The organism is Ruegeria sp. HKCCD8929, assembly GCF_013031405.1.
GTDB lineage: Bacteria > Pseudomonadota > Alphaproteobacteria > Rhodobacterales > Rhodobacteraceae > Ruegeria.
Genome location: NZ_WPZY01000012.1, coordinates 1 through 110,309, shown reverse-complemented (window position 1 = coordinate 110,309; position 110,309 = coordinate 1). Strand labels below are relative to the sequence as shown.

The window sequence follows — 110,309 nt, the reverse complement described above, 5'->3', positions numbered from 1 at the left end:
CACCGATCTGCGCAGCGACGGCGACCCGAACTATGACGGTGTCGCCCGGCTGCTGCGCGGCGAAGACCCCGAGAGCAAGGTCATCACCCTCAGCCCCGGCACGCTCAACGTGTTCAAGGGCAAGAACACCGCCCACCGCGTGACCCCGGTCAAAGGCGCGCGGGAGCGGGTGATTGCGGTCTTCTCCTACTATGAACGCCCCGGCGTGACGTTTTCGGACGCTGAGCGGCTAGGCTTTTACGGGCGCGCGTCATGAACGAGGCAACCCCGTTCAAGGATGACCGCAAACTCGCCTATCTGAACGCCGAGGGCGCCGACCGCCCGCTGAAAAGCCCCTTGCCGGCCGAGGTTCTGGACCGCGCCCGCGCCTACCGCCTGTCCCGTTTCCGCGCTCTGATGGACGCCCATAATGTGGCCGGGCTGCTGCTCTACGATCCGGTCAACATCCGTTACGCCTTCGACAGCTCGAACATGGGGGTCTGGACCAGCCACAACCCGATCCGCTACGCGCTGATCCTGAATGGCGGCCCGGGGATCATGTTCGAATTCAAGGGCTGCGAGCACCTCAATGACGGGCTGCCGGGGATCGACGAGCTGCGCAACTCCATCGGATGGATGTTCATGTGCGCCGGAGACCGGTCCGGCGAGCGGCTGGCGCTATGGGCCGACGAGATCGTCACCGAGTTACGCGCCCATGGCGGCGGCAACATGCGGCTGGCGGTAGACCGGCTGGAACCCGAAGGCGTCGCGGCGCTGTCCGCGCGCGGGGTCGAGATTATCGAGGGCGGCCAGGTCACCGAGATCGCCCGCTCGGTCAAATCCGCCGACGAGGTCGCGCTGATGCGCTGGACCATCCGCGTCTGCGAGGCCGGGATGGCACGGATCTACCAGCACTCGGTGCCCGGCGTGACCGAGCGCGAGCTGTGGGCGCATCTGCATTTCGAAAACGCCCGCTCGGGCGGCGAGTGGCTCGAGACCAAGCTGCTGACCTGCGGGCCGAACACCAACCCGTGGTACCGCGAATGCTCGAACCGGGAATGCCGGCTGGGCGAAATGATCTCGTTCGACACCGACATGATCGGCCCCTACGGCTATTGCGCCGATCTCAGCCGCTCCTGGATCTGCGGCGACGTACCGATGACGGACCGGCAGAAGCGGCTATATGCAGCGGCGCGGGCGCAGATCGACCACAATCTGGCGCTGCTGGAGCCGGGTCTGAGCTTTGCCGAATTCAACGCCAAAAGCTGGCGGATTCCAGCCGCTTACCAGCCCCACCGCTATTCGCTGGCAGCGCATGGGGTCGGCATGGCAGACGAATGGCCGGTGGTGCTGCTGCATCCGGATTTCGAAGCCAGTCACAGTGGGCATTTCGAGACCGGTCAGGTGGTCTGCGTCGAAAGCCTGATCGCCGAAGAGGGTTCCGAGAGCGTCAAGCTGGAAACGCAAGTGCTCATCACCGAAACCGGCGCAGAACGGCTGGACAGTTTCCCGTGGGAGATGTGAGCGGCAAGGCGTTTCGAAACGCCTTGTTCAAGCCGCTTGCAAGCGGCTTCCACCGCGAAGCCGGATGTGGGAACGAGACCCCGCCGAAACGCAAAACGGCAGGGCCGGACCCAAGGCGTTTCGAAACGCCTTGGGCGCGCGGGTTTCACCCTTGCGAGGCGTCCAGCGCCTGTTTGATATCGGCCAGCAGGTCCTCCACATCCTCCAGACCGATGGACAGGCGGATCAGACCCGGGGTGATCCCCAGTTCATCACGCTGCTCTTCGCTCAGGCGCTGATGCGTCGTCGTCGCCGGGTGGGTCGCGATGGATTTCGCGTCCCCGAGGTTGTTCGAGATCACCGGGATGGTCATGGCATTGAGAAAGGCAAAGGCCGCCGCCTTCCCGCCCTTGATATCCAGCGACAGCACGGTGCCGCCCTTGCCGCCCAACTGGCTCTGTACCAGCGCGTTCTGCGCGTGGGTCCTGAGGCCGGGGAACAGGATGCGCTCCAGCGCTGGATGCCCCTCCAGCGCCTCGGCCACCTTCCGCGCGGTGTCGGCCTGCGCGTTTACCCGCAGCGCGATGGTCTCAAGCCCCTTGAGCATGATCCACGCATTGAACGGGCTCAGCGCTCCGCCGGTATGCTTGAGATAGGGCTCGACCGTGCCCCGGATGAACTCGCGGGTGCCGATGATCACGCCGCCCAGCGCGCGGCCCTGCCCGTCGATATGCTTGGTGGCGGAATAGACCACCACATCCGCCCCCTGCTCGATGGCTTTCGAGAATACCGGGGTCGAGAACACATTGTCCACCACCACCACAGCCCCCACCGCATGGGCCAGTTCCGAGACGGCGGCGATGTCGATCACCTCCAAGGTCGGGTTCGACATGGATTCGAAGAATACCGCCTTGGTGTCGGGACGGATCGCCGCCTTCCAGGCCTCCAGATCGGTGCCGTCCACAAACGTCACCTCGACCCCGTAGCGGCTGAGGATGTTTTCCAGAATATAAAGACAGGACCCAAAGAGCGCCTTCGCCGACACCACATGATCGCCCGCCTGCAGCATCGAGGTCAGCGCACCATTGACCGCCGCCATGCCGGACGCGGTGGCAAAGGCGTCCTCGCCCCCCTCCAGCGCCGCAATCCGCTGTTCGAACATCGACACGGTGGGGTTGCCGTAACGGGCATAGATGAACTCATCCGGGCCGCTTTCGATGAACCGCGCCTCGGCCTGTTCGGCGTTTTCGTAAACGAAGCCCTGGGTGAGGAAAATAGCCTCGCTCACCTCGTTGTACTGACTGCGGCGGATACCGCCATGCACGGCTTGGGTGCGTTTGTTCCAGCTCTCGCTCATCTCATCCCTTTCGACCCCGAAACCAGAGGGCAAAGAAAAAACCCCAGACGCGGCCAAGCGAAAGGGGTCTTTCATCCTGACCTTTTAGCGGTGTTGTTTAGCGTGGCCCGCAATCCGGTAACAAATCGCCACGTGGTCTCTGCCCTGCCCATACGCCCAGCGCCCCGGCGCGTCAAGCCCGCAACGCGCGTCGTCACCGTTCAGTAACGGTCCCTGTACCCGACCGTCATAGCGTTGTGAGACAGCACCACCGCAACACCTTGTGCGAGGCAGAGCCATGCCGGTGATCAGGATCAACGTGACAGGCGACAGGGCCGCGTTGCACCGCAGCCCCCGGCCCGTGCACGGCGCCCTGCGCCAGACCCGCACGCTGGAAGGCCCGGTGATCGTCATGACCCACGGGTACAAATACCGGCCCGATGACGCGCAGGCCTGTCCGCACCGCAACATCCTGTCGCTGCACCCCGCGCCGGGCCCGTGCTCCGGCCCAAGCTGGCCCAAACAGCTCGGCTTCGGCTCCGGCTGCGCCGATGAGGGGCTGGCGATCGCCTTTGGCTGGGATGCCGGCGGGCCGCTCTGGGCGGCGCGGCGGCGGGCGATGATGGCGGGCCGGGTGCTGGCCGGGATCATCGCCGAGCTTCACCGCCTCAACCCGGCGCGGCCGATCCATTTCATCGGCCATTCGATGGGCACCGAACTGGCGCTAGAAGCCCTGCATCATGTTCCAGCGGGCGCGCTCAGGCGGATCATTTCCATGACCGGCGCCGCCTATCGCAACCGGGCGCTTGCGGCCCTGGCAACCTCTGCTGGCCGTCAGGCCGAGTTCATAAATGTCACGAGCCGTGAAAACGATCTGTTCGACGCCCTTTACGAATGGCTGATCGCGCCGCCGAAACGCGGCGACCGCAGCATCGGCCTGGGCCTTGACGCACCAAACGCCGTCACGCTGCAACTGGATTGCCCCGACACTCTGGCTCACCTGGCCCGCCTGGCCATCCCCATAGCGGCGCCCCGGCGGCGCATTTGCCATTGGTCCAGCTACACCCGCCCCGGCGTTCTGAGGGTCTATAACGCGCTGCTGAGAAACCACGACCGGCTGAGCCTGCCCACCCTGAGCTGCGGCCTGCCCGAACGGCCGGCCCGGCGCTGGTCACGACTTTTTGCCCTGCCACGGCCGCAACTGCTCTTGCCGTTTGCCCAGAAAGCCTCATGATCCCCTCAGGTTAAGGAGGATGCATGGCGGACCCGATCGAGCTGTATTACTGGCCCACACCCAACGGCTGGAAGATCTCCATCGCGCTGGAAGAGATGGAGCTGCCCTATCACACAAACCTGATCGACATCGGCAAGGGCGACCAGTTCGACCCCGCGTTCCTCAAGATCGCGCCCAACAACCGCATGCCTGCGATCATCGACCCCGACGGGCCGGGCGGTGAGCCGATTTCACTGTTCGAAAGCGGCGCGATCCTAATGTATCTGGCGCGCAAGACCGGGCGGTTCTATGGCCAAACCGAACGCGACCGGAGCGCCGTCGAGCAATGGCTGATGTGGCAAATGGGCGGCGTCGGCCCGATGGCGGGTCAGGCGCATCACTTCCTGAAATACGCTCCGCAACTCGATCCGCCGCAGGACCTGCCCTACGCCAAGGACCGCTATCGCGCCGAGGTCGCCCGCCTCTACGGTGTGCTGGACCGGCGGCTGGCCGAAACCGAATACGTAGCCGGAGACTTCTACTCCATCGCCGACATGTCGATCTGGGGCTGGGCCAGCCTGTGGGAGGGTCAGCAACAGACGCTCGCGGACAAACCCCACTTCGCCCGCTGGCTCGAGGTCATGGGCGCCCGTCCTGGGGTGCAGGCAGGCCGCGCCCTTTACGCCGAACTGCGCGGGGATCACCGGGACAAGCAGGCGCAGAACGTCTTGTTCCGGCGGTAGGGCTGCGCTCAGGGCGAGGCATACTGACGGAGCGGATAGTTCAGATATCGTGATTGAACCCGATGTGCCCGCTGCGCCCAATGTATCAATGAGCGCGACGCCGCACATAGCTTTGCAACACCCAAGACGCGTCCGGGATGCGCACCTGTGAGTCGAATCTGGGGATTTGCGTAACGCAGGTTTTGCGGCTCATGTGCGCCGTCGAGAGACGAACACGAAACCCAAAGCCGGAACGTAGGAAGGAGCTGCGGATGGACCGTCAAGGCCGTCTGCAGGAAGGCTGGACGACAGCACTCAGCGGAAAAAATGAGGCGCTTCTTTCCGGAGGACCTTCAGGCCCGAGGACAGCATTGCCAAGACGCGCCACCACGCAAATACGCGGGGCTGAAAGAGCCTGTAATGCGTCTAAAAAGACCCGCCGCATCTCATCATTCCCGTTCGGAAGGTCGCCCCCCCTTACAGACTAAGAACAGCACCGGCCTCATGACCAATTGCAATCAGGCGGTGCCCATGCACCCACCTTGCCATTCTACGGCTGTGCCGATGGGACTGCTGTTGTACCACAGTAATAGCCTGACGGCACGCGCAGCTGGCCCGGGTCACACTTTCAGCACCAGTCCTCGAGCCACTTTCACCGACTCAAAACCCGGTATCCCGCCATCACAACACCCGTACCCTCGGCCTTCTATGCTGCGCCGCAGGCCCCACCATCAGCTCGTGCAGGGCCCAGACCAGCGCGTCCACCCGGTCCGGCGAGCCCGGCCCCTCGAACCCCCGCGCCGTCATCTGGCACATCTGCTCCTCCAGCGCGTCCAGCCCGGCCACATGAGACACCCGCCCCTGCTCATAAAGCGCCGCCACAGGCTCCGCCCGCGCCACCTTGCCCCGCGAGGCCCGCACCGCCCGGAACGGCACCACCGGCGCCACCTGCCGCACCACCTCCTCGACCAGTTGCCCGCCTTGATTGACCTCGGCCACCAGCCGCTCGGCGCCAAATTCGTCCATCGCATCGACCGCTGCCTGCGCCCAGCCCGAGGGGCCCTTCCCCTGCACCGTCCGATCCGCCAGCACATAAGCCCGCCAGTCTTCCGGCGGCCCCTGCAACCTCGCGCCCACCACGACGATCCCGCAGGCATCCGACTGCGCCCCGGCACTCACCGCCGGGTCCAGCGCCACCACGACCCGGTCCAGCTCCGGCACGTGCCCAACCCGCGCCGCCTCCAGCATCGACCCGGTCCACAGCGCGCCCTCGGCATCGGACAGCAAAACCCCATCCAGTTCCTGCCGCCCCAGCCGCGTGCCCGCATAGCGCGCCCGCACCTCTTCCAGAAACGACACCGCCAGATTGGCCCGGTTCGCCTCGGTCGGCGCATGGGTCACCACCGTGGACGGCGACGCCAGCAACGCCTTCAAAACCTTCACATTCCGCGGCGTCGTGGTCACACAGACCCGCGGCCGCTCGCCCAACCGCAGCGCAAACTGCAACATGTCCCAGGTCTCGCCCGCCTTCTTCCACTTGGCCAGCTCATCCGCCCAAGCCGCATCGAACTGCGGCCCCCTCAGCCCCTCCGGATCATGCGCTGAAAACACCTGCGCCTCGGCCCCGTTCGGCCAGACCAATTTCCGCTCCGACGCCTTCCACACCGGACGGCGATCCGGCGGCGAACACTGCAAGATCCCGCTATCGCCAAAGATCATCACGTCCCGCACCTGATCAAAGGTCTCCCCCACCAGCGCCACACGCTTCGCCTCGCCGCCATCCAAAGGCTTCGACCCCTCGACCACCGACCGAACCCACTCGGCCCCGGCCCGCGTCTTGCCAGCCCCGCGACCGCCCATGATCACCCAGGACCGCCAGTCGCCCTCGGGCGGCAACTGATGCGGCAACGCCCAGAACTCGAACAGGAAAGGGAGGGCACACAGCCCTCCCTCCCCGATCTCACTCAGGAACCTTTCCCGCACCGCAGCATCGGCGGAGGCGAGCCAGCCTGCACCCGATCTCAAATCGGGCCTGCTCAAGGTCGAGCGCATAGCCCCCCTGGGCAATTCCGGCCTGTCTGTGATGATGTTCGACAAAGCTTGTCTCCACTTTCTGGCAACTTCGGATCAGTCCCTCGACCTGACCGAGTTGCTTGGCTGAACCAGCAAGATCTGCATCCTCCCCGGTCTCGATCTGCTTGCGCAGGTCTTCCGCCGCTTGCCGCAGACCGCGAATGGACGTCTCGAGCGACTGCAACAAGTCAGCCGTCCGCGAAATCCGCTCTTCCGGGGTAATCAAAGTCATGTGTGTGCGTGACCTCATGCGTGAGTGATTTCCGCACGAGAGAAATGAAAAACGGCCACCGGGTCGCCCCGGGGCCGCCGCCCACTTCTTCTAGCATGACACAACTTATACGCGAAACCGTCCGCAATGTCAAGCCTCCGCGCAACAGGCGCAACACCCAACGCGCTGAAATACCTAACAAATCCCTAATCCACGCCAAACGGCCAGCCACCGCTGCCCGGACCAAAACACCCGCAGACTGCGCGCGCGCTAAAGTGTTATACCGACACCAACAGGGGGCCGATTGGCCGCAGCCAAATAGCGGGAGAGACATGCCAAGCGTCAACCTTCTGATGCGCCGGGCCCAGGCGCGGCTGCGTATCGGTCACTTCCGCGAGGCCGCCGATCTTTATCGCGAAGTCCTATCCCAGGACCTTCCCGCCCAGGACACCGCCCGGGTCCGCACCGCGCTGGGGAACGTCTCCAAGATACTGGGTGAGCTGCAAGTCGCGGCAAAGTGCTACGAACAGGCGCTCACGCTGTGTCCCGATGACGTCACCGCGCGCTACAACCTCGCCGTGACGCTGCAGGCGATGAACCACTCCGACGCCGCCGAAGCGCAATATCACTCGGTGCTCAAGCGGAACCCGGATCACGTCAAGGCGTGGAACAATCTGGGCAATCTCCGGCAGGAGCAACACCAATGGTCCAAGGCGCTCGAGTGTTTCGACGCCGCGCTTAACCGGCAGCCGGGGTATTGCGACGCCCTCGTCAACAAGGGCAACGCGCTGCGCCGCATGGGCGACCATGAGGCTGCGATCGCGTGCCTGCGGCAGGCGCTCAATCAGGCGCCTCACTCTGCCGAAACCTGTTTTGGCCTGGCCCTCACCCTGCAGGATGCCGGGCAGCCCGAACTGGCCCGCGATTATTTCCTGCGCGCCCATGCCCTGGCGCCCGACAACGACCGGTTCCTTGTCCAAGCCCTGCATCACCTGGCGGGCCTGTGCGACTGGACCGAAATGGAGCGGCTGAATGCGCGGCTTGAAACGCTGGGAACCACAGGCCAAGCCGCGCCCCCGTTCAGCACATTGGCGCTCGAGGATCACCCCGCCCGGCAAAAACAGCGATCCATGGCTCATGTGCAGCAGAGCATCGGCCACCCCGCCCCGGCCCTGCCCGCCCGTGGCGGAAGCGAGGACAGGAAACTGCGCATCGGCTATGTGTCCGCGGATTTCCGCGATCACGCCGCCGCGCATCTGCTGACCGGCACGCTGGCCGCCCATGACAAATCCCGCTTCACGCTTTTTGCCTATGCGCTCACAGGCTGCACCGACGCGATGCGGGACAAGGTCAGCGCTCATTTCGACCGGTTCCACGACATCAGCGGCCTGTCCGATGCGCAGGCCGCCGCACTGGCGCGCGAGGACGGGCTTGATATTGCCATCGACCTGATGGGCTATACCCGACACAACCGGGCCGCGCTGTTTTCCCGCCGGCTGGCCCCAACACAGATCGCTTGGCTCGGCTATCCGGGCACCACCGGAGCCCGCTATATCGACTACGTGATCGCCGATGGCACGGTCTTGCCGCCCGACCGGCAGGACAGCTTTTCCGAGGCGGTCATATCCCTGCCCCACAGCTATTTTCCCAGCGACCGCAACCGTCCGATCTCGGATGACCCCCAAACCCGGGCCGAGCACAGCTTGCCGGAAAACGCCTTCGTCTTCTGCTGCTTCAACAACAGCTACAAGATCTGCCCCCGCGTCTTCGCAATCTGGATGCGGCTGCTCTCCCGAACACCCGGCAGCGTATTGTGGCTGCTCAGGACAAGCGAACGGGCCGAGCGCAACCTGCGTCACACCACCCGGGCGCACGGGGTGGACGACACGCGGCTGGTGTTCGCCGACAGGATGCCCAACCCGCAACATCTGGCCCGACACCGTCTGGCGGATCTGTTCCTCGACACCTTTGCCTATAATGCACACACAACTGCGGTCGATGCGCTTTGGGCCGGGTTGCCGGTTCTGACCCGGATCGGAGACCAGTTCTCCGCCCGCGTCGCCGCCAGCGTACTGACAGCGGCGGGCCTACCGGAGATGATCACCACCAGCGACGCGGATTACGAAAGCCTCGCCTTGGCGCTGGCCACTGATCCCGACAAGCTGCGGGCAATCCGTGACCGGCTCGCTTCCAACCGGCTGACCTGCCCGCTTTTCGACACGACGGCCCACACGCGGTACCTTGAGGGCGCTTACACTCAAGCCCACGCACGGCGCGCAGCAGACCTGCCCGCAGAGTCATTTCAAATCCCCGCCGCTTCGCCCGAAGGCAAAACGCCGGATTAGAGCAGTCTCACTTCGTCAGGAGCTGAACCTCTGGCACTGCAATGGCCGCGATCAACCCACGCTCCGCCATGGTGCCCCGTTGTACAAACCGGACAACCCGCCCTCAAAACCCAGTACAAACCGGAAGATCCCGGCAGGCGGGGTCAGTTCCCCTCGCTCTGACGCTGCGCCTCGATCTCGCGCCATTTGGCGACGTTGCGGTTGTGCTCTTCCAGCGTCTCGGCAAAGGCATGACCGCCTGTTCCGTCGGCGACGAAGAACACGAAATCCGTCTGTTCCGGCGCCACTGCCGCCTCAAGACTCGCCAGCCCGGGATTGGCAATCGGCGTCGGCGGTAACCCGTCAATCAGATAGGTATTCCAAGGCGTTGCCCGGCGAAGTTCACTCTGACGCAGCCCACGTCCCAGCACGCCCTGCCCCTTGGTAACACCGTAGATCACGGTCGGGTCCGTCTGCAGCTTCATGCCCCGGTCCAGCCGGTTGATGAACACGCTGGCCACCTGCCCGCGCTCCTCCGGCAACCCGGTCTCCTTCTCGATGATCGAGGCCAGGATCAGCATCTCCTCCGGGCTCGCCAGGGGTAGTCCCTCCTGGCGGCTCTCCCAAACCGCGTTCACCCGAAGCTGTTGTTTTTCCTGCATATCTTGCAGCAAATCCGCACGTGTCGTGCCCGGCGTGACCTCATAGCTGTCCGGCGCCAGCACGCCCTCGGCGGGCAGCTCAGCCACCTCGCCGTCCAGCACATCCATGCCCTTCAGCGCCTCAACCACCTGCCACGAGGTCACCCCCTCGGCCATCGCGATCCGGTACCGGGTATCCCGCTCGCCCCGCTTCTCGGTATAGGCAGCAGGCACCTCATCTTCGGCCGGGTTGAACGATGCGATCTCAACAAATTCCAGCGAGGCCGGATCAAGCTCGCGCACTAGCGTCGTACTGCGGGTCACGCCGATGCGATAAACGATCTCGGTGCCGCAGGTGCTGGCACCGCCACGGGTCACCTGATCGACGATCTCCTCCATCGTCGCGCTTTCGCGCACAAGAAAGCTGCCCGCTTTCAACTGACTGGATTTGTTGGCATAATTCGCGCCCAACCGGAAGATCGTCGCGCTGGTCACCGCGCCCTGTTCTTCCAGATCACGGCTGACCCGGCTCATGTTCGAGCCACTTTCCACCCGCAGGCAGATGGCGCTGTCCAGCGGTCCTTGGGCTGTGTACTGCGCCTGCCCCCACAGGATCACACCGGCCATCAGGAACAGGCCGACCGCCAGAACGGTCAGCATGTTCGAAGCAAGCGCGCGCCACATTTAACCGGCCTTTCCGAAAATCACGCTCGCATTGGTGCCGCCAAAACCGAACGAGTTCGACAGGGCCACATTGATCTCGCGCTCGCGCTTGGCATTGGGGGCCAGATCAATCGGTGTCTCAACCGCCGGATTGTCCAGGTTGATCGTCGGCGGCGCCACCTGATCGCGGATCGCGAGGATCGAGAAGATCGCCTCAATCGCGCCAGCCGCGCCCAGCAGGTGCCCCGTGGCCGATTTGGTCGAGGACATGGTCGCGTTGCCCGCGTGATCGCCCAGCAGCCGCTCGACCGCGCCCAGCTCGATGGTATCGGCCATGGTCGACGTGCCGTGGGCGTTGATGTAATCCACATCCTTCGGCTCCAGCCCCGCACTGCGCAGCGCCGCTTTCATCGAGCGTTCGGCCCCGTCGCCATCCTCGGACGGTGCAGTGATGTGATAGGCGTCGCCCGACATGCCATAGCCCAGCACCTCGGCATAGATCTTGGCGCCGCGCGCCTTGGCGTGTTCATATTCCTCCAGCACCACGATGCCCGCGCCCTCGCCCATGACAAACCCGTCGCGGTCGACGTCATAGGGGCGGCTGGCGCCCTTGGGATTGTCGGCATATTTGGTCGACAGCGCCTTGCAGGAGTTGAAACCGGCGATGCCGATCTCGCAGATGCAGCCCTCGCCGCCACCTGCAACCATGACATCCGCATCGCCCAGCCGGATCAAACGGCTGGCATCGCCAATCGCGTGCGCGCCGGTCGAGCACGCCGTCACCACCGAGTGGTTCGGACCTTTGAAGCCAAACCTGATCGACACCTGACCCGAGGCCAGGTTGATCAACGCGCCGGGGATGAAGAACGGCGACACACGGCGCGGGCCGCGATCCCTGATCAGGTTGGCGGTCTCGGCAATCGAGCCCAGTCCGCCGATGCCCGATCCGATCATCACGCCGGTGCGCAGGCGCGCATCCTCATCCTCCGGCATCCAGTCGGCGTCCTTGCAGGCCATTTCGGCGGCCGCAATCGAATACAGGATGAAATCCTCGATCTTGCGCTGCTCTTTCGGCGGCATCCAGTCGTCGGGATTGAAGGTGCCGTCCGACCCGTCCCCGCGGGGAACTTCGCAGGCATAGGTCGTGGCGACCCCGCTTGCCTCGGCATCGAACAGGGTGATCGGACCCGCGCCCGACTCCCCGGCCAGCAGCCGAGACCAGCTCTCTTCGACCCCGCTGGCCAAAGGTGTGACCAATCCCAGCCCGGTTACAACGACTCTGCGCATGAAAGTGCCTCTTGCCTGCTTGGTGTTCGAGAACCGCTCATACCCCGCCCGGGGGGCCGGGGGCAAGAGCTTGGGCGGTTTTGCCCTCAGCGCTTTTCAGCCACCGGACGGCCCGTCGGTTCAAAGGCTGTGGGCCGGAGCATCCCTGCCCCGGCCCACAGCAAAGTCGGAAATGTCGGCGCCGTCCTTGTCGCCGTGCGCGCCGCCCGCGCCTGCCCGCGCGACGGCGATGCGACCTGGCCTATTGGAACTGCGCCACCGGCTCGTGCGCGCCTTTGGCCACCTCCAACGCCTCGCCCAGATCCAGCGTCTTGCGGAACAGCGACCGGCCTGCCAGCGCTCCCGAGATGTTGTGGATATAGGCAAGCCGCGAGATGTCATCGACCGACCGCACAACACCGCTGGCAATGACCGGCGTGCGTGCCTTGGCGGCCAGACCCGAGATCAGGCCCAGCTGCGCCTCGACATCCTCCATGTCGCTGTCGATATCGGTGACGATGACGGCCGCAAAAGGCGCATCGCCATAGGCGTCCAGGAAGGCCTCCGGCGTGAACGCGCTGGAGTTGCGCCAGCCCTCGGTCATCACCCGGCCTTTCCAGACATCGACGGACAATACGATCTGATCCGGGTGCCGCTTGGCCAGTTCCTTGACCAGTTCAGGATCGAGCGCCGCCAGAGTGCCGATCACGACGCGGCCCACGCCCTTGTCGATCCAGTGTTCGATCGTTTCGCGGCTGCGCATACCGCCGCCCAGCTGTACCGGGATCTCGGCGGCGCGAATGATCTCTTCGACCAGTCCGGCATTTGTGTCGCGGCCCTCGATCGCATCGAAATCGGTCAGGTGCATCCATTCGGCACCCGCCGCAGCCCAGCTGCGCGCGGTTTCAACCGGATCCACATGCCACAACATCGCTGCGTCCAGCCGGCCCTTGTCCAGGGTCACGCATCGCCCCTGCTGCAGCTCCATCGTTGGGTAAATCATCATGGGCCTGTTCCTCCGCTCAAAGCCACGGGATTCGAGCATACCATAGCGCGGAGGGAATCGGGCTCATCACCCAGTTTCGGCATCGTTTGCGCCATTTGCGGCGCGCAAATCCCTGAGGCGTTTCACCGCCGATCGGGCGGACGGTCACGGCGAAACAAATGCACGGGGCTGCCGCCATATTCGGCCTCGCGCAGCAGATGGTATCCCAGCTTACCGGCCAGCCGCTGGGACGCGGTGTTTTCGCCGTCAACCAGCGCCACCAGGGGCCCCGGCATGATCCGGTCGAACCAGTCATGGGCCGCCTGCGCCGCCTCATAGCCAAGCCCCTGCCCTTGCACCTCGGGCGCCAGCACCCAACCGGCTTCGGGGAACTGGTCGAAATCCTCGCCCAAGGCCCTGTGGGTGTAAAAGAAACCCGCCTGCCCGATCATCTGGCGGTCGGATTGCTGCAGCACCGCCCATTGCCCGAACCCGGTCATCTGCCAATGGCCCGCATTGCGCAAGAACGCATCCCACGCCTCACTTCGCGAGCGTGGCTCCTTGCCGATATGCCGGACCACGCAAGGGTTGCTCCAGATCTCGGCATAGCGCGTGAAATCCTCGGGCCGCATCGCACAAAGCGTCAGCCGCGCGGTATTGATCATCGGGATGGTTCTGATCATGCCCTGCCCGTTTTTTGTCTTCTGCCTCAGAACCAGAGTGCAGAGACAGCCGTATCCGTGCAAGAATTATTCAGGCGGGCAAAGAAAAACGGCGCCTCCGAAGGCCGGAAGCGCCGCCAAAAGGTCACACTCGAAACTCAGGAAGCTTCGGTGATGAATTTCACGGCGTCGCCGAAGGTTTGGATGGTTTCGGCTGCGTCATCCGGGATTTCGATGCCGAACTCTTCCTCAAAAGCCATCACCAGTTCCACGGTGTCCAGGCTGTCAGCGCCCAGATCGTCGATGAAGGACGCGTTCTCGGTCACTTTGTCCTCTTCGACACCCAGGTGCTCAACCACGATCTTTTTCACGCGATCTGCGACGTCGCTCATATCAATTCCTCATTCCTTCAGGGCGCTCTGCCCGGTTCTGCCCTTGCCCGCTCGGGGTGGCTTTGGTTTGCCCGATCCGGGCGGTTTGGGTCCCGGCTGACCGGGAAGGTGAAAACCGATCCCCCGGATCGGTTTCCGCAAACATGCGCCGCCTATAACACAGTCGACGCGAGAGGCAAACGCTTTCCCATTTGCCCCCGATTGCGCCTACAACATGGCCATACCGCCATTCACATGCAAGGTAGAGCCGGTCACATAGGCCGCCTCGGGGCTTGCAAGATACACCACCGCAGCAGCGATCTCGTCCGGCTCGCCCATCCGGCCCGCCGGGACCTGGCTCAGCAGGCCAGCCTTCTGCTCTTCGGTCAGCTTTTCGGTCATCGCAGTGGTGATAAAGCCCGGCGCCACGGCGTTCACGGTGATTCCCCGCGTCGCCACCTCATGCGCCAACGCCTTGGAAAAGCCCACCATCCCGGCTTTGGAGGCCGCATAGTTCGCCTGCCCGGGGTTGCCGATGGCGCCCACGACGGACGAGATGTTGATGATCCGGCCCCAGCGGGCCTTCATCATCCCGCGAATGACGCCTTTGCACAGCTTCATGGTCGCGGTCATGTTGACGTCGATCACGCTCTGCCATTCGTCGTCCGACATCCGCATGAACAGGTTGTCCCGCGTGATCCCCGCATTGTTGACCAGGATATCGACCGAGCCCATGGCCTCGGCCGCCTGTTTTGGCAGCGCCTCGACCGCCTCCTTATCACCGAGATTGCAGGGTAATACATGAGCGCGCTCACCCAGCTCGTCCGCCAGCGCCTGCAACGGCTCGACCCGCGTGCCCGACAGGCCGACGGACGCACCGGCGTCATGCAGCGCCCGGGCGATATCGCCGCCGATCCCGCCAGAGGCGCCGGTAATAAGCGCGTTCTTTCCGGTCAAATCAAACATCTCTGTTCCCTTTTCTGCGCCCGGAGTTATTGCCCCGGACCTCGTGTTGTCATGAAGGCTTACGCGCCTTCCTGCGTGATTTTCTGTATGTCCTCCGGCGTGCCCACCGCCTCGGAGCCGATGTCTCGGTCAATCTTGCGGATCATGCCCGACAGCGCCTTGCCCGCGCCAATCTCCCAGGCCTCGGTCACGCCTTTGGCGGCCATGTACTGCACGCTTTCGCGCCAGCGGACCGAGCCGGTGACCTGTTCCACCAGTAATTGCCGGATCAGGTCCGGATCGGTCACCGCCTCGGCGCGGACATTGGCGACCAGCGGCACGGCGGGTGTGTTGATCTGCACCCCGGCCAGCGCCTCGGCCATGGCATCGGCAGCGGGCTGCATCAGGGCGCAATGAAACGGCGCGCTGACCGGCAGCATCACCGCGCGCTTGGCGCCCTTTTGCTTAGCAATCTCGGCCGCACGTTCAACCGCTGCCTTGGCGCCCGAGACCACCACCTGGGTGGGATCATTGTCATTGGCGGCCTGACAGACCTCACCCTGCGCGGCCTCTTCGGCCACGACCCGAACCGCATCCAGATCCAATCCCAGAATGGCCGCCATCGCGCCCTCACCCACCGGCACCGCACTCTGCATCGCCAGACCGCGGGTCCGCAACAGGCGCGCGGTGTCAGCCACCGACAGCGCCCCGGCGGCGGCCAGCGCCGAATACTCGCCCAGCGAGTGCCCGGCCACAAACGCCGCTTTCGAAACCGAAACACCCTCAGCCTCCAGCGCCCGCATCGCCGCCATCGAGGTCGCCATCAGCGCCGGTTGCGCGTTCTGCGTCAGCGTCAGTTCCTCGATCTCGCCATCCCAGATCAGCGCACTCAGCTTTTCCCCCAGCGCCTCATCCACCTCGTCGAACACGGACTGCGCCGCCGGATAAGCCTCGGCCAGCGCCTTGCCCATGCCGATGGTCTGGGCACCCTGCCCGGGAAAAACGAATGCGGTTGTCATGTCGGCCTCTTCGCGTGATCCAAAAGTTGACGCGGGGTGTAAACTGCCAGCGCCTGCGGCACAAGCTCTGCATCCCGACACGTATTCTGTGCGTCAGACGCCCTTGTTCCACGCCACAAGCCGGATAGGTTTGGAGCAACCGAATTACAGGAGCTTGCCCCGATGGCCCTTTCGAACACCGCCCGCAGCTATGGCGGCGTGACCAAGACCTTTCACTGGCTCACCGCCCTGCTCATCCTGACGGTGATTCCGCTGGGTTGGATCGCCAGCGATCTGGCCCACACGGTCAACGATCCCTCCCATACTCCGACGGAGGCCGAGGTCGCCCGCGCCGCCTTTTTGTTCTCGCTGCACAAGACCATTGGCGTGACCATCTTCTTCGTGGCGCTCGCCCGTATCCTGTGGACCCTGACCCAAACCAAGCCGGGCCTTTTGAACGCCGAGAACAAGCCCGAGGCGTTCGCCGCGGAAACCGTGCACTGGCTGCTGTATGGCTCGCTGGTGCTGGTGCCCCTGACTGGCTGGATACACCATGCAGCGACCGAAGGTTTCGCGCCGATCTGGTGGCCGTTGGGCCAGGACCTGCCGTTCGTGCCAAAAGGCCCCGCTATTGCTGCGGTGACCGCCGGGCTGCACTGGGTATTGCAGTGGGTGTTGGTGATCGCCGTAGGGCTGCATATCGCCGGTGCGGTCAAGCACCACGTGATCGATGGGGATTTCACCCTGCGCCGGATGTTGCCCGGCAGCACCGAAGCCCCCGAACCGCCAACGCAGGATCACGCCCGGCTGCCCATCGTTGCCGCTCTGGTGCTGTGGGGTGTGGCCCTGACCGCAGGCGCCTGGGTGGGTGCGTTCGACACCCATGGCGCCTCAGCGCCCGCTGGGGCCGAACTGGCAGAGGTGCAGTCGGACTGGCAGGTGCAAGAGGGATCGCTCGCCATCACGGTCATGCAATTGGGCAGCCCGGTCACCGGTGAATTCGCGGACTGGACTGCCGCGATCACGTTCGACGACCCCGCCGAGCCCGGCCCTGCTGGCACTGCCGAAGTCACCATATCGGTCGGCTCGCTCTCGCTGGGATCGGTTACCGCGCAGGCCCTGGGTGCCGATTTCTTCCATGCCGAGACCTTCCCGACCGCCAGTTTCAATGCGGAACTGGTTAAGACCGACACCGGGTACGAGGCCCGCGGTCCGCTCACCATCCGCGACAAGACGGTGGATATCGCACTTCCCTTCACCCTCGACATGGAGGGCGACACCGCAAACGTGACGGGCGAACTTGAACTCCAACGGCTCGACTTCGGCATCGGCTCAAAGATGCCCGATGAAGGCTCGCTCGCATTCGCCGTTAAGGTCGCAATGAACCTGACCGCCACCCGCAGCCAATAACGGATCGCGGCGCCCCGCTCCTTCTTCTGTTCAAAAATATCCCCGCCGGAGGCAGCGTGCCCCCGGCGCGCTTCTTTCCCAAGGGCACAAACGAAACCGCCGGTCCCGAATGGAACCGGCGGTCCAAACTGTCTGAAGGCTCCGGCTTATTCTTCGGCTTTCATCGCCTCGACCGAGATCTTCAACTCGACCTCATCACCGACGAACGGCGCGAACTTGCCCACGTTGAAATCCGACCGCAACAGCGTGGTGGTTGCATCGAACCCGGCCCATGGCTTGCCCGCCATCGGGTGCTCACCGGCCTGATTGAGTTTGGCATCCAGCACCACCGCCTTGGTCACGCCGTTCATCGACAGATCGCCGGTGATCTTGGCGGTGTTCTCGCCGGTCACTTCGATGCCGGTCGAGGTAAAGGTCACCAGATCGCCGTCGCTGGCGCCAAAGAAGTCCTCGGACATGAAATGCTCTTCGCGCTTTTCCCAGCCGGTCAACATGGACGTCACGGGCATCGAGACGCTGACGCTGGAAGCAGCGGGGTCTTCCTGATCGAACATGATCTCGCCCGCGAAGCCCGAGAACATGCCGGTTGTAGTGGAAAAGCCCAGATGGTTGTAGGTGAACACAACCTGACTGTGGCTTGAATCAAGGACATATTTTTCGGGGGCGGCCAGTGCGGCGGATGCGGCGGTGGCCAGGGCAGCAGCAAGCAGGGTGGTCTTCATCAGAGGGGCTCCACTAAGAATCTACAGATACGCGGCCGATTATCGGCCGCGTAGTGTCTGAAGATGTGTCGCCTTGGGGCGGCAGGCAACCCTCATTCCTTCACAGGGTCTGTTCTTGGATGAACACCGCCGATGTTCAGGCCGAAATGGCAACCGCCCCGGTCAACTGGGTTTTCAGCGCGTGGAGAACTTCTTTCGATTCAACCGGCAACCGCATCAGCAGGCTGCCATCGATGTTGAACAGCTCGACCTGCCGGTCCGAGAACCGCGCGCTGCCCAGCGTGTCGTAGCTGCGGCGCATGACCGTCTCGGGACGGCCGTTTTCGTTCTTTTGCAGAACCCGCAACTCGCGGCGGACCGGATCGAAATAGGCATCGGGGCGATTTGTGACCCGCTTCATGGTCAACAGCACCATGCCGACGAAGACAAACAGGGCCGACGCACCCAGTTTGAAGACACCGACTTCGGCGGCGTCCAGCGCGCTGGGCAGCAGCCACATGGCAAAGCCACTCAGCACCAATACGGCACCAAGGACCCTGAACATGAAAACCCGCGCCCGCCAGTTCGTGGCGAAAGTGATCATCACAGGTACGGAGTCATCATACGCCGGTGCCTGCTCCGGCTGCTGTGTGAGGTTGGTATCAATCGCGGTCATCGTTCTACGCCCTTGATGCGAGGTTTTTCTTTGGTCCAGGCTTCTGCCGGGATATGCACAACCTTGAGCCGAAAAGCGTCAGCAATTGGGCGGGGTCGGGGAAATTGGACGGCACCTTGATGGCAGGCGATCAGGGCTTGCCCGTGGCGACCAGACGTGTATACGGGGCCATCCTTTCGCAAAGTTTCATGAACCGCGCAGTCTCTCGTGGCAGGGTCGCGAAAGGAAAATGGCCCCGCCTTTGAAATGCGCCTCGACATAAACAGGAGAACACATGCCGTTCTATGAGCATGTCATGATCGCGCGTCAGGACCTGTCCAACGCGCAGGCGGAAAGCCTCGTCGAACATTTCGGCACCGTCCTCGCGGACAACGGCGGCCAAGTCGTCGACAGCGAGTACTGGGGCGTCAAGACGATGGCCTACAAGATCAACAAGAACCGCAAGGGCCACTATGCCTTCCTGAAAACCGACGCCCCCGCCGGCGCCGTTCAGGAAATGGAACGCCTGATGCGCCTGCACGACGACGTCATGCGCGTTCTGACCATCAAGGTCGATGGCCACGCCGAGGGCCCCTCGATCCAGATGCAGAAGCGTGACGAGCGTGACTCGCGCCGCGACCGCCGTTGATCAACGCCTGACGAAAGGACATTAAACCATGGCTGCAAAACCGTTTTTCCGCCGCCGCAAGGTCTGCCCGTTCTCGGGTGAGAACGCGCCCAAGATCGATTACAAGGACACCCGTTTGTTGCAACGCTACATCTCTGAGCGTGGCAAGATCGTCCCCTCGCGCATCACCGCCGTGTCGGCGAAGAAGCAGCGTGAACTGGCCCGCGCCATCAAACGCGCCCGCTTCCTCGCCCTGCTGCCCTACGCCGTGAAGTAAGGAGGAACTGATCATGCAAGTTATCCTTCTGGAACGCGTTGCGAAACTGGGTCAGATGGGCGACGTCGTCGACGTCAAGCCCGGCTACGCCCGCAACTTCCTGCTGCCCCAGGGCAAGGCGCTGACCGCATCGGATGCAAATGTGGCATCGTTCGAGGCCCAGAAAGCGCAGCTTGAGGCGCGCAACCTGGAAACCAAGACAGAAGCCGAAGCGCTGGCCGGGAAACTCGATGGCGAACAGTTCATCGTGATTCGCTCGGCATCGGATGCCGGATCGCTCTACGGCTCGGTCACCCCGCGTGACGCCGCCGCTGCCGCAACCGAGGCTGGGTTCACCGTCGACAAGAAACAGATCGCCCTGATCGCGCCGATCAAGGAGCTGGGTCTGCACTCGGTCGCCGTCAAGCTGCACCCCGAGGTCGAGGTCGAGATCAAACTGAACGTTGCACGCTCGGAAGAAGAAGCCGAACTGCAGGCGTCGGGCAAGTCGATCCAGGAACTGGCCGCCGAGGAAGAGGCTGCCGCCGAGTTCGAGATCGCCGAATTGTTCGACGACATCGGTACCGCTGCCGCGGAAGATGAAGAGCTGGCCGCAGGCGCTGAAGAGGCACCCGCCGAAGAGGCGCCTGCCGAGGACGACGAAACCAAGGCCTGATTTCGCGCCCCGCAAAGATCAAGAAGCCGCGCAGATATTCTGCGCGGCTTTTTTTGTTTGCGTGTGCCACGGCACGGACACTCCGTCGCGTTGTCGGCAAATTCCGGCAAATTGCTTCGCATGCCCGGTTTTCACTCCGGCAACCTGCGGTTAGGATGCCCGTTCAGTTGGAGGTGCCCCATGACTCACGTGACCCGTCGAACCGCAATCGGCCTGTTCTGCGCCACAATGCTGTCTGCCTGCAGCGCCAAAAGCGAGCGTCTGAGCAGCCGGGGTGAACCGTTCGACCCGCCCCTTTATCCCAATGAAACACCGGAGCTTCGGGCATCCATCAACAAATGGGCGGACCATTACGAGCTACCCCGCGAACTGGTCCACAAGCTGGCCATCCGCGAAAGCACGCACCGGCCCTGGGCGGTCAACCGTCCCTACTATGGCCTGTTGCAGATATTGCCCGCCACTGCCCGCTCGATGGGCTACAAGGGCAATGCCGAGGGCCTGCTGGATGCCGACACCAATCTTGAGTTTGCGGGCAAATACCTGCGGGGCGCCTGGCTGCTGGCTGACGGCGACCAAAGCCGCGCGATCTTTCTGTATGCCAAAGGTTACTACCCCGAAGCCAAGGCGCGCGGGATGCTTGTAGAGACCGGGCTGGTCAAACCGTAAGGCGTGCCATCCGGATTTTCATCCGTCAGAAATGATAGAAATCTCGCCACAAAAGAGGCCTCAATCGGGCCAATGGAATCGGCTATAATCGCAGCTGATCATGCGGTTTTCCCGAGCGGTCTGTCGCCACAATTCTCTGGCACGGGGCCGAAAAATGCACCTTCTGACAGCCCTCTGGCCGGGCTTTTGGGCGCGGCTTTATACTATTCTCGGGGCTTTTTTTCGCCTGCCACTTCGGCAATGAAACAATCGGTGACGCAAACGAAACCCTAACCGTCGCCATTTTTACCTGACATAGCATTAACTTGCCTCAGGTGAAAAAGTGTGCTGTTCTTCCTGACGTGAGGGAAATGTCACGCGCGACGTGGCTTTGGCAACATGTTGCCGCAATTATGTCATGCTGGTGGCCAAAGTTGTCGGTAAAAAGTCAAAATGGAAATCATTGATCTTAGCACCCTTCCCCAGCCAGAAACTCAGTATACTGAGTTTCTCAAGCAGGTGTGCGACAAGTTCGAAATGGACCATGCGGCTTATGCCGGGCTGAACCCGGCGGCCGGGTCCATTCATGGACATGTGACCTATGATGATGGGTGGAAGAACCATTATCAGGAACAAGGTTTCCAGATGATCGACCCGACGCTTCACATGAGTCAGCGTTCGATCGCTCCGGTTGATTGGAGCCGGCTTGAGCGCAGTCCCGATTTTCAGAAAGTGTTCCGCGACGCCAACGACTTTGGCATTGGCGATCAGGGCATCACCATCCCGGTCCGCGGACCGTACGGGGATGTCGGCCTGCTCAGCGCCACCCGCGATTGCTCGAGGGAAGAGTGGAAGAAGCTCGTCAGCCATGTGATCGGCGATCTTCAGTCCATGGCCGTTCACATCCACGACTCGGTCATTACCTCGGACTCGCTGAACCAGATCCTGTACCACCCGACCCTGTCCAGCCGCGAGGTTGAAATATTGCAATGGGTTGCAGCAGGTAAGTCGCAGCAGGATATCGGCGATATTCTGTCGATTTCGCACCGCACGGTCGAAGTGCACTTGCGTTCCAGCCGCGAGAAGCTAAACGCTCTGACAACGCCCCAGGCGGTCGGCAGAGCCATTGGAATCGGCCTTATCTTCCCGGGCTGACCCTACGTTCCCTTCAGAAAATCACAGAATTACGGGAAATCCCCAATAGTCTCGACCGTCGAGTTGGGTAACGATTGGCTCACTACAAACCACTCGAAGGGGGAAATATAAATGATCATCGTTATCGATGCTTTAAACAAGCATGTGTTCCGCGGTGTCTTAGATGAGATGTTTGAGCTTCGTGCCAGGGTGTTTGGGGATCGCCTCGGCTGGGAAGTTCAGATCGAAGATGGCAAGGAAATCGACGCGTTCGACCACCTGGATCCTGTATATGTCGTGAGCCTGGACGATGGGGGGAATGTCGTCGCAGCGGTTCGCGCCTTGCAGACCACCGGCCCTCACATGTTGTCAGACGTCTTCTCGGATATCCTGTGTGGAGAACCACCGATCCGCAGCGTCAGCGTCTGGGAATCCACCCGGTTCTGCGTCGACACTCAACGGCTGAACCGCGGCAAGGACCGCAACTCGGTATCCTACGCCACTTGCGAACTCATGATCGGCTCGCTCGAATTCGCACGCAGCGCCGGTATCAAAGACATCATTACGGTCATCGACCCAGTGATGAATCGGGTGCTGAAGCGCTCGAACAACGCGCCCTACGATTACGTGGGCAACGAGGTGCCCATGGGCAAGGTGAACGCCTTGGCCGCGCTGCTGGATTGCAGCGAGGAACGCATCAACCGGGTCCGTGAATTTGCAGGCATCACCCACGACGTATTCTTGGACGAGAACGAAGCATTGGAATTATTTGAGAGCAGAAACGCCCCCGCACAGGTGGACGTAACCCAAATGAGCCCGGCAAACCGGGACCACAAACCCCTCAGCACACTTGAAACGTACTTTGTCGAGCAGATGCGCGCGGCACAGACTGAGAATGAGGTTCAGGCAGTCCTGGACCTGATCGAGGCCCTGTCCGACACGTTCACGCCCGAACAGAGACAAACACTACTCCAGACCCCCCGTGCTTTTGCTCATGAGGCCTGACCCCCTCACCTCGTGAGGACAAAAGCAAAATAGCGGAGCCGTCGCATTACAGACGGCTCCGCTTTTTTATTGCCCGTTTCTACGGACGGAAAAGAATGAAGGGGGAAGAGGATTATTCCTCTTCCAGCGCGTCAACGGCCTTTTGCAGGTCTTCCTTGCCGACTTCCTTGTCGCTAACCTGAGCCAGTTCGAACACGTAATCCACGACCTTGTCTTCGAAGAGCGGCGCCCGCAGCTGCTGCTGCATCTGCGCGTTCTTCTGGATGAACTCGAAGAACTGACGCTCCTGACCCGGATACTGGCGGGCCTGTTGCATGATCGACTGGGTCATCTCGGCATCGGTGACCTCAACCTCGGCCTTCTGGCCCAGCTCGGCCAGCAACAAGCCCAGACGCACGCGGCGCTCGGCCAGCTTGGTGTGCTCGTCAGTGGGCTCGATCGGATCGTGGTCGTGGCCTTCCACATCCGGGTTTTCCTCGTGCCACAGCTGATGCGCGATCTGCTTGGCCTCGGCGTCCACCAGCGACGGTGGCAGGTCGAACGAGACCTTCTCGTCCAGCACGTCCAGCAGGCCGCGCTTCATCACCGCACGGGCAGCACCGGCATATTCGGCTTCCAGACGCTCCGAGATCTGGGTCTTGAGCGCGGCCAGATCCTCGGCCCCGAATTTCTGAGCCAACTCGTCATTGATCTCGGCGGCAACCGGTTCCTTCACCTCTTTGATGGTGCAGGTGAACACGGCCTCTTTGCCCGCCAGATTCTCGGCCTGATATTCCTCGGGGAAGGTCACGGTGACTTCTTTCTCTTCCTCGACCTTGACGCCGACCAGTTGCTCTTCGAAGCCGGGGATGAAGCTGTTCGAGCCCAGAACCAGCGGGTAATCCTCGGCCGAGCCACCGTCAAATGCCTCACCGTCGACCTTGCCGACGAAATCCATCACCACCTGATCGCCGTCTTTCGCTTTCGAGCCCTTGCGGCGCGCTTTGAAGTCCTGCGCGGTTTCGGCCAGATTGCCAAGCGCCTCGTCCACGGCAGCATCGTCTGCCTTGACCACCAGCTTTTCCAGCTCAATCGACTTCAGATCGACCTCGGGGATTTCGGGCAGCGCCTCATAGGCCATCTCGACATGCACGTCGTCGCCTTCTTTCCAGTCCTCGTTGGTCATCTTGACCTCGGGCTGCAGCGCCGGACGCTCACCGCTGTCCTCGAAATGCTTGTTCATGGCACCGTCGATGCTCTCCTGCATCGCTTCGCCAAGCAGGCGCTGGCCGAACTGCTTTTTCAGCAAGGCCATCGGTACTTTGCCTTTGCGGAACCCCTTCATTTCGATGTCCGGCTGCGCCTCGGTCAGCTTCTCGTTGACCTTATCGTCCAGCTCGGCAGCAGTGACGACGATGTTGTAGCCGCGTTTCAGACCTTCGTTCAGCGTCTCGGTGACCTGCATCTCGTGTTCCCCATAGGATTCGGGGCGCGCCGGGCGGCGCGCCAAAGCAAATTTGACGCCTTCTATTTGCCCTGACCCGCCGGTGCAAGGGGCATTGCGCGGCCTGCAACAGCATTTGAACTCCGGGCAAGGAAAAACGCGCCCCGGCATCGGCCGGAGCGCGCTAAAGATCGCGATATTCAGGCGCGGCAGCTGATCAGAACTGCCACTTGGCGCCCAGCACCCAGGTGCTCAGATCCTGATAGTTGGCGACGGAATCCTCGTACTCGTATTCCTGGTAGGTCAAGTAGACATCGGTATTGATGCTCTCGACCTTCTGCACCGCGCCGACGCCCCAGCCCGTGGTGGACGAACCATCCAGGTTGAAGTCCGAACCGTCATAGTAATGCACGCCCACACCCGTCTTGCCGAACGAGAACCAGTCGCCCTCATACCCCACCTTTGCATAGTAGTAGCTGGGGTCGCTGGCACCCGCCGCATCATCGTCGCGAGAGCCGCCCGCCACGGTGAAGCTGAGCCCGCTCTGCAGCAGGACCGAGGCCGACCCTACAACATCCGAGCGCTTGGTGCCGTCATCATCGCGTACCTGATAGCCGACAGCCGCCGAGAAGTCGGCACCGCCGAACTCATTGGCGTAACGCAGCGCGGCGTCGTAATAGTCGCGGTCATCGCCCGAAGTCAGCACGTTCTGCCCCCAGGCGACGCTGGCAGTGAACCCGCTGAATTCCGGCGTGTCATAGCGGACACGCGCGCGGCGCGAGCCGTCAAAGCTGTCGGTGATCCCCCCCACGGTCGGACCGCTCAGCACACCAGCCGGATCGCGGAAGATGAAGCTGTTGTTCGAGTCTGCCAGGAAGGAATAGAGCGCCGTTCCGACATAGGACAGGTCGGCCTCGGCTGCGCCATCGGACGCCATGCTGCCCTGACCCGCCGAAAACCGGCCCCAGTCGCCTTCCAGCCAGAAATCGACATGGCGCAGATCTTCCCTGCTCCAGCCGCTGTAGAAGGATCCGTTCTGGTCAACTTCGGTCGAGTTCGGCAACCCCAGCCCCGTCTCGAAACGGAACCCGAACTCATTGGCGCCGAAAGGCTGCATCAGGCGCAGGCCGACGCGGCTGCGGGACAGGTCGTTGTCCAGCAGATTGGTCTCGGTCTGTTCCCCGTCATCGACCGAGATGATGGCCGGGTTGAGCTGCCCGTAAATCAGGACATAGCCCCCCGAGTTATTCTCATATTTCAACTCTGCCGCCGCCGGGCTTGCGGTGCTGGCGGCGAGAAGCGCAACAGCAGTGGTAATTTTCAGATTGGAAGTCATTTGCTTCACCATGAACAGTTCAGGTTTCCGGTAATGCTCACTTGTGCGTGAGCCGGCGCGGTTCCAGAGGTCACCCCGCCATGTTGGGCAATCATTGCAATTCAGCCACAGGGATTTCTGAGTCTTAATGTCGAATATGCTTTTTTATTAGGCATTTGGATTGCTTTCGCAGAAGCCATCTGCAAGGCCCAAACGAATTCTGCCTGCCGAACTGTGCGCAGAGCAAATACTCGTTATGCAATTTTGCGCCCCCAATCGGCAATGTTTCGCCAATCCGCGCGAACACCAGCGACTCTCCGCTTAGGCGAAAACCGATACACCGAAAATCCCGGTGAAGTTGTGAGGCTGCGCATTGAACTGAATGCCGCTTGACCGGGGAAACTGCACCCCGGACGACCGGCCCGTCACGCAGGTCTGCGACCGCAAACTACGCAAGACAAACGGCACTCTGAGCATCAAGGATCGAATGGTGCGGGTGAAGTGCACGTTACCGGCGTTTCAGGCCGTTGCATCCCGTCCAATTAGCCCTTTAAATACAGCGATATAAAGCGATAAGTGTCTCAATCCGCCTCAAGCGGGCGCAACACAGCCCCCCACTTTCTGGGGGGCCATCTGGGGGGCTAGGAATGGCAGGCGGCATCAACAAACTAACGGCGGTGGCGATAAAGAATGCGCCAGACGGGAAGCTCGAAGACGGCGGCGGGCTCCGATTGACCAAAAAAGGTGCCGGCGGAAAGTGGATATACCGCTACTCATTCGCAAAGCGGCGGCGGGAAATGGGTCTGGGCAGCTACCCCGAGGTATCACTGGCAGAGGCCCGCAAACAGCGGGGTTATTGGCAGCACATTCTGCAAGGCGGCAAAGATCCGATCAGCGAGCGCGAGCGTGTGCGCGCCGATGAACTGACACAACTGGCCAAGGATGATCCCTTGTTCGAAGACATGGCCGTAGCGGTATTTGAAGCCATCCGGGGCGGTCTCCGAGGTGATGGCACAAGAGGACGATGGCTCTCACCGGTCAAAGTGCATGTGATACCGAAAATCGGGCGCAAACGTCTTTCCGAAATTCATCAGACAGACATCCGCGATGCCATAGCACCTATCTGGAAAACCAAACACGAGACAGCCGATAAGGCGCTGTATCGGACAAGAAAGATATTCCATCAAGCGAAGCTGATGGGATACGAGGTCGACCCTTTCACGGTTGATGCCGCCCGACACATGCTCGGGCACTATGATCAAGTTGTCACACCTATCGTTGCCACACCATGGCAGGATATCCCGGATCTATACGCCAGGTTGCACAAACCCACACCGGTTCATCGGTCGCTTCGTTGGGCGATCCTTACAGCCGCACGAGGTGACGGTGTGCGCGGCGCCCGCTTCGATGAATTTGACGGGGATGTGTGGACTATCCCGGCAGATCGAATGAAGGGACAGCGCGGCAAGGTTTCCGACTTCCGTGTTCCCCTATCAGACGAGGCCCTACGGTTGCTTGAAGAGTGTAAGGCCGATGCGGTTTCCGACCACCTCTTTCCGAGTCCAAGAAAGGGCTGCATCACGGTTCAGGCTCAGATAAAAATACTTGGAAAATTGGGAGAGAAAGGCCGCCCGCATGGGTTCCGCACTTCGTTTCGCTCATGGGTGCAGGACACCGACGCCGCCAGCTACGATGTCGCGGAAACTGCGCTTGCGCATGTGATCGGCAACAAAGTCGAGCGATCATATGCCCGCTCAGATCTGCTGGATAAGCGGCACATCCTCATGCAGAAATGGGCGGAATTCGTCACGGGCTCAGAGGCTAAAGTAATCCCGTTGCGGGGGCGAAGCTGAATTTTAGCCGCGGTTAACTCGCCTATATGCCCCTCGCCAGCAGCGTCTTAATGTCGTTCCGGATCTCCGAAAGGGTGCTGTTGGTCTGGGCCTCATGCCGGGAAATACGGGCGTGAAGGGCGTTGACGTCCTTCTCAGTTTCGGCGCTGTTGCGCTCGATCTCTTTCTCGACGGTCTTCCATCGGTGCTTGTTGAGCACCTGGCCCACCTCGAGGCGCACGCCAAAAACCACCAGTGTGACTCCAACTGGCCACAGCAGCTTGAACCACTCAACTAGCGTCATGCCCATCCTCTGAATTCAGTGGCCAACAAGACATGACCAACCCTGTTTTTCTCAACCACGGTGCACCAATTTACGGCCTGTTTCCTCTGGCGGTTTCCCGTCTTGCGAAAGAGTTGGAACTCAGTACCCTATCGCCATCTTGTGCCTCGCCGCCAGCAAAACGCCAGATAATGCCTCGTCATCGGTTACGTTCACTTGATGTTCTCCTGCCAATATGGCACTGAGATTCCCAGAGCATAACAAGGAGCAGGGGCATGAACTTCACCGAGATTCGCGAACAAACAGGCCTGAGTGTCCCTGAAGTCGCGGGGCTTCTTGGTCGTCCAAACCGAACCGTCTACAACTGGGAAGAAGGCAAGGGTGGTCCAAAGCCTGCCGAAATTGAGAAACTACTTGCTGCCCAACTTGCACCGAAAAAACCTGCTGGCGAACCTTCTTTCCGGTTCATTGACCTATTTGCCGGAATCGGCGGTTTGCGCCGCGCATTCGACATGGAAACCGGCGTTGGTGGTGAATGCGTCTTCACCTCAGAGTGGGACAAGTACGCCCGCATAACCTATTCGCAAAACTACGGTGAAACCGACGACGAAATTGCGGGCGACATTACCGAAGTCAGCGAAACTGACATTCCACAGCACGAAGTCTTGTTGGCGGGATTCCCTTGTCAGCCGTTTTCCATCGCTGGTGTGTCAAAAAAAAATGCCTTGAAGCGCCCTCACGGGTTTGCATGTGAAGATCAAGGTAATCTGTTCTTTGATGTGGCGCGTATCGTCGAACACCACCGCCCGAGAGCCATCCTGTTGGAAAATGTTCGTAATCTCGCGAACCACGACAAGGGACGCACCTTTCGTGTGATCCGACATACACTGGAAGAGGAACTAAAATACGACATCTTCCCAATGATCCTTGACGCCAAGTCGTGGGTGCCGCAGCACCGCCAGCGCATTTTCATTGTAGGATTCCCGCGCGAACGTGGCATCAAGGGCTTCAGCCTGCAATCCTTAAAGGATCGTGACCCATTGAGCGGGCCCAAACTGTCCACCATTCTGCATCCGGAAGACGGAACAGAAAAAGCCGAAGGGCATTTCACGACCGGCCCGAAGGCGAAAGTGTCGGACAAGTATGTTTTGACCCAACACTTGTGGAACTACCTACAACGGTATGCTGAAAAGCACCGGGCGGCTGGCAACGGTTTCGGATTTGGACTGAACAGCCCTGAAGACGTGGCCAGAACCCTCTCTGCACGGTACTACAAGGATGGCTCTGAAATCTTGATCCGCCGCCCCAGCGGCTCACCCCGTCGCCTCACGCCACGTGAGTGCGCACGATTGATGGGATTCGACAAGCCGGGTGAAAGCAAGTTTAAGATCAAAGTTTCGGATACGCAGGCCTACAAGCAGTTTGGCAACGCCGTTGTCGCTCCCGTAGCGACAGATGTGGCGCAGTTGATGCTGCCTCACATCGCAGAGGTTGCAAGCGTGACCGAGTCTGCGCGGGAGGCGCTTGGGGACGCTTGACAGACGTTCATGACCGGGAAACACGCAGCCGCAATATGGCGGCTATCAGAGGGAGGGACACGAAGCCTGAAAGGCTGTTGCGTTCAGTTCTGCATCGCGCGGGCTATCGGTTCCGACTAAATACGTCCCTTCCAGGGAAACCCGATCTGGCGATGAGAAAATACCGGGCAGCGGTATTCGTTCACGGCTGTTTTTGGCACAAGCACGATTGCCCGCGGTTCAAGCAACCCGGCGGTGACAATGCGGAATTCTGGCGAGCGAAGCTGGCTCGCAATGCTGAGCGCGATAAAGAAGTAACCGCTGCACTTCTGGCGTCGGACTGGCGGCAATTTGTCGTGTGGGAATGTGCGCTTGTGGGTAAAGGGCGTCTTGATCTACCCACGGCTTTAGACAGAATCGAAGAGTGGCTCGCGTCCGGCGCAGAAACGGGCGAGATTGCCGGCGAGTTTGATTGAGGGGCAGTAATATGGATTTGGCGGACTGGTTGGACGAACACTCAGAGGGCTGTTTTTGGTATGTGAAGCGTCTTTCCGGCAACGACACACTGGCTAATGGATCTCATCAGGCCGGACCATATGTTCCCAAGAGAGTGTTCTTTCGGCTTTTTCCTTCGCTCGAGAAACACACGCACGCCAATGCAAAGGCCGAAATTGAGCTTAGTGTCGATTCCCACCCGGATGTCAGACGAGTTACGGCAACGTGGTACAACAACAAATACTGGAAGGTTCCTAAACCCAAGCGCCCTCGCGACGAGACGCGACTTACGAATTTCGGCGGTGCCTCTTCAGCAATACTTGATCCAGAGAGTACCGGGGCACTCGCAGTATTTGCGTTCAGATTCGGCGAAAACGGCGACGCCGAAACCTGCAACGTTTGGATTTGCCGGAATGAAGTTGAAGAAGACGTGGTCGAGCGCGAGACCGGCCCCGTCGAGCCAGGTCGCTGGACAACATGGCCGCCCGATGGCGGTTTTCTGGCGCTTCTGCAATCCGCAGTCCGGGCAGATTGTCGATTGGCACGGCAAGAGCTACCACCGGAGTGGCTTACAAAGTTTCCTAGTGGCGCTGAGATAATTCAAAAAGTCATCGAATTGCGGCCCGACAATGAACTGGCGGTGGACAAGCGCTTGCTGCGCCGTCGGGATTGCGAGTTCGAGCTTTTTCAATCGCTGGAAGAAGCTGTGGAGCTTCCTCGTGCCCAAGCGGGGTTCACCACTATTTCCGACTTCCTTGCCGCTGCGCAGACTGTCCTGCAACGTCGCAAAGCCCGTTCTGGCAAGTCGCTTGAATTGCATATGCGGGAAATCCTGATCGAAGAGGCGTTTCAGGAAAACCGGGACTTCACCTACCAACCAAAGGCTGGGAACAATCCCGATTTTCTATTCCCAAACGAGACTGCCTATCTGGATAGTGCGTACCCGCGTCAGCGGGTACGCATGCTGGCAGTGAAAACGACGTTACGTGACCGGTGGCGGCAAGTCACCGAGGAATGCGCCGATCTGCCGACGCGTCATTTGCTGACATTGCAAGAAGGTGTGTCAGAGGCGCAGTTTAAGCTGATAACGGATGCCGGTATCCGCCTTGTTGTGCCAGAAGGTCAAATTAGCAAATACTCTAAGAATATCCGAAACCACGTACTGACGGTGGAAGCATTTATGGCGGACGTGCGTACAGTCTGAATTTCGAATGCCGGGCCCACATCGGAATAAAAAGCCATGCCATCCTGGCATGAGGCAGCGCTGAATTTTGGCTGCTTGCGACATGCCTCGGGAACTAGCTGGAATCACTTGGGCGACTACCGCCGTGATCTCGCAACGGAGTTCGCGAATGACCAGCACTAAACGCTGTGTTTTTTGCCTCGATTGAGCCTACTCCACCCGCTCGGCGCGCACCGACGTCACATACCCCTCCTCTGACACCGAATGCGTGACAGACACCACCAGCCACTCCCCGTTTGCTGCCGAGCTGAACCCGGTCAGCGCAACCTTGCCCTCAGCGACGATGCTCGGATTTCCCGGCAGCTCGATCTCGAGCGTTTCCTTTGCCCGGCTGGCGCGACGGGCCTCCGATTCGGCAATTGTCCGGGCTTCGGCCTCAGACCTGAAGCGCTGGCGCAAGCGACGCACCGGGTCCTTGTCGCCGATCTTGACCTCGATGTCCTGTTTCAGGTTCAGATCGCGATAGGTGGCGATGACGGTGCCTGCGACTTCACCCAGCCCGCGCCGCATGGTCCAGTGCGACACGTCGCCCTCGGACAGCGCGACGGTGGGTGTTGATCCCCCCGACGCCTTGCGCGCGTCCCCTCGCCTTCCGAGAAACAACAGACCACCGGCCGGCTTTGCCACCAGATCGTGCAGCAGGGCGACGCGGGTCAGAACCGACAGGTCGCTTTCGTCGATCTGGTCGATATGGCCAAGCACGATCGCGGCCGCCGCCTCGGTGACACCCGATTTCAGGTTGTTCTCGGCCACGATGGTATCGGCGAGCGCCTTCAGCGTCATTCCGGCGGGCCAGGTTCGGGTTTTCTGCTGCTGGATCGGGGCGAAGCCACTCGACGTCTCGCCTTGCGCCTTGGCGCGGCCGGTCACGGTGATCGCGCGCGGCGGGCTCGATTCCTCGACCTCATCGGCGATATAGAGGCCCATCGACTTGAAGGCACCCAGATTGCCAAGCGCAATTTCGATCTCGGCGCCCGGTTCCGGCATGGCAAAGCGGGACACGGGCGAGACATTGGCAAAGGTCACCTCGGCCGTGTCCGATACAAAGCCCGCGACATCGGTGACGCGCACGGACGAGACCTGGCTGAACACCAGCGCCGACAGCGGCGCGCCGTTCACCACCACGCGCAGAAGCGGCCGGAAGTCTGTCAGCCCCATAGCTGCTCGGTCTCCGTCTGGGTGTCGGATGCCAGATCCGGCAGGGCAATGCGCACCCCTGCCCCAAGCACCGCGCCCAATGCGGCCAGCCCGGGATTGGCGGCAAGCACCGCCTCGAGTTTTTGCCCGCCCGTGTCGCCGTACCAGGCGGTCACGATCTGATCGAGCACGTCGCCCTCTTTAGAGACGTAGAAATGATCTGAGACCACCGTCATAACGCGCCATCCTCATGCTGAAGTCTTGCCGGTGCGGGATGCCTTGAGCCGCAAACACCTCCTGCCCCTCTGTCACTGCCTCGATCACCCACAGGCCCAACACCTTGCCGATGCCAGAGATCAGCGGCAGGGGAATGCCAATGCTGCCTTGGGTGCGCAGCTTGTCGATCTGTTTCAGGCCGCCCCGGAAATGCGGATAGATCACCCCCTCGATCTCGATCGTCTCGGGCCCGTAGCCGGTAAACTGCATCGCGTCATTGCCACCGATGCGTGGCTGCCGGGCCCAGCGGTATTCGGTGGACCGGTTCAGGCGCTGATAGGTGGCGGTGTCGATCGAGAACTGGAAAACCCCGAGCTGCAGCATCACGTCGGCCATGGCCTACCTCCCATAAGGCCCGATCGCGGACGCGCGGTCATAGAGCCCGTTTCCAGCTGCCTTGCGGGCTTTCTCATCCACCAGCCGCATGATCTCCTGCGCCGACGCACCGGCCGCGTTGATCGTGTAGGTGATGTGCTGAACCACGCTGCCCGATCCGCCGCCACCCCGTGCCGGTGTCGCGGATTTGGAGAACAGCGCATTCACCTGTGCGGCCCTGTCGGACATGTGCTGCAAGGCGCGGGTGTTGGCGATGAAGCCAGCCCGGTTCTCAAACCGCAGCTCAGGGCCTCTCTCCCCAACCATGATCGGACCACGCGTGAAGGCCCCGCCCAGCGCAAAGCGGCGGTTCGGTCCCACCCCTGCCGGGGCCTGGCTGACATTGGCCGCCGAGCTGGACACTTGCGTATCGCCGATGCCCAGACTGCCCAGAACCGCCCCGCCGGTCTCCTTGACCCATTTCAACCCGTCGGTCACCGGTTGGATCTTGCCGAGCACCCACTCGAACTTTTCGCCGATCCAGTCGAGCACCGCGCCCAGGGATGATTGCAGCCCGCCCCACGCCTCACCGATCCCGGCAACGCCGTCCTTCAGACCGTCGATCACTGGCCTTGCGGCAGTGTCCCAGAGCCACAGGAGCTTGTCGCCCAGCCACTCGATGACCGGTTTCAGATGCGGCTCGATCTTCTCCCAATTGGTGTAGATCAGCGCCGCGCCCCCGGCGATTGCCGCGATGGTGGCGCCGATCGGGTTTGCGATCATCGCCGCACCGATCGCGCGGATCGCCCCGGCCACCAGAGGCCCGGCGCCCACCAGCGCCCACATGGCGCGGCCAAGGCTGAACACTGCTGAGCCGAACTTGACCACTGTTGCGATGGTCTTTCCGGCCAGCACGGTGCCGATGACGATGCCAAAATTCTCCCAGCCGCCGACCAGATCGGCCATGGTCGACACCACGCCGCCGATCACCCCGCCAACCTTGCCCATGCCGGTGACGATCTCGCCCACCACCGGCAAGGCCCGATCGACAAAATCGGCAAAACCATCCGCCCAGCGCTTCACGTCTTCCCGGTTCTCGACCAGCGTGTCGCCGATTTGCCGCATGGCCCGGGTCACGACCGGCATCAACTCGGCGCCCACCGTGTTCTTGAGGCCTTTCATGACAAGCTGGGTGTCGAGCAACGTGTCCTGGAACACCTCGGCGTCCCGGGCGGCCTGTTCGGACAGCACATAGCCGGTGCGGCGGGCATCCGCGCGAAGCTGTAACAGGCCCTTGGAACCGCCGCGCAGCATGTTGATCATGCCCACGCCCGAGCGGCCAAAGATATCATTGGCCAGCGCGGCCCGCTCGGCCGCCGTTTCGACCTGGCTCATGCGATCGGCAATGATGCCAAGCGCCTCATCGGGTGAGAGCGCGATCAGATCCTCGGCGGCAAGGCCGAGGTCTTTCAGCGCGTCCTTGGCGGTACCGGTGCCCCCGGCCGCCTCGCCGAGGTTCTTCTGCATCTTCTCGAGCGCGGTGTCGAAAGAGGCCGTGGCAACGCCCGAGCGCTCGGCCGCATAGCGCAGCTCCTGCAATTGGGTGGTGCCGATGCCCAGCTTGTCCGCGGTCTTTGCAACATTGTCGCCGAGCTTGGCCGTTGACGCCGCAAGCCCGAACACCGCCCCACCGGCCAATGTGGCGCCGAGGACCACGGCGCGGCTGGTGCGGCCGACCTCGGTGCGCATGTCGCGCCATGTGGACCCCACCCGACGGGATGCGGCAGCCGCCCGGTTCCAGCGCTCCTGCGCGCGGCGCAGGTCCCGCAACCGGCGCTCGAGTTGGGCATATTCCCGGTCGAGATGTTCGACCGATTGGCCTTGCCGCTCGAGAACCCGGCGCTGTTTGGACAGCTCTTTCTGGCGGCGCTCCACGTCCTTGATGGACTCGCCGACCTTGTTCAGCCCGGAGCGCAGAAAGCCGATGTTTTTCTTCACCGACTGCTCGAGAACCGAGCCGATGGTAATCGATGCGTTGAGGCGCTGGTTTTTACTCATCTTTCGGCAGCCCCTCTACCCACCAGACAAACCGGCTTGTCGGCATCGCCATGATCTCGGCGGCACCCCAGCCGGTGAAATGGGCGAGCCGCAGCACGCCCACCCGCACCTGCTCGCGGCTCAGGACAAAAAAGCCGCGTATGCCTCCTGAAGCCGCACATATTGGCGCATTGTCAGCTTGCGCACCTGATCCGGTGCCAGTTCGACCAGGTTGGCGAACATGGCGATCTCGGCCTCGGCGCTATCGTCGCCGTGTTGCCTGGCCGCGATCTGATCCTCGACGGTGGGCTCGCGCATGGTCAGTTTCCTGACGTCGGTTCCGTCCAGGTTCAGCGGGCGATCGGTGAAGTCGATCAGCATCGAGCCGTCGGGCTGCTCGGTGTGGTGGGTCTTGGTGTCCATGGGTCCCTCTGTCTTGACCGGGCGTTACAGGCCGATATTGGCGCGGTGTTCGGCGAGTTGATCCACGCCGTCGATGATCCGCACCATGTTGATGACGTCGATCTCGTTGATCGTGCGCTGACCCACGATCTCGCTGTAATAGGTCAGGCTCACGGTTACGGTGAGCGAGGGCTTGTTGCCCGAGCCCCATGTGCCGCGCGCCAGCGAGATGATCTTGCCCTGCATCTTGTGCTGCACGGCTTTGGTGGTGCCGTCCCGGCTTTCCAGCGAGCCCCGGGCGGTGAGTTGCACCGCTGCCCCGCTCTTGACGCCAAAGAGCGCCAGAACGTCCGCGTCATAAGACGGCAGGACAAACGAACAGGTCAGCTTTTCGAGCCCCATGTCGATGTCGATCGGCGCGTCCATGCCACCCGCGCGGAACTCTTCGGTCGATACCGTCAGATCCGGCGGGTTGTACTCTTCGATCTTTCCGGCATAGCCGCGACCGTCGACGAAGAGGTTCAGATATTTGAGGATGTCATTGGCGGCCATCAGTTAAAAACCTCCTGAATGTAGTCGTTCACCAGATGCGAACGGAAGGTGATGTGCTCGGCCGGATAGACCGGTGTGAAATCGAAGTTGAAGAATATCTTGCCGAGCTGGATGTTGGCCGCCGAATTCAGATCGGGATCGGCCCAGCACTTGCCGCCGAGGATCGCGCCCAGCGCCACCAGGTCGCGCAGATAGGCGTTCACGCCTTCGGTGACGTCCTCGACATAGGTCTTGGTAATACTGCGATCGACGGCCCAGAGATGCGCGCGCAAGAGCGAGTCGTTGATGATATCCGCCGTGCGGCGCACGCAAAGGAAATGCCACTTGGTGTCGGCGGTCAGCGAGCGGTTGCCCCAGAGCCGGTAGCCGTTCTGCCGGATCGTGGTCGCGACCTTGTTCTCATTGAGCAGGTTAGCGCGCGCATTGGCATCGCCCAGCTTGAAATCGACCGGGCGCGCGGTGCCGATGATGCCGTTCACCAGCTTGTTCGAAGGCGACGCCCAGAACCCGATCTCGTTGTCGGTCCTGGCTATGATCCCCGCAATGCGGGCTGAGGGGGGCTGGTCGACGATGTTCGCGCCCACCTGCACCTTGAACCAGGGATCGTGCAGGTAGATGCGGTCCGAACCAAAATCGCCGGCGGCCGTCTGGGCCGCGTCGTCGGTGGTGTTGGGCCCGTCGGCGATCACCACGGCGCGCAGCCGCTCGGCGATGCCCTGCAGCTCAGCCACAACCGGGTTTGCCAGATCGCCGGGGCGCTGATGGGTATACCCCGGTGCGATCAGGATGCGCGGCGAGAACCCGACCACGCTCTCGGCGCCGAGCAGCGCGTGCACACCCTCGAAATTGCCGGTGCCTGCGTTCACGCCGCCAACCACATTGGCCAGCGTGGCGGTTTCGTCTACGCCCTCATCGACCCGGACAACCACCACCACAGCGCCGATCTGGTCAAAGATGCCGTCCATCGCGCCCGGCAGCGAGCCGGCGCTGTTGCCGACGGTATCCAGCCCCGCCGCCTCGAGGCGCGAGCCTGCGACCAGAACCGGGGTGTTCAGCGGGAATCTGGCGGCATCCGCATCGGGCGCAGTGCCCACGATGCCGATGACCGAGGATTTGACCGTCTGAATCGGACGGGGGCCTGCGTCGATCTCGATGACCTCGACGCCATGAAGGAAGGATGCGGGCATTCTGACCTCGTGCTCGGATGTTGTTCCTGGTCAGAAAGTTGCACCTCGCGCCCCGCCTTTCCTCTGGCGGTTCCCCCGTGGGGGTCACCAGCTGCCGTTCGCTGAATACAAAAAAGCCTGCTGCAAATGCGAAGCTTGCAACACCAAACGACACCACCGTGCACTGGGCTGCCGCCCACCAGCGCCTGAAGTAATCGTACCGATGGACCAAAGGCCAATCATACACTAATTTTCAATCTGGACCACTCATGTAGGGCTGCTCAGCTCCACCGAGGGAGTTTACGGGCTACCAGAGCATTTGTGATCCAACGCAAGCCTACATCGGCGGATGCCGCCATTTCACTTGGTGGGCTCAGACTTGGTATCGTCGGGATCAGTTGCGTTGTCTAACGGCGCCGTTTCACCTGCCGACGAAGCAGCCTCTGTGATTTGAACCTTGTCAGCGAGGGACGCGACCTGCGCCTTTAGTTCAACTATTTCTTCCCTCAACTGCGAGGTCGCCTGCCTGCCGTCGAATACAGCGGGCGAGACCCAAGATACAGCGAGTTGCAGAAGCGCAAAAATAAGCGCAGCCAGACCCACCCAAGTGAGCGCAGAATTGCGCATCTTTTCCATCGCAACTTCTCCCGCCTTCTCAGCCACCTTGTCGGCATTCAAGAACTGACGCCCAAAGGTCGTCATGGCGGTCTTCTGAACTCCCTTTTCATAGTCTTCAATGGTAGGCCCCTCTTGGAGCTCCGACACTGGCGAATGCTTGAAGAGCGAAACCCGCAAAAACACGTCGCCCTTGCTGATCGCAAAGGGAACCTTGCTGAAGTTGAATAGGGTAGTGGAGACTGGGCAATTCCAACCCGGGTCCACGACACCAACGGTTAAGGCCCAAATACCCTTGTGCGTCATGCTGGTTTTGTAGGATACGTGCGCGGTAATGTCAGCGGGAAGGCCAAAGACCTCAGCGGAAGTCACCTGAACCATCTCATTAGGTTGCAGGTTGTATGGACCGGCGATCTCTTGTCCCTCATCGTTGAAGATGCTGCCAACCGTGAGGTCAAAGCTGGATGCGCGCTTTTTTGGGTTACCCTCTCGAAAGAACTTCATTTTATCGAGTTCTTTTCCCGCAAGTAGCGTCATTTGGTCCTCTCAAAGTAACTTCGACTTCCTTATTCCGAACGATATGCCATGGAACTGATGAAACTTGACAGCGACTTTTTGCGACGGTGCAACGAACTCCACGAGTTCAGCCACGATCCCCACCGTCAAGTCGGCGCGGTCATCGTCGATGCCAATGGACGGATATTGTCAGAGGGTGTAAACGCCCCCCCCAATCCTTTAGGGTTGTCACAATCCGATAGCCTGCGGGCTATCGAGGGCGATCCAGATTGGAAATACTTCATGCTGGAACACGCGGAGCGGAATGCCATTAGCTCGGCACTTGCGAAGGGCGCGGCGTTACACGGCACAACAATGTATGCTTCACTGTATCCTTGTGCGGACTGCGCCCGAGCAATTGTCGCAGCAGGTATCAAACGCCTAGTGGTGCCAAGCCTCGGGGGCGACACCGAGCGGGATAGAAAATGGAAGTCGCACTACCTCTACGCAAACGAAATCTTTCGCATGGCAGGCGTCAAAGTCGATTTCGAATAGCAACGCACTCGTTTCGGATTCCCGTGGAAGTGAGAATACCGCTCTGTTCGGCAGTGAAGTCTAGAGATAACGCGGGATTGGGCCGAACGATCATGCCTCGTTTGCGAACTCGTGAAATTGGAGCAACGGCAGCAATGGGCTCCTTTTCCCTATTGGCGTCAGATCCTCAAATCCAGGGCGGCACATGTCAGCTTGTGGTGATCGTGGCGAGTTGGTCCATGGCGGCCGCCTCGAGCGTCTGTAGCTCGGCGATCGCGGCCTGCAACCCGGCCGCATCCGCAGCGGCCGGGATGCGATCCTCGGCCAGCCGCTCCATGCCTTCGACAAGCTGGGTGGCCTGGAAGAACATGCGGTTCTTCTCGATCGCCCGATCCCGGATCGCGACGGCGGTCTCGCCGGTCACATCCGCCTCGATCCGGAACCCGGCCTCGGCCACGGCGGCGAAGGGCGCAAAGGGTCCATCGGGATCGCCCTCAGCCTCATGCGCGGCCCAGACCATGGCGTAGGGCATCTTGACGGCCCACGCCAAAGCCCGGTGCACCGTTGCTGCCCCTGCGATCTGCTGGCGCACATCAACGGCGATCTGTCGGGCCACGCCCAGCGCGTCCGCCTTGGCCTGTGCCAGTTCGTCCCTGGCGGCCTCGGCTTGCAGGTCTGCAAGGGCAGCGTAGGCTTCGGCCGCGACACCCTCGGTCAGAAACACCTCGTTGCCCACGATCCTGTCCAGCGCGAACCCTGCCTCGCGTAGCAGGCGGGCGGCGGTAGCCTGAAACTCGAGCGATACCTCGATCTTGATCGTCATGGGGACCTCTTATGCGACAGGGGTGTAGGGCAGCAGTCGATAGATCTGCGCGCTTGAGTTGTTGTTTGCCTTGGCACTGTCCGACTGATGCTTGTGGTAGAATTCCAGATAGTCACCGGGCACCAGCATCTTCACGAAATGCGTAAAGGGCACCACGTTCGCGCTGCCCGCGCTTGGCGAGAGCTGATAATCCTGGATTCTGGCTCCGTTCTTCCAGGTCTGCGCGCCTTCGCCGGTTTCGCCAAAGGTGTTCAGACGGTTAAAAACGCCATAAATGCCCAGCGTGTTCGCATCGACCGTGAAGCGTGCGCCATCCCACATCGCAGCGAGATTGCCATCAGTGAGCACCATGTTTTCGCACCGGGTCGGCACATCTTGAGGAATGCTCTGCGCGGTCTCGCCTGCGTTGGAAAGATCGAGGTGCAAGGGCAGACCGTCGCCGCCTTTCCCGAGCGCTTTGGCCAGCGTTGCCGGTGTCACAGCCTTATCAAGCACCGTTCCGGCCAGCGCCTCGGCCTCCGATGCCAGCAGAACCGGCCCGGCCTTAGCGGCGGCCGCTTTCCACGTGACCCACTGCCCGGCGGTCTGATCCCAGCGCCAGTCGGCCCCGGCCGCGTCGGTGACGGTCATGCCATTCACAGGCGCGGTAAACAGCCAGCTCGCACCGGCCCAGATCGCGATCTCGTTTGCGTGGCCCGCCCATGCGGTGGTGGGCGTATCCCCAACAACCCAGACGGTGCCCACAATCGGCACAGGCGGCGGATCATTGGCAACGGCCTGAATGGTCCGGTGTGCGCCCGACAGCAGCAGGTTCAGAAACAGTGTGCGATTGGCGAGCTGCTGCGACGGGACGTTCGGCACACCGGTCTTGCCCGGCAGGTCCGGCGGGCCGCCCAGAACGGGATCGGTGGTTTCGATCTGGTAGATGCCATCCGGCCAGAGGGCCGTTTCAGGGATGTTTGTCACGTGACAGCTCCATAGGTGAACGCGCCGTCATAAGTGATGGCGCCATTGTAGCGGTGGGCGGCTTCGGAGAAATAGAGCCCCTTCAGGTGGCAGCGCTCGGGGGCGACATTCTCAAGGATGCGCCGGAGCTGGTCCGCCTGATCGATGGTGATCGGGCGTTCGAGATAAACGCGATACTCGGCCCAATGATCCGGCTCACCATAGTCTTCCGAGCCGTCATGGGTCAGATCGCCGTTGTAGGTGAATGCGCCATAGCCCTCGACAATGGCCGCCGCGCCATAGCCAAAGGCGGCCAGTGCATTGCGCACGGCGCCGTTGGTGCCCTTGCGGCGATGGATGGCGATCGAGGCGGCAACCGCGCTGCGCTTGGTTTCTTCGGGCCAGTCGGGGTCCCAATCATCGACCGAGAATGCCCATGCCAGCCACGGCAGCATGTGCGCAGGGCAGTCTTCCGGGCTCCAAAGCACCCGGATCGGTGCGGCAAAATCCTGATGCCGTGCGGAGAACTGCTCAAGCTCATACTCGACCGGCTGTGCATTTGGCGGCAGGAGTGTGGGCAGTTCAGACATAGCGACCCCCGATCGTCACGGTGACCGAGCTGCAGTAGGCCGCCTCGGATGTCGCAACCACGATGTCAGCGGCCGGGCTGGTCAGAGCCACGTTCTGCACACCGGCCTGATGCAGGGCCGCGTGCAGCCCCGATACAGTGATGTCATGCCCGAGGCGGTGGTGATCCTCGACATAGGCCTGTGCGGCCGCTTCCGCCGCTTGCCGCACCACCTCCCCGTCCGGCCCTTCGTAGAGCGTCAGCGTGGTCTCTACCGCATAGGGGATGATAGTCGCCGCCTGCACCACAACCTGATCCGTCAGCGGGCGTACGTCTTCATCGTTGAGCTGCGCCGTGACGGCATCCAGCAGGGCAGCGTCGGGTGCACCGTCGCCGGTGGCGGAAAGAACCGTTGTCAAAACCTGGCCCGGCACCGGAGATTCGATGGCGATATCCTTGACCAGCGGCGAGGCCGACAACCCCCAGAACACGTAAGACCCGCGCGAGCCCGCCGTGGTGAACCCTTCCAGGGCCAGTTGCACCCGTTGGCGGAACCGTGTGTCATCTTCGACAACAGCCTGAACCGGCGGCACGGCACCCAGATCTGCGGCCTGAATGACGGCGCGCTCGACACCGTAGAAGGTGCCCAGATGGTCAAGCTGTGCGCCGCCTGCAAAGGCCAGCATATTGCCGCGCCCGGCATCGTCCACCTCGGCGCGTAGGAGTGTTTCGCGGTAGGCCCATGCCTCGAGAACCTTGGTGATCGGCTCGCTTTCCAGCTCCAGCACCGGGGCAAGACCGGGCTCGCGGGCGATCAACCAGGCTTTGAGTTCCGCAAGGATGGGCTCAAACGCCTTGCGCTCGATGATCTGCGGCGAGGGCAGCTTGTCGAGATTGATGGCGGTAAAGGCGCTCATGCGATTTCGATCCCCTCGATCGAGACCTCGCGCCCATCCGGCAGATACCGGCCCGTCAGGTCGATGATCACATGCCCGGGCTCAAAGGTGCGAAGGGTGACATTTTCGACCTCGATGCGGGGTTCCCATGTCATGATCGCCTCGGCCGTGGCGGCGATGATCGCGAGCTTGGTGGCCGAGGAATACGGCGCGTCGATCAGGTCGAAAAGGCGCGCGCCATAGTCGCGCCGCATGACCCGCGACCCGATCGGCGTTGTCAGAATATCCCGGATGGATTGGCGCAGATGGTCGATCCCGCCGAGCATCCGGCCAGAGGTGGCGTTGATCCCGTACATGGCGCCATCATGCTTGGCTGCCCGCGCCTATTCCTCTGGCGGTTTCCCCTGGACTAATCCGGCGCCCAGGCAATCGGCACAGCTACTATCCAGTCAAGTAATGCGCATTGAACTATGCCTTCGGTGTTTATTCGGGGGCATCCGCGATACCAGGATGCCCCCAAACACTCAGACAATCTTTAGGACACCGTTGTCGTTCCAGATTTTTCCAGCCCCAGAAGGAGCAGATGTTGGCAGATTTGGCATGGATATTGTCCCATCGCCGTGAACCGTTAGCTGAATGCCGTTCCCGGCCCTGATGTGCAATGAATCCTGAGAATGGCTGTACCAGATACCGCCAACGTTGTTGTCTTGCGGGTCCGCAAAATTCACTTCGCCATAGTGGCTGTTGTCGGTAATAATCGTCATCCCGGCATGTGCACCGTCTTCTTCAATGACAAAGTTTTTTGCCCCGGAGTTCGCACTTGAACCGCTGACTTCCGATGTTTGAATGTGAAAGTGCCCCTTTGGGTTTCGGGTATTGATACCAACATCGACTTGTCCAACCCCATTGCTGGGTGCCTGAAAATACAGCCATGGCGTTATTGATGGCATACCATTGGTTGAAGATGGCCCGCCGATGGCCAAGTCGTTGGTAACCGTGGAGCTGAAGTCCTTTCCAGATTGGATGTAATTCACGCCAGATTTTGCTCCAACGGTCACGCGACCCTCTTCGGGACCAGGCCCAGGCAGGCCTGGCCGAAGATGGACCCTGGCAGAAGCCCCGAGATACATATTTCCCTGGGCGTACATGTCCGCATCGTAATCCGTGTCGCTATCCAGCGTCGGCCAAAACTTGAGTTCACCGTCGAAAATGTTGATCACACCTTCACTCGAAACTATCGGTTTGTTGTTTGAATCCAGATCTCCGGTGATTTTGATTTGCTTTGCCTCGATGATGTCCGCAGTAATCACAGTTGGATTAGACATATTTCAACTTCCTTTTTTTAGGGGCAATCTCGCCCGCTCTGACCGCAATCGCAAACGTTTGCCGAGTGGCAAGCCACACTGGCCACCCGTTGACGTTAGGCAAACGTCATCAGGTGTTTGAGGCGAGGATGGAGCTTCACGTTATCCACCAAGGGTTGAATCGTAAACTGTGATCGTCATTTCAATTGGCCGCAATAAAGGCCCTATGAACGTGGCTTTTGGATTACTCGCGTTACAATTTGCTGTGTCGTGCCTCAGCCAACCAGACTACTTCGGCCCCGTCGTATCGCTCGGCCCCGGCGAGATCCCCCCATGCACGTGCGTCACGTGGCTGATGTCGCTTACGATCACATCGCCCTCGCCGGTGATCTCGCCCTCGAAATTCCCCGCTGGCGGAGCGCTCGAGAACGGCCCGGGCAGGATGATCCCGCGCGTGGTGTCGCCGCCCGGGGACAGAACAATGACCTGCGTGCCCGGTTCGGGTGGAATCCAGAACTTGAGCGCTTCCGACCCGAGCTGAGCGATGGGCAGCCAGTCGCTGTGCGCCCCGTTGCCCCAATCGACTTTTGCCCGGGCAGTGCCCCGATCGACCTCAACCACCGTCGAGACCATGATCAGCCGCTCGAGCATCTGCATCGCCTGAGACAAAGCAAAGTCGGACATTACAGATCCTCCGGCTTGTAACCGTCCACATGGTCAGGGCCGATCTCCGGCGCCCAGGACGTCAACACCTGCGTGGGCGTGGTGCCCTCATTGACAAAATAGCTCGGCCCGATATCCGCCTCATGCGCCCATTCCACCCGCCAGATATCGACCTGATCGGCCTGCGGCGCAAACTCATCCGGCTCTACCGCAACAATCATCGCCGCGCCCCATGTGACGCCGAGCCGGTTGTTGTGCAGGAATGCCGCCAGCGCCCCGGCCGCCTTGACCACCTCACGCCGCACCTTGGGGGTGCGGTGCCCGAGGAGCACCCGCGCCTCGAGCCGCACCAGGCACGGAAACTGCCCGGTATGGGCGTCATTGTCAGGCGCCGGTTCCAGTTCCGACAGCTGCACGATGATGGCCGGAACCTTCAGTTCGTTCCGGCTCTCATCCTCGGCCACCACCGTTTTGAACGTGTCGAACTCTGCCGCGATTGTCGCAACAACGGTATCCAGCGCCGCGCCAAGATCAATTGCGTCGCTCATCCCCTACCCCCAAAATTGTCCGGGCCCGGATCTCGGCCAGAAAGTGTTTGAAATAGATCGTGTCGATATCGACGAACACCTCGTCCTCGAGATAGATCATGATCCGATCTGCCACCGGCAATGTCGCCTCGATTACGGGATAGGCATTCGGCCCGGTTCTGCGGAACACGCCCCGGCGACCGCTGATGGTGGCCAGAAACGCCCCGTGAACCATGGTGTCGCCGAACTTGACGCCACCCGCCACCCGCTGCGGCCGCCCCTTGAAGGCCGAGATCGGCAGATCATTGGCGCCATACCAGAGTTTAAGGCTTTTGCGCCCTCGGCCCACGCGGTATTCGCGAATGCGGCGGCGGATGGCCTTGGCGTTTTTCAACCCCAGCTCGGTTTGCAAGCCCTTGGACGAGATCTTACGCAGAGTACCGGCGGTGCGCTTGGCCGCCCGGTTGCCCGCCATATCGACCTGCCTCGGGGTGGCTGCAAATTCGCGCGCGATCTCTTCGATCCGGGTGTCGTCAATGTCAAAGGCCAGCATTGTAGATCACGTTGGGTTCGGCGAGGATCAGGGATGCAAGCCCGGTTCCGTCGCGCTGCGGGCCCTTCATCACATCGAAGGTCTTGCCCTCAATCTCGGCCACATCACCCGCCTGGACGCCCGCCACCGCGACCTCGGGACAGGTGAAGCGGGGCGATTGGTGATCGTGCTCATAGTCGCCAAGGCTGGCGACCTGGCTCGGGTCATCAAAAACGCCAAGGACCTCTCCAACCACTGCCCCGTCCCGGGTGAGGATCGCCGTTGTTGCGAACTCATCCGGGTCGAAGAAGTCGGAGAGATCCTCCCAATCGGGATGCGGCATCGCTTACTCGGCCTCGGCCGCCTCGATGGCTTCGATCAGGGCGGGCTTTTTCATCTTGTCCGCGCCGACAATTTCGTACTCTTTGGCGATCTCGCGCAGCTCGGCCACGGTATGCGCATCAAGCGGCTTGTCTTCGTCATCACCGTCGCCATCCCCTTCGCCTGTGGCCAGCTTCGCCTTGCCGCGCTCGAGCAGGCTCCTTGCGAAGTCTTCAGCAACCGTCAGTTCCGCGCCGGGGCGTTGAATCTTGCCACCGATGGCGATGGCCGCCGTAAGCACAATGTCGATCTGTTTGTTAGCCATGTCTGGCCTCCTGTCTCTCAGGTAAAGGATTGCGGCGGCCCGGGGGCCGCCGTCACTGTGGCAATCGCTTAGATCGCAGGCTTGGCGCCGTAGGCGAAGCTCTCGACATGGCGATAGGCAAAGTCGAAGTCCTGGAAGGCGACGATGCGCACCCGGCCCTTTTTCGAGTGGGTGTAGGGGTCAACCGTCAGATCCAGCCCGCCCCACATGGCCGCAACCATGTCGGCAAAATTGCCGTGGAACACGTCGCCGGTCGCCACCTGGTTGGTGATCTCGGTCCGGTACCCGTTTACGGTATTGCCCTGCTCCCAGATCGTGGCACCCGTGGTGCCCGCGAACTTCTCGGTGGTCTTGCAGTGGCCCCGGAAACCGGCGTTGCCGATATAGGCCATGGTGTTGACGTCGGCATTGTCGGCCGCGATCTGCGATTCCAGATCCACCAGTTCGGCAAAGGTCGGCTGCACGGCAGCGAAGGGTGTCGCGTTGATCCCGGCGATATTCTTGATCCCCAGCGGCTCATTGCCGGTGCCGGTGCCGTAGAACCCGGTCTTGTCGGCCTTCATGGAAATGGCAATCGCCAGCTCGCGGCGCAGCCAGGCTTCGACGTCGATCGAGCTTTGCTGCAGCATCTTGCGGGTGACCTCGGTATAGGCGCCGAGCGTCTTGGGCGAGAGACCCAGCATACGCAGCTCGGCCCCGGTTTCGCCCGCGTCGTCATCTTCCCCCAACCAGAAGGCGGTGGCGCCGGATGCCTGGCCCGGGATGTCCACATTGCCGACCAGACCACCCATCGGGGTTGCCATGCCCAGCAGCACCGAGCGGTTGCGCAGCATCTCGATGAAGGACTGCGCCATCAGATCGGTGGCGATCGCATGGCCGCCAGTGTCCCCGGCCGCAACCCCCGTGGTTGCGGTGTTGAGCGCCCGGCGCAGCACATCGGCCGGAACCATGATGCCTTGCGCGGCGCGCTCGGACGATTGCTCGGCGGCGCGGGATGCCTCGAACTCAAACGCGGCAGCCTCGCGGGCGGCACTGTCATTGGGGTTGGCCAGCGCACGCAAGGCGCGCACAAAGCTGAACTGATCCGCTTCGTTCTCGCTCATGCCGATGACCCCGGCATCATCGCTGAGCGGCTGATTGCCCCGGCTGTTGGCGCTGTCGGAGTTGCTGACGTGCTCCAAAAGCGCGGTGGTGAAGTCGGAAACACTGGTGCCGTTGCGGATCGCCTCGGCGGCCAGCGCCTGCGCCGAATACTGTTCACCCAGCTCAAGCAGGTCCGCGGTGCGCTGCTGCTCGGCCTGGGTGCCGCGTTGCACCAGCGCCTGGGTGTCGGCGGCGCGTTCCAGTACCTCGAGCACTTCGACGATGTTTCCCTGTTCATCCACTTTTGCGCGGACCAGGTCGCCAGCCGCATTGCGGAGAATTCGTTCCATATGTCCCGATCCTTCTGTTTGGTTGGGGTTTGCCTGACGCTGAGTATTGCCGGGCAGCGGGGGGTCTTCCTCTGGCGGTTCCCCCGCCGAACGTCCCACACCCACATTCGGATCAGCGGGGATGCTCACCATGGAAATCTCGAAAGGTTCCCACTCGGTGACGGTCACCGTGTCGGTCTCGCCTTGCCGCGCGAGCCACGCTGGACAGCGGGACACCCCCGGCGAACCCAATCGTCGAGGGTAGTCATCGCGATCCCGAGATAATCGGCGGTCTCAGCCCTGTTCAGCGTCCGCCCGCGCCCGACATTGTTGGCCACTCTGCCACCTCAAGTAATAGTAGTAGGACACGTTTCCCGCGCCCTCGCACACATGTTTTTTTGCGCCTATTCCCACCCACAGACGATACCCCCGGGGGAAGGACCCACTTTTTCAACCGCTTAGGACCTCATCGCGTCAGCGTCTTCCAAACACCGACGCCCGAGCCGACGTAGAACACCCACTCGATCATGCGCGCGAATGCCTCCTGCAAGGCTGGCGTCGGCAAGTCATACACCTGCTGATCGCCGAACACGTCGCGCAGGTAAGGGATGCTGTCGAACACCACGGCGGTCTCCCACAGGATCAGCGGCCCACCGACCGCAAAGACCAACACCCAGAACCACGGGAAGGCCAGTTTTGCCCGGTTGAACTCCGCCATGATCTGGGCCTCATTCACCAGCTCGCGCGCCAGCTCGATCGTGGCCGTTGTCTTCAATCGTTCGGTGTCGTTTGCCAGTTCGGCCCGGCGCTCCATGTGTGTGAACGCCTTGTCGACCATGCCGCCAAAGCTGAGCTTGATCAGGAATGCGAGAATGCCCGTCATTTTAGCGAAAGGGCCTTACTGGTGACCGATCGAAGGATGGCGTTACCAACCAGAGTGACTACGGTCAGTCCAACCCTAGCCTTTGCTGCGATCTCAGGCGCTAGACCCAACGCCACCAATTGATCCAATAAAGGCAACACCTCGACGGCAAACGTCACAATCGCCATTAACGCGTTGAACCAGAGAGTTTTTGAAAGCCACCACGGCTTTGGATGCCACCACGGCCTAGACATTGGTCAACTCCCTCAGCTTTTCACGATAGGCAGCGGCCCTGCGCGCGTGCTGGGCTGCGTTCAGCGCCATGATCAGGGTGCAGACCGCCAGAACCCCGATAATCGACCACAGCGCCCATTCCGGCAGGTCCGCCAGCGCGGCCCCTGCCCCGCCAAGCGGCGTGGCGCGGGCGCCCTTGGCCTGGCGAGCACCGGCGCCCTGGGCATTGTCGGCCTCTTTCTGCAACCGGGACGCCGACTGCGTCGCCATCGCCACCGCCTCGGCCTCGGTATCGGCCACCCGCCGCGCCCAACCGCGCCCGAAGGTCGACCAGGTGCGCAGCTTGCGTAGGAACCCCATGCGAGCGGCGCTGGCCTTCCGGATCACCGCGACCAGATCGCCGGCATTGCGGGCCCTGGTGAGCGTGTTGATCCCCACCTTGCCGTCAGCGGTTACGCCCAGCCCCTTTTGCACCCACTTCGCGCCCTTTGAAGGTCCAGAGGTGACCCCGCCATCCAGGGCAACCAGATCGAGGCCCTGCGGTAGCTCATCACCCTTGACTTCGTTCCAGTAGTCCTTGCGGTAAATCCGACGCGCCTCGGCAACTTTAAGCGCCTGAACGTTGCGCTTGGTCACTGCCCGGCCGCGATACCTGGCCAGCGTGGCAAGCGTGATCCCGAGGTTTGTCGCCCCGCCCGGGTCCTTCGGGTGATCCACATAGCCGCCTTCCCATTTCAGGATGTGGTTCAGGCAGGCTTCAAAGTTCTTGCTGCTCATAGGTCCTTGATCCTTCGCCAGGGTTCGCCGCGATGATCACGCGCAGCGCATTCCCCGTCCTCTGGCGGTTTCCCCGACAAGGATCTCGCGAACACGATAGGTCGATAAATTGACGCCATGGGCGATTTCACCGACCGACAGTCCATCAGCCGCCATTTCCCGAATGCGGCGATCCCGCGCGGCCCGTGCGATGAAGCGGCAGTTCGACGGTTGCAGGATCATCCCGGAGAACGCCCTGACCAGCTTGTTCGCATCATTCCAGCCGAGGATGCGCACCAGCGGGTGGTCGACTTCGGGCAGGCGCTTTGGGATGTAGACGCAGACGCGCCAGGCGCGTGACCCGGACTGCGGCAACGATCCGATCAGATGCAGCGCCTGATCGCGTCCGATCACCTCGGCAATCTCTGCAACGCTTTCTGGGAGTGGCGGTGCGAGATCAGTCAACCTGATCCCCCAAACCGGCGGGTCGGATCGCTCATGTCACCAGCACCTCGATGCCCTGCGCCGCAAGGATCGCCTTTTTCAGATTGAACACGTCGGTTGCGTGCCCCTTGCGGTCTTCGATCACCTGCGCGCCCAGCGCGTGATCGACGTAGACGAAATCGGCACGGTAAACCCGCTGCCGCTTCCCGCTGTCGGTCATGATCGGACCATCCCGACCGACAAGACCGATCTCCACCTGACGGCGCAGCCCGGAAATCTCTCCGGCCATCTGCAACAGCTGCAACTGGTTCCAGCGGTCAGCTTCAGCCTTGCTATCGAAAGACTCGCCGTCGATCTCGACGCGCTGGGCGCCTCGAACGCGGCGTTTGTCTTCCTTAAGCTGTTCGCCCTGCATCTGGTGAAGTTGTGCGACAGTCATGCGTTCCATGTCAGGTCCCCTCCTGGTGGGCTTTGATCTGCTGACCTGCAAATTTCAGGGCGGCAGCGATATCTTTTGCCACCGGATCGGTTGCGGCCCGGCCGATCTGGACCTGATAGGCCCCGCGGATTTCGTCGAGGCTGTGAAAGCGGGTTGATCGCGGCACCATCGCAACCACGCCCTGACGCGGCGCGCGCACAACGCAGTCGCCCGCGTCCAGATCCACTGTCACGGTGACCTGGCCGAACACACGGCCATTGGCGAGGGGGTCGCAATGGGGCGATGTCATAGCTGCACCCCCGCTTCGCGGCATTGATCGAGGGTCACCAATCCGGCGGCGATGCACTCACGCGCCGCAGCCGCGCTGATTGTCCGGCAGAGGAATGGCTTGCCTTCCTGGATGGTGTTGGCGTGAAACTCCAGCACCTTTGCTGGGTCCGCCGCCTCTTTCGATGCAGGAGCGTGCTGCACCCAGCGCTTGGCCCGCAACCAGTTTTCCGAGAACGCGATGTACTGTCGCTTGTTGCCCTTCTGCTCGGCGGCATAGGCCCGGGCCCCGGCAAGGATCTTGGCGGGGGCGGTCCCCGCTTCGATCGCTGCCCTCAGCTCAGCCTCGGTCGCCTCGCCATCGCCAAGGCGCGGATACACGTCCTCGAACTCGCGCTGAAAATCCTCGAAGTTGAAATCTTGTGTGTGTGGCGCCTCGGGCGACACACAAGGTTCAAGGATGGTTCTAGTATGGTTTGGGTGCATCTCCTGCACCTCTTGACGTGCATCTGCTGCACCCGTGGGGTGCACCTCCTGCACGGGTGCATCTCCTGCACCCCCTACATTTTGTGCAACGGGTGCATTTCCTGCACCCCTCTGATTCCGCTCAGTAAGGCTAGGCCGAGTTTCTGGAAGCCCTGCGACCGCCGATAGATTGATCTGGTATTCGATCGTGTATCCGTGATGGTGCTTGCGTTGACCGACTTCCTTCACCAGGCCTTTCGCGAGCATGTCCGCGATAGCCGTCTGAACGGTCCGCTTGCTCTTGAATTCGAGATCCAGCGCCATGTTGGCTTTGCTGACCCAAATCCCTGATCCGTCGTCAGATGCCGCATCTGCCATGTAGAGCAGAACAGATTTCATCGTCTGCGAGCCGACAACGCGGCGCTTAACCAGCGTGTGAACTTCGTTGCTCATGTGACCCGCCTCGATTTACTGCTCGTAAGATTAGTTGTCAGCGGTAGGTAAGAGATCGTTGCCCCGCCCTGCCTCTGGCGCCTGCCCCGCGCCCCGGTAACCGCACTTGTCAGCCGCAATGAACCCTTGCCTGGCCGCCGGTACTGACGCGCAGTGCAATCTTGTTTGTCACCCTGTCGGGCCCACTGTCCCGTGATGTTCAGCGGGGGAAGTAACCGGCGATGTCGAATACGCGCGACTGGCTCGCCAACCCGTCGCGCTGAACCGTTCCGACGAAAGGAGAAACCGGAGCAATGTTCTGAGACGCCCAGCGCCAGGGAACCGCATTGCGAATCCACCCAGCCTGCCCCAACGTGTAACCGCGCGGGATGCGCGATGGGGCTGCAACCCCGCCGCGCGTATCCATCCCGCCAATTTGAGGACCAGGCAGGATGAAATCTGTTTTCTTCTACCGCCACGTGAACCGCTTCGGCACATGGACGATTGCCATGATTGGCGAGCTCTGGGAAATCGCCCATGAAGATCAAACTCTCGGTCGATACAATTGGCTCGCGGGTGCTCACGGAGATCTTGTTCGCGGTTATTGCTACCACCCGTCGAATGGAATTGACCCGGCTGACTGCGAACTGCCCGACGACTTGGCGGATTGGGAAAGGGTTCGCGTCCGTCATCGCTGAGCCTCATCACGCTGGCGCCACGACTCGGTCAGCGTCGGAATGGCCCATTCGGTCATTTCGCCAAGGGCGTTAAGATCCTTGATTGTCAGTGACAGACGCACGGTCTCGCCGTCTTCCCGGTCGAACGACACCGCCAACCGATCCCGGTCGTGGTTGTCGCCTGTCAGGCCGCGAAGCTTGGCGCGAGGAAACTTGGGCGGGGTGTTCAAGTCTCGCCCTCCCCGCCTGACATCATCAGTCCCCACAGAACAAAGAAGCCGATCATGTAACAGGCCAGATCCCAAAGGCTGTCCAGGATGACGATTGCTTGAAACCCGCTGTTGGGAATGTCGCCAGCAACTTCTTTCAGAAAAATTCCGACGATCCCAAGCCACAGCCAGGTATGAGAAAGCCCGCGAAACAGCACAAGCGAGCTGACGGCGACGCCGATGCCAAAATGCGCGAGGCTGACTGTCAGCCACCAGCCTAGGGCGCCGGAAACCGCCTCTGCCCCTGCACACGACAAGTCGCTGTGCAACAGCGCGCCGAATTCTTGCCCGATACCGCTCATCTCTGCCCGATCTGCCCCAGAATGTCGTTGCGCGTCTGATCTGCCGTCAGGATTTCCATGGTCTTCCAGACGCCCAGGATCGCGCAGACCGTGTAGACGTCCTCAATCACCGGGCTGCTCATCCCGGATAGCCAGTTCTGGATTTGCCGCTCTGACCGCCCGAGCACTGGCGCGGCCCGCCGGGCGACTTCATTGTCGGAGACACCAGGGAACGCTTCGCGCAGTGCCTCAGCAAACCGGCTGCGCGCCAACTCCCGCGCCTCGACCCGGTTCACCACGAAAGACTTTTCGCGGCCGTTCAGGAGAAACTTGACCCCAGAGGAAATCACGCGAGGAAGGGTTTTGAATGACATTCAGCAGCCCCATTGAAATTGACGAAAACCGATCATCATGCAGCCCTCTTGCTTGGCTTGTCGAACGAGAACAGACGCTGTTCGGGCGCAGCGAGGCCGTGTTCCCGACACAACTCGCAGACGATGGTGTATTTCTTGGCGGGGATGACGTTTGCCGATCTCATGTTCGAGATGGCGGGCGACTTGACGCCCAGCGCCTTTGCGAACTTTCGGATACCAACTGCATCGGTGATTTCGGCCACGGTCATCATGCAGCTAGCTATACACTCATTTTTTATGAGGTCTAGAATTCATTTTATTGAAAGTTCATTTTTTTTGACCTACAGTGCAATTTGCCCTCATAGGAACGAGGGTCAACAAATGGATTTTGCAGGGAAGATCGCCATGACACGTCTAGGAGACGCGTCCAAAGAAGCGTGCGCATACCGGATGATTGCGGCTAGAATCGCTACTGGCCTCTCCAAAACCGAGTTTTGCAAAGGCGCTAACGTAAGCCTGACATCCTACCTGAATTCGGAGGCGGGCCTTAGCTTTCCGTCACGGAAAGTCATGCTATACCTACATCGCGAACACAGGATTGACTTCAATTTCATCATCCACGGTGATTTCCAACAGTTGCCTGCGGATGTTCAGGATCGCCTTTTTGCCGCACTGCAAGACGCAGCGAGCCAATAGGGTCGAACACCCAGTTCAGGTTAAGCCCCATGCGATCGCGCGCCCAGGACGCAAGGTAGATTACTGCTGCCCGCACGGCTATTTCCTCTAACTATTCCAGTACAAATTGCGTCAGTTCTCCCGCTTCGGTGAATCGGGTGCTGGCACATGTTCGCCTTATGCGCGATCTTTCTGGAAAAATAAACTCATAATTTTTGAACTTTTGGGATTGTAAGTTCATTTTTTATGAGTTACGCGTTGTTGCCAGCGATAGGAGGTAGACAATGCAATCGAACTCGCAATTCGAACAACTGGCCCGGGTGATTGCAAATCCCAGCCACCACTATCACCCAGCGCTCGCTGTCGCCGTATGGTGCAAGGCAAAGGGCCTGTGCGGCCAGCCGGTGACAGACGATCGGCTCCATCGCATTGGCGTTGATCGCTCGACGATCGATCCGGCGCTGATGGAACAGATCGCCCGCGAAGAACGGGTACGTCTGCGCACCCGTGAACATGCGGCCCGCCGGGGAGGCGTCCGCCCTGCCCCGTTGATCCTGCCAGACGCCATCGCCTGACCTACCTCGGGAGCGCTCTCTCCCCTTTCGAGCGCGCACCGACAACTGGCCGGGGTGATGCCGTACCCATCGCTCCGGCCCCTTTCTTCAAAGGATCAGCCACCATGACTGAGCGCCTTGACCTGAACCGGATCCGCCTCGCCGTCGACACTCTGGCAAACACCTCGATCTCTGGATGCCTGGACAAGCTGAAGCTCTTAATCATCAAACACGGCGGACGCGGGGATCTGCCAAGCGAGCGGATCGGGGAATATAACCCCCTTATCAAGTCAGCCGAGTTGTTCGGTGTCTACGCCATGGCCGAGGATGCAGCGGAACTGCCAAAAAACTGGCTGATCGCCGCGCGCAACATTCTTTCCGCCGATGCCGAGGACATCCCGCGCCCAGCGCCCGGCGCAGCGCCCGAGCTGGGCGACATGGTGCATTTCCAGAGGTCCCCGACCCACCACCGCGAAACCGGAACCGTGCGCGGCCGCCAGTTCGGCACCGGCATTGTCGAGGTCGAGGATGCACAATCGGAAATCATCCGGCTTGGCCCGGGTCAATATGAGGCGGTTCCCCATGTCTAATTCAGATGCCACTCACGGCAGTCAGCCCCCGTCGGTGCCTGAATTTCTCAAGCCCGGCGGGGGCGCCCGTGCCCCTGAGAAAGCCTTTCACTGCCCCCTCTGGCCAGAATGCAACTGCCCTGACGGGACAGTTCAACCAGACTGCCCGGGGCTAAAGAACCAGGTCGAAGATGACGGCCTTGTCACCGTCCATCCACTCTTGCAGGAGGTTCGCGCATGAGCGTATCGAGCCATTTGGTTGAAACGCCTGAGGACCTGGCGGTTAAGGTAAAGGCATGGAAGGCGACTGAAGCGGAGATAATGCGCTTCGGCACTTCATATGCGCAGCACTTTGAAGTCGGTCAGACCAAACCGAGCAGGGAACAGAATGCCATTGCCCAAGACGCGATGGAAAAGGGCTACCCAAAGTATGTCATTCGAGGCGCGGGCGACTTCCTACGCAGGATCGAGGTCGCCAAAGCAGCGGAGAAATCCGCAGACGTTACGGTGCTGCGAACCGAGCTTCGTAGCCTGATGCACGAGTTTGCGAACAAGATCGGACTCGGGAAGGCTTTCCAGTGAAATCCGTGGGCATTCCCAAAGTACAGGGCAATCCGCTCCGCGTACTTGTCGGTTGCGAAACCTCTGGCATTGTCCGCCGTGCCTTCCTCGATCGAGGGCACGACGCCTGGTCTTGCGATTTGCGTCCGGCCGATGATCGTTCAAACCGGCACATGCAGTGCGACGTCCGCGAAACTTTGGACATGGGCTGGGATTTGCTGGCGGTCATGCATCCACCCTGCACACGACTTTGCAATAGCGGTGTTCGTTGGTTGAGCAAACCACCGGCTGGCCGAGCGCTCGAGGACATGTGGGCGGAATTGGATGAAGGCGCGGCCTTGTTTTCCGCGTGTTGGAATGCTCCGGTTCCGCGTGTCGCAATTGAAAACCCGGTTATGCACTCCCATGCGAAAGAGCGGATAGAGAACTATCAGCCATTCGCCCAATCGGTGCAGCCATGGCAGTTCGGGACAGACACCAACGGCCCAGACAACGAGCGGAAGCGCACGTGCTTGTGGCTGCGCGAACTACCCAAGTTGAGACCCACAGGCACTTTGGACGGCTCTACAGCGCGCGCCAGTGTTCACAGGGCCAGCCCGGGCCCGGATCGCTGGAAAACACGCTCAAAATTCTTCCCCGGTTTGGCTGCCGCAATGGCCGTCCAATGGGGTGATTATGTCTTAGAAAGGAATGCGGCATGAAGATCAGAGCAGAGGGCAACCGATGACAGCAGCAACCGTGACGCCGAAAATCTATGCGCGAATCAAAGAGTGCCGCGACCTGTTCGGCATGAGCCGCGCCACCGTCTACCGGCGGGCCAAAGAGCAATGCTTCAAGATTTACAAGCGCAACGGCATGTCCGTTGTGAAGATTGAAGAGGTCTCGACCTGGATAGAAGGGCAGTCCCTATACTGACTTTCCCTGGGGGGCCATCTGGGGGACCAACCACACCGCACGGAACAGTAATTGTTTATTTTCAATATTTTGAAGATATTAAATGGTGCGGGTGAAGGGACTTGAACCCCCACGCCTTGCGGCGCCAGAACCTAAATCTGGTGCGTCTACCAATTCCGCCACACCCGCACATCAGGGCCAGACCCTGTGGTGTCGCGCTCAATAACAAAGGTTCCTGCCGAGCGCGAGGGGGAATCGTCGCCAGCGACGTCAAAAATGCGCGCCCAATCCTGCCACATATCGCCTGAATGTGGCCCCGGGGTGCTCATGCTTTCGCCATCATTGCGGCGTCATATCAACGGGCAACTGATCGAGACTGCCATGATACCCGACGTGACATGGAATACCGCAAATACCATCCGGCAGCCTGCCGCCAAGGACAGCGCGCTGTCCGAAGCCGGGTTCCTGCCCGGCACCCTTCTGCTGACCCAGGATGGTGAATTGCCGGTCGAGTATCTGTCCGAGGGGGACAGGATCATCACCCGGAATGCTGGCCTGGTTCGGATCGCTGGTATCGGTCACGGGAAGCAGCGCGTGCGTGCGATCCATTTTGCCGCCGGCTCCTCCGGCGATACGCGTCCCGAGAGCGATCTGACGCTGCCCGCAGGCCAGCAGGTTCTGGTGCGGGACTGGCGGGCGCAGGCCATGTTCGGCCGCAAACAGGCGCTGGTCCGCGCCGACGCGCTGGTCGACGGGATGTTCGTTCGCGATCTCGGCACCCGCGATCTGTCTCTATTCCAGCTCTATTTCGACGCCAGCCACATCCTCTACGCAGGCGGTCTTGAGCTTGCCGGCCATGGCGCGCCCGCTGAATTGCGACCCGCCGCCTAAAGGCCCTGCTTGCGGAACACGGCAGGCAGTTGTTCCGGCAAATCCTCCGCAATCAGCCCCGGCCCGAATTCCCGCGCGCATTCAACATGCAGCCAGGCTGCGGTCTCGGCCGCCTGCATCGGAGCAATCCCGCGCGCCAGCAGCCCGGTGATGAACCCCGCCAACACGTCCCCCGACCCCGCCGTGGCAAGCCAGGGCGCCGCCCGCTCATAATGCGCCGAGTTGATCGAGCACCTTCCATCCGGCGCCGCGATCACCGTATCGGGTCCCTTGAACAGCACAACACATCCCGCACGCCGCGCTGCCTCAAGGGTGGCGTCGACCTTGGAATAAGCGGGCCCCTTGGTGGGCGTCTCATTGAGCTTATCGGCGATATCCGGGAACAGCCGTGCAAACTCACCGCCATGCGGGGTCAGAACACTTGTCTCATGCAGCATGCCGAACAACTGGTCCGGCGCATCGGCAAAAGCCGAGAGCGCATCCGCATCCAGCACTGCCGCCCGCCCGGCGCGCAGCACCACCGGCACCAGTTCCCGCGCCCGCTCCACCCCGAGCCCCGGCCCGAGACACAGCGCGTTGAGCCGCTCATCCTTCAGTACTTCCGCCAGCCCGTCGCCATTCTCGACCCGCCGCAGCATCAAAGCAGTGATCTGCTCGGCGACCTCCATCTGCGCCGAGGGCGGCACCCCCAGTGTCACCAGCCCCGCCCCGATCCTGAGCGCCCCCCGAGCGGCCAACCGCGCCGCACCGGTTTTGCCGGAACCGCCGGAGAGGATCAGGGCATGGCCGTGGGCGTATTTGTGGCCAGCATTCCCTTTGCGAATCTTTGCCCATGGTCCAGTTGCCGGAACTGCAACAAGCCGCACGACAGCTTTGTGTTCCGATGCCAGCCTATCGGTTTCAGCTTTCAACTCTTCCGCACTCGGTCGCTTTCTTTTTGGATTGTTTACCCATGCCAGCAGCTCGGCCTCGTCCTTGAACGCGGGCACTGGCAGACCAATATCCTTCACGGCGATTTTGCCCGATCGCGTTGGCCCTTCACTCAGATAGTGTCCGACCTTGGATCTGTGAAACGTCACGGTCAGATCTGCCTTGCCTGACACTCCAAGTGCCCGACCGCTATCCGCACACAAGCCGGAGGGAGTGTCGACGGCGACAGCAACAAAATGTGCATGGTGTTTGTGCAAGTATGACAAAGAGTATGAAATAGCCTTCGGAATCTCGCGCGTCAGACCAGTGCCGAACAGGGCATCTATGTGCAGGTCGCAATGCGGCGACCAGGTGCCTTCTGGGAGGGGGAGGATCTCTCCCATCTCCACCCACCGCTCATAGTTTACCCGCGCATCCGGCGGCAGTTTTTCGGGATCGCCGTAGAGAAACACTTCCACCGCCCACCCCCGCTCACGTAACAACCGCGCTACCACAAACCCGTCGCCGCCATTGTTACCCGGCCCGCATAGAACAACCGCCCGAAAACCCTCTTCATCTTTTTCCAAATACTCCCGGGAGCGCGAGGGGCTGGACCCTCGCTTGCCCAACTCCGGCCATTCCTCGAAAATCGCCTCGACAACGCCCCGGCCCGCCCACTCCATCAGCTCCAGGCCGGTCACTTTACCGCTGTCGATTGCCGCCTTCTCGATCGCCCGCATCTGTGCCGCGGTCAGCAATTCCGTCATCTCCAAACCTCCCGCGATTCAATTCTGCGCATTTTTTGTGCAACACGCCCAAAACTTCACCGGCCGCCTGTTTTCGCAGCACCGCAGCCCGGCCAGATCCGCAATCCCGTTGCCGCCCGATCTTAGACGTGATCTGAGCCTGCGTGACAAGCTTGCGAGGTAACCCCCGATGAAGAAGATCGAAGCGATCATCAAGCCGTTCAAACTGGACGAAGTGAAAGAGGCGCTTCAGGACGTGGGCGTCCAGGGCCTGAGCGTGATCGAGGTCAAGGGCTTTGGCCGCCAAAAAGGCCACACCGAACTCTATCGCGGTGCCGAATACGTGGTCGATTTCCTGCCCAAGGTGAAGATCGAAGTGGTGCTGGACGACGATCAGGTCGACGCCGCCATCGAGGCCATCGTGGATGCCGCCAAGACCGACAAGATCGGTGACGGCAAGATCTTTGTCTCGCCCGTCGAACAAGCCATCCGCATCCGTACCGGCGAGACCGGCTCGGACGCGCTGTAACCCTATTTGAATTCTCAAAAGAGGACCAAGAGAATGAGCAAGGACGCAGTTCTTCAACTGATCCGGGACGAAGATGCGGAATATGTCGACATCCGCTTCACCGACCCGCGCGGCAAGCTGCAGCACGTGACCATCATGGCCGATCAGGTCGATGAGGACTTCCTTGAGGAAGGCTTCATGTTTGATGGCTCGTCCATCGCCGGCTGGAAATCGATCGAAGCCTCAGACATGAAACTGATGCCCGACACCGACAGCGCCTATGTCGATCCCTTCTATGCCGAGAAGACCATCTGCCTGCATTGCTCGGTGGTCGAACCCGACACCGGCGAACCTTATGAACGTGACCCGCGCGGCACCGCGCAGAAGGCAGAAGCCTACCTGAAATCCTCGGGCATCGGTGACGCTGCCTTCTTCGGCCCCGAAGCGGAGTTCTTTCTGTTCGACGATGTCCGTTTCTCGAACAGTATCAACAAGGTATCATACGAAGTTGATGCGACCGACGCATCCTGGAACACCGATACCGAATACGAGATGGGCAACATGGGCCACCGTCCCGGCGTCAAGGGCGGTTACTTCCCCGTGAACCCGGTCGACGAGAGCCAGGACCTGCGTTCCGAGATGCTCAGCACCATGAAGCGTCTGGGCATGAAGGTCGACAAGCACCACCACGAGGTGGCGTCGTGCCAGCACGAACTGGGCCTGATCTTCGACAGCCTCACCAAGCAGGCCGACGAGTTGCAGAAGTACAAATACGTGATCCACAACGTGGCGCACGCCTACGGCAAATCGGCCACCTTCATGCCGAAACCCATCGCAGGCGACAACGGCACCGGCATGCACGTCAACATGTCGATCTGGAAAGACGGCAAGCCGCTGTTCGCGGGCGACAAGTATGCTGACCTGTCGGACGAGGCGCTGTGGTTCATCGGTGGTGTTCTGAAGCACGCCAAGACCCTGAACGCCTTCACCAACCCGTCGACCAACAGCTACAAGCGTCTGATCCCGGGTTTCGAAGCGCCTGTTCTGCGCGCCTACTCGGCCCGTAACCGTTCGGGCTGCGTGCGTATTCCGTGGACTGAATCGCCGAAAGCCAAGCGTGTCGAGGCCCGCTTCCCTGATCCGGCAGCCAACCCCTACCTGGCCTTCGCCGCCCTGCTGATGGCCGGCCTGGACGGCATCAAGAACAAGATCGACCCGGGCGAGGCGATGGACAAGAACCTCTACGATCTGCCCGCCGAGGAACTGGCCGGTATCGAAACCGTCTGCGGCTCGCTGCGTGAGGCGCTCGAGGCGCTGGCCGCCGATCACGACTTCCTGCTGCAGGGTGACGTGTTCACCAAGGACCAGATCGACGGCTATATCGCGCTGAAGATGGAAGAGGTCGAAACCTACGAACACACGCCGCACCCGGTCGAGTACGGCATGTATTACAGCTGCTGATCCGGTTCCGGATCGATGCAAGGGGCGCCCCGACGGGGCGCCCTTTTTCGTTGCGCGCTCCGCCGATTTATTTGCACTTTGAGACGCGCGGCTGTGCCGCTAGGGTGGTCGCCGAATTCACCTCTCAAGGAAGATTTCATGCGCATTCTTTCCCTGGCCCTGACTGCCGCCCTGCTGGCAACCGGCGTCTCTGCCCAGACCCTCGACCGCATCAAGGCCAACAACGAAATCCGCTTCGGGTTCCGCACAGATGCCGCGCCGCTGTCTTATGTCAACGATCAAAACCGGCCCGATGGATACTCGCCGCGGGTCTGCGACCGGATTGCCCAGGCCATCGCCAAACGGCTGAACTTGTCGGAGCTCAACGTGCAGTTCCTGCCCGTCGAGCCCAACAACCGGTTCGACAAGGTAGCCTCGGGCGAGATCGACCTGCTGTGCGGGGCGGCCACAATCACCTTGTCGCGGCGCGAAAAGGTGGATTTCTCGATCCCGACCTATGTGGATGGCACCGCGGTCCTGCTGCCGCGCGTGGCGGATACCGGGCTAGCGTCGCTTGCGGGCAAGAAGGTCGGCATGCGCAGCGCCACCACCACCGAAGAGGCGGTCACGAACTCGTTCGCCGCTGCGGGGATCGAGGCCGAAATGGTGCGCTTTGCCTCGCATCCCGCCGGGATCAAGGCGCTGGCGGCGGGTGAGATCGATGCCTATTTCGCCGATCAGTCGATCCTGCTGGCCAATTACATCGCTGCCGGGCTGACCGACGGGTTCAAGATGTCTCAGGAAATCCTGACAATCGAGAAACACGGGCTGGCGCTGGCCAAGGGCGACGATGAGTTCCAGCTGCTGGTCGACGGGGTACTGTCGCAGATGTATGCCGACGGCACGATGGAAGAGATCTTTCGCGCCGCGCTGCCGGGCGTCGAGCCGGGCGATGCACTCAGGGCGCTCTTCGTGCTCGCCCCGACTCTGCCCTGACCTGCCTGACCCGGAGACCTGTTCATGCGCCCGATCACCCTGTTCCTGCTCATCGCATTGTTCATCGCCCCTGCTCCGCTCTCCGCCGCCAATTGCGGTAATACGAGCGCGGGATTTGAGGCGTGGAAAAAGGATTTCGCCAAACAGGCCCGGCGCTCGGGTGTGCGAAAGACGGGGCTGAAAGCGCTGGCTCAGACGCAATACGCAACCCGCACGATTTCCGCCGACCGCAACCAGAAGAGCTTCAAGTATTCGCTGGAGAAATTCATGCAGGTGCGCGGAGCCAACGCAATCGTGTCGCAGGGCCGCAAGCGCAAGGCGGCCAATCCGCAATTCTACGCCGCGCTTGAGCGGCAATATGGCGTTCCGGCGGGTATCCTGATCGCCATTCACGGCATGGAAACCGGGTTCGGCCGTTTCATGGGCGACAGTCAGGTTGTTTCCGCAATAACGACACTGGCCTATGATTGCCGCCGCTCGGATTTCTTCATTCCGCACGCCATCGGCGCGCTCAAGCTGGTGGATCAGGGGGCGATCACCATGGCGACAAAGGGGGCAAAACATGGCGAGCTGGGGCATACCCAGTTCCTGCCCGGCAACGCGATGACCTATGGCGTCGATGCAAATGGCGACGGTCGGGTCGATTTCTACAACCTCACTGACGCGCTGGCCTCAACCGCGAATTTCCTGCGCCGGAAGGGCTGGAAACCCGGCCGCGGCTATCAGCCCGGGCAGCCGAATTTCGCCGTGATCCAACAATGGAATGCCGCCTCGGTCTATCAAAAGGCCATTGCCATCATGGCGGGTCGCATCGACGGGTAGATACGGCGTCGCGCCCAATTTTTGCCGCAATTAGGACATGATTTCGACACGGGCCAAACCGTTAAGTCATATTTTATTGGTTTCCAATTCGTGGCCAATCACTCAAAAAATGCCGAATTTCACCCAGTGATCTTCGGGTCAGTCAAACTTTCTCCCACATCTTCCGGTAGAGGTATAACATTGAACACACGTCAAGGAGGATCTTCACTGTGACGCAGACATGCAGGTATCACGGTGGTTTAATTTTTTTGGGTGAAAGTAACGAAGCGTTGAACCGCTTCGGCCGCATCGCGGCGGCGACATTGGAAGATTATGGTCACCTGATCGAAAGACAGACTCTCCTGAGCACGCATGAGGCGCGCATTGTCGCCAGCCAGTATCTTGTCCGTCTGAACCTAGAAACCGATCTGCCAACGGCCGAAGACCGGCGTCGGCGGCTGGATCGCGCCGCCGGTCTGAACGGGGTAAGGATCAAACGCCCCGCCCGCCTCAGAAATCGTCTGGTCATTTCCCTGACGCCGGTGTCCGAGTTGCTGGATGACCGCGAGATTTCCGAATTGATGCTGGTCGTCATGTTGTATCGGATGATCGATCTCTGTGCGGTGGAACAGGTTGAATGGCTTGCCCCTGACGCGGCTCTGTCCATCGATCAGTTCATGGGCACGTTCGCCAACCTCTCGCCACGCCGGATACGCAGCAGGCGGCAGGCCTTTCGGTCCGTTTGCGGCCCGTTTACCGAGGCGGATATCGGCGAAGATACGGACCAGCCGGAGCCCGAAGGCAAGCCGGAGGTCATCAAACTTGGGGAAGAAGAGATCCTCGCCCTCTCCTTTCGTGCCCAGCCGGAGCCGGAACCGGTCGAGGCCCCGGACACCACGAACGAGGTCAAACGCGAAGAACGCAATGACATTCAGCGCCTGACCAGTTGGTGCATGACCGGCCTTGTGATGTCACTGTCGGCCCCCGTGGCCCTTTCGCTGGCCGCAGTCAATCTGATCCGAGGCGAGGATTTTCGCCTGAACACGCAGGTGCTCTCCTACACGGCGGCCATTATCGCGCTGCACAGAAGTGGCGCCTTTGCCGAAGCGGCGGGTTATCTGGGGGGTTGAGATCCTCTAATCCACTACCCCGGGCAGGTCCTTGCGGTCCAGCAGATAGGTGTGGATCGAAAACACCACCGCTCGACTTTGTGGCAGCCGCAGCAGGCTTTGTCGCTCGCTGCGCAGATAGCGGGCATCGACCCGGTCGCTGGCAGGGCGCGGTGCCAGCACGCTGCGCGGCTGGTGCAGTTCGGGGTCGGGATACCACAGCGCGTTGTAGCGCCAAAGTGGACGCCCGGGTTGCACCCCGTCGAACAGGCGCTGGACCCGGCGGGCGACATCCACGTCGTAGCTGGCCACCGGCATATGGATCGCGATCAGCGGGCGCATGAATTTCTCGGACAAAGTCCAACTGGCCGGAAAGCACAGGATCGCGCCGGTCAGCACATGCTCGTCGCCCCGTTTCTGCAAGATGCAGAAATCCTCCTGTACCAGCAGGCAGAGCGTGTCGAGGGGCCGGTCCCGGTCGATCCCGACCTCGACCCCATCGGGCCGCCGCACCCGCTCTCTCGCGCCCGGGTAAACCTGCGCCAACACCAGTGCCAGCAGCTCCAGCGCCGCGGGCCGGGCGCCCTCGTCCATAGCCAGAACCTCGTCCCGCCGCCCCGCCAGCAACTCGGCCCGCCGTGCCATCTGCGCGGCAAACGCGTCGTCCCGATGCAGCCAATCCTCCATGGAAATGGGCTGAATTCCCGGCAACGTGCGCGCGATCAACGGATCGTAAGGGATTGATTTCTGCAGAATCGCATTCATGCGCCTGATCTAGCATTGCCCATTGGCCCTGTCGGTCAAAAAACGACCGCCCCCCGGTCGCAATCCGGAGCGACCCGGGCGATCATGCCCAGCAGACTTGCCCGGCAAGCAGAGAGGCCCGCCGTGAACACGCATTACCGAGACACCCGCAAGATCGACCCCAGCCGTGGTACGTCCCTGGGCGACGGAACCCCGAATGACAATGACCGGGTCGAGATCGGCCCGACCCGGCTTGCCTTTACCGAATGGGCGACGGTGGGGCTGGAGCTGCCCAATCTCGAACGCATGCGCGAATATCGCTGGAAGCGGCTGACCCAGGCCATCGTCGATCGCGGCTATGGCGGGCTGCTGATGTTCGACCCTCTCAACATCCGCTACGCCACCGACAGCACCAACATGCAGCTCTGGAACACCCACAACCCGTTCCGCGCCCTGCTGCTGTGCGCCGATGGCTACATGGTGATCTGGGACTACAAACAGTCGCCGTTTCTGAGCACCTTCAACCCGCTGGTCCGCGAGCAGCGCTCGGGTGCCGATCTGTTCTATTTCGACCGGGGTGACAAGGTGGATGTGGCCGCCGACAAGCTGTCGAACGAAATCCGCCTTCTGATCACCGAGCATGGCGGCGGCAACATGCGGCTTGCGGTGGACAAGATCATGCTGCACGGCCTGCGCGCTTTGGAGGCGCAGGGCTTCGAGATCATGGAAGGCGAGGAAGTCACCGAAAAGACCCGCGCCATCAAGGGCCCTGACGAGATCCTGGCCATGCGCTGCGCCAATCATGCCTGCGAGACGGCGGTGGCCGAGATGGAAGCATTCGCCCGCGCCAATGTGGGCGACGGCAAGACTTGCGAAGACGATATCTGGGCCGTGCTGCACGCCGAGAACATCAAGCGCGGCGGCGAGTGGATCGAGACCCGCCTGCTGGCCTCGGGGCCGCGCACCAACCCGTGGTTTCAGGAATGCGGCCCGCGCATCACCCAGAAGAACGAGATCATTTCCTTCGACACCGACCTCATCGGCTCATACGGCATCTGCATCGACATCTCGCGCAGCTGGTGGATCGGGGACGAAAAGCCGCGCCCCGACATGATCTATGCCATGCAGCACGCGCATGAGCACATCATGACCAATATGGAGATGCTGAAACCCGGCGTGACCATCCCGGAACTGACCGCCAATTCGCACCGGCTCGATGACAAGTTTCAGGCGCAGAAGTATGGCTGCCTCATGCACGGGGTGGGCCTGTGCGACGAGTGGCCCCTGGTCGCCTATCCAGATCACGCGGTCGAGGGCGCCTATGACTACGCGCTCGAGCCCGGCATGGTGCTGTGTGTCGAGGCCTGTGTGGGTGAGGTAGGCGGCGATTTCTCGATCAAGCTCGAAGATCAGGTGCTGATCACCGAGGACGCGTACGAGAACCTGACCACCTACCCCTTTGACAAACGCCTCATGGGGTTGGCCTGAGGCTTCACTGCGGCCAATGCGACCGCATGACGTTGCCGTGCCAATCCTCAAGTACAGGCTGCGCCGTCGGCGTGGTCGTGTCGGTGCCAACAGGCCAGCTTTGACCTAGTGCAAAGCCGATCGCTCCGGCCAGAACAATCGCAAGAAGAATTCCGGGCCGTACTCCTGCGCCGTGCGGCGCGGATGCCGTATGTGCCATTTTGGGCCTCCATTACAAATGTCTCAGTGCATCGGTAATGTGGGTACGTCATGGGCATAATAAAATTGAATGTTTGAGCGGCCATCAATCACAGATCTTGATGAACTATGTCACCAAAAAAAATCGACACCGCCCATCACCTCACGGATCGAACCGTCGGGGGCAGGTAGGGTCTCGTGAGAGCCCCTCTTACCAGCCGCAAGGCACAATGATTGACCAACCTCGCCACACAAGCATCTGCAGCCACGACACAAATACAGACTTCAGGACGATCTGCCCTATTCTCACCTTCCCGTGACGCCTCTGACATAAGGGTTGAGGACCACAGTCCCCGTGCACAGTATTGGAACCGCCCCACAACTCAAGGAGCCGCCATGCCCACGGAACGCATTACTTTTGCCGGTCACGATGGCAGCAAACTCGCCGCGCGTCTGGATTTGCCCGATGGGCCGGTTCTGGCCACCGCGCTGTTTGCCCATTGCTTTACCTGCTCCAAGGACATACCCGCCGCCCGCCGCATCTCGGCCCGACTGGCGGCGATGGGCTTTGCAGTGCTGCGGTTCGACTTCACCGGGCTGGGCCATTCCGAGGGGGAGTTTGCCAACACCACCTTCACCTCGAATGTCGAGGATCTGATCGCGGCGGCGCAGTTTCTGGCCGGGCGCAACATGCCGCCCGCCTTGCTGATCGGCCATTCTCTGGGTGGCGCAGCGGTGCTGCGCGCACGGGCCGGCATTCCGTCGATCAAGGCGGTCGTGACGCTGGGCGCGCCCGCCGATCCGGGCCATGTCTCGCATCATTTCGAAGACGCCCTGCCCCAGATTCAAGCCGATGGCGCCGCAGACGTGACGCTAGGCGGGCGTCCGTTCCGCATCGGCAAGGCCTTTGTCGAGGATATCTCCGAGGCGTCCCTCAACGCCGCCATCGGCGACCTGAAAGCGGCGCTGCTGGTGCTGCATGCTCCGCGTGACACCACGGTCAGCATCGACAATGCGGGCCAGATCTTTCTGGCCGCCAAGCACCCCAAGAGCTTTGTCACGCTCGACGATGCCGACCACCTGATCTCGCGCCCTGAGGATGCCGAATATGCCGCCGACGTGATTTCGGCCTGGGTGTCGCGCTATGTGGACCTGTCGCCGCCCGCCCCACCGCCCGGCGCGCCCGAGGGCATCGTGCGAGTGACCGAGGCCGATCCGGGCGGGTTCCTGCAGGACGTACAGTCCGGCCCCGATCACCACGTCTTTGCCGATGAGCCGGTCTCATATGGCGGCACCGACCGGGGCATGTCGCCCTATGGCTTTGTCTCGGCGGGGCTTGGCGCCTGCACCTCGATGACCATCCGGATGTATGCCCGCCGCAAGGGTTGGCCGTTGACCAATGTCAGCGTCGATGTCAGCCACAACAAGGTGCACGCGCAGGATGCCGGGATGCGCGCCGACAGCAAGATCGACCATTTCATCCGCCGGGTGCGCCTGGAGGGACCGCTGGACCGTGAACAGCGCGCCAAGCTGCTGGAGATTGCCAACAAGTGCCCGGTTCACCGGACGCTCGAAGGCTCGTCCCACGTGACCACCGAACTGGATGAGCCGGTACCCGCCTGAACAGGCACCGGCCCGACCGAGGCTACCGCAGGCGTGCTGGCATCGGTCGCGCCACCGGAGGTCGGTGGATCGGGGGCCGGGCCACAGGCGGGCGCGCGACGGGCGGTCTGGCAATCGGATGCTCGGGCCTGACCGGCGGATGCGGGCGGTCCGGCGGATTTGGCCGGTCGGGGCGCGGCGGTCGGGGATAGCCGTAGTAGTAATCGTTCCACAGCAATGAGTCGTAATAGATCGAGCCGCCGCCGGAGTAGGTCGGATCGCAGGCCGTCATGGCCAGAACAGCGGGTCCCAGAACCGCAGCGAGAACGAGTTTTCTGAAGGTGCGTGTCATGTCATCCTCCCTCAGCGCACTGCCCGGAACGAGCCGTAAATGGCGTTGATATCCTCGACCAGATCCGGGTTTGCCCCGCCCTCGATCACAGCCATCGAGATTGCCACGCGGTTGTCCGGAAGGTCGATCAGCACGGCGGTGAAATTCACCGCCCGCCCGCCGCGCCGCCCGGTGCCCGCGTATCTCGCGGCAGGCAAACCGCCGACGCGGGTGCGGCTTTCGCTTTGTACCTGCGGGTCATCAACAACCGATCTGCCGATATTGCGCAGATAGTCCCGCGCCTGCTCGAAATTGGCCACGCCGTGCGGCGACATGAACCCGACCCACACGCCGCCCTCAGCGACCGGTTCCAGCCCGATCACCCGGTTGATCAGCCGCGCCTCATCCGAATCCGGTGGAGTGATCACGCGCGGCCCGCCTGCGCGCACCTGCCAGAAATCGGGCGCGTTCAGCCGAAACAGCGCCTGGCCATCGCTTTTGTAGACGACCGGCATGTCGGCGCAGGCCAGCGCCGGGACGAGGATCACCGCCAATGCGGCAAAAGAGGATCGGATAAATCTGGGGACGTGTCGCATATCTCTCACTTTCGTTCTAGTTGCATCGAGCATCCTGCGGTGGAGATGCAAAGTAAACGAAAAAGGGCCCGGAGACGCGCTCCGAGCCCTGTGTCATGGGATATGTCGGGCTTTAGCCGCGGGCGTCGCCCACCAGCTTCCACAAGCCCGGGATCAGCACGGCGGCCAGCACCAGCTTTATCGCGTCACCCACCAGGAACGGGGTCAGGCCCCATTCTAGGATCGGCTTGTCCCAGCCATAGAGTTGACCCAGCCACAGCAGGCCCGGCACGTAGATCACGACATTGGCCAGCACCAGAGCAAGCGCCATCTTGCCAAAGGAGCGGTCCCAGCCGCGAGTGGCAAGCGCACCCAGCAGGACGGTGGCCAGCAGGTAGCCCACCAGATAACCGCCGGTGCCGCCCATCATGTAGGTCAGGCCGAATTTCTCGGCCGAAGAACCGGCAAAGACGTCAAAGCCCAGCGCGCCGATCAGCAGATAGCCGACCATCGTGGTCAGCCCGAGACGGGCGCCATAGGCGGTGCCGATGGTCAGCACCGCGAACGTGCCCATGGTGATCGGAACCGGCCACATCGGCACCTTGATCTTGGCAGCCACCGCCAGGGCAACAATGCCCAAGGCAACCAGAACCACCTGTTTGACCCGCAGGGCCGTCCCCTCGCGCGGGCCGATTGCGTCAGCCAGAACGCTTGTGTTCATCTCTCGTGTCTCCCAGTTCAGACGGATATTTGGTTACAGCAATGCCCTCTCAGGGCGTTTCCTGCAAGATGATTACGCTATCGCGGCGTAAATTCGGTCCGCATTTCATAGGATTTGCGCGGGCCCGACACGGTCCAGCGCACACTCCAGCGGGGCCAGGTGGAGAAGTCATAGGCCGCATCGTAGCTGTCCGGCGGGCAATCATGGTGATCGGCCGGATGGGCTTGCCCCAGCGCTAAGTTGTGGAAAAACCGCCCGTCTTCAAAGTGGATCGCAATATGATCCGCCGCCCCGCGCCACAGATACCGGCGGGTTCCGCGCATGGGTTGCTGCCCGGGAACCTGCAGGACAACCTCTTCATCATACACGTATTCACCCTCGCCGCGACGCAGCGTCGCTGTTCCCTTCGCGCGCAGCACCTGACCCGACAGCCGGTCGTCGATCACGCGGCTAAGGCTCCAGCCGCCTTCAAAATCTTCGATCCGCTCAGGTCCCGTCACTCGGCATAAACCCCGTCGGTGATGTCCCCACCCTTGCCAATAAAGCGGATCATATCGCCGTTGCGCTCGATGTCATAGCAAGCCCACAGATCCGAAGGCGGCCAGAGCGAGCAATACTGATCCTCCTGCACCGCCCAGATCCCGGCGCTGGGACCACCCGAGAAATACTGGGTGTGCATCGACGGCTCAAAGGTTTGCGAAGCGCCGCCCTCATAGTTCAGCTTGCGGCCCGACAGCGCCTCAAGGATTTCGTCACCGGTCAACCGCTGGAACCCCTCGGCCATCAGAACCCCCGGCCAAAAGGCCACAATCAGGGCAAACCGTCTCATCCGCGCTCTCCCGCCTTGTCCACCGACCCGCGCGAGTCTAAACCCCGCGCCAACGCCTCATGCCAATCACAAAAAGGTGCCGCTGCCAATGATCCCCCGCTATTCCCGCCCCGACATGGTCGCCATCTGGAGCCCCGAGACGAAGTTCCGCATCTGGTACGAGATCGAGGCCCATGCCTGCGACGCACAGGCCGAGCTGGGCGTGATCCCGAAGGAAAACGCCGAAGCCGTGTGGAAGGCCAAGGATGTAGAATTCGACGTGGCCCGGATCGACGAAATCGAGGCGGTGACCAAGCATGACGTGATCGCCTTCCTCACTCATCTGGCCGAGATCATCGGTAATGACGAGGCCCGCTTCGTGCATCAGGGCATGACCAGCTCGGACGTTCTGGACACCACCTTCAACGTGCAGCTGGTACGCGCCGCCGATATCCTGATCGAGGACATGCAGGGCCTGCTGGCCGCGCTCAAGCGCCGCGCCTATGAGCACAAGGACACCGTTCGCATCGGCCGCAGCCATGGCATCCACGCCGAGCCCACCACCATGGGCCTGACCTTTGCCCGTTTCTATGCCGAGATGGACCGGAACCTGAACCGCCTGAAAAAGGCGCGGATGGAGATCGCCACCGGCGCGATCAGCGGCGCGGTCGGCACCTTTGCCAATATCGACCCGGCGGTCGAAGAGCATGTCTGCCAGCAGATGGGACTGGAACCCGAGCCGATCAGCACGCAGGTGATCCCGCGCGACCGTCACGCGGCTTTCTTTGCCGCGCTGGGTGTGGTGGCCTCGTCCATCGAGAACGTCGCCACCGAGATCCGCCACATGCAGCGCACCGAGGTGCTGGAGGCCGAAGAGTTCTTCTCGAAAGGGCAAAAAGGCTCCAGCGCGATGCCGCATAAGCGCAACCCGGTGCTGACCGAGAACTTGACCGGTCTGGCCCGTCTGGTGCGCATGGCGGTTGTGCCTGCAATGGAGAACGTGGCGCTCTGGCACGAGCGCGACATCTCCCACAGCTCGGTCGAGCGCAACATCGGCCCCGATGCTACCGTAACGCTGGACTTCGCGCTGGCCCGTCTGACGCAGGTGATCGACAAGCTGGTGGTTTACCCTGAGAACATGCTGGCCAATATGAACAAGTTCCGCGGTCTGGTGATGAGCCAGCGGGTGCTGTTGGCGCTGACCCAGGCCGGTGTCAGCCGCGAGGACGCCTATCGCCTCGTCCAGCGCAACGCTATGAAGGTCTGGGAAGAAGGCAAGGACTTCAAGACCGAGCTTTTGGGCGATGCCGAAGTGACCGCCGCGCTGAGCGCCGAGGAGATCGAAGAGAAATTCGACCTCGGCTATCACACTAAGCATGTGGACACGATCTTTGCCCGCGTGTTCGGCGCGTGACCGTAAAAAAAGGGCCCGGCATTCACCGGGCCCCGTTCAATGACTTGTCGGGCTGCAACCCGGACTAGGCATTTTCGTTTCACACACCACCCAGCTGAAATTTCCGGGTCGAACTCGTTACTCAGACAGCCCGGCAATCGACCGCAAACCACGCAGTCGGCACCGGGTACCAACTTTAAAAACACGCGACCTGCCGAGATTATTCATTCACTTTATTCTTAGGTGACAGCGGCCCCGAACTGTGGAAACTGCGGGGTATTAGGTTAACGGTCCCACCAATGACCTGGTTAAGTTCATGGGACATAGGAGACGAGCAAAATGATTAGACACATGATCGCGGTGGCAGCCATTGCAATTACGCCGACGTTGGCGCTTGCCGCAGGTGGAGATTCCAACCCACCGAAGCCGACCAAGACCACCAAGAAATGCCTGTTCGGGCGGGTCTGGGACAAGGACCGCGGCCGCTGCGTCCGGCCCAACAAAACCAATTTCACCGAAGAAGAGCTTTACCAGGCCGCGCGCGAGCTGGCCTATGCCGGCCAGTACGAGAATGCGCAGAACGTGCTACGTGCCATGCCGGACCAGAACGATGACCGGGTGCTGACCTATTGGGGTTTCACCTATCGCAAGATGGGCGAGCTGGAGCTGGCAAATGTCTTTTACGAAAAGGCCATTTCGGAAAATCCCGACAACATCCTAGCCCGCAGCTACATGGCGCAGGGTTTCGTGACCGAGGGCAAGACCGATCTGGCCATCGCCCAGTGGCGCGAGATCAAGGCGCGCGGTGGCGAAGGCACATGGGCCGAAACCTCGCTGCGCGAGGCGATCCGGACCGGGATCACCTATAGCTACTGAGGTTCAGCCTTTCTTTACCCGGCCTGCGGTAACGTGCCTGCGGAACTAAAAAATGCTGGGTGACGCAGGCGGATGCAGGACAACAATGCGCTGATACAGCTTGATGCGGGCGTTCCGGGCGGGACGCCCGCACCTGTTGCGGGGGCCGAGGAAGAGCGGGTCGTCCCCCGTGAACTGAGCGGGCGGGAAAAGGCCGCCATCGTAGTGCGGCTGCTGCTGACCGAAGGGGCGGACATCCCTTTGGAGGAGTTGCCCGAGGACCTGCAAGAGACACTGACCCACCAGATGGGCCGCATGGGACTGGTGGACCGGGTGACGCTTGCCTCGGTCGCGCGCGAGTTTTCCGACGCACTGGCCGGGGTCGGGTTGTCTTTCCCCCACGGTCTGGCCGGGGCACTCGATGCGATGAACGGCAAGATCGCCCCCACCACCGCCGCGCGCCTGCGCAAAGAGGCCGGAGTGCGCCAGATCGGCGACCCCTGGCAGCGCCTGCGTGCGCTCGAGGCCGGGGAACTTGCCACCATGGCGCAGGCCGAAAGCACCGAGGTCGCCGCTGTGATGCTGTCGAAGCTCGACACCGCCAAGGCCGCCGAACTGCTGGGGCAGTTGCCCGGCCCGGTGGCGCGGCGGATCACCTATGCGGTCTCGCAGACTGGCAAGGTCACGCCCGAGGCTGTGGATCGCATCGGCTGGTCGCTGGCCGCTCAGCTCGATCAACGCCCCATCGCCGCCTTCAAAGACGCCCCCGGAGAGCGGGTGGGGGCGATTCTGAACCAGTCAGCGGCGGCCACTCGCGACGGGCTGCTGAACGCGCTGGACGAAGAGGATGCGGAGTTTGCCGATACCGTGCGCAAGGTGATCTTCACCTTCGCCCACATCCCAACCCGCATCGCGCCGCGCGACGTGCCTGCGGTGATCCGCGGTGTAGATCAGGCGGTACTGATTTCCGCGCTTGCCGGGGCGCAGACCGAAGGAGATCAGGCGGCGACAGAATTTATTCTGGCAAATATCTCCAGCCGTATGGCCGACAACCTGCGCGAAGAAATGGGTGAACGCGGCAAGGTCAAACAGGCCGATGCCGAACAGGCCATGACCGAGGTGGTTGGTGCCATCCGCGCTCTACTGGACGAAGGCGCCATCACATTGGTCGAACCCGAGGAAGAGGAAGCCTGACTGGACGCGCACTGCTTGCACCTGATGGACAGGCAGGATAGTGCAGCCTATCAAGGCGCATGACCCGGCTTTTCCCTGCCCACCAAATCCCTGGACCCGCTGTGTGTGAGAACCATCCGCGTTTTTCGAACACGTCATGAGCAGCGGTGCCAACCGTCCGATTCTGTTCATGATCCTGGCCATTCTGTCCTTTTCGCTGATGGATGCCTCAGTCAAAGCGCTGGCGCCGAGGGTCGGTGTGATGTCGGCGCTCTGGGTCCGCTATGCAGGACAGATAGCGCTGGTTCTTGTGCTGGTTCTGCCCCGACTGCATCAGGTGATCCGCACGCGCTATCCGGTGCTTCAACTGCTGCGCTCGCTCTTGCTGATGGGCGCCACCGGGTTCTTCTTCACCGGCCTCACCCGCATCCCGCTGACCGACGCCACCGCGCTGATGTCGCTGAACCCGGTCCTGATCACACTGGGCGCCGGTTTGCTGCTGGGCGAGGCGTTGGACCCGCGCCGCCTGACCGGAATCGCCATCGCCGTTCTCGGCGCCCTGCTGATCATCCGGCCCGGTTCGGGCGTGTTCCAACCAGCGGCCCTCTACCCGCTCGGTGCCGCGATCTGCTATTCGGGCTATGCGCTGCTCACCCGCCGGGTGGGCCCGGACGAGGACCCGTGGACCTCGCTCTTCTACACCGGACTGGTCGGAACCCTGCTGCTGAGCCTGATTGCACCCGCCCAATGGCAGACACCAGATACGGCGGGATGGGGTCTGATCGCGCTGGTCGCCGGGTTTGGCACTCTGGCCCAGATGCTGCTGATCCGCGCCTTCAGCTTGGGCGAGGCGGCGATGCTCGCGCCCTATGCCTATTGCGGCCTCGCCTTCGCCGCGCTGTGGAGCGCTCTGTTCTTCAACGAATATCCCGATATCTGGACCATCAGCGGCGCGCTTGTGATCGCTGGGGCGGGTCTGTATGTCTGGCATCGCGAAACGCAAATTCAGTGAGATCGCCGCATGCCCGTCGAAAAATCGGAACTCAGCCGCATTGAACGCGGGAAATACTATGTCGCGAACCTGTTTCTGCAGGGCGTGATCAAGGCAATGCACCTGCTGCCCTATGACCGCCGCATCGGTGCCATGGGCGCGGTCGTGCGCGTCGTGGCGCCGCTGGTGGGGTTCCGCAGGCGGATCCGCAAGAACCTCAAACTCACCTGCCCCGACCTGCCCGAAGCGGAGGTTGCGCAGATCTGCCGTGACGTGCCCGACACGGCGGGCCGTGCCATCATGGAACATTTCTCGCCAGAGGACTTCAGTGCAAGGCAACGCAACGCCGAAGTGACCGGCCCTGGCATCGCCGCCTTTGACGGCGCCATCGCAGCAGGCCGTCCGATCATGATGATCACCGCCCATTTCGGCCATTACCTCGCCGCTCGCGTGGCGCTGCAGACCCGCAGCGGCAAACCTATCGGCTGCCTCTACCGCCGCATGGCCAATCCCTATTTCAACGATGTCTACGTGGATGCCTTCCACCGCACGGGCGAGCCGATGTTCGAACAGGGCCGCCGCGGAATGATGGAGATGGTGCGGTCGCTGAAGAAAGGCGGCATCATCGCCATCGTCTCGGACCTGCACGCCCATGGCGGCGAAGAGCTGACATTCTTCGGCAAGCCCGCCGTCACCTCGGTACTGAACGCTGAACTGGCGTTGAAATACAATGCAGTGATGATCCCCTGCTACGCGGTGCGCAAACCCAACGGGCTGGATTTCGAAATCGTGCTGCACGATCCGGTGCCGCATTCCGATCCAAAAACGATGACCCAGTTTATTAATGACGATCTTGAGGCGATGGTGCGCCAGCATATGGGTCAGTGGTTCTGGATTCACCGCCGCTGGAAGGCATGGAACGGCCTGGGCGTTCAGCCCGAGGACATGCCCTGATCACTCGACCCGCGCTGCCGCGATGATCGGGCCATGGCCCGCCCTCTGTACCAGCACGACGGCAGGCAGATCGCCTGAGACCGGCACGGTCAGTTCCACCGTCCCCTGCCCGTCCCAGCGCCCGACCACATCCAGGCTTTCGACCACGTTGGCATAGTCCAGCTCATGCCCCGCCAACTCTCCGCGACGGATCGAGGCATGGCGCATTGGCGTGTAGCGCACCAATTCCACCACATAATCCCCCGCGACCGGCCCTGACAGCGGTTGCATCGCGATGGTGACAGCCTCGCCCGCACGCGCCGCCGAAACCTGCGCCACCGGCGCCTCGGCCTTGTGCTGCGCGATCAGGTCCATCAGTTCCATGCCGCGCGCACCGACCACGTCCTCCTGCCCGTTCACGATCATCTGCGGGGTATAGATCATCGTCCGCCCGCCGGACCGGGCATAGCCTTGCTGCCTTTTGGTATGGCTCGGCTTCGCGTATTCATCCTTCCAGCCGATATAGTCCCAGTAATCCACATGCAGCGCCAGACCGATCACATCCTCGCGCTCGGCCAGCTTGTGCATCAGCGCGTCCGCAGGCGGGCAGGACGAGCAGCCCTGCGAGGTATAAAGCTCGACCACCACAGGGTTGTCGCCGGCCGCAACGGCAGTGGCAAGGGTCATCCAGAACAGGGTGAGCGGGGTCTTCAGGGCAGTCATATTGGCGGCTTTCGGATGTGAGCTTTCCTTTCGGTCTACTCCTGCCCCGACGCTTTGACCAATCAAGGTTTCTTGAGACTTCGGTGATTTACCGCCGGAATCGGCACTTTTGTGTGCAATGGTATACAAAAATTGCCGCACCCCCCGTCTTGGACCTTGAACCGGGGCCGCGTGTGATGCATCTAGCCCTCAGCGAATCCCGTAATCCACGTCATTTGAGAGGGAGGCCACCCGATGCCCATCAAAGTCGGACAGGATACCGCCAAGACACGCCGCAGCCTGAGCGTGAATGGCAAATCCATTTCTTATTACTCGATCCCCGCTGCGCAAGAGGCGGGCCTAGGTGATTTCTCGAACCTGCCTGCCGCGCTCAAGGTGGTGCTGGAGAACATGCTCCGGTTCGAGGATGGCGGCTTTTCCGTCTCAGTCGACGACATCAAGGCCTTTGCGGAATGGGGCGCCAATGGCGGCAAGAACCCGCGCGAGATCGCCTACCGCCCGGCCCGTGTTCTGATGCAGGACTTCACCGGCGTTCCGGCCGTGGTCGATCTGGCCGCGATGCGCGATGGCATCAAGGGCCTGGGTGGTGACGCGCAGAAGATCAACCCGCTGAACCCGGTCGATCTGGTCATCGACCACTCGGTCATGATCGACGAGTTCGGAAACCCGCGCGCGTTCCAGATGAATGTGGATCGCGAATACGAGCGGAACATGGAGCGCTATCAGTTCCTGAAATGGGGTCAGTCGGCCTTCAACAATTTCCGCGTTGTGCCCCCCGGCACCGGCATCTGCCATCAGGTGAACCTGGAATATCTGGCCCAGACGGTCTGGACCGACACCGACCAGAGCGGGGATGAGGTCGCCTATCCCGACACGCTGGTCGGCACCGACAGCCACACCACCATGGTCAATGGTGCGGCTGTTTTGGGCTGGGGTGTCGGCGGGATCGAGGCCGAGGCAGCGATGCTGGGTCAGCCGATTTCGATGCTGATCCCCGAGGTGATCGGGTTCGAATTGACCGGCGAGATGATGGAAGGCACCACCGGCACCGACCTGGTGCTGAAGGTGGTCGAAATGCTGCGTGCCAAGGGCGTGGTCGGCAAGTTCGTCGAATTCTACGGCGAGGGTCTGGACCGTCTGCCGCTGGCCGACCGCGCCACCATCGCCAACATGGCACCCGAATACGGCGCCACCTGCGGTTTCTTCCCGATCGACGGTGAGACCATCCGTTACCTGCGCAACACCGGCCGTGACGAGGACCGCATCGCGCTGGTCGAGGCCTATGCAAAAGAAAACGGCTTCTGGCGCGACGCTGACTATGCGCCGATCTACACCGACACGCTGAGCCTCGACATGGGCACCATCGTGCCTGCCATCTCGGGCCCGAAACGTCCGCAGGACTATGTGGCACTGACCGATGCCAAGGCCGCCTTCTCGAAAGAGATGGAGCAGACCTTCAAGCGCCCCATGGGTAAGGAAGTTGCCGTCAAGGGCGAGGATTACACCATGGAGTCGGGCAAGGTGGTGATCGCCTCGATCACCTCCTGCACCAACACCTCGAACCCTTACGTAATGATCGGTGCCGGTCTGGTGGCGCGCAAGGCCGCTGCTCTGGGTCTGAACCGCAAGCCGTGGGTCAAGACCTCGCTGGCGCCGGGAAGCCAGGTTGTGTCCGCCTATCTTGAGGCCGCGGGCCTGCAGGAGGATCTGGACAAGATCGGCTTCAACCTTGTGGGCTATGGCTGCACCACCTGTATCGGCAACTCGGGCCCGATCCAGCAGGAGATCAGCGAGGCCATCGCCGAGGGCGATCTGGTCGCCACCAGCGTTCTGTCGGGCAACCGTAACTTCGAGGGCCGGATCAGCCCCGACGTGCGCGCCAACTATCTGGCCTCGCCGCCGCTGGTGGTGGCCTACGCACTGGCCGGTACGCTGGATATCGACCTGACCTCGGAACCGCTCGGTCAGGACAAGGACGGCAACGATGTCTACATGAAGGACATCTGGCCGACCCAGAAGGAAATCGCCGATCTGGTCGAAAGCACCGTGACCCGCGAGGCGTTCCAGTCGAAATATGCCGACGTCTTCAAGGGCGACGAGAAATGGCAGGGTGTCGAGACCACCGATGCCGAGACCTATGACTGGCCCGCAACCTCGACCTACATCCAGAACCCGCCCTATTTCCAGGGCATGGGGCATGAGCCGGGCACGATCTCGAACATCGAAGGCGCCAAGGTTCTGGCGATCCTCGGCGACATGGTCACCACCGACCACATTTCGCCTGCGGGCTCCTTCGCAACCACCACGCCCGCGGGCAAGTACCTGATGGACCGTCAGGTGCAGCCGCGCGAGTTCAACTCGTACGGCTCGCGCCGTGGCAACCACGAGATCATGATGCGCGGCACCTTCGCCAATATCCGCATCAAGAACGAGATGCTGGACGGCGTCGAGGGCGGCTATACCAAAGGCCCCGATGGCGAACAGACCTCGATCTACGACGCCTCGATGGCCTATCAGGAACAGGGCACGCCGCTGGTGGTGTTCGGTGGCGAACAGTATGGTGCGGGGTCCTCACGCGACTGGGCGGCCAAAGGCACGGCGCTGCTGGGCGTCAAGGCGGTGATCGCTGAGAGCTTCGAGCGTATCCACCGCTCGAACCTGGTGGGCATGGGCGTGATCCCCTTCGAGTTCACCGGCGGCGACACTCGCAAGTCGCTGGGGCTGACGGGGGATGAGACCGTCTCGATCAGCGGGCTGGACACCATCCAGCCGCTGCAGGAAGTGCCCTGCACCATCACCTTCGCGGATGGGTCCGAGAAGGTGATCCAACTCAAATGCCGGATCGATACCGCGCCCGAGATCGAGTACATCGAAAACGGCGGCGTGCTGCATTACGTGCTGCGCAATCTGGCCAAGGCCAGCTAAGCCTTCAAAGCCCCGGCCATCGCGCCGGGGCTTTTTCGTTTCCGCGCTTTATGGGCGTTGGGAATTGGGGGCGCTGCCCCCGTCGCGCAGGGCGCGACTCCCCCGGGATATTTTTGAACAGAAGAAGATGTGGGGTTCGCCTCGGTCGAAGCGGTTGGTTTGACGAGGCGATCCGGCTGGATTGAGGCACGCCGTCGTCACTGGCGCCAATCAGGGATCGAGCGCGCGCCGTAGGCGCGCTCCGTTTGGAAACGGCCACGGGTTTATTGGGCGGCTTTTTCAAGAGCTGGGCGGATGGTCTTTTCGATCACCCGTTGCGTGATCGGCCCAGCAAAGCGCAGCACGATGGTGCCCTCGCCGTCGATCACGTAAGTTTCGGGCACTCCGTAGACGCCCCAGTCGAGTCCCATGCGCCCCTGCTCGTCGCGGCCGATGGCACGGTAGGGGTCGCCCAACTCGTTGAGGAAGGCCTCGGCGTTGGCCAACTGGTCCTTGTAGTTCACGCCGTAAACCGGGATGCCCTCTTTCGACAGCGCCTCGAGATTCGGGTGTTCGGCCCGGCAGGGCGCACACCAGCTGGCCCAGTAGTTGACCAGCTTGACCTCACCATCGCGCAGGGCGGCGTCGTCGAACCCCGCCTTGCCGGGGAATTCGGTCATCACCACCGGCGGCGCGGGTTGGCCTTCACGCGCCGAGGGCAGCGCTTCGGGGTCTTCGCGGAACATACCCACCGCAGCCAGCGCCACGAAGGCGCCAAAGATCAGCGGCGGCGCGATCATCAAAGGTGAGACCCTAGCCATGGCGCGACACCCTCTGTTCCACCTTCTCCATCTCGGCCCGCACCTTGCGCCCGCGCCAGATGCTGAACGCCACCAGCGCCACCAGCAGCAGCAGCGAAGCGGCATAAGCCGACAGCACCGTGTCGGCGTATTTTCCCAGATCGGGCATCATGCGTTCACCCTTTCACGAGCCAGAAGCGCCTTGATCCGACGCGCCCGGATCTCGGTTCCGGTGCGATAAAAGACCAATGCGATGAAGAGCAGGATGAAGCCAACGATGCACATCAGCAGCGGGTAGAAGAAGATGTTGCTCACCTTCTCCTCGGTATCCGTGCCAGTCACGGCGGCGGCCCGCATGACCGAGGCGCCCTGATGCAGGCCCTGGTTCCAGAAGTTCACCGCATAGCGGCTGAGCAGCGCAAAGACCGACCCCACCAGACACAGGACCGAGGTCAGATCGGCGGCGGTGTCGGGGTCCTCAATCGCTTCCCACAGAGCCATGTAGCCCAGATAGAACAGGAACAGGATCAGGAACGAGGTCAGGCGTGGGTCCCATTCCCACCAGGTGCCCCACATGGGCTGGCCCCAGATCGCGCCGGTCACCAGTGCGATCAGCGTCATCACGATGCCGATGGGCGCGGCGGCGCGGGCGGCAAGCGCGCTGACATGGTGGCGGCGCACCAGCCAGACGAGCGAGGTGGCCAGCATCATCAGCCAGCAATTGATCGCCATCAGCGCCGAGGGAACATGCAGGTAGATGATCTTGACGGTTGAGCCCTGCTTGTAATCGTCAGGCGTGAAGAAAAAGCCCCACACGAGCCCCACCACCAGACAGATGGCAGAGGCGACCCAGAAAAAGGGCAGCATGCGCTCGGTCGTGGCCAGAAACTTCTTGGGGTTGGCGTATTCCCAGAGGGCGTTGGCTTTGGCTGCGATAGACATGGGCCTTATCTAGTCCGAAACGGGGGGCTTCTCAATTGACATTGATCAACGCGGCAGGGCGGTCACCGCAAATTGACGCGCAGTACGGCGGCGCTGGCGAACGGCAAGAGCGCGATGGTGGCGGCGGTGATCCCGGCGAGCATCAAAAGCGGGGTGGCGGTCTCCATCCCGGTTGCCCCGCGCCGGGCCACTTCGGCGCCGAAGATCAGCGTGGGCACATAGAGCGGCAACACCAGCAGCGACAGCAAGAGCCCGCCACGTTTCAGCCCCACGGTCAGTGCAGCTCCGAATGTGCCAATGACGCTGAGCGCCGGGGTGCCAAGCGCCAGCGAGACCACCAGCCAGAAATAGCCCGGCCCCGGCAGGTTCAGCAGCACGCCTAACACGGGTGCGGCCAGCACCAGCGGCAGACCGGTGGTGATCCAGTGGGCCAGCGCCTTGATCGTCACTACCGATTCCAGTGGTAACGGCGCGGTGGCCAGCAGGTCGAGCGAGCCGTCCTCCCAATCCAGCGCCAACAGGCGGTCGAGCGACAGGAGACACGCCAGCAAGGCCCCCAGCCACAGCACGCCCGGAGCGATGGTGGCCAGCAGCGAGGATTGTGGGCCAACGGAAAACGGGACCAGCACGGTGACGATCAGGAAAAAGGCTAGCCCCAGGCCAAAACCGCCACCGGCGCGGAAGGCCAGTTTCAAATCACGCAGCAGAAGGGCGATCACAGGAACCCTCCGTCGAAATCGTCGATGGGTTTCGGTTTGGCCTTGTAGGGGCCCACGTCCAGCACCTCTCCGTCCAGGCCAAGGTCGATATGGGTGGCGATCAGGGCCGAGCCGCCCTGCCCCAAATGGCCGCGCACGGCATCTGCAAACATCGCCACCGCGTTGCGGTCGAGCGAGACGGTGGGTTCGTCCAGCATCCAGATCGGACGGCCCGTGACCAACAGCCGCGACAGACCAAGCCGCCGTTTCTGTCCGGCAGAAAGATTGCCCGCGTGGCGGTCGGCGAGGTCGTTCAACGCAAACGCGTCGAGCGCAGTCTGAATGCTCTTGGCGCCGAAGACCGAGGCCCAGAATTGCAGATTTTCGGCCACGGTCAGTGTCGGTTTCAGCCCGTCGGAGTGGCTAGCATAGGCGATCGTGTCCTCGGCGCCATCGACCCTGCCCGCCAATGGCGGTTGCAGCCCGGCCAGCGTGCGCAAGAGCGTGGTCTTGCCGATGCCGTTCGGACCGCGCAGAATCAGCGCCCGGCCGGGTTCCAGCGCAAAGCTGAGCCCTTCGAGAACGGGTACGCCGCCGCGGGTAATGGCGAGGTCGGTCACAGACAGTGTCATGGGTTCCGCTTATCCCATTGGCGACGGGGGCAAAAGGAGGGATTTGCCGCAGCATCCCAAGGTTGCGCGTGAGGTGGGGAGAGGGAGCGAGGGGCTGGCCCCTCGCGCTCCCCGGAGTATTTGGGAAAAGATGAAGAGGGTGTGGGGTCAGACCGGGATGAGAGCGAGCGCGATGCGGCGGCCTTCGGAGAGGAGCACGTTGTAGGTGCGGCAGGCGGCGGGGGAGTTCATGATTTCGACGCCGAGGCCTGCGTCCTCGAGCGTGCGGCGCAGATCGGCGGGAATGTGGGACAGCTCTTTGCCGGTGCCGATGAAGAGCACGTCGATGGTATCCGCGAGGTCGAGCAGCGGGGCCGCGTCGCTGTAACCACCCCAAGGGGCGGTGCCCTGCGGGCCGGTCAGCAGGGTGCCGTAATGGACCTCGCCGCCGATGCGGAAGAAGCCGGGGCCGTAGCCGTCGACGGGCTGGGCATCGGTGTAGGTCACTTCGTTGAGGCGCATCGTCCCCCTCCTTCAATCCAGAACCGGCAGGCCCGAGATCACCGCCGCCGCGATCACGCCGTAGGAGGCGACGCGGTAAAGTTTCTCCAGCGACGGGTCGAACAGCCGTTTGCCGATCAGCGTGGTGATCAGATAGGGCACAGTCAGGATCAGTGCCACCCAAAGCGTCGCGGTGTCCGCCAGCCCGCCCAGCAGGATGTTGGCCACGATGACGATGTCGAGCATCGCCAGAAAGATGATGGTGTTGGCACGCACCCTGCGCACGTCGCGGGCGTTGGCAAGGTAGAAGACGATCACCACCGGTCCGGTCAGGCCGGTCATGCCGCCCACGGTTCCTGCCCCGCCGCCGATTGCAAAGCGCCCCGGCCAGCCCAGCCTGCCCTGCCAGCGCCAGCCGGTGATCACCGCCAAAAGCGTCAGACCGATCACGCCAGAGGCGATCCAGCGCAGCGCTACCGGGTCGATCCGCGTCATCAGCCACAGACCCATTGGCACGGTCACGGCGGCGGCGAGCGCCAGTGTGCTGACCTCGCCCTTGTCGCATTCGCGCCACGCTTGTGGTGCCAGAGCCATCGTCGAGAAGATGCCCGTGGCCGCCATCATGAACACCACATCCGCAACTGGCAGGAACTGGGTGCCCACCGGAACGAAAATCATCGCCGTGCCAAAACCAGTGAAGCCGCGGACAAGACCCGCGGCTCCGATGGTGAGGCACAGCCAGATCAGGCCCGGCGTGGCCAGCGCTGCATGCAGCGCATCAGGCATCAACATTAGCGAACTGGTTTCCCGACGTGTTCGACGGTTTGGACCAGTCGCGCTTGACCCCCAGCCACAGCAGGATGGTCGAGGCCACGAAGACCGAGGAATAGGTGCCCACGATCACACCCCAGATCATCGCAAAGACAAAGCCCCGGATCACGTCACCACCCAGCACATAGAGCGAGATCAGCGCCAGCAGCGTAGTAACCGAGGTCATCACCGTCCGGCTGAGGGTTTCGTTGATCGAGAGGTTCAGCACCTCTTTGAGGTCTTTCTTCTTGTATTTCCGCAGGTTTTCACGGACCCGGTCGAATACCACCACCGTGTCATTCAACGAATAGCCGACGATGGTCAGAAGCGCCGCGATGATGGCGAGGTCAAAGCGGATCTGCAGTTCGGAGAAGATGCCGATGGTCAGGATCACGTCATGCACAAGTGCTGCCACAGCGCCCAGGGCGAACTGCCATTCGAAGCGCAGCCAGATATAGACCAGCACCGCTCCGATGGCGAGCATCACCGCGATCACGGCGGTCTGGATCAGCTCTCCGGACACTTTGGGGCCGACGGATTCGACCGAAACGAACTCGATATCCGGCACCACTTCGGTCAGGGCGCTCTGCACATTGCCGATCAGTTCGGCGGTCACCGACTCGGCATCCTCCTGCGCCTGAATGCGGATCATTGCCACGTTTTCATCCGGGCCAAACGTTGGGTCGAAAATCTCGGTGATGGTCACGTCGCCCAGATCCAACGGCGAGATCGCATCGCGGTAGGTACCTACATCGATGGGCTGCGCGCTTTCGGTGCGGATGGTTGTGCCGCCCCGGAAGTCGATGCCGAAATTCAGCCCCTGGATCAGGAACGAGGCAAAGCCCACCACCACCAGCAGTGCTGAAATACCCAGCCATAGCTTCCACCGGCTGAAGAAATCGAACGAGGTTTCCTTGGGAACAAGTCTCAGTCGCATTTCATACCTCGATCGTTTTGGGACGGCGGCGTTCGAACCACATCACGATCATCAGCCGCGTCACGAAGATCGCGGTGAAGACCGAGGTGAGGATGCCCAGCCCCAGCGTGATGGCAAAACCCCGGACGGGCCCCGAGCCCATGGCAAACAGGATCACCGCCGTGATAAAGGTGGTGATGTTGGCGTCCAGAATGGCCGAAAGCGCCTTTTCATAGCCCAGCTCAATAGCACGCGACGGGCCGCGCGCGGTCTTCAGTTCCTCGCGGATACGCTCGAAAATCAGCACGTTGGCGTCCACCGCCATGCCGACGGTCAGCACGATCCCGGCGATGCCCGGCAAGGTCAGAGTGGCTCCGATGATCGATAGAAGGCCAAAGATCAGTCCCACGTTGATGATCAACGCGACATTGGCGAAGAGGCCGAACAGGCCATAGCTGAGCCCCATGAACACAAGTACCGCGGCAAAGGCCACGATGGTTGCCACCTTGCCTGCGTCGATACTGTCCTGACCCAGCTCGGGCCCGATGGTGCGCTCTTCAAGGAATTCCAGTCCGGCGGGCAACGCCCCCGCGCGCAACAGCACGGCCAGATTGGTGCTTTCCTCGACCGTAAAGCGCCCGGTGATGATGCCTGAACCGCCGGGAATGTGGCTCTGGATCACCGGGGCCGAGATCACCTCGTCATCCAGCACGATGGCGAAGGGGGCACCGATATTTTCGCGGGTGTAGTCACCGAACTTGCGCGCACCCGTGGTGTTGAAGCGGAAGTTCACGGCGGGCCGCCCGTTCTGATCGAACGAAGGCTGCGCGTCGACCAGTTCCTCACCGGTGACAACCGGGGCGGCCTCGATAATGTAGTAAACCCCCTCTTCATCGATTGAGGGAACGAGCTTTTCACCCACACCGACGGTGGCGTCCGGATCGGTCCCACGCGAGACAACTGGGTTGAAGGTCAGCTGCGCTGTAGTGCCGATGATCTCTTTCAGTTCCGACGCGCTGCCGATGCCCGGCACCTGGATCAGGATGCGGTCTGCGCCCTGACGCTGGATGGTAGGCTCGCGGGTGCCGACTTCGTCGATCCGGCGGCGCACGATTTCCAGCGCCTGCCGGACGGTGCGGTCATCCGAGGCGAGTTTCTCGGCCTCCGACAGCGTCACCACTACGACGTCACCCTCGGCCCGGACCTCGATATCCATGGCGCCGGCATCGGTCAGCGACTGGATCGGACGGGCCAGACCTCGTACCACTTCCAGCGCGCGGGACATGCCTTCAGGTTGGCTGATCTTGATGCGAATCTCATCCGGGGCAGAGGGCTGTTTGCGGATGGTGCCGATGGTGGTGCGCTCGCCGCGCAGGGTGTCGCGGATTTCCGGCCACATCGCCTCCATCCGGGACTCGTAGACATCCTCGACCTTGACCTCGGCCAGCAGATGCGCGCCGCCGCGCAGATCGAGCCCGAGATTGACCAGCGAAGACGGCATCCAGCCGGGCCACTGATCGGCCTGCGCCTGCAGCTCGGCGCCGGTCGCACCCAGCTCGATCGCGGCCAGCGCGTCGTTGGATTGTTCGACGCGGGTATAGAACGCGTTTGGCAGGGCCATCAGCAGACCGACCGCACAGACCAGCCAGATCAGAACCCGCTTCCAGGTATCAATTTGCAGCATTACCCTGCCTTTTCAAGATGTTGTGGCGCGAAGTTACTTCGCCGGTTCGGTCTTGTTCAGAACCTGGGCAATGGTCGCCTTGACCACGCGCACCTTGACACCTTCGGCGATCTCGACCTCGAGTTCACCATCTTCCTTGACCTTGGCGACCTTGCCGATCAGACCGCCCTGCGTGACCACCTGATCGCCCCGGCGCAGCTGATTGACCATGGCCTGATGCTCTTTCATCTTCTTCTGCTGCGGACGGATCAGCAGGAAATACATGATCGCGAAGATCAGAATGAGCGGGAGAAACTGGGCGATGGCGCCACCTTCCATGGTATATTCCTTTGTTCATGAGAGCGGGCCTGACCCACAAATTTGGCGGGAACCTATGCGTTGCGGCCAAAAGGTTCAAGCGCGGCGAATACGCGGCGACCGGAAAGCAGTGTCGGTTTTGTACATGGCTTCGGACGTGGACTGTCCGATTTGTACAAAGCCCGGGTTCGCGCAGTTGATCGAAAACACTACCACAGTGAAAGACATGACGGCGACTGCAGTGAGGAATCTATGCACTCCACCCAAGCTGCCGACCGGTTAAAGCCCGATCCGCCCCCTTAAAAGCCGTGATTCAGGGAAGACCCGGGCCGCATGGCAGCAAAAAAGATGGCGACTCATACGAAACCCTGCGAAACCCACATCAGCGAGCCGCTTTCACAGAAGCCGCTATGACACTGGGCTGGGAACCAGTTGGTGTTTTACAGTTGAAGTTCGGCACGCACTCCTTCTCACTCATCGAGTGGACAACCCCACAGTGGCGTGGAAACTTTGCACGACGATGAAGGCCGGTGACGTCACCGACACGCTGGAATTGGCGCTGGAGGCATCAGGCTGTTCGTCTGCGACCGTCCAGCACAAGCTGAAGCTGCTCAGCGATAACGGCTCATCATACATCTCTGGCGACTTGGCGGACTGGCTCGAAGATCAGGGTATGGACCATGTTCGAGGGGCACCAAATCATCCGCAGACCAAGGGCAAGATCGAGCGATGACACCAGACGCTCAAGAACCGTATCCTGTTGGAGAACTACTACCTGCCGGGCGCTCTTGAAGAAGCGATCAGAGCCTTCGTCGACCACTACAATCACCGCCGCTATCACGAAAGCCTCGGCAATCTGACACCAGCCGATGTCTACTTCGGCAGGGCAGTTTCTATCCTCAGACGACGAAAGGAGATCAAGCGACAGACCATCGAGAAACGCCGCTTGCTGCACCGACAGACCGCGGCATAGATTGAAAACACAACGAGCCAGGGCCTCCGCTACAGATCAAGTCGCCCTGTCCTAAATCATCTGACGACGGACACTATATTGAGTGACTCCAGTTTTCGCGGCACAGTGTGACCATAGATTGCAGAAGGAATTTCAAAGATGCCGATGAGTGCTGCAGACAAGGACAGCCTGAAGGCGCAACTGGCGGCGTCCCGAAAGAAGGCGCTGAATTTCGGCGTCTGCATCGCAACCAAACCCGAGGAATGCGCGCTGGTCATCGACCGGATCAAGGCCCCCGAGATCCTGATGAAAAAGGCCAAGAAACTGGGTGGCTCGGCCAAGGTGGCCTGCGGCACCGTTGAAAGCAAGGGCAAGCTGGTGATGCTGACCTGCTTGGAAGATCCGCCGCCGGGTGCGGCCAAACGCCTGAAGGCATTCCTCAAACTGGCCACCGGTGACATGATGAAAGTCCAGCTAATGGACACCAGCGGCAGTGTCCTGGAAGGCGATGAGGACGAAGACAAGGCCGAGGCGGCACCCCAGGATCAGGCACAGGACGAACCCCAACATGACGATCAGGATGAAAGTGCCGAACTGTCTGGCAAGCTCGACGCCGTGCTGAAAAAATTGGCGCCGCGTATTGCCACGGCGCTAGGCCAGAACGCAAAGGCACAGGAGCCGATCCAGAAACTGATGGCGGCCATCAAGACGGCAGGTGCAGCAAATGACAGCGAAACTGCCAAGAAACGGCTGGGTCAGCTGACCGAACTGCTGGGCAAGATAGCGGCAGCCGCGCAAAAAGCCGAGACCGCCCCGCAGGCTCAGGACGAAGCTGCGGATGAAGACGCCACGGAACAGCAACATGCCGCGGATGAGGGGGAACAAGAAGAAGCTGGGCCGGTTTCACTGGTCAAACTGGGCAAGGTCCGGCTGGAATGGCCGGAAACGCGGACTAAGGCATTTGCCGATCTTGACCGTTTGAAAAAGCACATCGAATCCGAATATTCCGACATGCCGGAAGCTGCGGGCGCGGTGTCAGCCGCACTCAGCCAACTGGACAAGAGCCTGGCGACGTTCAACGAAAATCTGCATGAACAGCTGGACGAGGTCCTGAACGCGGACGAGTCAGATCGGAAAGCCCAGGTCGACGCGGCGCACGACATGATCAAGAGGTTCAACAAGCATGTTGACAGCGATCCGATCCTGGCGGAGCTGGATGGAAACGACATTCTGCCGGACGTCTCGATTGCGGCACCGATCCGGGCGAAGCTCTCCGAGATCGCAACAGCACTGGGTCGCTGAGCTGAGCTGTAGAGCACGCGCAAAAAGGGCGCCGATTGGCGCCCCTATTCTTTTCCGGGCCTAGACGTCTATCCCCGGTTTGGCGTTTTCCCGGGGCGTCATATCCGGCTCCGAAATTTTTTCGTCCAGCGCGTCTTCTGCGGATTCGCCGCCTCCGGCCTGAATGGTCGTGCCGCCATCAAACGCCTTGGGATCGAATCGCAGCTCCAGTTTGTAGAACCGTTTGGCGGTTTCCTGCAGGGCCGCCAGAAAGCCCGGCGTGCCGCGCTCGACCGGGATTTTGGCCATGCTGCCCATCCCGGTGCGTGGTGAGGTGACCATTTCGCGAAGGAAGACGCGATCCGAGGCGTTGAGTTCAGAAACAAGCGTCTCGACAGCCTTTTCCTGACCGTCAGCGATTTTGGTCGTTTCCAAAACGCCTTCGCGCGAAATCGTGCCCAGAGCCATGTCGGATTCGGCGCCGTCCTCGAATACGTAGACGATCCTCAGGGGTACAGTTTGGGCCATGCCAGGTGTCCTTTCGCCAGAATTACAGTGTTACGCCTTTGGGCGGCTCTTCTTCGGCCACCAGATCGGCAGAGACACCATCGCCGCTGTCCCAAGCATGCGCTTCGACCGGCTGCGTTTTGTAAGGGTTGGTGTCTTTTTCGTCATCATCCAGTTCTTCGCTCGGCGGGACATAGCCGTCGAAGTTTGCCGCGAATATCAACGCTTGGGTATATTCCGGGTCATCCTTGGTGATGATACCCTCCTTGAGCCGCTCAACTAGGGTGAACTGGTAGTTGTGCATGTTTTCATGCACCACTGTGTTCACAATTTCCTTGTAATCCAGCCAGCCCGCATCGACATGCGTGTTCAGGTTCAGCGTCTTGGCACTGGGGTCAAAGAAGCCGTAATCGCCGGGCGGTTCGTAAAACAGACGTATCTTAGGTGCAGGGATGTTAAAGACCTTGCACTCGGCCGTCATCACCTTGGTCAAAACCTTCATGCGGTCGTCATCCGTCATTTCCGCCCATTTACCGCGGGCCTTGGTGATCTCTTCGTCGGATTTGAGATCCTCCACCAGCTTGGATCGGCGGCCTTCGTCCGCTTCCTTGAACTCGGGATCATAATCGAGCGACGCGTAAAGCTTGCGCTGCAATTTGAGCTGGTCCTTGTCCAGCTTGGCACCTGTGGCGCGCAGGTCTTCCAGCAATTGCAGCTTGTCGTCGGTCGATTTCGATTTCAGGTCTTCCGGTGAGATAGCCGTCAGATCCTGCTTGGCCTTGTCGGCGCGCGGTTGCGCTTCCAGCATGGCCTTGTCGAAATCGGGTTTTGCGGCGGCCACCAGCTTGGCCAGACGCTCGTATTCGTCCATCAAATCCAGGGCGCGCTGCCAATCCAGTCCGCGATAGGCCTTCCAGAACTGGCCGTCGACTTTCTGAAAATCGTCGACCGCCTTCCGCAGATCCGGTGTGATCCCGCGCACTTCGTTGGCGATATTCAGATCCGCTTCCAGAGCCGAGTACCGGTCGTGAACTTCTTCAGCCTCGGGCGTCCAGGCGTTGTCGTTATCAGCCTCTTTGCCACTCCAGAGGATAAGCAGCCGTTCGATTTCGACCCATTGGCTGCGGGCCTCGGCAAAGTTCAGTTCATCCGAGGCGGTTTTCACCACGTTTGATGCATATTTCAGACGTGCCTGAATATCCTGGGTTTCCGGCAACAGCGCAAACCCTGCGACGGCGGCGTCCAGGTCGCCGCCTTTGTCCCTGACCTTGTCCTCGACCCACTGGCGATCGGCGACGGCCGCGTCATGCGCGGACTTCTGGGCCACCAGATCGGCAACGCCCTCTTCCAGGTCATCCAGAATTCCGCTGGCCTTGCCGATTTCCTTCTTGCCATAGGCAGAGTCCGCATCCGATTTCAGATCTTCGACGGCTTCGATGTCTTGTTGAAGCCCGGGCAGCACCCATTCATACAGAACAACCTTGTCGAAATCCTTGATGACCTTCTTGTAGCGCTTGTCATAGGCGTCCTTGTCCTGCGCAGCGGCGGCTTTCCATTCATCTTCCTTGTCATAGATGGCCTTGGCCGCGTCCGGAATGCCCTTGAGATATTCAATCGATTCCATGAAGCGTCCCGCCTTGAACGCCCAGTTGAAGGATTCCGCCAGCCTTGTCAGCGCGCGCAGTTCCAGCGTGCTGCGGGGTTCGTATTTTTTGGCAATGTCCCTGGCCTTGTTGTATTCCGGAATTGCCTTGTCGCGGGCTTCTTCGGCGGCCAATTCGCCCTCAAGCTCGCCCGCGTCATTGTCTTCCTTGCCATCAATTACCGCCTGGGCATCGTCGATCAGTTGCGGCAGCATATCGATGGCAATCGGATCGCCTTCGCGCCGCAACTTGTGGAATTCATCGTGGTTGGCCGTGAAGGTTTTGAAGAGCAATGCCATTTCCGGCGTGTTCGGTTTGACGTCCATCGCCTCGTCCCACAAGGCCTGGTTCTTGGCGTATTCTTCGTAGCCCTCGTTGCGCCGCTGAATTGCTTCGGCGTTTTCGTCCTTGAGGTCATCCACGGCGTCCAGATCAACCTTGAGCTTCTTTGCCAAAGACAGAGCAGTCGAAAAGTCGCAATCCGACAGGTTCTTGTTCAATTCGTCAAAGGTTTTCTCGGCCGTTGCAATCGCCGAGGACATCTCGGGCAGCGACCCGAGAATATTCTTCAAGTCTTCAAAGCGGTCGGCGCAATTATCGCTCCAATAGTCGATGGCCTCCTGTTCCTTGGCCAGTTCGTCGGCGGCATCCTCGGCGGCCTCGTCAAATTCCGTGTGCAGCTGTTTGATGGTGACCAGACAGGCGTGGGCCGTGTCCAGTTCGTTGGCATTGTAGGCATCGAAGAACGCGTCCAGTTCAGTCTGCGCCAGTCCCCAGATACGTTCCAGCTCGGGTGTGGCCTTGGGCACGGCCCCAAAGGCGTTTTCTTCTGCGCGCACATCAGATAGCAGGTCCTTTTTCTTTTTCTTCTTCCGCTCGTCCTCTTCCATCTCGGGGCGCAGCTCGACAACGCGCTTGGCGAGGCTTTCCAGCGTTTTGAGCAAGGTCTTGGCATCCTTGTACTCCCTGTCCGCCATTGCCCCTTCAAAGGCCTGGTCGGTATTCTTGAACTGCTCGACCAGGCTTTTGGCATCCTTGGTCAGGCCATAGGTCTTGCGGGCCAGGTTGACGTCGCCATCGATAGTCTTCCGTTTGGCCGTCACCTCGTCGCGCATCTGGATGGCCGCGGCGATGCCCGGGGCTTCGGCGTTGATCTTGACGATGCAGGCATTGCAGATGTCGATGTATTTCTCGGCCTCAAGGTAGTTCAGCTTGCCCGAATTGAACCCGATCTTGGGCAAGGCGTCCGCCAGGATCCGATTCTGTTTCAAAACCTCTGGCGTCTCGGTTTCGACTTTCAGCGCTTCGGTGGCGGCGGCCTCTACCTTGTCCTTTTCCGACAAAACCCGGTCGCGAGCGGCCTTGGCAGCCTTGATCGTCATATCGTTGGATATGTCTTGGGCCAGGGCTTTCAGCCCATCCGCCGCAGCGGGCCAATCCTGATCGGATTCCTTGATCAGTTTGTTGTACCGCTCGCGCAGGGCACCCATGTGATCCTTTGGCACGCCCAGCAATTGCGCCCCATCCAGCACGCCGCTGACCTTCGGGCTGATCTGCTCGGCGGCCGTTTTTGCGGTCTGGGCCCCGTTCATCTGATTGGCGACGACTGCTGTGGCGGCGGTCAGCCTATCGGTAGCTGCCTTGTATTCCTCATGCGCGACCAGCCCGTCGGCCTCTTCGCGCGCCATGCGAAAGGTCTTTTGCTGCGCCTCCGTCAACAGATCAAACTGCGCCAGGCCGGCCACCTGATCGGCTTTTTGCTTGATTGCCGAGTAATCTCGCGATTTTCCCTTGTCTTCCGAACTTGCCTTTTTCTTGGAGGGCTTGGGAGGCAGCCCCAGCAACGCACGCAGACCCATTGGAAAATACCTTGTTCTGATCAATTCAACCCAAGGTCGCAGGCATTCGCAAGCCTGTCAATTTCCGAGACTGATCAATCGCTCCGTGCGGCCAGCTTATAGAGAAACCAGCACCGGACGTTCGAGTTCACAAGTCGAGTGCGTGGTTCGTCCCGCAGTCTGTAAGTTCGGAAATCTGGTAAATTCAGCATCGCAGCGAATGACGGCTTTGCGGGCTGCGACCGCAGCATCGCGAGATGATGTTGAATGTCTCTTATGGGCCGCTGGACGCCATGCTGCGCCTGGACTCACCGTCCGCTAGTCGCTTGGACCGACATGCTGCGTCTGCGAACTGGATTGCCTACCGCATGCCAGATCCGATGCGTCCGATCTATGGAACGGTTATGCCACCGAAATTAACGCCTGACGGAAGCAGATCAAGCCGCATTCGGACGCTCGCAACAAGTTGGCAATGCCCTGCCTGTATCTAGTGACCGCCGAAATAGGCCTCAAGCAGTCTCTCATCGTTTCGAAGCTCGGCGGCCGTACCAATTGTCTGCATCCGACCCGATTCCAGTACATAGATCCGGCTGGCGAGCGACAAAGCGAAATTGGCATTCTGCTCGGTGATCACAACGGTCAGGCCGTAGTCCTTGTTCAGCTGTCGGACAACCTCGGCGATTTCCTGACATATTTTGGGTGCCAGGCCGATGGTTGGCTCATCTACCAATAGAAGCTCGGGGCTGGTCATCAGGGCTCGCCCGAACGATACCATCTGCCTTTCCCCGCCAGACTGGGTTGAGGTCTCTTGGCCTTCCCGCTCCTCAAGACGCGGGAAAAGCTTGTGGACCATGTCCAGATTGCTCTGGATGTCCTCGCGGGCCGTATATGCGCCGACCATCAGATTGTCGCGCACCGACATATAGGGAGACAGATTGAAGCGTTCGGGCGCATAACCAACGCCGTGGCGCACGATTTCCGATGGCGTTCGCCCTGCAAGGCTATGCCCCCTCAACCGGATGTCGCCCTCAATCTTGACCAACCCCATAATGCTGTCCAGCAAGGTGGACTTGCCCGCGCCATTTGGGCCAACAACGGCGACGATCTCACCCGGTTGCACTGTGACTGAGATGTCGGTCAACGCCTGCGCCTTGCCATAGAAAGCCGACAGGTTCTCGATTTCTAGATACGACATTATGCGCCCCCCAGATACGAGGCCTGAACAGCTTTGTCGTTCATCACCTCGCTAAATGAGCCCTCGGCGATCATGGTGCCCCGTTCAATGACGATAGCGCGGTCGATCAAAGGCTCAAGCGCGGGCAAGTCATGGCTGACAATCAAGAAGGTCATCCCATCCTTGCGCATCGACTGAATGAGATCTGAGATCTGAGCGATCTCCCCTGTGGTGAGACCTGCAAACACCTCATCCAGCAACATCACCCTGGGTGCCGTTGCCATTGTGCGCGCCATTTCTAGCTTGCGTAGATCACCCATGGCCAATTCTGTTGGCGTGCGATCCAGATCCGCTTCTGTAAACCCGACGCTGAGTGCAATTTCCCGCTCACGTTCTTTATCGGGGGGGGAGACAATCATTTTCCAGATATTGTCGGGCATCAGACCGACCCGGATGTTTTCGGCAACGCTCATGTCGCCAAACGGACGCGGGATCTGATAGGTCCGACTGACCCCGGCGCGAATGCGTTGAGGCGTCAACAGCGTCGAGATTTCCTGCCCGAACAGTTCAATCGTGCCGCCGTTCTGCCGTAGCTCACCCATGATCTGGCTGAACACGGTTGTCTTGCCTGCCCCATTTGGGCCGATCAATCCCAATGACTCGCCCTCTTTAAGCGAGAACGACAGATCATTCGTCGCGACCAACCCGCCAAATCGCTTCACCAGACCTGAAACCTGCAACGCTACGCTCATGCCGTCCGCCCCTTGCCCAGACCTTTGAAACCACGCTGGACCAGCTCTACCAGGCCTTTCGGTTGATACATGTAGAGGAGCAGCGCAATGGCACCGTAAACAAAGTAACGTTCAGCGCCGGGAAGAACCGGCCGCAAGTACTCCAACAGGAAAGTCATGAAAAAGGCGCCGATCATTGGGCCGATGATGGTTGAGGTTCCACCTAAGAGCGCTGCAACGATGATCGTGAACAGGAAGTTGATATCAAACAGCGCACGCGGCGCGAGTGATCCCAAATAGTGGACGTAGAACGCGCCACCCAGACCCGCGATCATTGCGCTTGTCAAGAAGGCAAAGGCTTTGAGGCGCGTGGTGCTGAGACCCGAGCCGCGGACACTTTCCTCGTTCATGCCAATCGCAGACAAGGCAGTTCCAAGCCGCGTTTTCATTAGCAGCCACATGCTGACGGCAATCGTCAACATAAGCGCGGTGGACAGGTAGTAACCGTTCGCCGCGCCGCGTGTCAGCGTTTGAATGCCGGACATACCGCGCGTTCCGCCAGTCAGATCTGGACGAATGACCTGAACCAATTGATACAGCAACTCCATGAAGGCCAGCGTGACCAAAGCGAAATAGCTGCCCCGAATACGCAGGGCCGGCAGCAACACGAGCAGGCTGGCAATCATGGTGACAAGAACTGCGATCGGGATCGAGATTTCGACAGCGACGTCAAACCGCTTGGTCAGGATCGCGGTGGTGTAGGCCCCGATGCCAATCAGGAAAGGGTGGCCAAAGCTGACATATCCTGTTCTTCCAGACAGCACGTCCCAACTGATGGCAAAGATCGCCAGATAGTTAGCAAAGATCATCGTGCGCAACGTCCCGTTTGAGACGAATTGCGGCAACAGGAACATTCCGGCGATCAATCCACCCCAGAGAGCAAAGTGAAACCAACGTAGCCCCATCGTTATAGCTCCTCGCGGCCAAACAGGCCCTGCGGTCGCGTCACCAGCACGCCGATGATCAACAGCATCGTGAATACACCTCGCAGTTCCGGTGCGAGCGTCGCCACAACGATGACTTCAAGAAACCCGACAATATGGGCCACTACCAGTGTGCCGAGGATGGAGCCGATCCCGCCCACGATGACAACGGCCACCGAGATGATCAGTGGTGCCACCCACATCGACGGCGACAATTGGGTATAGCTGGCGAAGAAAACACCACCGAGTGCTCCCAGCGCGCCGGAGATACCCCACGTGATCAGATTGATGCGATCAGGGTCGATCCCTGAAATCGCCGCGCCTTTGGCATCCATCGACACCGCCTGCATCGCCCGTCCGGTATGTGTCAGCCGTACAAAGGCATAGAGCCCAAGCAGAATGGCCCAGCTAATAAGGGTTGCAATCAGGATGTTATACGTGACTGAGGCCCCGGCCACATTGATCACTCCGGGAACAATCGGCAAAAGGATTTTGCTGCTTTCGCCAAAGACCAGAACGATCCCGGCCTGAATGACGACCGCAAGGATCAGCGTCGAAATCTCGACAGCCACGTGATCCCCTTTGAGCGTTTTGACAATCAGGCGGTACTTCAGAACTCCCATCAAAACACCCAGTACAGCGGCAACGGCAACCCCCATAAGTTTGGGCATTCCAAGCGATTGCGAGATCCAGAAGTAAATATAGCCGCCGACCATCAGATAGGCGCCATAGGCGAGATTCAGAACGCGACCGATGCTGAAGATCAGCGTAAACCCCATTGCAATAAGCGCGTAGAGACCGCTGAGCAAAAGCCCCTGAATCAGTATCTGCAACATGTGTAGATCCTTGGCTGCGGGTGCGCGCTGGCGCGCACCCGTTTCAAGCTATGGCTGGGTCAGGATTACTGCTTGACCCAGCTGGGCAGCGTGAACTCGCCGGTCGCGTATTTCTCGGGGTACACTACGGCGGCGGTGCCGTCTTCATACCACTGAACAACGACCATTGACGGGGCCGCATCATCAAACGGCTCGGACAGATCAAAGCGAATGTTGTGAGGATAGGTGCGGCCTGTCACAGGCTCGACCTCATCGTCGCCCCAGAAGGCATAGCGCAGCCAAAGCTGACCATCCATCTCAAGAACCAGGTCCTGTTTCTTCATCGCATCGGCCCAGCCTTCGACATTGTCGAAGCCACCCGCCTCTTCCGAGGCAGCCATGGCCTGTTTCAGACCGTGATAGGCGTTGAACCCATTGAAATGTGGCAGCAGCGGGCGGCTGTCATATTTGGCCTGATAGGTATCAACAAAGGCCTGACTGGCCGGGTCCAGCTTGAACCCCACAGACGGGATCGGTGACAAGGTCGAGATGCCGCCACCGGCTCCGCCAGTGTCTTCCCAATATTCCATGCCCAATGCGGCTACGTTAACGCCTGTCATCGCCATGGGCACCTGCAGTTTCACATATTGCGACGAGACCACCTGTGAATTCACGGATGAGACCTGATAGATGAAGTCGGCCCCAGTGTCTTGCGCCCTGCTGAAGATCGGTGCAAAGTCAACGGTGGCAACGTCATAGGTGATGATATCCTTGACCTCGATCCCGGCAACGAGTGCCAGCGCCTCGGTCACCAAACCTGTGATCGCTTCGCCAAACGCTGTATCCTCGGCCAAAATAACGACGGATTCCCATCCCATCTTCTCTTTCAGCACGTCCGCGCCAAAGTTGATGTAAAGTGTGGCCAGCGCCTCGTCAGAAGCGATGTTCATGAAGTACGGCGCCATGCTTTCGGGGTCTTCGACCACCATGTCGATGATGCCGATATAGGATGTCCAGGTATCCAGCGTCGGAATCCTGTATTCCTGCATCCGCGGCAGCCAGCCAAGCGATACATCATCGATAGTGCCCGAAATGATGAAATCCACTTCTTCGGTTTCCGCCAGATATTCATAGGCCCGCACACCTTCGGTCGGGTCCTGTCCCGTGTCGGCCGACACCAGAGTGATCTGCTCCCCCATCACGCCGCCATTCGCATTCAACTCTTCAATTGCAATTTCGGCACCGCGCAGCGTCGATAGTCCGGTATCCGAAGAAAGAGATCCGATAAATCCAACCTTGATTTCCGCTGCGGCCGCCGAGGCCATGAGCGCGATACATGTTCCGCTGAGTAGCGCTGTCTTGATCATCACATTAGCTCCCTGTGTCTTATTATGCCCTTCTTGTATTCTGTATACAGTACACAAGACGATAGTTCGATCAAATCCTTTCTTGGTGACTCATGTTCAGATTCCGCTGATTTCGCCGTTTTCGTCGTGAATTATCGCATCCACATCGATTTCCACCATCAAACCGGGTTGCGTAAGCCCCGCTTGAACGGCTGTCAGAACTGGATCGATATCCTTGAATACCTCTCCGTGAACGCGTGCGAATTCACCCGCGCGCGACAGATCGGTCAGATAGGCGCGGACCCGGCCTACATGGCGCATCTCGGCACCGACGGCCTTAAGCGCCTCTTCTATACGGGACAGAATGTATTTTGTCTGGGCGCCCACATCTCCTGGCGCATGAATACGCCCACTGGGTTCGATCGCTGTGGTCCCAGCAACCCAAACGAAGGGACCGATGCGCTTTGCGCGGGAGTAAGACGCGACTTCTTCGAACCGCCCCCCTGACTTCCAGGTGCGGATGGTCACAGGCCCAACCTCGAACGGAGGGCATCAGCCGCATTCTGCAAGGCGGCTTGCTCTTGATCGGTCAGCTGCAATTCCTCGACTTCAACCAACCCAGAGGACCCGAGATGGGCGGGAACGCCAAGAACCACGCCATCGATGCCATATTCCCCCTGCAACATGACCGAGACCGGAACCGAGCCCGTGCGTGCACCCCGGATATGGTCGATCAACTCGATCGACGCATGCGCCGGTGCGATGGTCGCAGAGCCTGATTTCTTGAGGGCAACAACCTGCCCCCCCTGTCACCGCGTCCTGAACGCAAGCCTCGATCTGATCGGATGACAGAAACACATCCAATGCCCTGCCCTTAATTCTGGCACGGCTGGGGATCGGTGCCATCTCGTCGCCATGACTGCCAAGCGTAAAGGCCTCGACATCGGCGGGGACAACTCCGGCCGCCATGGCCAGTGCGTTGCGAAAGCGGCTGCTGTCAAGCGTACCGGCCATGCCCAGCACCCGTTCGCGCGGGAACCCGGAGGCGCGCAGCATTTCGACGGTCATTTCATCAAGCGGATTGGTCACGACGATGACGACGGCATCTGGCGCGGCAGAGCGGATGGCCTCGGCGGCCTGACGGATCACGCGTGCGTTCACGTCGATCAAATCCGCGCGGCTCATGCCCGGACGTCGGGCGCGTCCAGCGGTCACCACCACCACCTCGGCCCCTGCCACAAGATCCAGCGACTCGCCGCCAACACATCGCGCTCGCGCTCCGGTAATGCCTGACGTGTGGTTCAGATCCAACGCCGTTGCTGCGGCCATTCCGGGTGCAATATCGATCAGGGTAATCTCATCGGCGATATCCTGCATGGCCGCCAGATGCGCCACATTGCCCCCGACGCCTCCAGCCCCGATCAATGCAAGCTTACCCAATCTGCGGGCTTTGCGTTTCGCCCGTACAGGTGCAACCCATTTGGGCGAGCGACGATACAGCACTCGCTGCATCGAAACCGCTGCATCGGAGCGTGGTGGCTGTGGTTTTTCCAACGGGCCGTCGACAAGTTTAATGCCAACACGTTCGGCCGTTTCACGAGCCAGGGCTGTCACGATATCGTCGGGCAGGACTTCGAACACGATCCTGCCGCGCCGGCGGGCGTCTTCGACCGCCTCCGAACCTATGACACGCGGCGCTGCCATCAGTTGGCTTGCCCGTCTATAACCTCGATGGCGCGGGTCGCGGCCTCGACAGCAGTTCTGACCGAGTTTTCCGATCCTGAAATGAACAAGCGGCCAAACCGCCCTACCGCGCGCACTTCGACGATGTCGATTTCTGCCGCCTTCTCTGCCTCATTCGCGGCAATCGAGATGTAAGCGGCCGGGGCACATTCCACGATCCCCAGCGTCTGCCCCGGAACGATCAGCGCCCCCTTGCGCCATTTGTTCAGCAATTGCGCCTGATAGGGTTCGACGCTGGTGATGATTTGCGTCGAACTTATCGCCGGTTTCAACCGGTCAGACATCGAAGCACCCAGTTCTGCCAGCATCGCATCCCGTGCAGCGGATACCTCGGCACTTGATGGAGAGCGCAAGATGAAAAATCCGAACTCGCGTTCGACCAGCTGTGTGGTCGCCTCAACCGAAGACGCCTTGAGGGCCCGGTCAATCAGCGAAAATACCCCGTTGCCCGGCGCGAATTCCCCAATCAGCACCGTATCCCCAGACAAAGGAACCGACCCTTGGACCGTCGCACCGTTATAGGCCGCGAATTTGGGTTGCAGATTGTCGATCTGCATCAGCGCCCGGATGGTAATCTCGCTCATGCGCCATACTCCTCATAAATGTCGCGCCAGGGTCTGCTTTCATAAGCAACCCGTTTGATGTTGATGAGATGCAAGGCCGTTACGTTGTCCGATGTGATCGAACCCGACCACGTGCCAGTGCCCAGCATGAAGGATGGTTCAAGATCGGTCGAATATCCCATGCCGCCCATGATGCCCGGCGTATTCACCAGAACCCGACCCGTCGGCACGGTAGCAAACCGGGCCACGACCTCGGGGTCGTCCGAATGGATGACCGAGGAATGGCCCCACCCTTCGAACTTGGCGATGGATTGCGCCAGCTTGATCCCATGGTCGGTGGATTTCGCCGCGTAAAACGCCAGAACGGGGTTCAACTTTTCGGCGGACAGCGGGCGTTGCCAGCCTACTTCTGTCTCTTCCGAGACAAGGCACCGGGTGCGTGGCGGGATAGAAAAACCTGCCGCATCCGCCAGCGCCTGCGGGCTTTGCCCGACTCTATCCGGGTCCATGGCTTGTACGCCTTTGAAGATGACCCCTGCCAAACGATCCGCTTCGGCAGACGTACAGAAATAGGCACCTTTCAGCTTGAGCTCGTGGCGCAGATCACGTGCGATTTCTGGGTCAGCAACGACAGCTTGCTCACTGACGCAAGCCGTTCCGTAATCAAAGCTTTTCGACGTCACGATCATCTCAGCCACTTCGGCCAGATCGCGCGCTTTCGACTTATGCACGTAGCAGGGCACGTTGCCTGCACCGACCGCAAGCGTGGGTTTGCCGCTGGAATAAGCCGCTTTGACCATTGCCGGGCCACCGGTTGCCATCACAACCGAAGTACGGCGATGCCTCATCAACTCGGCCGTTCCGTGAATCGTTACTGAATCCAGACACTGGATGAGGCCCTTCGGGGCGCCCATCTGCTCGGCTACACGTGCCATGACGCGCACGGTTTCGATCCCGCACACCACGCCGCGCGGGTGCGGTGCGCACACAATGGCATTGCCAGCTTTCACCGCTGAAAGCACTTTGTAGATGATGGTCGACGTCGGGTTTGTCACCGGGATCAGGGCCGCCACAACACCCATGGGTTCCCCGAAGGCTGCGATCTTTGTCGCGTCATCTCGCCAGAGCATGCCCAGCGTTGTCACGTCTCTTAGGTAGTCGGCGACCGAAAGCGCATTGAACAGGTTCTTGACCCTTTTGTCCGGCACATTTCCATAGCCGGTTTCCTCAACTGCCATTTGCCCCAACCGCTCGGCTTCCGGCTCAATAGCGCGCGCCATGGCGTCGACAATCGCGTTCACCTGTACCGGGTCAGTACCCAGAAAAGTGCGATAGGCTTCGAAAGCGCTGTCTGCGGCGCGCCTTGCGGCGGCGATCGATTTCAGATCTGCGTCCATCACGAAGCTCCGGTGACGATGGTGTCAAAGATACGGCGCGCTTGATCAACGTCGTCCGCTGAAACCCCTATGGATTCCAGACGCCGACCAGCCGCAGCCACGTCAGCGCCCAAAATTCGGTCAGACATCGCGATCAGGCTGTTCGTCAGCGGGCTTGGGATCCCCGCAAGCTCACCCGCAGATACCAGAGGCGCAAGCGAGCCCTGCACCCCGTCCCGCATCAAACCACGTGAGGTCTGCTGATCCGGGATCGGACGCGCGCCCGAGCCGCGTTCGGCACCGGCAAAGGTCGATATCCATTGTTCCGTCGCCGGCAAGTTGCGAACCCCGAAGGCAGCAGCAATGCGTCGCCGCTCATCGACCAGGCCATGGATCACCTCTTTCTGGTCAGGTCCGATCAGAGACGCAAAGGTCTGGTTGGCCTCTAACGGAACCCCACCCATCGGAATATCTGGGCCACCTGTGCCCATTGCGGTACCGCTGAGGATCAGTGCCGGTATCTCTACGGCGGCCGAAATATCGTTGAAACCAGACGCCAAAACGGATTCAACTGCCTGTACGTTCGGGAGGTACATAGACAAGGCATCGAGAACCTCGTCACGGCCGCGTGGCAATGTGGCCGCAGCCATCGGAGCCGCCTGCGAAAGCGTTAAAGCTGCGCCCTCGGAACGGAACCAATAGGGCAGCCCCTGAACCTCGACCAGCGTGATGTCTGCCGTGCAGCCTCCGATCCGCAAGAGCCAGGCAGTTTCAACCGCCCCCATGGAGCGTCCCGGCGCAAGCACCAAGATCTGACCATCGCTGAGATGGTCCGCCAGAACCATGGCATAGGTGCGCTGTTTGTGAAGCGGACCGGTCAGAAAAATCACCTGTGCATCGCGCACCGTTGCATCCAGTTCAGCGGTTGTGCGCACCGATGGCCCATCCCGATCAACTTGATAGGTCCCAACCGGACCCTCACCCCGAAGCGAGATACCCGAGGATTGGGCCAACAGCGACAGTTCGGCTCCGTAAGCCGAAAACAAAGTGACCTCAGCCCCTTCGGCAAGACAAAGAGCTGCCAAAAGGCGTGCATCCGCCTCCCCCCCCAACACCGATATCCGGTCGAGCGTGGGGCGTTCAGGCGCACCCCGGGTTGAGCCACGTGTCGCCGCAAGTGTGAATTCCTCGAAACCGGCTGACATAGCGTCTCCTCAAGACAGGCGGATTAAGCCGCAGAGCCAGCACCAAGGCCGTCGATGATGGCCTCAAGTTCATCATGAGGGCGCGCAATCACGTGGACCGATACGACTTCGCCCACTTTGTTTGCCGCCGTGGCACCCGCATCGGCTGCAGCTTTAACCGCGCCGACCTCACCGCGCACAAGGGTGGTGACCAGCCCACCACCCGCCTTGGTTTGACCGACGATCGAAACACTGGCCGCCTTGACCATCGCATCTGCCGCTTCGATTGCGCCGACCAGTCCGCGCGTTTCAATCATGCCCAGGGCCATTTGCCCCGCCATAGGTTTCGCCATTTTCAGTTCCTCCAAAGAAATGTAGATGTTTGGTGTTCTTGGTTCAGATCGTGGACACACGGTCCACAATCGCGATGATCGCCAGATCAACGGGCGCCGTGGACAGACCGGCCACCATGCGCGCCGCCGAGCCGCTGACCAGCAGAACCGTGTCACCGACCCCGGCGCCGCAGGTGTCGACTGCAACTCGTGCCGGATCGATCACCTTACCTTTGCTATCGACCAAATCCGTCACCAGCAGTTTCGAACCAACCAGTTTTGCGTCTTTGGTCGTGGCTGTGACGGTTCCGGCGATCTTGCCCAGATGCATCAGAACGTCCTCAGGTAACGGTCCAACTCAACCGAAGTGACCTGTTGATTGAAGAACTCAAGCTCGCGCTCGGCCTGCTGCAAAACCAGTTCCCACAGCATTTCGCCCATGACATCGCGAAGCCACTCGGACCCTCGTGCCAGTTCGATCGCCGTCGGCAGATCGGTGGGGATCGGATCGCCTATGCCTTCTTCATATGCGTTGCCGGGGGTTGGATCCGTCGGGGTTAAACCTTGCTCGATTCCATCCAGGCCCGCCCCAATCTCGGCAGCCAGCAGAAGGTAGGGATTGGCATCTGCGCCGGCATCGCGTTTTTCCACGCGCACCGCGCTATCGGACCCTTCTATGACCCGAATACCAACAGTCCGGTTGTCATAACCCCAGCTCGTGTTGATCGGGCAGAAAGTATAGGGCTGGCGACGACGATAGCCATTGACCGTGCCGCTACCACAGATCGATGTTTCGCACATGCGTTGCTGCAGCCCGGCGATGAAGGACTTGCCGATATCGTTTATCTTACCGTTGTCAGCGAAGACATTCTTGCCGTCTTTCCACAGCGAATAATGCGTGTGAAATCCATTGCCTGACTGCTCAAAGAACGGCTTTGGCATGAAAGTCGCCAGATACCCGTGTGCGATCCCCAACTGGCGGATCAGCGATTTGAACAAGATGACGCGATCCGCCGCTTCCAGAGCTTCTCCGTACCGGATATTCACTTCGATCTGACCGGCAGCGTACTCCGGATTCGACTGTTCAATGGGAATACCGCATTCATTGATCTGCTGGCGGATCGGTCCGACAATGTGTTCCATCCGCGCGGCACGGCCCAGGCCGTAGACCTGAATCCCACTGTCGCGCGGCTGCCCGGTTTCCGGATCCAGAAGATAGAATTCAAGTTCGGTACCAACATTGACCTCGAATCCCATACTGCGAGCACGTTCAACCTGCCGCACCAGCGCCTGACGTGGATCGATGGGGACAGGCTTATGGTCCATACCCTCTGCGCGGCCGAAGCAAACGGCGACGCCCGGCTCCCAAGGCACAGCAACGGGCTGGGTCATAGGGAAGACGTGCATATCGGGGTAGCCGTTGTCGAAATTGACGTAGGGCGTATCCCAGACGTCGCATGTCATGTCGATTGCCATCAATGCAATCGACAGCGCATTGCCGCTTTTGCAGACGTGATCCCAATGGCTGGCCGGAATGCGCTTGCCGCGCATGATGCCGTTGAGATCACCCACACCCAATATGACGGTATGCGTTCCCTCGGGCAGATCAAATCCCGAACTCATTGATGCGCTCTCCCTGTTTTTTGGCTTTATAAATGCTGTATTCTGTATACAGTATTCACAAAGACAGTCGATAAACAAGGAAAAACTGCATCATGTCCAAGAACTCGATCATCGTTGTCGGAGGCGGCATCGTCGGCGTCATGACGGCGCTTACACTGCAACGACGTGGTGAGGCAGTGACCTTGATAGATCGCTGGGAACCGGGACATTCCCGTGCATCTTCAACAGATTACAACCGTGTCATCCGCGCGATTTCTGGGCGGGACGAGTTTTATACCCGGTGGGCGCGGGAAAGTCGCCTGCGCTGGTTGGAACTGCAAGCAGAAAGCGGCCAGAATCTTATGTACGAATGCGGCGCCCTGATTCTGGCAACAGGCGGGCATTGTGATTGGGAGAACGCCACAGCCGAAACTTTCGACCGTGTTGGTGTGCCCTATTACAAATTCGCACGGCAGGATATCGAATCGCGATTTCCGCAGTTTCGCGTTCCTGACATCGAATACGCCCTGTTCGAACCCGAAGCCGGAATGCTGATGGCGCATCGCTGCGTCCTGACCGGGCTTGAGCTGTTTCGCCGCGCAGGCGGGATCGTACAGCGCGGTCGCGTGACCACCGATGGATCAGAGCGCCCAATGCTGGAAGGAAAGCCGCTTGAGGCTGATCTTATCATTGTCTCAACCGGCCCCTGGATGGCGGACATGTTCCCTAGGACGATCAAGCCGATATCGACGGTGGTTGGTGTGAATGTTCTCTACACATCAACACCCGACGGGTCTGAGGAGTTCGATATGAGCCGGATGCCCTGCTGGATCGATCATGGTCAGGGCTCATTCGGGCTACCCTCATCCGAAGGTTCAGGCGTGAAAGCCGCGGTCGTGATTCCGGACAAGATCGATCTGGACAATGACGAGCGGCTGATCCGGCAGGAAACGCTGGGTCGCACCCGCAGCTACATCCGTCATCGTCTTCCGGGCCTTGAGGGTGAGCGGGTCGTGGACTCCAAGTTCAACCAAATCATCCTGACACCCGACACACACTTTATTGTCGACTGGCACCCCGAGCATGAAAACGTGCTGTTCGCCGGAGGCTGCTCGGGACATCTGTTTAAACACGCGCCGGTCTTTGCCGAATTTGCGGCAGGTGTTGGAATGAAGGGTTTCGGAACGGCAGATCGTTTCAAGATCACTGGTCGAAGAAAACTGAGCCCGAAGGAAAGTCCAAGCGGGCGTTAAAGGTCCGACAGAGCACTATAAAACCCTGAGTTCGGGCACTTCTCCTGCGGCAGGCGACTACCTGATCGAATAGCATCGCGGCAGGTTTTCGCCTGACGGCAATGCCCACATTTTTCTGCAAGCTCAAGGCTAAGCTCAGGATGTGCATTGAGATCATCTTCGCTAAGACCAAACTGACTTGCCATAGAAAGGATACGCTCTCGCGCGTTGGGCGCGCCAGAGCGCAACATGGCTAGATCAGCACGGGAAAGACCGAGATCGGACAGTTCAAGCTCGCTGATACTTTCATCGCGTGGCGCATTGACGATCCGCGCAATTCGCTCAAAGAAATTCTTGTATCCCGTCATTCCAAAATCTCCATCTCATAGTGTATACAGTATGCACAAGGGGATCGACCGGACTTGATCAGGATCAAGAGGCGTTCGCCCAATGACGTCTCACGCCGGGTTGTAGGTGCCTCGGAACAGCTCCACCGCCTGACGCGCGGCAAGATCTTCCGACACAGTTGCGGCGTCGACCGTGGATAGGCTCGCATTCGCTTCCTCGGGCGTCAAAAGAACCTCTCGAACCCGCTTTAGCAGCTCGCGCACATGATCCGCCCTGTATTCAGGATGGAACTGCACAGACCGGGCCGGAAAGTCATAGTCCAACGCCCCGACGGGGCAATGACCTGCTGATCCCGTCACCCGAGCCGAGTTGGGAACGCGGGTCACCTGATCCTGATGCCACACAAATGCGTCAGCGCTGTCTCCGGCAAAGTCGAAAGACCGCGCACCGACGATATTGCCCACCTCAGCTTTCTCAGACCGTCCACCATAGATGTCGGCCATGATCTGGTGCCCGAAACAAATCCCGAAAACCGGTTTACGGTGATCTCGACAGAGTTCGAGGAATGTACGCAGCGGCCGCATCCATTCGGCGTCATCATAAACACCGCATTCCGAACCGCCGACGATGACACCATCGAAATCGTCAAGATCGGGAAGTGGAGCACCATCGACGACCCTAGCCACCTCGAACTCGGCCTCTGGCAGATGCGGAACGATCCACTCCTGTATCTGCTGCGCGGTTCGCGGCACCCCTTCGAGCAAGGGCAAAGGGTGGCTGGTCAGTTCAAGAAGCGAGATCCTCACCAGTCGAAGGCCCTGTCAATTCCGGCCATTTTCACTCCGGTGAACGCCGACGCTTCAAAGCTCAGGGCGCGCAGGTCTTCGGTTTCCAGATTGTGAACCGAGGACTTGCCACAGGCCTTTGCCAGCGCCGTAATCTCCATGGTCATAGCCGTCAGATAGCGTGCCACGCGCTCAGCGCCGGCATGCGGGTTCATCCGAGCTTCCAGGCTCTTTTCCTGGGTCGCAATGCCAACCGGGCAGCGGCCCGTATGGCAATGGTGACACGCGCCGGGGGATGTTCCCAAGGCCGCGTAATCCTCAAGATACCGCGGGCTGTTGCATCCAAGTGCAACCATGGCTGCATTGCCGATCATCACTGCGTCCGCGCCAAGCGCCAGACATTTTGCAGCATCCACGCCGGAACGAATACCACCAGCTGCCACCAGAGAGACCTTGCCGGTCATGCCGCATTCATCCAGGGCTTCGCGCGCTGCACGAATGGCGCTCATCGTTGGGATACCGGTATGGTTCAGCAGCAGCTCGGGCGATGCGCCGGTGCCACCTTCTGCACCGTCGACAACCACAACATCTGCACCTGCTTTGGCTGCAACTGCCACGTCAAACCGGGGCCGTGTCGCACCCATTTTGATGAAGATCGGCACCTGATAGTTGGTGGCAATACGCAGCTCTTCGATCTTGACCGACAGATCGTCTGCCCCCAGGAAATCGGGATGGCGGATGGTCGACCGCTGGTCTACGCCTTCGGGCAAAGTCCGCATCTGGCTGACCCGCCGGCTCACCTTCATGCCCAGCAGCAGGCCTCCGGTTCCGGGTTTCGCCCCCTGCCCCACGACTAGTTCCAAAGCATCCGCGCGGCGCAGATGGTCCAGATCCACGCCATACCGGGCGGGTGACATCTGATAGAGCAACCGTTGGGAGGCTTCGCGCTCCTCTTCCAGCATGCCACCCTCACCTGTGCAGGTCATGGTCCCCACTTTCGAGGCCCCATAACCCAGCGATGCCTTCGCCGATGCTGACAAGGCACCAAAGGACATTGAAGCGATGTAGATCGGGATCTTCAATTCAAGCGGACGCTCAACAAGACCACGACCCCCGCCCAGAACAGTCGTCGTATCGCAATTCTCGCGATAGCCTTCCAGAGGAAGGCGGGTCATCGTTGCAGGAACGAATGTCAGATCGTCGAATGTCGGCAATTGCTTGTTGAACGTGTTGTATCCACGCACCTGATAGCGTCCGAGCTGTGCCAGCGCGTGAACTTCCGAGATCGCCTCGGGCGTCCAGCGGGTCGACCCGCCTTCATCGTAGGAAGATGGCACCCCAGCCGGGCGGCCGTCGATCGCTCCCGCATCGCGGAACCTGATTTCCTCTTCCGAGGCGACGTCGAACGGATATTCGTAAGGTTTACTCAGATCATGAGCCATGCGCTTGCGTCCCTGCTTTCAAAATACCAAAGACGCTGGCCCGAAACCATTTTGCGCCAATTTCGCGAACTGTCGATAAGGCCGAGCGGTTCAAGGATCGCATCGACCTCGGCCACTTCCTCAGCCGTCGGTTCGATCACATCGACGTCCACTCCCAAGCTGTCGACCTCTCCGGCCACCCAGACCTCACCTTCCCAAAGCGCGTCAGCGCAGGATTCCCCTGCTCCACCAAGGGCGATGATCCGTCCGGAATGCGCCATGAAGCCAGACTGATAACCAATCTTTCCTTCGACGACGATGTTTCCACCTTTCATCGCGACACCGACTCGTGGCCCGGCATCGCCTTTGACGTGGATCGTGCCACCAATCATCGCCGCCCCGCAGGACATGCCGGCATAGCCACCAACGGTAATATGACCCTTGGCCATGCCTTCACCGACGGCCCAGCCGCAGTTACGTTCGATCGTGATGTTCGCTCCGGTGTTGAGGCCGCCGCAGTAATAGCCAACCGAGCCCTCAAAGGTGATATCCACATTATCCGGAAGGCCCACACCCAGATTATGGCGTGACAGGGTATCGACCACGCGGATTGGCCGACCTGCCGCGCAAGCTGCCATGATATCGCGATTTACCTCACGAATATGCCGCTTGCCGACTTCGATGACGATCTCATCCATCTTCGCTGCCACCTCGTTCATGCCGCCAGGCTCCGGATTCCGGCGCCCCAGATGCCGGTCAACGACGGACCGTCGTAATTGATCACGTTGCATTCCTCGGTCATCACACGGCGCACCGCCTGTTCTTCTGTTGCTGCAGCCAGATCGCCATTGCGGTTAACGACGACCAGAGGCTTCATGGCGAACCGGTCCTTGGCAAAGCCTATCCCGGACGGCGTTGCGATCATGTAGGTAAAGACGCCGTCGATGGAGTTGATCGACTTCTTCAGAGCCTGTTCCATCGTCAGGCCCGCTTTCATCTGATCGCTGACCCAGACCGCGATCAACTCGCTGTCATTCTCAGTCAGAAATCGATAGCCCATCCGGGTCAGCCTATCGCGCCAGGTGAAATAGTCGGTGATCTGCCCGTTATGCACGATCGCCACATCCGAAAACGGGCGCGCCCAGAACGGGTGCGAGGCGTTGGGCAGGACCGAGCTTTCCGTGGCCAGCCGTGCGTGCCCCAGCCCGTGCGTACCGATCATGTCACGCACACAGTGCTTTTCGGCCACGGCTTCGGCACCGCCGATATCTTTGATGATCTCAAGGCTGCGGCCGCAGGATTGCACCTCAATCCGATCCGTCAACCCATCGGCGTCCGCGACCCAAGCTTTCAAATTCGACGGATCCGAAATCTCTATCCGAAAGCAGTAATGACGGTTATCGTCCGTTACGATTTTAGGATCAGACAGAAAACTGCTTCCATGGGCGCGCAAGACAGACTCAAATACATCGAGGTCAGCATCCTGCTGCGACTTATCGAACCCCATTCCACGCAAAACATACCCGGTTTCCCGAGGCAGGCCGTAGACGGCAAATCCCGTGCTGTCCGCCCCCCGGTGTTCCTGCGCATCCATCAGGTCAACCAGGTCCGCCCCAACCTTTCCGGGCGCGGCTAGTATCCTACCAGCAATTCCACACATGAAGAGCTCCCTGTTCAGCAATATCTGTATACTGTATACAGTACACGGACAATGGCAACCCCATTCACCTTGGCACCCGCTGCTTTTTTGAATACAGCATTCAGAAAGAACAGAAAGAGAGGCTCTGAGTGGCTCTGAAAAAGATCAAAACTCAACGTAGACGCCTTGCGGACGAAGTCTATGAACAACTGGTCGAAGCAATCATGAGTCGCGAGATCTCGGCCGAGGACCGGCTGGTACAGGAAAAGCTGGCTGCCGAACTGAACATCAGCCGGACCCCTGTGCGCGAAGCACTCATGCGACTTGAAACCGAAGGCGTGTTGGAAGTTGCAGCAAGCGGCGGGTTTCGACTGGCGCGTATGGATCAGAATGAAGTACGACAGCTATACCAAGCCCGTGCCGCAATCGAGGGGCAAGCCGCGCGAATACTCGCCGTTCATGCAGAACAAGAGGTGCTGGATCGGTTGCGTGAGTTAATTCGTCGTGAAGAAGACCTCACAAATCCAACCACCCGCGATTATTTCATCGCCAATCGACGCATTCACCGTGCTTTCATGGTCGAGGCAGGTAACAAATTTCTACTGGACATGTTCGATATGATTTGGGGCAAGGCGATGGCGTTCCACCTGTTTTCAGCCATTGAAAACGTCGAAATCTCCAAGTCCCTCGGAGACCATCTCTCGCTTGTCGACGCAATTGCATCCCGCGACGTGACGGAAGCGTTGGAGACGTTCACAGCCCATATTCAAGCCGGTTTCGATCTGCAAATAGAGGGACTGAATGAAGTGAACAACGGCTAATAGCTTTGCATAAAACCGCCCAAATATGCAGCTTCTAGGCTGTTTGGGGTAGCACCACGCCACGTCTTGATTGGGTTTCCCGTGACGCGGAATTGCACTGCAGCTTTGGCCGGTTTTTCTTGTTAGAGAACAATCTGGACAAGGCGGAAAACGCGTTTCGAAATGCGTTCTCGTTAAAGCATCCCGCCGAAAACTTGAATCGGGGGATTCCCAAATGGTTGTCAGTGTG

At 60.7% G+C, this 110,309-nt stretch carries 126 protein-coding genes, 1 tRNA gene, 2 pseudogenes and 1 riboswitch (1 of these 130 running past the window's edge); of the genes and pseudogenes, 42 read left to right on the top strand and 87 right to left on the bottom strand.

What is annotated here, in order from left to right:
* Positions 1–256, top strand: the 3' portion of a protein-coding gene (locus GOX53_RS17950) for a 2OG-Fe(II) oxygenase (protein ID WP_171178732.1). Its footprint begins 530 nt before the window's first position; only the last 256 of its 786 coding nucleotides appear in the window; its start codon lies beyond the left edge, outside the window; it ends in the stop codon at positions 254–256.
* Positions 253–1,503, top strand: coding sequence for a Xaa-Pro peptidase family protein (locus tag GOX53_RS17945; RefSeq protein WP_171178730.1), 1,251 nt, complete (start codon positions 253–255; stop codon positions 1,501–1,503). The genes GOX53_RS17950 and GOX53_RS17945 overlap by 4 nt, the downstream gene beginning before the upstream one ends.
* A gap of 145 nt (positions 1,504–1,648) precedes the next feature.
* On the opposite strand, the gene metZ is transcribed toward GOX53_RS17945, so the two are convergent.
* On the bottom strand, positions 1,649–2,839 hold the full coding sequence (metZ, locus tag GOX53_RS17940; RefSeq protein ID WP_171178728.1) for an O-succinylhomoserine sulfhydrylase: 1,191 nt from the start codon (positions 2,837–2,839) through the stop codon (positions 1,649–1,651).
* Between the two features lie 64 nt (positions 2,840–2,903).
* Positions 2,904–2,981: riboswitch (SAM riboswitch) on the bottom strand.
* Between the two features lie 135 nt (positions 2,982–3,116).
* On the opposite strand from metZ, the gene GOX53_RS17935 reads away from it, so the two are divergent.
* Together GOX53_RS17935 and GOX53_RS17930 are read left to right on the top strand one after the other, a co-directional pair.
* A complete protein-coding gene (locus GOX53_RS17935; RefSeq protein WP_171178726.1) occupies positions 3,117–4,052 on the top strand; it encodes an alpha/beta hydrolase in 936 nt (311 codons plus the stop codon).
* 23 nt (positions 4,053–4,075) lie between these two features.
* Entirely contained in the window at positions 4,076–4,774 is a 699-nt protein-coding gene (locus GOX53_RS17930; protein WP_171178724.1) for a glutathione S-transferase N-terminal domain-containing protein, read from the top strand.
* Between the two features lie 660 nt (positions 4,775–5,434).
* Here the strand turns inward: GOX53_RS17930 and GOX53_RS17925 are convergent.
* A complete protein-coding gene (locus tag GOX53_RS17925; protein WP_171178785.1) occupies positions 5,435–6,661 on the bottom strand; it encodes a DNA-packaging protein in 1,227 nt (408 codons plus the stop codon).
* A 52-nt stretch (positions 6,662–6,713) separates the two neighbouring features.
* Positions 6,714–7,058, bottom strand: coding sequence for a hypothetical protein (locus GOX53_RS17920; RefSeq protein ID WP_171178722.1), 345 nt, complete (start codon positions 7,056–7,058; stop codon positions 6,714–6,716).
* A 311-nt stretch (positions 7,059–7,369) separates the two neighbouring features.
* Here GOX53_RS17920 and GOX53_RS17915 point away from each other — a divergent pair, with 311 nt between their 5' ends.
* A complete protein-coding gene (locus GOX53_RS17915) occupies positions 7,370–9,382 on the top strand; it encodes a glycosyltransferase family 41 protein (RefSeq protein ID WP_171178721.1) in 2,013 nt (670 codons plus the stop codon).
* A 143-nt stretch (positions 9,383–9,525) separates the two neighbouring features.
* Here the strand turns inward: GOX53_RS17915 and mltG are convergent, their stop codons facing one another.
* The 7 genes from mltG to fabD all read right to left on the bottom strand — a co-directional run bounded on the left by mltG (position 9,526) and on the right by fabD (position 15,913).
* Complete coding sequence (mltG, locus tag GOX53_RS17910) at positions 9,526–10,686, bottom strand: endolytic transglycosylase MltG (RefSeq protein ID WP_171178719.1); 1,161 nt, start codon at positions 10,684–10,686, stop codon at positions 9,526–9,528.
* Positions 10,687–11,952 carry a beta-ketoacyl-ACP synthase II gene (fabF, locus tag GOX53_RS17905; protein WP_171178717.1) on the bottom strand — a complete coding sequence of 422 codons (1,266 nt, stop codon included), beginning with the start codon at positions 11,950–11,952 and terminating at the stop codon, positions 10,687–10,689.
* Between the two features lie 241 nt (positions 11,953–12,193).
* Positions 12,194–12,937 (bottom strand): HisA/HisF-related TIM barrel protein, encoded by a 744-nt coding sequence (locus tag GOX53_RS17900; RefSeq protein WP_171178715.1) that lies wholly within the window; start codon positions 12,935–12,937, stop codon positions 12,194–12,196.
* Positions 12,938–13,059: 122 nt separating this feature from the next.
* Positions 13,060–13,599, bottom strand: a complete 540-nt coding sequence (locus GOX53_RS17895; RefSeq protein ID WP_171178713.1) for a GNAT family N-acetyltransferase — start codon at positions 13,597–13,599, stop codon at positions 13,060–13,062.
* 137 nt (positions 13,600–13,736) lie between these two features.
* A complete protein-coding gene (locus GOX53_RS17890) occupies positions 13,737–13,970 on the bottom strand; it encodes an acyl carrier protein (protein ID WP_028091986.1) in 234 nt (77 codons plus the stop codon).
* 207 nt (positions 13,971–14,177) lie between these two features.
* The gene (fabG, locus tag GOX53_RS17885) at positions 14,178–14,915 is read right to left on the bottom strand and encodes a 3-oxoacyl-[acyl-carrier-protein] reductase (RefSeq protein ID WP_171178711.1); all 738 of its coding nucleotides are present in this window, start codon (positions 14,913–14,915) and stop codon (positions 14,178–14,180) included.
* A 59-nt stretch (positions 14,916–14,974) separates the two neighbouring features.
* A complete protein-coding gene (gene fabD, locus GOX53_RS17880) occupies positions 14,975–15,913 on the bottom strand; it encodes an ACP S-malonyltransferase (RefSeq protein ID WP_171178709.1) in 939 nt (312 codons plus the stop codon).
* A gap of 162 nt (positions 15,914–16,075) precedes the next feature.
* Here fabD and GOX53_RS17875 point away from each other — a divergent pair, with 162 nt between their 5' ends.
* Entirely contained in the window at positions 16,076–17,302 is a 1,227-nt protein-coding gene (locus GOX53_RS17875; protein WP_171178707.1) for a cytochrome b/b6 domain-containing protein, read from the top strand.
* A gap of 146 nt (positions 17,303–17,448) precedes the next feature.
* On the opposite strand, the gene GOX53_RS17870 is transcribed toward GOX53_RS17875, so the two are convergent.
* Positions 17,449–18,024, bottom strand: coding sequence for a YceI family protein (locus GOX53_RS17870; RefSeq protein ID WP_171178705.1), 576 nt, complete (start codon positions 18,022–18,024; stop codon positions 17,449–17,451).
* Between the two features lie 136 nt (positions 18,025–18,160).
* Positions 18,161–18,679 (bottom strand): hypothetical protein, encoded by a 519-nt coding sequence (locus tag GOX53_RS17865; protein WP_171178703.1) that lies wholly within the window; start codon positions 18,677–18,679, stop codon positions 18,161–18,163.
* A 274-nt stretch (positions 18,680–18,953) separates the two neighbouring features.
* Between GOX53_RS17865 and rpsF the strand changes: the two genes are divergently transcribed.
* From rpsF to GOX53_RS17835, 6 genes are all read left to right on the top strand, one after another.
* The gene (gene rpsF, locus GOX53_RS17860; RefSeq protein ID WP_171178701.1) at positions 18,954–19,307 is read left to right on the top strand and encodes a 30S ribosomal protein S6; all 354 of its coding nucleotides are present in this window, start codon (positions 18,954–18,956) and stop codon (positions 19,305–19,307) included.
* Between the two features lie 28 nt (positions 19,308–19,335).
* Entirely contained in the window at positions 19,336–19,563 is a 228-nt protein-coding gene (rpsR, locus tag GOX53_RS17855; RefSeq protein WP_005608650.1) for a 30S ribosomal protein S18, read from the top strand.
* Between the two features lie 13 nt (positions 19,564–19,576).
* Entirely contained in the window at positions 19,577–20,218 is a 642-nt protein-coding gene (gene rplI / locus GOX53_RS17850; protein ID WP_171178699.1) for a 50S ribosomal protein L9, read from the top strand.
* 228 nt (positions 20,219–20,446) lie between these two features.
* Positions 20,447–20,884 carry a lytic transglycosylase domain-containing protein gene (locus GOX53_RS17845; protein ID WP_254446617.1) on the top strand — a complete coding sequence of 146 codons (438 nt, stop codon included), beginning with the start codon at positions 20,447–20,449 and terminating at the stop codon, positions 20,882–20,884.
* A 432-nt stretch (positions 20,885–21,316) separates the two neighbouring features.
* Positions 21,317–22,018, top strand: coding sequence for a LuxR family transcriptional regulator (locus tag GOX53_RS17840; RefSeq protein ID WP_171178695.1), 702 nt, complete (start codon positions 21,317–21,319; stop codon positions 22,016–22,018).
* Positions 22,019–22,129: 111 nt separating this feature from the next.
* Complete coding sequence (locus tag GOX53_RS17835) at positions 22,130–23,002, top strand: acyl-homoserine-lactone synthase (protein ID WP_171178693.1); 873 nt, start codon at positions 22,130–22,132, stop codon at positions 23,000–23,002.
* A gap of 112 nt (positions 23,003–23,114) precedes the next feature.
* Here GOX53_RS17835 and tig read toward each other — a convergent pair whose 3' ends face one another.
* Positions 23,115–24,446 (bottom strand): trigger factor, encoded by a 1,332-nt coding sequence (gene tig, locus GOX53_RS17830; RefSeq protein WP_171178691.1) that lies wholly within the window; start codon positions 24,444–24,446, stop codon positions 23,115–23,117.
* Between the two features lie 196 nt (positions 24,447–24,642).
* A complete protein-coding gene (locus GOX53_RS17825) occupies positions 24,643–25,761 on the bottom strand; it encodes a porin (protein ID WP_171178689.1) in 1,119 nt (372 codons plus the stop codon).
* Between the two features lie 626 nt (positions 25,762–26,387).
* On the opposite strand from GOX53_RS17825, the gene GOX53_RS17820 reads away from it, so the two are divergent.
* Positions 26,388–27,593 (top strand): site-specific integrase, encoded by a 1,206-nt coding sequence (locus GOX53_RS17820; RefSeq protein ID WP_171178687.1) that lies wholly within the window; start codon positions 26,388–26,390, stop codon positions 27,591–27,593.
* Between the two features lie 22 nt (positions 27,594–27,615).
* On the opposite strand, the gene GOX53_RS17815 is transcribed toward GOX53_RS17820, so the two are convergent.
* The gene (locus GOX53_RS17815; protein WP_171178685.1) at positions 27,616–27,876 is read right to left on the bottom strand and encodes a hypothetical protein; all 261 of its coding nucleotides are present in this window, start codon (positions 27,874–27,876) and stop codon (positions 27,616–27,618) included.
* 254 nt (positions 27,877–28,130) lie between these two features.
* Here GOX53_RS17815 and dcm point away from each other — a divergent pair, with 254 nt between their 5' ends.
* The 3 genes from dcm to GOX53_RS17800 are packed head-to-tail and all read left to right on the top strand — an operon-like array spanning position 28,131 to position 31,071.
* The gene (gene dcm, locus GOX53_RS17810) at positions 28,131–29,393 is read left to right on the top strand and encodes a DNA (cytosine-5-)-methyltransferase (protein ID WP_171178683.1); all 1,263 of its coding nucleotides are present in this window, start codon (positions 28,131–28,133) and stop codon (positions 29,391–29,393) included.
* Entirely contained in the window at positions 29,390–29,848 is a 459-nt protein-coding gene (locus tag GOX53_RS17805; protein WP_171178681.1) for a very short patch repair endonuclease, read from the top strand. The genes dcm and GOX53_RS17805 overlap by 4 nt, the downstream gene beginning before the upstream one ends.
* 11 nt (positions 29,849–29,859) lie before the next feature.
* Complete coding sequence (locus tag GOX53_RS17800; protein ID WP_171178679.1) at positions 29,860–31,071, top strand: type II restriction endonuclease; 1,212 nt, start codon at positions 29,860–29,862, stop codon at positions 31,069–31,071.
* A gap of 189 nt (positions 31,072–31,260) precedes the next feature.
* Here the strand turns inward: GOX53_RS17800 and GOX53_RS17795 are convergent, their stop codons facing one another.
* The 8 genes from GOX53_RS17795 to GOX53_RS17760 form a co-directional block, all read right to left on the bottom strand.
* On the bottom strand, positions 31,261–32,268 hold the full coding sequence (locus tag GOX53_RS17795; RefSeq protein WP_171178677.1) for a phage late control D family protein: 1,008 nt from the start codon (positions 32,266–32,268) through the stop codon (positions 31,261–31,263).
* Entirely contained in the window at positions 32,259–32,483 is a 225-nt protein-coding gene (locus tag GOX53_RS17790; protein WP_171178675.1) for a tail protein X, read from the bottom strand. Before GOX53_RS17790 ends, GOX53_RS17795 begins: the two co-directional genes overlap by 10 nt.
* Positions 32,449–32,859, bottom strand: a complete 411-nt coding sequence (locus GOX53_RS17785) for a phage tail protein (protein WP_171178673.1) — start codon at positions 32,857–32,859, stop codon at positions 32,449–32,451. The genes GOX53_RS17790 and GOX53_RS17785 overlap by 35 nt, the downstream gene beginning before the upstream one ends.
* A gap of 3 nt (positions 32,860–32,862) precedes the next feature.
* The gene (locus tag GOX53_RS17780) at positions 32,863–34,896 is read right to left on the bottom strand and encodes a hypothetical protein (protein ID WP_171178671.1); all 2,034 of its coding nucleotides are present in this window, start codon (positions 34,894–34,896) and stop codon (positions 32,863–32,865) included.
* A gap of 120 nt (positions 34,897–35,016) precedes the next feature.
* Positions 35,017–35,298, bottom strand: a complete 282-nt coding sequence (locus tag GOX53_RS17775) for a phage tail assembly protein (protein ID WP_171178669.1) — start codon at positions 35,296–35,298, stop codon at positions 35,017–35,019.
* Positions 35,299–35,322: 24 nt separating this feature from the next.
* Positions 35,323–35,829 carry a phage major tail tube protein gene (locus GOX53_RS17770; RefSeq protein WP_171178667.1) on the bottom strand — a complete coding sequence of 169 codons (507 nt, stop codon included), beginning with the start codon at positions 35,827–35,829 and terminating at the stop codon, positions 35,323–35,325.
* The gene (locus GOX53_RS17765) at positions 35,829–37,016 is read right to left on the bottom strand and encodes a phage tail sheath C-terminal domain-containing protein (protein ID WP_171178665.1); all 1,188 of its coding nucleotides are present in this window, start codon (positions 37,014–37,016) and stop codon (positions 35,829–35,831) included. Before GOX53_RS17765 ends, GOX53_RS17770 begins: the two co-directional genes overlap by 1 nt.
* Before the next feature lie 339 nt (positions 37,017–37,355).
* The gene (locus GOX53_RS17760; RefSeq protein WP_171178663.1) at positions 37,356–38,147 is read right to left on the bottom strand and encodes a hypothetical protein; all 792 of its coding nucleotides are present in this window, start codon (positions 38,145–38,147) and stop codon (positions 37,356–37,358) included.
* A 48-nt stretch (positions 38,148–38,195) separates the two neighbouring features.
* Between GOX53_RS17760 and GOX53_RS17755 the strand changes: the two genes are divergently transcribed.
* Positions 38,196–38,660 carry a deaminase gene (locus GOX53_RS17755; RefSeq protein WP_171178661.1) on the top strand — a complete coding sequence of 155 codons (465 nt, stop codon included), beginning with the start codon at positions 38,196–38,198 and terminating at the stop codon, positions 38,658–38,660.
* 187 nt (positions 38,661–38,847) lie between these two features.
* Here GOX53_RS17755 and GOX53_RS17750 read toward each other — a convergent pair whose 3' ends face one another.
* The 19 genes from GOX53_RS17750 to GOX53_RS17660 form a co-directional block, all read right to left on the bottom strand.
* Positions 38,848–39,462, bottom strand: coding sequence for a hypothetical protein (locus tag GOX53_RS17750; protein ID WP_171178660.1), 615 nt, complete (start codon positions 39,460–39,462; stop codon positions 38,848–38,850).
* A 9-nt stretch (positions 39,463–39,471) separates the two neighbouring features.
* Positions 39,472–40,428, bottom strand: a complete 957-nt coding sequence (locus GOX53_RS17745) for a DUF2793 domain-containing protein (RefSeq protein WP_171178659.1) — start codon at positions 40,426–40,428, stop codon at positions 39,472–39,474.
* The gene (locus tag GOX53_RS17740) at positions 40,425–40,997 is read right to left on the bottom strand and encodes a phage tail protein I (RefSeq protein WP_217351827.1); all 573 of its coding nucleotides are present in this window, start codon (positions 40,995–40,997) and stop codon (positions 40,425–40,427) included. The genes GOX53_RS17745 and GOX53_RS17740 overlap by 4 nt, the downstream gene beginning before the upstream one ends.
* Positions 40,990–41,892 carry a baseplate J/gp47 family protein gene (locus tag GOX53_RS17735; RefSeq protein ID WP_171178658.1) on the bottom strand — a complete coding sequence of 301 codons (903 nt, stop codon included), beginning with the start codon at positions 41,890–41,892 and terminating at the stop codon, positions 40,990–40,992. Before GOX53_RS17735 ends, GOX53_RS17740 begins: the two co-directional genes overlap by 8 nt.
* Positions 41,889–42,227, bottom strand: coding sequence for a GPW/gp25 family protein (locus tag GOX53_RS17730; protein ID WP_171178657.1), 339 nt, complete (start codon positions 42,225–42,227; stop codon positions 41,889–41,891). Before GOX53_RS17730 ends, GOX53_RS17735 begins: the two co-directional genes overlap by 4 nt.
* A gap of 168 nt (positions 42,228–42,395) precedes the next feature.
* Positions 42,396–43,196, bottom strand: coding sequence for a hypothetical protein (locus tag GOX53_RS17725; protein WP_171178656.1), 801 nt, complete (start codon positions 43,194–43,196; stop codon positions 42,396–42,398).
* 267 nt (positions 43,197–43,463) lie between these two features.
* Positions 43,464–43,859 carry a phage baseplate assembly protein V gene (locus GOX53_RS17720; protein WP_171178655.1) on the bottom strand — a complete coding sequence of 132 codons (396 nt, stop codon included), beginning with the start codon at positions 43,857–43,859 and terminating at the stop codon, positions 43,464–43,466.
* Positions 43,859–44,386, bottom strand: a complete 528-nt coding sequence (locus tag GOX53_RS17715) for a hypothetical protein (protein WP_171178654.1) — start codon at positions 44,384–44,386, stop codon at positions 43,859–43,861. The genes GOX53_RS17720 and GOX53_RS17715 overlap by 1 nt, the downstream gene beginning before the upstream one ends.
* Positions 44,370–44,918, bottom strand: coding sequence for a phage tail protein (locus GOX53_RS17710; protein WP_171178653.1), 549 nt, complete (start codon positions 44,916–44,918; stop codon positions 44,370–44,372). The genes GOX53_RS17715 and GOX53_RS17710 overlap by 17 nt, the downstream gene beginning before the upstream one ends.
* Entirely contained in the window at positions 44,905–45,240 is a 336-nt protein-coding gene (locus GOX53_RS17705) for a hypothetical protein (RefSeq protein ID WP_171178651.1), read from the bottom strand. The genes GOX53_RS17710 and GOX53_RS17705 overlap by 14 nt, the downstream gene beginning before the upstream one ends.
* Before the next feature lie 3 nt (positions 45,241–45,243).
* Positions 45,244–45,543, bottom strand: a complete 300-nt coding sequence (locus GOX53_RS17700) for a Rho termination factor N-terminal domain-containing protein (RefSeq protein ID WP_171178649.1) — start codon at positions 45,541–45,543, stop codon at positions 45,244–45,246.
* A 68-nt stretch (positions 45,544–45,611) separates the two neighbouring features.
* On the bottom strand, positions 45,612–46,976 hold the full coding sequence (locus GOX53_RS17695) for a phage major capsid protein (RefSeq protein ID WP_171178647.1): 1,365 nt from the start codon (positions 46,974–46,976) through the stop codon (positions 45,612–45,614).
* 445 nt (positions 46,977–47,421) lie between these two features.
* A complete protein-coding gene (locus GOX53_RS17690; RefSeq protein ID WP_171178645.1) occupies positions 47,422–47,838 on the bottom strand; it encodes a hypothetical protein in 417 nt (138 codons plus the stop codon).
* Complete coding sequence (locus GOX53_RS17685; protein ID WP_171178643.1) at positions 47,835–48,071, bottom strand: hypothetical protein; 237 nt, start codon at positions 48,069–48,071, stop codon at positions 47,835–47,837. Before GOX53_RS17685 ends, GOX53_RS17690 begins: the two co-directional genes overlap by 4 nt.
* On the bottom strand, positions 48,064–48,828 hold the full coding sequence (locus tag GOX53_RS17680; RefSeq protein WP_171178642.1) for a glycoside hydrolase family 108 protein: 765 nt from the start codon (positions 48,826–48,828) through the stop codon (positions 48,064–48,066). Before GOX53_RS17680 ends, GOX53_RS17685 begins: the two co-directional genes overlap by 8 nt.
* A 36-nt stretch (positions 48,829–48,864) precedes the next feature.
* Entirely contained in the window at positions 48,865–49,272 is a 408-nt protein-coding gene (locus GOX53_RS17675) for a hypothetical protein (protein ID WP_171178640.1), read from the bottom strand.
* Between the two features lie 31 nt (positions 49,273–49,303).
* Positions 49,304–49,699 (bottom strand): DUF1064 domain-containing protein, encoded by a 396-nt coding sequence (locus GOX53_RS17670; protein ID WP_171178638.1) that lies wholly within the window; start codon positions 49,697–49,699, stop codon positions 49,304–49,306.
* Position 49,700: 1 nt separating this feature from the next.
* Positions 49,701–49,979: a hypothetical protein gene (locus tag GOX53_RS17665; protein ID WP_171178637.1), complete on the bottom strand. Its 279-nt coding sequence runs from the start codon at positions 49,977–49,979 to the stop codon at positions 49,701–49,703.
* A complete protein-coding gene (locus GOX53_RS17660; protein WP_171178635.1) occupies positions 49,976–50,875 on the bottom strand; it encodes a hypothetical protein in 900 nt (299 codons plus the stop codon). Before GOX53_RS17660 ends, GOX53_RS17665 begins: the two co-directional genes overlap by 4 nt.
* 431 nt (positions 50,876–51,306) lie before the next feature.
* Between GOX53_RS17660 and GOX53_RS17655 the strand changes: the two genes are divergently transcribed.
* Positions 51,307–51,552 carry a hypothetical protein gene (locus GOX53_RS17655; RefSeq protein ID WP_171178633.1) on the top strand — a complete coding sequence of 82 codons (246 nt, stop codon included), beginning with the start codon at positions 51,307–51,309 and terminating at the stop codon, positions 51,550–51,552.
* On the opposite strand, the gene GOX53_RS17650 is transcribed toward GOX53_RS17655, so the two are convergent.
* Genes GOX53_RS17650 through GOX53_RS17635 form a run of 4 tightly spaced genes read right to left on the bottom strand, consistent with a single transcriptional unit; the run spans position 51,543 to position 52,706 of the window.
* On the bottom strand, positions 51,543–51,761 hold the full coding sequence (locus tag GOX53_RS17650) for a hypothetical protein (RefSeq protein ID WP_171178631.1): 219 nt from the start codon (positions 51,759–51,761) through the stop codon (positions 51,543–51,545). The two genes, GOX53_RS17655 and GOX53_RS17650, sit on opposite strands and share 10 nt — an antisense overlap.
* On the bottom strand, positions 51,758–52,102 hold the full coding sequence (locus tag GOX53_RS17645) for a hypothetical protein (RefSeq protein WP_171178629.1): 345 nt from the start codon (positions 52,100–52,102) through the stop codon (positions 51,758–51,760). The genes GOX53_RS17650 and GOX53_RS17645 overlap by 4 nt, the downstream gene beginning before the upstream one ends.
* Positions 52,099–52,455: a hypothetical protein gene (locus GOX53_RS17640; RefSeq protein WP_171178627.1), complete on the bottom strand. Its 357-nt coding sequence runs from the start codon at positions 52,453–52,455 to the stop codon at positions 52,099–52,101. Before GOX53_RS17640 ends, GOX53_RS17645 begins: the two co-directional genes overlap by 4 nt.
* Positions 52,456–52,490: 35 nt before the next feature.
* Positions 52,491–52,706, bottom strand: coding sequence for a hypothetical protein (locus GOX53_RS17635; protein WP_171178625.1), 216 nt, complete (start codon positions 52,704–52,706; stop codon positions 52,491–52,493).
* A gap of 687 nt (positions 52,707–53,393) precedes the next feature.
* Here GOX53_RS17635 and GOX53_RS17630 point away from each other — a divergent pair.
* The 5 genes from GOX53_RS17630 to GOX53_RS17610 all read left to right on the top strand — a co-directional run bounded on the left by GOX53_RS17630 (position 53,394) and on the right by GOX53_RS17610 (position 55,708).
* Entirely contained in the window at positions 53,394–53,684 is a 291-nt protein-coding gene (locus tag GOX53_RS17630) for a hypothetical protein (protein WP_171178623.1), read from the top strand.
* Positions 53,685–53,788: 104 nt separating this feature from the next.
* Positions 53,789–54,253 (top strand): hypothetical protein, encoded by a 465-nt coding sequence (locus GOX53_RS17625; RefSeq protein WP_171178621.1) that lies wholly within the window; start codon positions 53,789–53,791, stop codon positions 54,251–54,253.
* Between the two features lie 216 nt (positions 54,254–54,469).
* A complete protein-coding gene (locus tag GOX53_RS17620) occupies positions 54,470–54,814 on the top strand; it encodes a hypothetical protein (protein ID WP_171178619.1) in 345 nt (114 codons plus the stop codon).
* Entirely contained in the window at positions 54,811–55,494 is a 684-nt protein-coding gene (locus GOX53_RS17615; RefSeq protein ID WP_371810346.1) for a hypothetical protein, read from the top strand. Before GOX53_RS17620 ends, GOX53_RS17615 begins: the two co-directional genes overlap by 4 nt.
* A gap of 22 nt (positions 55,495–55,516) precedes the next feature.
* On the top strand, positions 55,517–55,708 hold the full coding sequence (locus tag GOX53_RS17610; RefSeq protein ID WP_171178618.1) for an AlpA family transcriptional regulator: 192 nt from the start codon (positions 55,517–55,519) through the stop codon (positions 55,706–55,708).
* Between the two features lie 83 nt (positions 55,709–55,791).
* Here the strand turns inward: GOX53_RS17610 and GOX53_RS17605 are convergent.
* Positions 55,792–55,876 (bottom strand) — tRNA-Leu (locus GOX53_RS17605).
* A 204-nt stretch (positions 55,877–56,080) separates the two neighbouring features.
* Here GOX53_RS17605 and GOX53_RS17600 point away from each other — a divergent pair.
* Entirely contained in the window at positions 56,081–56,578 is a 498-nt protein-coding gene (locus GOX53_RS17600; protein ID WP_371810345.1) for a Hint domain-containing protein, read from the top strand.
* Here GOX53_RS17600 and GOX53_RS17595 read toward each other — a convergent pair.
* Positions 56,575–58,254: an NAD(P)H-hydrate dehydratase gene (locus GOX53_RS17595; RefSeq protein ID WP_171178616.1), complete on the bottom strand. Its 1,680-nt coding sequence runs from the start codon at positions 58,252–58,254 to the stop codon at positions 56,575–56,577. The genes GOX53_RS17600 and GOX53_RS17595 overlap by 4 nt on opposite strands.
* A gap of 169 nt (positions 58,255–58,423) precedes the next feature.
* Here GOX53_RS17595 and GOX53_RS17590 point away from each other — a divergent pair, with 169 nt between their 5' ends.
* From GOX53_RS17590 to GOX53_RS17570, 5 genes are all read left to right on the top strand, one after another.
* On the top strand, positions 58,424–58,762 hold the full coding sequence (locus GOX53_RS17590) for a P-II family nitrogen regulator (RefSeq protein WP_037309951.1): 339 nt from the start codon (positions 58,424–58,426) through the stop codon (positions 58,760–58,762).
* Between the two features lie 33 nt (positions 58,763–58,795).
* Entirely contained in the window at positions 58,796–60,202 is a 1,407-nt protein-coding gene (gene glnA, locus GOX53_RS17585; protein ID WP_171178614.1) for a type I glutamate--ammonia ligase, read from the top strand.
* A gap of 138 nt (positions 60,203–60,340) precedes the next feature.
* Positions 60,341–61,177: an amino acid ABC transporter substrate-binding protein gene (locus GOX53_RS17580; RefSeq protein ID WP_171178612.1), complete on the top strand. Its 837-nt coding sequence runs from the start codon at positions 60,341–60,343 to the stop codon at positions 61,175–61,177.
* A 24-nt stretch (positions 61,178–61,201) separates the two neighbouring features.
* Positions 61,202–61,999 carry a lytic transglycosylase domain-containing protein gene (locus GOX53_RS17575; RefSeq protein ID WP_171178611.1) on the top strand — a complete coding sequence of 266 codons (798 nt, stop codon included), beginning with the start codon at positions 61,202–61,204 and terminating at the stop codon, positions 61,997–61,999.
* Between the two features lie 248 nt (positions 62,000–62,247).
* Positions 62,248–63,108: a hypothetical protein gene (locus GOX53_RS17570; RefSeq protein ID WP_217351826.1), complete on the top strand. Its 861-nt coding sequence runs from the start codon at positions 62,248–62,250 to the stop codon at positions 63,106–63,108.
* A gap of 6 nt (positions 63,109–63,114) precedes the next feature.
* On the opposite strand, the gene GOX53_RS17565 is transcribed toward GOX53_RS17570, so the two are convergent.
* Positions 63,115–63,852: a DUF3445 domain-containing protein gene (locus GOX53_RS17565; protein WP_171178609.1), complete on the bottom strand. Its 738-nt coding sequence runs from the start codon at positions 63,850–63,852 to the stop codon at positions 63,115–63,117.
* Between the two features lie 123 nt (positions 63,853–63,975).
* On the opposite strand from GOX53_RS17565, the gene dddP reads away from it, so the two are divergent.
* Positions 63,976–65,319 carry a dimethylsulfonioproprionate lyase DddP gene (gene dddP, locus GOX53_RS17560; RefSeq protein WP_171178606.1) on the top strand — a complete coding sequence of 448 codons (1,344 nt, stop codon included), beginning with the start codon at positions 63,976–63,978 and terminating at the stop codon, positions 65,317–65,319.
* Positions 65,320–65,323: 4 nt separating this feature from the next.
* Here the strand turns inward: dddP and GOX53_RS17555 are convergent, their stop codons facing one another.
* Positions 65,324–65,518, bottom strand: coding sequence for a hypothetical protein (locus GOX53_RS17555; RefSeq protein WP_171178604.1), 195 nt, complete (start codon positions 65,516–65,518; stop codon positions 65,324–65,326).
* A gap of 374 nt (positions 65,519–65,892) precedes the next feature.
* Here GOX53_RS17555 and GOX53_RS17550 point away from each other — a divergent pair, with 374 nt between their 5' ends.
* Positions 65,893–67,119, top strand: coding sequence for a bifunctional alpha/beta hydrolase/OsmC family protein (locus GOX53_RS17550; protein ID WP_171178602.1), 1,227 nt, complete (start codon positions 65,893–65,895; stop codon positions 67,117–67,119).
* Between the two features lie 22 nt (positions 67,120–67,141).
* Here GOX53_RS17550 and GOX53_RS17545 read toward each other — a convergent pair whose 3' ends face one another.
* From GOX53_RS17545 to GOX53_RS17525, 5 genes are all read right to left on the bottom strand, one after another.
* Positions 67,142–67,450: a hypothetical protein gene (locus GOX53_RS17545; protein ID WP_171178600.1), complete on the bottom strand. Its 309-nt coding sequence runs from the start codon at positions 67,448–67,450 to the stop codon at positions 67,142–67,144.
* Positions 67,451–67,461: 11 nt separating this feature from the next.
* Positions 67,462–68,025 carry a hypothetical protein gene (locus GOX53_RS17540; protein ID WP_171178598.1) on the bottom strand — a complete coding sequence of 188 codons (564 nt, stop codon included), beginning with the start codon at positions 68,023–68,025 and terminating at the stop codon, positions 67,462–67,464.
* Between the two features lie 112 nt (positions 68,026–68,137).
* The gene (locus tag GOX53_RS17535) at positions 68,138–68,725 is read right to left on the bottom strand and encodes a biotin transporter BioY (RefSeq protein WP_171178595.1); all 588 of its coding nucleotides are present in this window, start codon (positions 68,723–68,725) and stop codon (positions 68,138–68,140) included.
* A 77-nt stretch (positions 68,726–68,802) separates the two neighbouring features.
* Entirely contained in the window at positions 68,803–69,225 is a 423-nt protein-coding gene (locus tag GOX53_RS17530) for a DUF6314 family protein (protein ID WP_171178594.1), read from the bottom strand.
* On the bottom strand, positions 69,222–69,554 hold the full coding sequence (locus GOX53_RS17525) for a hypothetical protein (protein WP_171178592.1): 333 nt from the start codon (positions 69,552–69,554) through the stop codon (positions 69,222–69,224). Before GOX53_RS17525 ends, GOX53_RS17530 begins: the two co-directional genes overlap by 4 nt.
* Positions 69,555–69,642: 88 nt before the next feature.
* On the opposite strand from GOX53_RS17525, the gene purB reads away from it, so the two are divergent.
* The 5 genes from purB (at position 69,643) to GOX53_RS17500 (ending at position 74,899) form a co-directional block, all read left to right on the top strand.
* On the top strand, positions 69,643–70,947 hold the full coding sequence (purB, locus tag GOX53_RS17520; protein WP_171178590.1) for an adenylosuccinate lyase: 1,305 nt from the start codon (positions 69,643–69,645) through the stop codon (positions 70,945–70,947).
* A 318-nt stretch (positions 70,948–71,265) separates the two neighbouring features.
* Positions 71,266–71,802: a hypothetical protein gene (locus tag GOX53_RS17515; RefSeq protein WP_254446604.1), complete on the top strand. Its 537-nt coding sequence runs from the start codon at positions 71,266–71,268 to the stop codon at positions 71,800–71,802.
* A 72-nt stretch (positions 71,803–71,874) separates the two neighbouring features.
* Positions 71,875–72,975, top strand: coding sequence for a flagellar motor switch protein FliG (locus tag GOX53_RS17510; RefSeq protein WP_171178588.1), 1,101 nt, complete (start codon positions 71,875–71,877; stop codon positions 72,973–72,975).
* Positions 72,976–73,111: 136 nt separating this feature from the next.
* Complete coding sequence (locus tag GOX53_RS17505; protein ID WP_171178585.1) at positions 73,112–73,966, top strand: DMT family transporter; 855 nt, start codon at positions 73,112–73,114, stop codon at positions 73,964–73,966.
* Positions 73,967–73,975: 9 nt separating this feature from the next.
* A complete protein-coding gene (locus tag GOX53_RS17500; RefSeq protein WP_171178584.1) occupies positions 73,976–74,899 on the top strand; it encodes a lysophospholipid acyltransferase family protein in 924 nt (307 codons plus the stop codon).
* Here GOX53_RS17500 and GOX53_RS17495 read toward each other — a convergent pair whose 3' ends face one another.
* The gene (locus GOX53_RS17495) at positions 74,900–75,601 is read right to left on the bottom strand and encodes a thioredoxin family protein (RefSeq protein WP_171178582.1); all 702 of its coding nucleotides are present in this window, start codon (positions 75,599–75,601) and stop codon (positions 74,900–74,902) included. It lies immediately after the preceding gene.
* A 234-nt stretch (positions 75,602–75,835) separates the two neighbouring features.
* Between GOX53_RS17495 and acnA the strand changes: the two genes are divergently transcribed.
* Positions 75,836–78,526, top strand: a complete 2,691-nt coding sequence (gene acnA / locus GOX53_RS17490; RefSeq protein ID WP_171178580.1) for an aconitate hydratase AcnA — start codon at positions 75,836–75,838, stop codon at positions 78,524–78,526.
* 263 nt (positions 78,527–78,789) lie between these two features.
* Here the strand turns inward: acnA and GOX53_RS17485 are convergent, their stop codons facing one another.
* The 10 genes from GOX53_RS17485 to yajC all read right to left on the bottom strand — a co-directional run bounded on the left by GOX53_RS17485 (position 78,790) and on the right by yajC (position 85,785).
* Complete coding sequence (locus tag GOX53_RS17485) at positions 78,790–79,326, bottom strand: DsbE family thiol:disulfide interchange protein (RefSeq protein ID WP_171178578.1); 537 nt, start codon at positions 79,324–79,326, stop codon at positions 78,790–78,792.
* On the bottom strand, positions 79,319–79,477 hold the full coding sequence (gene ccmD, locus GOX53_RS17480; protein ID WP_171178576.1) for a heme exporter protein CcmD: 159 nt from the start codon (positions 79,475–79,477) through the stop codon (positions 79,319–79,321). Before ccmD ends, GOX53_RS17485 begins: the two co-directional genes overlap by 8 nt.
* Complete coding sequence (locus tag GOX53_RS17475; RefSeq protein WP_171178574.1) at positions 79,474–80,247, bottom strand: heme ABC transporter permease; 774 nt, start codon at positions 80,245–80,247, stop codon at positions 79,474–79,476. The genes ccmD and GOX53_RS17475 overlap by 4 nt, the downstream gene beginning before the upstream one ends.
* A 62-nt stretch (positions 80,248–80,309) precedes the next feature.
* Positions 80,310–80,966 (bottom strand): heme exporter protein CcmB, encoded by a 657-nt coding sequence (ccmB, locus tag GOX53_RS17470; RefSeq protein ID WP_171178572.1) that lies wholly within the window; start codon positions 80,964–80,966, stop codon positions 80,310–80,312.
* Positions 80,963–81,577, bottom strand: a complete 615-nt coding sequence (ccmA, locus tag GOX53_RS17465) for a heme ABC exporter ATP-binding protein CcmA (protein WP_171178570.1) — start codon at positions 81,575–81,577, stop codon at positions 80,963–80,965. The genes ccmB and ccmA overlap by 4 nt, the downstream gene beginning before the upstream one ends.
* A gap of 147 nt (positions 81,578–81,724) precedes the next feature.
* Positions 81,725–82,078, bottom strand: a complete 354-nt coding sequence (locus tag GOX53_RS17460; RefSeq protein ID WP_171178568.1) for an Mth938-like domain-containing protein — start codon at positions 82,076–82,078, stop codon at positions 81,725–81,727.
* A 12-nt stretch (positions 82,079–82,090) separates the two neighbouring features.
* Entirely contained in the window at positions 82,091–82,849 is a 759-nt protein-coding gene (locus GOX53_RS17455) for a TSUP family transporter (RefSeq protein WP_371810343.1), read from the bottom strand.
* A complete protein-coding gene (gene secF / locus GOX53_RS17450; protein WP_171178566.1) occupies positions 82,836–83,804 on the bottom strand; it encodes a protein translocase subunit SecF in 969 nt (322 codons plus the stop codon). Before secF ends, GOX53_RS17455 begins: the two co-directional genes overlap by 14 nt.
* Before the next feature lies 1 nt (position 83,805).
* Complete coding sequence (gene secD / locus GOX53_RS17445) at positions 83,806–85,467, bottom strand: protein translocase subunit SecD (RefSeq protein ID WP_171178564.1); 1,662 nt, start codon at positions 85,465–85,467, stop codon at positions 83,806–83,808.
* Positions 85,468–85,500: 33 nt separating this feature from the next.
* Positions 85,501–85,785, bottom strand: a complete 285-nt coding sequence (yajC, locus tag GOX53_RS17440) for a preprotein translocase subunit YajC (RefSeq protein ID WP_171178562.1) — start codon at positions 85,783–85,785, stop codon at positions 85,501–85,503.
* 268 nt (positions 85,786–86,053) lie between these two features.
* Between yajC and GOX53_RS17435 the strand changes: the two are divergent.
* Together GOX53_RS17435 and GOX53_RS17430 are read left to right on the top strand one after the other, a co-directional pair.
* Positions 86,054–86,737: pseudogene (locus tag GOX53_RS17435) on the top strand (transposase).
* Positions 86,738–86,875: 138 nt separating this feature from the next.
* The gene (locus tag GOX53_RS17430; RefSeq protein ID WP_217351824.1) at positions 86,876–88,018 is read left to right on the top strand and encodes a hypothetical protein; all 1,143 of its coding nucleotides are present in this window, start codon (positions 86,876–86,878) and stop codon (positions 88,016–88,018) included.
* Between the two features lie 60 nt (positions 88,019–88,078).
* Here the strand turns inward: GOX53_RS17430 and GOX53_RS17425 are convergent, their stop codons facing one another.
* The 16 genes and pseudogenes from GOX53_RS17425 to GOX53_RS17355 all read right to left on the bottom strand — a co-directional run bounded on the left by GOX53_RS17425 (position 88,079) and on the right by GOX53_RS17355 (position 103,855).
* A complete protein-coding gene (locus GOX53_RS17425) occupies positions 88,079–88,525 on the bottom strand; it encodes a hypothetical protein (RefSeq protein ID WP_171178558.1) in 447 nt (148 codons plus the stop codon).
* 22 nt (positions 88,526–88,547) lie between these two features.
* Entirely contained in the window at positions 88,548–92,006 is a 3,459-nt protein-coding gene (locus tag GOX53_RS17420) for a hypothetical protein (RefSeq protein WP_171178556.1), read from the bottom strand.
* A gap of 466 nt (positions 92,007–92,472) precedes the next feature.
* Positions 92,473–93,180, bottom strand: coding sequence for an ABC transporter ATP-binding protein (locus tag GOX53_RS17415; protein WP_171178554.1), 708 nt, complete (start codon positions 93,178–93,180; stop codon positions 92,473–92,475).
* Positions 93,180–93,911: an ABC transporter ATP-binding protein gene (locus GOX53_RS17410; RefSeq protein WP_256415883.1), complete on the bottom strand. Its 732-nt coding sequence runs from the start codon at positions 93,909–93,911 to the stop codon at positions 93,180–93,182. Before GOX53_RS17410 ends, GOX53_RS17415 begins: the two co-directional genes overlap by 1 nt.
* Positions 93,908–94,804, bottom strand: a complete 897-nt coding sequence (locus GOX53_RS17405; RefSeq protein WP_171178552.1) for a branched-chain amino acid ABC transporter permease — start codon at positions 94,802–94,804, stop codon at positions 93,908–93,910. Before GOX53_RS17405 ends, GOX53_RS17410 begins: the two co-directional genes overlap by 4 nt.
* A 53-nt stretch (positions 94,805–94,857) precedes the next feature.
* A complete protein-coding gene (locus tag GOX53_RS17400; RefSeq protein ID WP_171178551.1) occupies positions 94,858–95,709 on the bottom strand; it encodes a branched-chain amino acid ABC transporter permease in 852 nt (283 codons plus the stop codon).
* A gap of 65 nt (positions 95,710–95,774) precedes the next feature.
* Positions 95,775–97,055 carry an ABC transporter substrate-binding protein gene (locus GOX53_RS17395; protein ID WP_171178550.1) on the bottom strand — a complete coding sequence of 427 codons (1,281 nt, stop codon included), beginning with the start codon at positions 97,053–97,055 and terminating at the stop codon, positions 95,775–95,777.
* Between the two features lie 96 nt (positions 97,056–97,151).
* Positions 97,152–97,562 (bottom strand): Rid family hydrolase, encoded by a 411-nt coding sequence (locus GOX53_RS17390; RefSeq protein WP_171178549.1) that lies wholly within the window; start codon positions 97,560–97,562, stop codon positions 97,152–97,154.
* Entirely contained in the window at positions 97,559–97,798 is a 240-nt protein-coding gene (locus GOX53_RS30310) for a hypothetical protein (RefSeq protein ID WP_371810351.1), read from the bottom strand. The genes GOX53_RS17390 and GOX53_RS30310 overlap by 4 nt, the downstream gene beginning before the upstream one ends.
* Positions 97,799–97,904: 106 nt before the next feature.
* Positions 97,905–98,546, bottom strand: a pseudogene (locus GOX53_RS17385) (hypothetical protein); the annotation flags it as partial.
* A 191-nt stretch (positions 98,547–98,737) separates the two neighbouring features.
* A complete protein-coding gene (locus GOX53_RS17380; RefSeq protein ID WP_171178545.1) occupies positions 98,738–99,361 on the bottom strand; it encodes a BMC domain-containing protein in 624 nt (207 codons plus the stop codon).
* Entirely contained in the window at positions 99,358–100,737 is a 1,380-nt protein-coding gene (locus tag GOX53_RS17375) for an aldehyde dehydrogenase family protein (protein WP_171178543.1), read from the bottom strand. The genes GOX53_RS17380 and GOX53_RS17375 overlap by 4 nt, the downstream gene beginning before the upstream one ends.
* Positions 100,737–101,921 carry a hypothetical protein gene (locus GOX53_RS17370; RefSeq protein WP_171178541.1) on the bottom strand — a complete coding sequence of 395 codons (1,185 nt, stop codon included), beginning with the start codon at positions 101,919–101,921 and terminating at the stop codon, positions 100,737–100,739. The genes GOX53_RS17375 and GOX53_RS17370 overlap by 1 nt, the downstream gene beginning before the upstream one ends.
* Positions 101,922–101,944: 23 nt before the next feature.
* Positions 101,945–102,241, bottom strand: a complete 297-nt coding sequence (locus tag GOX53_RS17365) for a BMC domain-containing protein (protein WP_171178773.1) — start codon at positions 102,239–102,241, stop codon at positions 101,945–101,947.
* A 55-nt stretch (positions 102,242–102,296) separates the two neighbouring features.
* Positions 102,297–102,563 carry a EutN/CcmL family microcompartment protein gene (locus tag GOX53_RS17360; RefSeq protein WP_171178539.1) on the bottom strand — a complete coding sequence of 89 codons (267 nt, stop codon included), beginning with the start codon at positions 102,561–102,563 and terminating at the stop codon, positions 102,297–102,299.
* Positions 102,563–103,855 carry a glutamine synthetase family protein gene (locus tag GOX53_RS17355; protein ID WP_171178537.1) on the bottom strand — a complete coding sequence of 431 codons (1,293 nt, stop codon included), beginning with the start codon at positions 103,853–103,855 and terminating at the stop codon, positions 102,563–102,565. Before GOX53_RS17355 ends, GOX53_RS17360 begins: the two co-directional genes overlap by 1 nt.
* Positions 103,856–103,947: 92 nt before the next feature.
* Between GOX53_RS17355 and GOX53_RS17350 the strand changes: the two genes are divergently transcribed.
* Positions 103,948–105,087 (top strand): FAD-dependent oxidoreductase, encoded by a 1,140-nt coding sequence (locus GOX53_RS17350; protein WP_171178535.1) that lies wholly within the window; start codon positions 103,948–103,950, stop codon positions 105,085–105,087.
* On the opposite strand, the gene GOX53_RS17345 is transcribed toward GOX53_RS17350, so the two are convergent.
* The 5 genes from GOX53_RS17345 to GOX53_RS17325 form a co-directional block, all read right to left on the bottom strand.
* Positions 105,084–105,434: a hypothetical protein gene (locus GOX53_RS17345; protein WP_171178533.1), complete on the bottom strand. Its 351-nt coding sequence runs from the start codon at positions 105,432–105,434 to the stop codon at positions 105,084–105,086. The two genes, GOX53_RS17350 and GOX53_RS17345, sit on opposite strands and share 4 nt — an antisense overlap.
* Positions 105,435–105,524: 90 nt before the next feature.
* Positions 105,525–106,220: a type 1 glutamine amidotransferase gene (locus tag GOX53_RS17340; RefSeq protein WP_171178531.1), complete on the bottom strand. Its 696-nt coding sequence runs from the start codon at positions 106,218–106,220 to the stop codon at positions 105,525–105,527.
* The gene (locus tag GOX53_RS17335; RefSeq protein WP_171178529.1) at positions 106,217–107,641 is read right to left on the bottom strand and encodes an FMN-binding glutamate synthase family protein; all 1,425 of its coding nucleotides are present in this window, start codon (positions 107,639–107,641) and stop codon (positions 106,217–106,219) included. The genes GOX53_RS17340 and GOX53_RS17335 overlap by 4 nt, the downstream gene beginning before the upstream one ends.
* Positions 107,626–108,339 (bottom strand): glutamate synthase, encoded by a 714-nt coding sequence (locus GOX53_RS17330; RefSeq protein ID WP_171178527.1) that lies wholly within the window; start codon positions 108,337–108,339, stop codon positions 107,626–107,628. The genes GOX53_RS17335 and GOX53_RS17330 overlap by 16 nt, the downstream gene beginning before the upstream one ends.
* Complete coding sequence (locus tag GOX53_RS17325) at positions 108,336–108,974, bottom strand: hypothetical protein (protein ID WP_171178526.1); 639 nt, start codon at positions 108,972–108,974, stop codon at positions 108,336–108,338. The genes GOX53_RS17330 and GOX53_RS17325 overlap by 4 nt, the downstream gene beginning before the upstream one ends.
* Before the next feature lie 36 nt (positions 108,975–109,010).
* On the opposite strand from GOX53_RS17325, the gene GOX53_RS17320 reads away from it, so the two are divergent.
* Positions 109,011–109,256 (top strand): hypothetical protein, encoded by a 246-nt coding sequence (locus GOX53_RS17320; RefSeq protein WP_171178524.1) that lies wholly within the window; start codon positions 109,011–109,013, stop codon positions 109,254–109,256.
* Between the two features lie 152 nt (positions 109,257–109,408).
* The gene (locus GOX53_RS17315) at positions 109,409–110,080 is read left to right on the top strand and encodes a GntR family transcriptional regulator (RefSeq protein ID WP_171178521.1); all 672 of its coding nucleotides are present in this window, start codon (positions 109,409–109,411) and stop codon (positions 110,078–110,080) included.
* Positions 110,081–110,309: the final 229 nt, after the last annotated feature.

Coding starts and splice junctions, on each gene's coding strand:
- GOX53_RS17835 (WP_171178693.1), top strand. CDS start 22,130: ATGATCATCGTTATCGATGCTTTAAACAAGCATGTGTTCCGCGGTGTC.
- GOX53_RS17735 (WP_171178658.1), bottom strand. CDS start 41,892: ATGAGCGCCTTTACCGCCATCAATCTCGACAAGCTGCCCTCGCCGCAG.
- GOX53_RS17495 (WP_171178582.1), bottom strand. CDS start 75,601: ATGACTGCCCTGAAGACCCCGCTCACCCTGTTCTGGATGACCCTTGCC.
- GOX53_RS17630 (WP_171178623.1), top strand. CDS start 53,394: ATGCAATCGAACTCGCAATTCGAACAACTGGCCCGGGTGATTGCAAAT.
- yajC (WP_171178562.1), bottom strand. CDS start 85,785: ATGGAAGGTGGCGCCATCGCCCAGTTTCTCCCGCTCATTCTGATCTTC.
- tig (WP_171178691.1), bottom strand. CDS start 24,446: ATGCAGGTCACCGAGACGCTGAACGAAGGTCTGAAACGCGGCTACAAC.
- GOX53_RS17620 (WP_171178619.1), top strand. CDS start 54,470: ATGAGCGTATCGAGCCATTTGGTTGAAACGCCTGAGGACCTGGCGGTT.
- GOX53_RS17780 (WP_171178671.1), bottom strand. CDS start 34,896: ATGAGTAAAAACCAGCGCCTCAACGCATCGATTACCATCGGCTCGGTT.
- GOX53_RS17400 (WP_171178551.1), bottom strand. CDS start 95,709: ATGTTGCAGATACTGATTCAGGGGCTTTTGCTCAGCGGTCTCTACGCG.
- GOX53_RS17635 (WP_171178625.1), bottom strand. CDS start 52,706: ATGATGACCGTGGCCGAAATCACCGATGCAGTTGGTATCCGAAAGTTC.
- fabF (WP_171178717.1), bottom strand. CDS start 11,952: ATGCGCAGAGTCGTTGTAACCGGGCTGGGATTGGTCACACCTTTGGCC.
- GOX53_RS17825 (WP_171178689.1), bottom strand. CDS start 25,761: ATGACTTCCAATCTGAAAATTACCACTGCTGTTGCGCTTCTCGCCGCC.
- GOX53_RS17725 (WP_171178656.1), bottom strand. CDS start 43,196: ATGTCTAATCCAACTGTGATTACTGCGGACATCATCGAGGCAAAGCAA.
- GOX53_RS17595 (WP_171178616.1), bottom strand. CDS start 58,254: ATGACGGAATTGCTGACCGCGGCACAGATGCGGGCGATCGAGAAGGCG.
- GOX53_RS17410 (WP_256415883.1), bottom strand. CDS start 93,911: ATGAGCGTAGCGTTGCAGGTTTCAGGTCTGGTGAAGCGATTTGGCGGG.
- glnA (WP_171178614.1), top strand. CDS start 58,796: ATGAGCAAGGACGCAGTTCTTCAACTGATCCGGGACGAAGATGCGGAA.
- GOX53_RS17685 (WP_171178643.1), bottom strand. CDS start 48,071: ATGTCTAGGCCGTGGTGGCATCCAAAGCCGTGGTGGCTTTCAAAAACT.
- GOX53_RS17920 (WP_171178722.1), bottom strand. CDS start 7,058: ATGACTTTGATTACCCCGGAAGAGCGGATTTCGCGGACGGCTGACTTG.
- GOX53_RS17815 (WP_171178685.1), bottom strand. CDS start 27,876: ATGACGCTAGTTGAGTGGTTCAAGCTGCTGTGGCCAGTTGGAGTCACA.
- GOX53_RS17455 (WP_371810343.1), bottom strand. CDS start 82,849: ATGTTGATGCCTGATGCGCTGCATGCAGCGCTGGCCACGCCGGGCCTG.
- GOX53_RS17720 (WP_171178655.1), bottom strand. CDS start 43,859: ATGTCCGACTTTGCTTTGTCTCAGGCGATGCAGATGCTCGAGCGGCTG.
- GOX53_RS17415 (WP_171178554.1), bottom strand. CDS start 93,180: ATGTCGTATCTAGAAATCGAGAACCTGTCGGCTTTCTATGGCAAGGCG.
- GOX53_RS17820 (WP_171178687.1), top strand. CDS start 26,388: ATGGCAGGCGGCATCAACAAACTAACGGCGGTGGCGATAAAGAATGCG.
- GOX53_RS17430 (WP_217351824.1), top strand. CDS start 86,876: ATGCCGATGAGTGCTGCAGACAAGGACAGCCTGAAGGCGCAACTGGCG.
- ccmD (WP_171178576.1), bottom strand. CDS start 79,477: ATGATGCCCGATCTGGGAAAATACGCCGACACGGTGCTGTCGGCTTAT.
- GOX53_RS17775 (WP_171178669.1), bottom strand. CDS start 35,298: ATGGACACCAAGACCCACCACACCGAGCAGCCCGACGGCTCGATGCTG.
- GOX53_RS17935 (WP_171178726.1), top strand. CDS start 3,117: ATGCCGGTGATCAGGATCAACGTGACAGGCGACAGGGCCGCGTTGCAC.
- GOX53_RS17875 (WP_171178707.1), top strand. CDS start 16,076: ATGGCCCTTTCGAACACCGCCCGCAGCTATGGCGGCGTGACCAAGACC.
- GOX53_RS17645 (WP_171178629.1), bottom strand. CDS start 52,102: ATGAGCGGTATCGGGCAAGAATTCGGCGCGCTGTTGCACAGCGACTTG.
- GOX53_RS17565 (WP_171178609.1), bottom strand. CDS start 63,852: ATGAATGCGATTCTGCAGAAATCAATCCCTTACGATCCGTTGATCGCG.
- GOX53_RS17665 (WP_171178637.1), bottom strand. CDS start 49,979: ATGACATCGCCCCATTGCGACCCCCTCGCCAATGGCCGTGTGTTCGGC.
- GOX53_RS17790 (WP_171178675.1), bottom strand. CDS start 32,483: ATGACGGTGGTCTCAGATCATTTCTACGTCTCTAAAGAGGGCGACGTG.
- GOX53_RS17510 (WP_171178588.1), top strand. CDS start 71,875: ATGCAGGACAACAATGCGCTGATACAGCTTGATGCGGGCGTTCCGGGC.
- GOX53_RS17345 (WP_171178533.1), bottom strand. CDS start 105,434: ATGACGGGATACAAGAATTTCTTTGAGCGAATTGCGCGGATCGTCAAT.
- GOX53_RS17890 (WP_028091986.1), bottom strand. CDS start 13,970: ATGAGCGACGTCGCAGATCGCGTGAAAAAGATCGTGGTTGAGCACCTG.
- dcm (WP_171178683.1), top strand. CDS start 28,131: ATGAACTTCACCGAGATTCGCGAACAAACAGGCCTGAGTGTCCCTGAA.
- rpsR (WP_005608650.1), top strand. CDS start 19,336: ATGGCTGCAAAACCGTTTTTCCGCCGCCGCAAGGTCTGCCCGTTCTCG.
- GOX53_RS17765 (WP_171178665.1), bottom strand. CDS start 37,016: ATGCCCGCATCCTTCCTTCATGGCGTCGAGGTCATCGAGATCGACGCA.
- GOX53_RS17715 (WP_171178654.1), bottom strand. CDS start 44,386: ATGAGCGACGCAATTGATCTTGGCGCGGCGCTGGATACCGTTGTTGCG.
- GOX53_RS17550 (WP_171178602.1), top strand. CDS start 65,893: ATGCCCACGGAACGCATTACTTTTGCCGGTCACGATGGCAGCAAACTC.
- GOX53_RS17330 (WP_171178527.1), bottom strand. CDS start 108,339: ATGAACGAGGTGGCAGCGAAGATGGATGAGATCGTCATCGAAGTCGGC.
- GOX53_RS17395 (WP_171178550.1), bottom strand. CDS start 97,055: ATGATCAAGACAGCGCTACTCAGCGGAACATGTATCGCGCTCATGGCC.
- GOX53_RS17355 (WP_171178537.1), bottom strand. CDS start 103,855: ATGAGTTCGGGATTTGATCTGCCCGAGGGAACGCATACCGTCATATTG.
- GOX53_RS17670 (WP_171178638.1), bottom strand. CDS start 49,699: ATGGAACGCATGACTGTCGCACAACTTCACCAGATGCAGGGCGAACAG.
- GOX53_RS17930 (WP_171178724.1), top strand. CDS start 4,076: ATGGCGGACCCGATCGAGCTGTATTACTGGCCCACACCCAACGGCTGG.
- GOX53_RS17460 (WP_171178568.1), bottom strand. CDS start 82,078: ATGCGCCTCAACGAAGTGACCTACACCGATGCCCAGCCCGTCGACGGC.
- GOX53_RS17575 (WP_171178611.1), top strand. CDS start 61,202: ATGCGCCCGATCACCCTGTTCCTGCTCATCGCATTGTTCATCGCCCCT.
- secD (WP_171178564.1), bottom strand. CDS start 85,467: ATGCTGCAAATTGATACCTGGAAGCGGGTTCTGATCTGGCTGGTCTGT.
- GOX53_RS17785 (WP_171178673.1), bottom strand. CDS start 32,859: ATGGCCGACGTGATGCTGCAGCTCGGGGTTTTCCAGTTCTCGATCGAC.
- metZ (WP_171178728.1), bottom strand. CDS start 2,839: ATGAGCGAGAGCTGGAACAAACGCACCCAAGCCGTGCATGGCGGTATC.
- GOX53_RS17755 (WP_171178661.1), top strand. CDS start 38,196: ATGGAACTGATGAAACTTGACAGCGACTTTTTGCGACGGTGCAACGAA.
- GOX53_RS17500 (WP_171178584.1), top strand. CDS start 73,976: ATGCCCGTCGAAAAATCGGAACTCAGCCGCATTGAACGCGGGAAATAC.
- GOX53_RS17475 (WP_171178574.1), bottom strand. CDS start 80,247: ATGTCTATCGCAGCCAAAGCCAACGCCCTCTGGGAATACGCCAACCCC.
- GOX53_RS17370 (WP_171178541.1), bottom strand. CDS start 101,921: ATGTCAGCCGGTTTCGAGGAATTCACACTTGCGGCGACACGTGGCTCA.
- secF (WP_171178566.1), bottom strand. CDS start 83,804: ATGCGACTGAGACTTGTTCCCAAGGAAACCTCGTTCGATTTCTTCAGC.
- GOX53_RS17915 (WP_171178721.1), top strand. CDS start 7,370: ATGCCAAGCGTCAACCTTCTGATGCGCCGGGCCCAGGCGCGGCTGCGT.
- GOX53_RS17375 (WP_171178543.1), bottom strand. CDS start 100,737: ATGGACGCAGATCTGAAATCGATCGCCGCCGCAAGGCGCGCCGCAGAC.
- GOX53_RS17365 (WP_171178773.1), bottom strand. CDS start 102,241: ATGGCGGGGCAAATGGCCCTGGGCATGATTGAAACGCGCGGACTGGTC.
- GOX53_RS17730 (WP_171178657.1), bottom strand. CDS start 42,227: ATGTACGGGATCAACGCCACCTCTGGCCGGATGCTCGGCGGGATCGAC.
- GOX53_RS17945 (WP_171178730.1), top strand. CDS start 253: ATGAACGAGGCAACCCCGTTCAAGGATGACCGCAAACTCGCCTATCTG.
- fabG (WP_171178711.1), bottom strand. CDS start 14,915: ATGTTTGATTTGACCGGAAAGAACGCGCTTATTACCGGCGCCTCTGGC.
- purB (WP_171178590.1), top strand. CDS start 69,643: ATGATCCCCCGCTATTCCCGCCCCGACATGGTCGCCATCTGGAGCCCC.
- GOX53_RS17895 (WP_171178713.1), bottom strand. CDS start 13,599: ATGATCAGAACCATCCCGATGATCAATACCGCGCGGCTGACGCTTTGT.
- rpsF (WP_171178701.1), top strand. CDS start 18,954: ATGCCGTTCTATGAGCATGTCATGATCGCGCGTCAGGACCTGTCCAAC.
- GOX53_RS17545 (WP_171178600.1), bottom strand. CDS start 67,450: ATGACACGCACCTTCAGAAAACTCGTTCTCGCTGCGGTTCTGGGACCC.
- GOX53_RS17505 (WP_171178585.1), top strand. CDS start 73,112: ATGAGCAGCGGTGCCAACCGTCCGATTCTGTTCATGATCCTGGCCATT.
- GOX53_RS17865 (WP_171178703.1), bottom strand. CDS start 18,679: ATGACCGCGATTGATACCAACCTCACACAGCAGCCGGAGCAGGCACCG.
- GOX53_RS17900 (WP_171178715.1), bottom strand. CDS start 12,937: ATGATGATTTACCCAACGATGGAGCTGCAGCAGGGGCGATGCGTGACC.
- rplI (WP_171178699.1), top strand. CDS start 19,577: ATGCAAGTTATCCTTCTGGAACGCGTTGCGAAACTGGGTCAGATGGGC.
- GOX53_RS17405 (WP_171178552.1), bottom strand. CDS start 94,804: ATGTTCCTGTTGCCGCAATTCGTCTCAAACGGGACGTTGCGCACGATG.
- GOX53_RS17845 (WP_254446617.1), top strand. CDS start 20,447: ATGCTGTCTGCCTGCAGCGCCAAAAGCGAGCGTCTGAGCAGCCGGGGT.
- GOX53_RS17420 (WP_171178556.1), bottom strand. CDS start 92,006: ATGGGTCTGCGTGCGTTGCTGGGGCTGCCTCCCAAGCCCTCCAAGAAA.
- GOX53_RS17870 (WP_171178705.1), bottom strand. CDS start 18,024: ATGAAGACCACCCTGCTTGCTGCTGCCCTGGCCACCGCCGCATCCGCC.
- GOX53_RS17770 (WP_171178667.1), bottom strand. CDS start 35,829: ATGGCCGCCAATGACATCCTCAAATATCTGAACCTCTTCGTCGACGGT.
- GOX53_RS17750 (WP_171178660.1), bottom strand. CDS start 39,462: ATGACGATCAAGATCGAGGTATCGCTCGAGTTTCAGGCTACCGCCGCC.
- fabD (WP_171178709.1), bottom strand. CDS start 15,913: ATGACAACCGCATTCGTTTTTCCCGGGCAGGGTGCCCAGACCATCGGC.
- GOX53_RS17680 (WP_171178642.1), bottom strand. CDS start 48,828: ATGAGCAGCAAGAACTTTGAAGCCTGCCTGAACCACATCCTGAAATGG.
- GOX53_RS17535 (WP_171178595.1), bottom strand. CDS start 68,725: ATGAACACAAGCGTTCTGGCTGACGCAATCGGCCCGCGCGAGGGGACG.
- GOX53_RS17655 (WP_171178633.1), top strand. CDS start 51,307: ATGAAATCTGTTTTCTTCTACCGCCACGTGAACCGCTTCGGCACATGG.
- GOX53_RS17555 (WP_171178604.1), bottom strand. CDS start 65,518: ATGGCACATACGGCATCCGCGCCGCACGGCGCAGGAGTACGGCCCGGA.
- GOX53_RS17700 (WP_171178649.1), bottom strand. CDS start 45,543: ATGGCTAACAAACAGATCGACATTGTGCTTACGGCGGCCATCGCCATC.
- GOX53_RS17590 (WP_037309951.1), top strand. CDS start 58,424: ATGAAGAAGATCGAAGCGATCATCAAGCCGTTCAAACTGGACGAAGTG.
- GOX53_RS17800 (WP_171178679.1), top strand. CDS start 29,860: ATGGATTTGGCGGACTGGTTGGACGAACACTCAGAGGGCTGTTTTTGG.
- GOX53_RS17580 (WP_171178612.1), top strand. CDS start 60,341: ATGCGCATTCTTTCCCTGGCCCTGACTGCCGCCCTGCTGGCAACCGGC.
- GOX53_RS17640 (WP_171178627.1), bottom strand. CDS start 52,455: ATGTCATTCAAAACCCTTCCTCGCGTGATTTCCTCTGGGGTCAAGTTT.
- GOX53_RS17525 (WP_171178592.1), bottom strand. CDS start 69,554: ATGAGACGGTTTGCCCTGATTGTGGCCTTTTGGCCGGGGGTTCTGATG.
- GOX53_RS17760 (WP_171178663.1), bottom strand. CDS start 38,147: ATGACGCTACTTGCGGGAAAAGAACTCGATAAAATGAAGTTCTTTCGA.
- GOX53_RS17610 (WP_171178618.1), top strand. CDS start 55,517: ATGACAGCAGCAACCGTGACGCCGAAAATCTATGCGCGAATCAAAGAG.
- mltG (WP_171178719.1), bottom strand. CDS start 10,686: ATGTGGCGCGCGCTTGCTTCGAACATGCTGACCGTTCTGGCGGTCGGC.
- GOX53_RS17795 (WP_171178677.1), bottom strand. CDS start 32,268: ATGGGGCTGACAGACTTCCGGCCGCTTCTGCGCGTGGTGGTGAACGGC.
- GOX53_RS17380 (WP_171178545.1), bottom strand. CDS start 99,361: ATGAGCGAGATTACCATCCGGGCGCTGATGCAGATCGACAATCTGCAA.
- GOX53_RS17485 (WP_171178578.1), bottom strand. CDS start 79,326: ATGGCTAGGGTCTCACCTTTGATGATCGCGCCGCCGCTGATCTTTGGC.
- GOX53_RS17690 (WP_171178645.1), bottom strand. CDS start 47,838: ATGACGGGCATTCTCGCATTCCTGATCAAGCTCAGCTTTGGCGGCATG.
- GOX53_RS17840 (WP_171178695.1), top strand. CDS start 21,317: ATGGAAATCATTGATCTTAGCACCCTTCCCCAGCCAGAAACTCAGTAT.
- GOX53_RS17705 (WP_171178651.1), bottom strand. CDS start 45,240: ATGCCGCATCCCGATTGGGAGGATCTCTCCGACTTCTTCGACCCGGAT.
- GOX53_RS17660 (WP_171178635.1), bottom strand. CDS start 50,875: ATGAGCAACGAAGTTCACACGCTGGTTAAGCGCCGCGTTGTCGGCTCG.
- GOX53_RS17425 (WP_171178558.1), bottom strand. CDS start 88,525: ATGGCCCAAACTGTACCCCTGAGGATCGTCTACGTATTCGAGGACGGC.
- ccmA (WP_171178570.1), bottom strand. CDS start 81,577: ATGACACTGTCTGTGACCGACCTCGCCATTACCCGCGGCGGCGTACCC.
- GOX53_RS17625 (WP_171178621.1), top strand. CDS start 53,789: ATGACTGAGCGCCTTGACCTGAACCGGATCCGCCTCGCCGTCGACACT.
- GOX53_RS17335 (WP_171178529.1), bottom strand. CDS start 107,641: ATGGCTCATGATCTGAGTAAACCTTACGAATATCCGTTCGACGTCGCC.
- GOX53_RS17695 (WP_171178647.1), bottom strand. CDS start 46,976: ATGGAACGAATTCTCCGCAATGCGGCTGGCGACCTGGTCCGCGCAAAA.
- GOX53_RS17540 (WP_171178598.1), bottom strand. CDS start 68,025: ATGCGACACGTCCCCAGATTTATCCGATCCTCTTTTGCCGCATTGGCG.
- GOX53_RS17515 (WP_254446604.1), top strand. CDS start 71,266: ATGATTAGACACATGATCGCGGTGGCAGCCATTGCAATTACGCCGACG.
- GOX53_RS17710 (WP_171178653.1), bottom strand. CDS start 44,918: ATGCTGGCCTTTGACATTGACGACACCCGGATCGAAGAGATCGCGCGC.
- GOX53_RS17740 (WP_217351827.1), bottom strand. CDS start 40,997: ATGTCTGAACTGCCCACACTCCTGCCGCCAAATGCACAGCCGGTCGAG.
- GOX53_RS17320 (WP_171178524.1), top strand. CDS start 109,011: ATGACGGTTATCGTCCGTTACGATTTTAGGATCAGACAGAAAACTGCT.
- GOX53_RS17360 (WP_171178539.1), bottom strand. CDS start 102,563: ATGCATCTGGGCAAGATCGCCGGAACCGTCACAGCCACGACCAAAGAC.
- acnA (WP_171178580.1), top strand. CDS start 75,836: ATGCCCATCAAAGTCGGACAGGATACCGCCAAGACACGCCGCAGCCTG.
- GOX53_RS17350 (WP_171178535.1), top strand. CDS start 103,948: ATGTCCAAGAACTCGATCATCGTTGTCGGAGGCGGCATCGTCGGCGTC.